Source organism: Flavipsychrobacter sp. (genome assembly GCA_041392855.1).
Lineage (GTDB): Bacteria > Bacteroidota > Bacteroidia > Chitinophagales > Chitinophagaceae > UBA5543.
This window is the reverse complement of record JAWKLD010000001.1, coordinates 2,842,202-2,957,544: the sequence shown is the minus strand read 5'-3', so window position 1 is coordinate 2,957,544 and position 115,343 is coordinate 2,842,202. Positions and strand designations below refer to the sequence as shown.

Genomic DNA, 115,343 nt, shown 5'->3' with positions numbered 1-115,343 from the left:
GTTGGCACCTCGGCAGAAACACCGCCTACCACATCAGGGAATGACAAGTATAATTTATACAGAACATCAAGATCGTTACGTCTTAGCGTTTTGTGTTTTTCCTCTTCAATTAATATCAACAGGTCGCCATTAGGTCCACCACGCTCACCCGCATTACCTGACCCACTCATGCTTAGTTGCATGCCATCGTGTACACCTGCAGGTATATCTATAGTAATGGTCTCTTCTCCATATACTCTACCATCACCTTTACAAGTACCACATTTAGCGGTTATTTGCGTACCCTGGCCATTACAGTTAGGGCATGTTGTTACCGTTTGCATTTGCCCAAGGAAGGTACTTTGCACCTTACGTACTTGCCCGGCACCATTACAAGTACTACAAGTTTGTATAGAGCTACTATCCTTAGCACCATTACCGCCACAAGTATTACATGGCAGGTACTTTTTTACTTTTATTTTCTTTGTGGCTCCGTTTAAGATGTCTGCATAAGTCATCTTCAACTTCACTCTCAGGTTAGCTCCGCGAGTTCCTTGTGCACGTCTTCCTCCACCATGGCCACCAAAACCTTGACCACCGCCAAAGCCTCCGCCACCAAACATATCTCCAAAAATATCTCCAAAGTTTTCGAAGATATCTTCCATGCGCATACCACCTTGACCACCACCAAAGCCTCCGCCTGCAGCACCACTCATACCCGCATGACCAAATTGGTCATAACGTGCTTTCTTTTGCGAATCACTTAAGACATCATAGGCTTCCGCAGCCTCTTTAAACTTTTCCTCGGCAGCTGCATCGCCCTCATTTCTATCAGGGTGATATTTCAATGCTATTTTACGGTAGGCCTTTTTGATCTCATCTGCACTAGCAGATCTAGACACACCCAATACCTCGTAATAATCTCTTTTTGACATAGTCTATTCTAAGCCCGATTAATGGGCAGTTTTATTATTTACCAACCACTACTTTCGCGTGCCTGATCAATTTATCATTTAGGTAATACCCTTGCTCAATTACATCTAGCACTTTGCCAGACAAATCTTCACTTGGAGCGGGTATTTCAGTTATTGCTTCATGGTAGTCTGCATCAAAGTCTTTATGCATAGCATCCATTTGCTTCAAGCCCTTGCTTTCCAGAGCAGATTGTAATTTATTCAATACCAATAAAACACCTTCTTTTATTACCGCAGCGTCATCGGTCTCTTCCATTTGCTTTCTCGCTCTTTCGCTATCATCCAGCACGTTCAACAATGGCATAATAGTCTCTCTACCTGCAACAGCAGCAAACTCTATACGCTCTTTCGAAGTACGCTTCTTGTAATTATCAAACTCTGCTACCAGTCTCAAGTATTTATCCTTCATTTCTCCCAACTCTTTTTGAGCTAAGCCCAACTCATCCAACTCTTCTTGTTCAGTACTATCTTCATTATTCACTTCATCAACATTTTCTTGTTGTGTAGCGTCATTGATGTTCTCTACAGTTTCATCACCAGCTAGCTGGTCTTTCTCAATAGTATTTTCACTCATTGTTACTCGTTATTTTCTTTATCTATTTTAAGGCACAAAAGTACCTTCAATTACTTTGCCACAATAGATTTTGGGACAAAATGTCTTATTTGGCTGATTTTTGATGCCAATATGAATTAAAATCTGTCTTATTTAATTATTTGATACTGTATTTCTGCTAGAATATGAGGTAATTGAACCGACACTGACAACCGTTAACGCACTGCTTCTTTAAGCTTCCAAAGTGCGGAATTGTTCTTTTTCAGTACTAAATAAAGCTGTTTGTCTCCCCCAAAATTTCGGAAAAACTGTTCTACGCCAGCATCCATACTCCCTTCAAAATCAAAGGTCTTATGTCCTAATGATATTGACTTTTTTATCGCTTGCCACAACAATGCTACCATAGCATTATTGTCTTTGATTGTTGGGTTCTTACTACCCATCAGATAATAAGATCTTTCTTCATCCCACACTTGCCATACAACAGCCTGTACATTTTCTCCCTTTCTTGCTACCCAAAGCGTAGCATTACCCTTTTCCTTACATAATGTAAAAACCTTTTTTAGCTGTTCCTTAGAGTAAGGTATCTGTACTTTTTTGCTGGATAGTGTTGTTTGCTGAAAATCAAATAATGTATCAATTTGTGTATGGTCTTCTTCGATTACTAAGGTCTTCTCGGCTTTCCTTACTTTACGACGGTGATCTTCATGAAGTCTTGCAAAGACTGCTTCTTCCCCCTCATCAAGTGGCATCAAATAAGTTTGCCTAACCACTATTTCAAAATCTTTACTATTAAATAACCCTGCCTGTTTCAGCTGTGGCTGCAATGATATATGCCAAACCTTTGCATCCGGTATTTGAGACAGCAGATCGGTTATTACTTCATACTCAAAACTATCTCTTTTCGTCGGCTTTAAGTCTGACGGATAAAATACTACAGGACCTATATAAGGCGTAAAAACAGGTGTGCGAATAATGCTCACACCCATTTTTTGCTCAGCTGGATATACCCACACCCCCGACACATTATCACCATTATAAGCAATGGCTACATCCCAGTCTACACATACCGCGTCCAGCCACCAATCGTTTAGAAATAGTGGCACACCCTTTAGCGTAGGCAGTAACTTCTTGTATTGCTCTTTTTTGGTCAATAGCTTATTTAAATTGTAATACCCTTGCAGGTTTTATACGGCGAATATACAACGATGGCAACCACATGAAAAGTATGCATAGGGCTAAAGTAGCTATATCTAACAATACTATCTGCCACCATACAATATGTACCGGTACCGTTTTCATAAAATATCCCGTCTCTGATAGTTTTAAGAATCCAGTTTGCTGCTGTATAAAACATAGCCCCAAACCAAGTATATTTCCACCAAGCACACCTAAAAATCCTATAATTGCAGCATGATACACAAACACTTTTCTTAGCATACTATTCTGCATACCTTGTGCCTTCAACACACCTATCATTTTTGTTTGCTCCACTATAAGTATCAGTAAGGCGGCTGCCAGATTTATTATTGCAACAATAGCCATAATAAGCAGCACCATTCCTGCGGTCATGTTCTGTATTCTTAGCCAGTCATATATACCTGCAAATATCTCCTTCATGGTATAGGTTGTTAACCTCGAAGTTTGCGGTATAAGATCATTAAATATCTTATTAGCGACCGTGTCAGCATCAGCCACATCTGTTAAGGAGAGTTGATAGCCATTGATCTCATCGGCTGACCATTTGTTAATTTTCTGTAGTAGGCGTATATCGCAGATACCATAATTGCGGTCGATATCTTCCAACCCTGTATGATACAAGCCGCATAGTTTCACCTTTCTTATTCTTGGAAAAGTAGAGCCTGGTTCTAAAAAATAAAGCAATACATCATCTCCTATACTTAGCTTTAGTCGGTTAGCAATATCATCTGACAACATGACCTGTTTGGCATAGCCCTCATCACTATAGTCGATCATATTACCCGTTAATTCCACACGCTCTGGGAAGGTATATGCGCTATCAAGTCCTTTCAGCTGCACACCTTCCATTAGCTCATTGGCATTAAGTATCACTGGTCTTATTACATAAGGTGCTACTGTTTTTACCTCTGGCAAAAGCTTAATAGCATCATGCAGGTCTTTATCTATTACAAAAGGTTCAGGTGCTACTATAGAAGAGTTATTACCCGAATACGGAGCTACTTGTACATGCCCCCAAAAACTAAATATCCGCCCGCGAATTTCTTGTTTAAAACCAATAACTACAGCCGTAGACACTACCATTGCCGCTACGCTAAGCGCAGTAGCTACTACAGCTAACCTAATGATAAAAGAAGAAAATCGCCCTTGCTGACGGGCCATATATCTTTTTGCTATGAAAAATGGTAGGTTCAAAAAAACGTCTATTAGCAACTCAAATATAGCCTATTAGCTCAAGGGCAGGAAATAGCCTATACATAAAAAAGTGCCATGATTAAGATATCATGACACTTGATAAAATAATAGGTTGATTTTTTACCAAATACGAACCGCTACATTACCTCCACCAGTAGGGAACCACTGCGTTTTCACCCCAGAACAGGTATTACACGATGTGTTCATTACCATACATGATGCATTGGCCAAGCCCGAGCATGGAATACCTACACCACATACATTTTGGTTGACACCACCGCTACAAGAAGGGAATGCAAAATTGTAAGGACCACAAGCATTCCATTCTTTAATAAATTGCCATTGCCAACCCACACCTGGTACTGTACCTGACCAAGTTGCGGTACCGAAGTTAAATGTTACGGATGCGCCTGGTGCTATGGCATAGTTAATTGTTGATGCCGAAGCACTACAAGTAGCATCTGTAGCAGCTAGATAATAATTTACAGTACAGTTCGATCCGTTAGATACTGTAATTGTTTGCGCTTTTAGCGCAAAGAAACATAGGCTTAGAACAGCCGTTAAGAACATTGTTTTCATGGTTCTTTATTTAAAAGGTGATAAAATGAATTGCTAAATTAACTATATATAAATATTTGTGCAATGGGTATTATCACCCAAAATTGATCTGCCAACTTTCTTGCTGAGGTTGCGTTATTGAATAACAAACACAAAAATGCCGAGAACTGATAGCTCTCGGCATTAGGTTCTATAACACTATATTGAAGCTGTTACCAGATCTTTACAGTTACATTACCGCCACCTGTTGGTATCCATTCTGTTTTAATACCTGTACACAGATTGCAAGAAGTATCTATTTTCATACAAGATGATGTTGGCAAGCCCGAACATGGAATACCTACGCCACATACATTGTAGTTAACTCCACCAGAGCAATTAGGGAAAAGAAAGCTATAAGTACCACAGCCATTCCACTCTTTAATAAACTGCCACTCCCAACCTGCACTAGGTGTAGGACCAGTCCAAGTAGCAGAGCTAAACGTATAGCTATTAGTTGCCCCTGGCAATATGCCATAGTTTATAGTTGAAGTAGAAGTAGTACAACCTGGCTTAGCAGCCGACAAATAATAATTGATCTTACAACCTGAATTGTTAATTACTGTAATTGTTTGCGCTTTCAGGGAAAAGAAACACAGGCTTAATAAAACCGTGAATAACATTGTTTTCATAACATGATGTTTTAAGGTGATAAAATAAAGTGCTAAGCTAGGCATATATGAATATTTCTACAATGGGTATTATCACCCAATTTTTTCATGCATAAAAAAGCCGGAAGCAAAAAGCTTCCGGCTGGTATATCTTAAACAAGTTAGTAAGGCTAGATAGACTTAGCTCCTTCTATCAATACACTTGCTTTATTATTCAATACTTCTACAAAACCACCAGTGATCTCATATAGCTCATTGGTATTCTTGTCCTTTAATACTTTCATTTTGCCACTACCCAAAGTAGCCACTATTGGTGCGTGGTTTTCCAGTATTTCGAAAGAACCTTCTATACCCGGCAATTGTACACCGTACACATCGCCACTATAGATCTTCTTTTCTGGTGTTAATATATCTAATTGCATCTGCTATTAGTTTTTAGCTTCTTCTAATAATTTCTTACCCTTAGCAATAGCCTCATCAATGTTACCAACAAGGTTGAACGCTGCTTCCGGATACTCATCAACCTCACCATCCATGATCATGTTGAAACCACGGATAGTTTCTTCGATCGGTACAAGTACACCCTGAAGACCAGTGAACTGCTCTGCTACGTGGAACGGTTGTGATAAGAAACGCTGAACACGACGTGCACGTGATACAACTAGTTTATCTTCTTCACTCAATTCATCCATACCAAGGATAGCAATGATATCTTGAAGCTCCTTATAACGTTGTAAGATCAACTTAACACGGTTTGCAGTGTTATAGTGTGCATCACCAACGATAGCAGGAGTAAGGATACGAGACGTAGAATCTAACGGGTCAACCGCAGGATAGATACCTAAATCGGCAATCTTACGACTCAATACTGTAGTAGCATCCAAGTGCGCAAACGTAGTTGCCGGAGCCGGATCCGTCAAGTCATCCGCAGGTACGTATACCGCCTGTACAGATGTAATTGAACCATTCTTAGTTGAAGTAATACGCTCTTGCATCAATCCCATCTCTGTAGCTAGTGTAGGTTGGTAACCCACCGCTGATGGCATACGACCTAGTAGTGCCGATACCTCAGAACCTGCTTGAGTGAAACGGAAGATGTTATCTACGAAGAATAGGATATCCTTTCCTTTACCAGAACCATCACCATCACGGAAATATTCTGCCATTGTCAAACCAGACAAAGCCACACGAGCACGTGCTCCAGGAGGCTCATTCATCTGACCGAATACGAATGTTGCTTTTGAATCTTTAAGCGCTTCTTGGTCAACAGCGTTCAAGTCCCATCCACCTTCTTCCATGCTCTCCTTAAACTTGTCACCATATTTCACGATACCTGCTTCGATCATCTCACGCATCAAGTCATTACCCTCACGTGTACGCTCTCCAACACCCGCAAATACAGAAAGACCGCTATACGCTTTCGCGATATTATTAATAAGCTCTTGAATCAATACTGTTTTACCAACACCAGCACCACCGAACAAACCGATCTTACCACCTTTTGCATATGGTTCAATAAGGTCAATTACTTTGATACCTGTGTATAGTATCTCTGATGCAGTACTTAAGTCTTCAAACTTTGGCGGCTTTGCGTGAATCGGACGACCGTTCTCCTTGCTAGGCTGAGGAAGACCATCAATTGCATCACCTGTAACGTTAAATAGACGACCATTGATCTGCTCACCTATCGGCATGGCTATCGCCTTACCTGTATCTGTTACTTCCATACCACGCATAAGACCTTCAGAGCTATCCATTGCTACGCAACGAACGCTATCCTCACCCAAGTGCTGCTGCACCTCAAGAACAAGCTTATCGCCGTTCTCACGAGTAAGTTCTAGTGCGTTATAAATTTCTGGTAATTTGTTATCTCCGCTGAAGTGGACATCCACTACCGGTCCGATTACTTGCTTTACTTTACCAACGTTTGGCATACTGTATATTTATAAAGAAATAAAATGCTTATAAACAATTAAAAACCAACGACTTAAAATCGTTTTGTTTAAAAATCAAATACTAATGTCTATTCAATTTTGCGCAAAGGTAAGGTTCATGCGGTAAAAAGTCAAAAAGAAGATAGTAGTATTTGGTAAATAAATTACTATTGAGTGATATTCACCATGTTAGCTACCTACTAAAAAGACACTACCTGCTACACTCACCTACTCTTTGCAGTAAAAAAGCCGGACGGATCCAGCTTTTTTACCTATATAATAGCATTTCTGCCTATAATATTCTTTGAAACTCAAATGAAGGCGACCCTTTGATACCTATATTATTGTAATAGTTCAAGAAATGCAGCTTCCAGTACTGACCATTCCTATTTTTAATAATATAGTTTTTAGACTGGTCAACGGTATAGCGCCCTTTATCTATATTATACGACTTCCAATCAAACCCTATAATATCTCTATTATTAACGTACTTAACCTTCGTTGCTAATGTCGCGTCTATATCATGAAATGCTATAGTACTATCCTTATATGCAGAGGTATTATATGGATTGATCATAGCCCCAGTTACTACATAAGGGAAATTACTTAGTTCAAAATAGATATGCTTATAACGTGTAAAAACTATATCCCAGGTCTTTTTAGGAGGCTCAGGATTTACGATACTTCCTCCTTCAGCTAGCGATAAGTAAGCATAATTGTAGTTATCATCTTTTGGCACAACTACCTTGGTTGAGATTTTGCTTCGCAAGTCGGCTACCAGCATTACATACTCTGTGCTGCTTACTGATATCAGCTGTATCTTCTTGAAAGTATCTTTATATATGCTTGGGCTGATCTTTATAATGTATACTTCATTTTTAGAGATGCCGTTTGCTTCTGCCCAGCCATCAAGGTAAGTAGAATCAGACAAGCCACTAGGAGAATCGTATCCCCAGTCTTCATCAATTATTTCAGGCGGGGTCATTACCTCTGTCAAATTGTATTTACCTGTTTTGTAAATACCCACATTGGCACCTCCGTTCATAAAAATATTTCTTTCATTGGCTCCTGTTTCAAAAGCCAACTCCCAACTATTGATCTTGCTGGTACGCACGATACTGCTCGTCTCAAAATCATAGAATATCTGATCCGCAAAATCTTCTCCCATTTCCACGCTAGCATAAATGGCATCACTTTGTGTAGGCAACTGGACAGGGGTTTCCTTCTGCTCACAGGATGTCATAAACATACCTATCATTATAGATAACAGGCCTAAAAGTCTATATATCTTCATTTCGGTACAAATATCTATCAGAAACTGTCATTGAATGTCAAAGTTTTGTCATTAAGAGCGCATATGTTAAAAAATTCCCGATAATATAACCATGTTTTTACTTACGGCTGATTTAATGCGAATATTATTTAGGTTTGCAGCATAAACTAAACGTACAAATGTTGAGAAACTATACTTTATTTTTTCTAACTATTACATTGTTCATTACTTCTTGTGGCAGCACACAAAATAAAATTGCCGTATCTGGCAAAATTGCCAATATGCCTGCACAAGCTATCTATTTCGAGCATCTTGAAATTCAAGGCTCCACTATCATCGACTCAACTACTTCAGACGCAGATGGCAGCTTTGTTTTGAAAGCAGACGCTTCTGAACCAGGTTTATACAGAGCTAGATTTTCTGAACAGGATAAATACATACTTCTTTCTCTAGACAAAGGCAAAGCTTCTATTAATGCTGACTGGCAAACATTAGAGAACTATACCATAGAAGGCTCGGAAGGTTCAAAGAGTTTAAGCATCTACCTCAAAACTATCAGAGAGTTTATACGAGATATCAGAACTATTGATATGATACTCAGCAAACCTGAAACGCAAACCAACGATAGCTTATTCGCACGGGCTTCTGCCGACCAACGAGATATGCAAATAAGCCTAACAAGATACGTAGAGCAGTATGTAGACACTACCAAGCACTTACCTAATGCTCTTTTTGCAGTTAATATGCTCAACCCGCAATCAGAAAAACCTTTTATAGATGCTTTCGTTAGTAGTATCAGCATGCGTTTTCCTGACAGTAAATTAGGTCAGGACTTTATTGAAAAATATAATGAACAAAACATGGCTGCACAGCAGCAGTCAAGCAATGACCCTATGTTACCTGTAGGTGTAGATGCTCCTGCTCTTGTACTACCTAACATTAACGGAAAGGAAGTAGCACTAAGTGATTATAAAGGCAAATATGTTTTAGTTGACTTTTGGGCTTCTTGGTGCGGCCCTTGCAGACAAGAGAACCCTAATGTCGTTGCAGCTTACAATAAGTTTAAAAACAAGAACTTTACCATACTTGGCGTATCTCTTGACAATAAAAAAGACAAATGGGAACAAGCCGTACAAAAAGATGGCTTAACATGGGAGCACGTTAGCGACTTAAAACGTTGGGAGTCTATTGTTGTTAGAGATTTTGGCATAGTAGCTATACCATTCAATGTACTGGTAGACCCTAACGGAGTCATAATTGCAAGAGACTTAAGAGGGCAAGCACTACATAATAAACTTGAAGAAGTACTTAACAAGTAGTTTTAGATAAATCACAACAATAAAAAAGCAAGTAGTTTCCTACTTGCTTTTTTTATGCATTGCTACTACATAGTACCAATGGACATGTCTTTCTTCTTCAACTTTACTTTATTTCTGTAATGAATATCAAAACCTATACTAAATAGCAGTAGCTGTATATCATAAGCAGCATATGGCGTTGTTACAACAAGAGGAGAAATAAAATTGGTATTAGCCTGCACATAATTCGGATTCATAAAATTTGTAGGGTAGTACTGCACTTTAAAGATAATACCCGGATCTACTGAAAAACCTGCAAATACATAAGGCATTACTTTAGCAGTCCTGTCGCTAAACCACTCATTGAACTTATCTTTATCATTTCTTTTTACAAACCCCTTCTCTCTATAGTTTATAGGGAAGTCTACTCCTCCTCCTACAATTACATAATTACGCTTTTTCAGATTCCCGATCTTTAAACCTAGCGGAAGCCCTACAGTATATACACGTCTTTTAATGGTGCTATCCTTAGCCGTATTGAATGGAATTGCCGTTCTGGAAGTCTTTTCTATAAACCCAATATTCTTTACACCTATACCTGTATACAAGCCTACTGAATTACTAACATCTACATGCATATTGAAACCCAAGTGAAAAAAGTATGTAAACCTTGGAGTACCAACTGCCGGATTGCCAAGGCTATTACTTTGTATCGCTGTAGAAATTATTGCACCATCAAAGTCGTTACCAAAATACACCTTCTTAGTTTTACCTATGTTGTGCGTATAGTATAGTTGACCACTATTATCCATTTGAGCTTCAGCACCAAAAGTTAATAGTAGGGACACAACTAATAGTATATAATTTGCATATAACTTCATTTCAAGCAGTTTTTACAAAGATACTAAGCTTGCACTGCAAATATTACAGTCATTTTTGCTTTGGCATAGCTATTGCCTACTATATTTATCATATTGTTAATGTAGAATAGAAGACTAATTGTCATAATGTCGGTAATGAAATCAATGATAGATAAATTGTTCAGCAACCCTGAACAGGAAATGGAATTTATGCCTATAGTGCCACTTGGCGAAGACGAAATGGATGATTTTGAGAAAGGGGACCTACCTAAAGAATTGCCTGTAATAGCCCTACGCAATACTGTATTATTCCCTAATGTAGTGCTACCTATTACTGTAGCAAGGGAAAAATCGGTAAAAGCGATAACTGATGCTCAAGGCAAAGGAAAGTGGATAGGTGTTGTAGCGCAGAAGGATAGCCTGAATGATGACCCTACAGCTGATGAGGTTTTCCATACAGGTACAATGGCTAAGATCGTAAAAGAAATAAAAATGCCTGATGGGAATACTACAATATTCATCATGGGGCGTCTACGTTTCGAGATCGAAAAATTCACACAAACGGATCCATTCTTTGCAGCGGATGTCAACTACTTGGATGATGAATTTCCGGAAGGAGATCCTGAATTTGATGCACTAATAGCCTCTTTAAAAGACCACTCGGAGCAGATAGCCAACAACTCTCCTAATATGCCCAACGAAACCAGCATTGTGCTGCGTAACGTAGAGCAAAAACCTTTTTTAGTTCACTTCATTGCTTCCAACCTCAACTCTGGGCTAATTGAAAAGCAAGAGCTACTAGAAGAGAACGATGTACGAACAAGAGCTGAAAAGCTATTGCATCTATTACAGTCGGAGTTGAACTTGTTAGAACTAAAGAATGAGATTACCAACAAGACCAGAGCTGATATAGATAAGCAACAAAGAGAATACTTCTTACAACAACAGCTAAAGTCTATTAAGGAAGAGCTTGGCGGCGAGCCAAACGACCGTGAGATAAAAGATCTACAAAAGAGAGCTGAGGGAGTACGATGGACTAAGGAAGCTCAAGACATGTTCAAAAAGAACATAGAAAAGCTGGAGCGTATGCACCCTAGCACGCCCGACTATTCAGTTATTTACAACCACCTCGACTTCATGCTCGACCTACCTTGGGATACTTATACCGAGGATAGTTACGACTTAAAAAAGGCTCAGAAAGTATTAGATGGCGACCATTATGGAATGGATAGGATAAAAGATCGTATCCTTGAATACTTGGCCGTTCTTAAACTAAAAGGAGATATGAAATCTCCTATCCTTTGTTTTGTAGGCCCTCCTGGTATAGGTAAAACATCTTTGGGCAAGAGCATCGGTAATGCTATTAATAGAAAATATGTGCGCTTAAGTCTTGGAGGCTTGCACGACGAAAGTGAACTGCGCGGACACCGTAAAACATATATAGGTGCAATGCCTGGCCGTATCATGCAGTCTATTAGAAAAACCAAGTCTTCTAACCCTGTTTTCATACTTGATGAGATAGACAAGGTAGGTAAAGATTTTAGAGGAGACCCGAGCTCAGCACTGCTAGAGATATTAGACCCTGAACAAAACAACTCTTTTTATGACAACTATTTAGAATTAGAGTACGACCTTTCTAAAGTATTGTTTATAGCTACAGCCAATAGTTTGGCAGACATACAACCTGCACTACGCGACAGATTAGAGATCATACACCTAACAGGTTACTCTCTTGAAGAAAAAATAGAAATAGGTAAACGACATCTGATACCTAAGCAAAAAGAAATGCATGGACTAAAAGGCTATAAGCTCAAGTTCAGTACAAAAGTATTAGGTCGAATCATTCAGGAGTATACACGGGAAAGTGGTGTGCGTGAATTGGATAGAACTATAGCCTCTATCATGCGTGCCATAGCTAAAAAAGTAGCTTTTGAAGAAGAAGTAGACAATGAGATCACCGAAGAATTAATAGTACAAGTATTAGGTAAGCCTAAATTCAATAACGACATCTATGTTAAGGGGCACCCCGCAGGCGTTGCGGTAGGCTTGGCCTGGACCTCTGTAGGTGGTGACATTCTATTTATAGAGACTTCTATTTCTAAAGGGAAGGGCAACCTAACTTTGACAGGCAACTTAGGAAACGTAATGAAAGAAAGTGCATCAACAGCGCTCTCTTACCTAAAAGCTCATGCTGATGATTACGGGATCGATCCTAAAATGTTCTCTGACTATAATATTCACATACACGTACCTGAGGGCGCTACACCTAAAGACGGGCCAAGTGCAGGTATCACTCTTTTAAGTGCATTGACCTCTGTTTTCACAGGCCGTAAGCTCCGCTCTTACTTAGCTATGACGGGAGAAATAACACTAAGAGGACAAGTATTACCTGTAGGAGGTATTAAAGAAAAAATACTAGCTGCAAAGCGTGCCGGTATCAAGGAGATCATTCTTTGCGAACAAAACCAAAAAGATGTAGAAGAGATCAATCAATCTTATATTAGGGGTGTCAAGTTCCACTATGTATCTGACATGAACGAAGTAATAGACTTAGCCTTAATGAAAAGATAAATATCACTTCTAAGCTCATATAAAATAAGCGGCGCTATTTGTGCCGCTTATTTTATATATTGCATATATATCATATAAACCCTTATAATACTTATGTTATGAAGTCAATGATCATTGTTCTACTTTCTTTAATATGGCTTCCTGCATTCGCTCAAGAAACCGAAGGTGGCAATACAATCACTACATTTTCTGGGGATGAGGTAACAATGAGTGTTGTATCTGCAAGAACTATCAATGTAAAAGGCAAAAAGCTAAATAAAATTGTTGATAAACCTCGCCCGCTATTACTTAATGGCAAGGATATCTACAATCACTTTTGGGAAGAAAATGAAGCGGTATACGAAACCGAAGCTCATAAAAAAAGCATGGAAGAACATACTAAGTACCAAATGATGATTGATGAACTTGCCAAGGATGAGAAACGAAATTTAAAAGAAGGAGAATATGCCCTACACCTTACCAATATGGTTGTCAATGAGCAAGGCTATATTGTATATTATGAGACAAAAGGCTTGGAGAGATATCACAAAAAATTAAGGGGTACAACTATCGCTGTAAACAACAAAGCGGCAGAAAATATTAATACTATTGTACAAAGTCAGGTACATAAAATGCGATTCACCACGTTTGTACTAGACAATACCCCACGTGCATATATTGGTAGCTTCACCTACTTTTTCATAGTTGGCGAATAAGTAGATACGACCGACTTATTACAAAAAATTGTTTTTTCAATCTTATAACGTATATTTACGTTATGAAACGTAATAAACAATTGAACTCTTTAACTAAGGCCGAAGATGAAGTGATGCAAATAATATGGCAAATAGAGCCATGCCTTGTCAGAGACATCATAAATCATCTTGGAGACCCCGATATTCCACACAGCACAATTTCATCGGTAGTGCGCATATTAGAAAAGAAAGGCTTTTTAGATCATAAAGCCTATGGCAAAACATACGAGTATTTTTCTGTCGTTTCAAAGGAGGAATATGCACAGTATGGTGTAAAAAGCTTGATGGAAAAATATTTTGGAGGCTCCCCCAAAAAGCTGGTTAGCTTCTTAGTAAAAAATGAGGACATGAACCTGAAAGAGTTAGACGACCTATTAAAATCCATTGATAAACCTAAAAAGAAATAGCCATGTTACAATACATCATCAACCTATCAGGCATATGGCTAGTAAGCTTAGTTATATTTGACCTCTTACTAAAACGGGAAACCTTCCATACCTATAACAGGCTTTTCCTAAATGCATCGGTTTCATTAGGCATTCTACTCCCGCTATGGCAGTTACAGCAAAGCTCTATCATATACGCTTCAGCTATAAGTAAAGATGTAACACAACAAGCGGCAGTGCTACGCGAGCAGGTAATAAATACTACATCTCCAGCATTAGTAAGTATAGAAACTTGGCTCTGGATCATTTATGTTATTGGAGCCTCTGTAATGACTATCGTTTTATTAAAAGAAGTCTACCTCATACTAAAGCTGCTACGGTCTGGTATAAAAACACAAATTGGCCAATGGAAAGTTGTTGAGATCAATAAAGAGACCGCTCCTTTTTCTGCCTTTGGTTATGTGTTCATTAGTAGCAAAGAAAATTATACTACAAATGAGCTAAACCTAATATTGATACATGAGCAACAGCACATCAACTCATGGCATATTATTGACCTACTATTCATCAACTTTCTAAAAATAGCATTTTGGTTCAACCCATTGATTTATCTATATGAAAAACGCCTACTCATGATACATGAATACCAAGCAGATAAAGCGGTAGATCATGATATCAAAAAGTACAGTCAATTTCTAGTAGAACAATCTATGCTACAGACAGCCCCTATACTCTCCCATTCATTTATTCGCTCACCTTTAAAATCCCGTATCAAAATGTTAACTAAACAGTCTAAGAGAATAGCGAATCTTAAACAATTAATAATTGCACCACTAGTACTTTTCACTTTGCTTTGTTTTACCCAAAACAATTTACTCTTTGCACAGGAGAAAAAAGTAGAGGGAAATAAGATATACTACAAAGGGAATACTATTGAGCTAACAGAAAAAATGCCTGATGACACAGTGTATGTTTCTGACCCTGTAACAGGAGAAATTCAAATGGTAATTACAAGCCTTACACCTTCTCCCGCTAAATTAAACGGAGTAGATCTATATAAAAAATATTATAGAAGCAGTAACCTGCCGCCACTGTTTGAAGAAACGACCGAGCATATAAAAACAGAAATAAAAAAGAATCTTAATGATGCCTTAAACACTATGGAAGAAGGTAGCTTCCGTTATGCCATCGAGAACCTTATCGTAGATCAAAAAGGCAAGATTATATACTATGAATTAGCTAAAACAGGAAGTGCATTTAGGCTTGCAAATGGAGGAGAGGATTACGACCTGACTGAAGATGCTAGAAAAAATATTGAACAGAAAATAGTCAACACGTTAGAGGATATCAAGCTTGATGTTTTCTTACAAGATGGCAAACCTGTACCTTATATCATATTTGTGGATGATTATTTCAACATCGTTAAATAATAAAAGGCACTGCTTTTGCAGTGCCTTTTATCTATACTGTTATTAGTGTTGTTTAGTTTTTAGTAGGCAAGTAGCTATAGTGCTTACCATACTCCATCATTTGCTCAAAGAAGCTTGCCGGATATTCTACCTTCACATCAATTACTTTATCACCTTCCATTACAGGCACCAACTTAGGTTGTATAAAACCACTATACGGTTTAGCATCCAAAGTTGCGTAGCGCTCTAATACCTCTTTATGCAACTCTTGATCTACTTTAACACCATAAGTTTCTACTAGGTTTTTACCAGCTTCAAAATCACCTTCTGATTTTATACGTTGTATCTCACGAAGTAGTTGACCGAATAACTCACGAAGTTTATCATAATCATTTACCTGCACGTATGTTTTGCCGTCTCTTTTTACAAATTCAACAACATTATCAGCTTTACCTTTTTCATAAACCCAATAAGCATTCAATGCACGGTTACGCATATGCGCTTCTTCAATGTTGTCACCCAATTTCAGACGAGTCAATTGTGTCATCAAGCCATTCATCATATAGCTATCGTACTCTGCCTTACCCGTTTCTTTAGTCTCCATTACACCTATCTCAATTAGCTTGTCATCCATTGCATAGTAAAGACCTACAAGGTCAGCACGTGCTTCCTCAAGTGTAGATGCATAAGTTTTCAATGTCTTATCAGTTGTTTCAACCCCAGGGTTTATTTGACCTGAAGCATGACCAATACACTCGTGCATGTCTGTGTGTAAGTCAGACGATAAGTTGCCGTGTTCTTTTATTCTAGCCTTCACCTCATCACTTACAGCAAACTCATCTAAGAAACCACCTTTTGATTTAGCTACATTGTAAGCATGTATAATATTGCTTAGCGATACTGATTTAGAACCATGATTTTTACGGATCCAATCAGCATTTGGAAGGTTGATACCAATTGGTGTAGTTGGAGCTGCGTCACCACTTTCTACAATTGCTGTAATAGCTTTTGCAGTGATACCCTTCACTTCTTTCTTCTTATGCTCATCCATTAATGGAGAGTTATCTTCAAACCACTGTGCTTGTTGTGCAATAGCATTGATACGCTTAGTAGCTTCTAGATCTTTAAGAGATACTACACTCTCAAAACTACCTTTCTTACCTATTGCGTCAAGATATACTTCGATAAATCCATTAACTACATCAATACGAGACTCAGTATCATTAGCCCAAGCAATGCTATAGTCATCAAATGTTTTCAAATCACCTGTTTTGTAGTACTCAACTAACAACTCTAGTGATTTCTTTTGTTGGTCGTTCTCCGCTACAGGAATTGCTTTCTCTAACCAGTAAACAATCTTCTCAATAGCAGGAGAATACATACCACCTACTTTCCATACTTTCTCTACTATCTTACCATCTTCTTTCATCAGCTTCGAGTTAAGCCCCCAAGATGGTGCTTCACCCTCTCCACTAAATTTAGAGTAGTATTCTTCTACTTCTTTTTGAGTAACCCCTTCGTAGAAGTTGTTAGAAGACATCACGACATTATCTACATCAGCACGAAGGTCAACAACCTTTGGCTCTATAGACATATCGTAAACCAATGGGGTAACACGAGCAACAAATGCATCAACCTCTTCACCTTCTTCTGTAGGCAACATAGAAGCATCACTATTCTTGATTACTTCCGCAAAAAAAGCCTCTGAACATTCAGGAGCAAACTTCTCATTACCATAGTGGTGGTGGTTACCATTGCTGAACCAAAAACGACCACAGTATTCTTCAAATTGCTTCCATTCATCTGTATTTTTATCACCACTATAAGTACTAAAAGCCGCCTCTAGCGTTTTACGAAGTAAAATACCGTTCTTGCTCTTTTGGTCATATATAATATCACGACCGCAAAGTGCTGCTTCATATAGATAGTATGCTAACTCTTTTTGTTGTGCACTCAATGTTTCCCATCCTGGTATCTGATAGCGCAATACTTTCAGGTCAGCAAATTGTTCTGCTTCTACTTTAAATTCTGATTTTGCCTCTTCATGAGGTTCACCTGTATTACATGCGGTGAACGACAATTGAGCACCTAATAATGCCATACAAGCTAAGGTCCACTTTTTCATATTATAAATAAGAATTGTTATTTGCTCGAAAGTAGGGCATTCTTAGCATTCATTAAAGACATTCTTAAAAAATCCCCTCTATTATTACCCTTAGGTATTACTTTTGCGCAAGTATGAGACACTATCTTCTTTTAGCACTAGCGTTTATAGCATTTTCAGCTTGTAATAACGAAGTAGCAACCACCCAAGACCTACCAATAAGAACACCTACAGTTGCCGATCAGCTAATTGCAGCAGATAGTATTCCCATATCTTTAATCAAAGATAACAAAGCCCAATATAGTATTGAGATCCTGACTACCACTAAAACTGACTCGGGAGAATATAAGTTGATCACTAAATATGGACATATAACCGACTCCATGACTACCAGACTCCCTTACTTAGAGCAAGAACTCAAAGTGGCTTTAAGGAGAGATGAAGATCAGCCATTCAACTACATAATTGGCTTCTATATGGAAGAAGATAGCTTCAAGATATTCCATGATTATATATCAGTCTCGGCATCACAAGCTGACATTTCTGACTTAGCTACTCAAACAGAACTAAAATTTAAATACCTGAAAGCTTATTACTTAAAATAAAAAAGCCCCTGTATAATATACAGAGGCTATAATTATAATAAGGAACTTCTTGAATTAGTTTTTAAACTGAGGTATCAAGTCGTTTGCCAGTTTAGTCATTTTATCCAAGCTTTCTTTCTCAAGCTTACCTTGTTTGAATTCATTTAGTATTTCAGGTAGCTTAGTTTCCATATCGTGCAAGAATGCTTCTTCGAATTCTTTCACTCTATTTACAGGAACCTGCTGGATCAAGTTGTTTGTACCTAAGTAGATGATAGCAACTTGCTTTTCTACTGAGAATGGAGTGTATTGAGCTTGCTTCAATATTTCCACGTTACGGCTACCTTTATCCAATACTACTTTAGTAGCAGCATCTAGGTCACCACCAAACTTAGAGAAAGCTTCCATCTCACGGTAAAGTGCTTGGTCTAGTTTTAATGTACCAGCAACTTTCTTCATTGATTTGATCTGCGCACTACCACCTACACGGCTTACAGAGATACCCACGTTAATTGCAGGACGGATACCAGAGTTAAATAGATCTGACTCAAGGAATATCTGACCGTCTGTAATCGAGATCACGTTAGTTGGGATATAAGCAGATACGTCACCCGCTTGAGTTTCGATGATTGGTAATGCTGTTAATGATCCACCACCTTTCACTTTATCTTTCAAGCTTTCAGGCAAGTCGTTCATGTTTTTAGCGATCTCATCATTGTTGATCACCTTAGCAGCACGCTCTAGTAAACGACTGTGTAGGTAGAATACGTCTCCAGGATAAGCCTCACGACCTGGCGGACGACGAAGTAGAAGAGATACCTCACGGTAAGCAACTGCTTGCTTAGAAAGGTCATCATAAACTACCAATGCCGGACGACCTGTATCACGGAAGAACTCACCAATAGCAGCACCCGCAAATGGAGCGTAGAACTGAAGTGGTGCAGGATCTGATGCAGAAGCTGATACGATAGTAGTATAAGCCATTGCGCCGTGCTCCTCAAGAGTCTTCATCACACCTGCAACAGTAGATGCTTTCTGACCGATAGCAACATATATACAATAAACAGGGTTACCTGCTTCGTAGAATTCTTTTTGGTTGATGATAGCATCGATACAGATAGCTGTTTTACCTGTTTGACGGTCACCGATAACCAACTCACGCTGACCACGACCAATTGGGATCATTGCGTCAATAGACTTGATACCAGTTTGTAGTGGCTCCTTTACAGGCTCACGATAGATAACACCCGGCGCCTTACGCTCAATTGGCATCTCATATAGTTCACCTTTTATAGGACCTTTACCATCGATAGGCTCACCAAGTGTGTTTACCACACGGCCAACCATACCTTCACCTACTTTGATAGATGCGATCTGACCAGTACGGCGCACTTGAGCACCTTCTTTGATTTCACCACTTTCACCCATCAATACCACACCCACGTTATCTTCCTCTAGGTTTAGTGCGATTGCTTTTACACCGTTTTCAAATTGAACTAGTTCACCTTGGCGAACACCATTCAAACCGTATACACGGGCAATACCATCACCCACCTGTAATACTGTACCTACTTCTTCAAGATCAGCAGATGCGTTAAAGTTGGTTAACTGTTGGCGTAGTATCGCCGAAATCTCATCCGGTTTTATATCAACCATTTTTTATGTATTTAAATAAATGTTTAAATATATTTTTATCAATCTGGGTTATCTCATTTCTGAGATATATAAGTTTTTAGAGAATTGATCTTTTACGTCGTTCAAATCTCTACGTATGCTGAAATCGAACATCTTATCATCCATTTGTATAATAAGACCACCGATAATATCTTCATTAACAGTTTCTTCAAGCTCAATAGTAGCATTAGGATGGCTAAGTGCCAACTTCTCACGTACTACAGCTCTTACAGCATCTGTTGCAGGCACTGCGGTTGTTAGTCTTACAGTTTTGATGTTTTTCATCTCTTTATATTGCTCGATGAAAGACGCTGCCATATCCAACAATGTAGCTTCTCTTCCTTTGTTTATCAAAAGCTTTACAAAAGCTTTTGCCAAATCATTTAGTTGAGCACCTACTACTGCATCTATAATGCTTTGCTTCTTGTCCGACTTAATGATCGGGCTTTGCAGCACGTTCACAAAGTCTCTACTTTGATTACCAACAGCAACCAGTAGTTGCACATCGTTCAAAGTAGTGTCCAAAGCATTTTGTTCAACCGCTAGGTCTAACAATGCTTTAGCATAACGTGAAGCGAGACGAGAATTTTGCATATTACTAATTCTATCTTTTACTAGTTCATTTTAATTTCCTCAGCCAACATCTTAGCATAAGCTTCTTGAGAATCTGCTGATGCTAATTGTTTGCGCAATACCTTCTCCGCAACTTCCAATGATAGCTTACCTACTTCGTTCTTCACCTCAGTAAGTGCTGCCATTTTCTGCTGCTGTATTTGTAGTTGCGCTTCTGCTATCATCTTATCAGCTATCACCTTAGTGTCTTCTTTAGCTTTAGAGATGATACGGTCTTGCTCTTCTTTAGCTTCTTTAAGCATTTGGCTTCTTTCCTCACGAGCTTTTACTAATAGTTGCTCATTTTCACCTTTAATAGCAGCCATCTCTTGCTTTACTTTTTCTGCACTGGCAATTGCATCAGCAATACCAGTTTCACGCTCGCTAAGAGAGTTTAGGATCGGCTTCCAAGCAAATTTGCGTAGAATGAATAAAACGACAAGGAATGCTAGTAGCGTCCAAAAGAATAAACCGAATTCCGGGGTTAACAACTCCATACTTTGTTATTTATATAACTATTATATTCTGTTTTCTTAAAAGTTAAAATAATCTGCACCTTAGGCCCTCTGCTTTAGGTGCAGATTAAATGGTTTGTTCTAAGACTATGCGAAGATAGCCAAGATACCTGCGATTACACCGAAAAGAGCAACACCCTCTACGAATGCAGCCGTTAGAATCATGTTCGAACGAATGTCACCTGCAGCTTCAGGTTGGCGAGCGATAGCTTCAACCGCACCTTTACCGATTTGACCGATACCAATACCAGCACCAACTGCTGCAATACCAGCACCAATAGCACCAAGACCTGCTGCTGTACCGTCTAACAAAATTGTGTTTAATAACGACATTTTATATGGATTTTTGATTAAAAAACTATGCTATTATTTCATTTTCAGACACATGGTAGTCTTGCTCCGTTCCATGGTCATGATCGTGATGTGGATCTTCAATAGCCTGACCTACGAATACCGCAGTAAGGTTGGTGAAGATAAACGCCTGTATAGCCGCTACCAACAACTCTAGCATGAACATGAATACAGAGAACGCAAGAGATACAACAGTAAATCCTGCACCCGCAGCCTGACTCATAGCTCCGAAAATGAATATCATTGAAATTACGCTCAATATCACAATGTGACCTGCCAACATGTTAGCAAACAAACGTATCATCAAAGCAACTGGCTTAATGAATAGTGATAAGAACTCTATTATTACTAATAATATTTTTACAAGGAATGGCACCCCTGGAGGATTGAATAAGTGACCCCAGAAGTGTTTGTTACCACTAAAGATGATAACTAAGAAAGCTACAAGTGCTAAACATGCAGTAACTGCAATGTTACCAGTAAAGTTAGCACCGCCTGGTAGCAATCCTAATAGGTTATTTATCCATATAAAGAAGAATACCGTAAGAAGTAATGGCATATAGCGCATATACTTATTACCTAGGTTAGGCTTAGCCACCTCATCTCTCATGAAGATGATAACTGGCTCTAATGCGTTTTGCATGCCACTTGGTGCTTTCATTACACCATTCTTCTTGTACTTCTTAGCTACGCTTAGCATTATCCATAGTAGTAGTACTACAGAGATAAGCATAGACAATACATTCTTTGTAATAGAGAAATCTAAAATTTTAGCACCATCAGCAGAAGTGATCACTTCTTTCATTCCAGTAAAGTGTATGCTGTAGCCATTGTGACTAGCGTGCCCGTGCTCAAACTTTGCAGAAGAGAACATTTCCAACCCTTTTTCAGGATGGTATATAATAACAGGTAACGGTAAGCTAATAGGGTGACCGCCAAAATCGAAGAAGTGCCAGCTGTGGGCATCTGATACGTGGCCAAATATTAACTCAGACATATTAATGCCTTCTTTTTCACCATGTTCGGCAGTAGCCTCATGATGCTCATTATCTTGATGAGCTGGCTCATGTTGCGCCATCGCCGGAGAGAACGCACCTAATAGTGCGAAAAGTAATACTACAAATGGAAAAAATCGCTTGAAACTCATTACTCTGTCTTGATATTATATCAATTCAAACTATAATATAGCAGCCACAGGAAGCACCCGCGTCCGCTAATTTTGCGCAAAGATACTCGTTTTTGTTTCATAAAAAAGTTAGTTCTTAATTTTATCTGCACAACCTTCATATATTTATATATTTTAATGCCTCTAAGAGGTTTTTTTGCTAGAAACCAGCCTTTATACCGCGCTCAGAGCTAGGTTGTTAACCATTTCTCATAAAAGATGAAATTTAATGCGCCCTAAAAGCATATAAATGCTATTTTTGCCGTTTAAAAATTATACCAAAAAGACTTTTATGCAGGAACATGGTAAAAAGAACCCATCGGCTAATTTGGCTAACGTGGGTCTTAATGTTGGCGTAGCAAACTGGAATCTTTCTCCGGAGGAATTGATAAACAAGACGATTGAGCTTGGTCAAGGTGAGTTGAACAGCACAGGAGCACTTAGTGTAAATACTGGCAAGTTCACAGGTCGTTCTCCTAAAGACAAATTTACCGTTAAGGATGCAATCACTGAAAACAGTGTAGATTGGGGTAATATCAATATCCCTATATCTCCTGAAGTGTTTGACAAACTTTACGACAAGGTTTGCGCTTACCTAAATGACAAGGAAGTATGGGTGCGTGATTCTTACGCTTGTGCTGATCCTAAGCACCGTTTGAACATTCGCGTTATTAACGAAGCTCCTTGGGCCAACTTATTCTGCTATGACCTTTTCCTTCGTCCTACAGAAGAAGAAATTCAAACTCAAGAGCCTGACTGGCATATACTACAGGTACCTAGCTTCCAAGCTGACCCTGAGGTAGATGGTACACGTCAAGCCAACTTTACTATAGTAAACTTCACACGTAAGATCATCTTAATTGGAGGTTCTGCTTATACAGGTGAAATGAAGAAAGGTATCTTCGGGGTACTTAACTTCATCCTTCCGCACGAGAAGAACATCTTAAGTATGCACTGCTCGGCTAACGAGGGTAAAGACGGTGATGTAGCTTTATTCTTTGGTTTGTCAGGTACTGGTAAAACTACCTTGAGTGCTGATGTTAACCGTTCTTTGATCGGTGATGATGAGCATGGATGGGCAGATGGTTCTGTGTTTAACTTCGAGGGTGGTTGCTATGCGAAAGTAATTGACCTTAGTGAAGAAAAAGAGCCACAAATATTCAAGGCAATTAAGCATGAGGCTTTACTAGAGAACATCGTTTTCAAAGAAGGCACTAAAGAAGTAGATTATACTGACGGTAGCATCACTGAAAATACTCGTGCTGCATACCCGATACATAATATACCAAACGTAAAACAACCATCTTATGGTGGAGATCCTAAAAACATCTTCTTCCTAACATGTGATGCATTTGGTATTCTACCTCCTATCAGTAAATTAAATACTGGTCAGGCTATGTACCACTTCATCAGTGGTTATACGGCTAAAGTAGCAGGTACTGAGGTTGGTATTACTGAACCTCAAACTACATTCTCTGCTTGTTTCGGTCGCGTATTCTTACCATTGCACCCTGCAAAATATGCGGAGTTGTTAGGTAAAAAGCTAGACGAGCATAAAGATGTGAACGTATGGCTGATCAACACAGGCTGGAGCGGTGGTGCTTACGGTACTGGTAGTCGTATGAGCTTGAAACATACTCGCTCTATGATCACAGCTGCTATGAACGGTGAGCTAGACAACGTTGAATACAAAGCACATAATGTGTTTGGTGTTAATATCCCTCAATCTTGCCCTAACGTTCCTGACGAGGTACTAAACCCTCGTGAGACTTGGGCAGACAAAGAAGCTTATGATAAGAAAGCTAACGAACTAGCTAAATTATTTATAGACAACTTTGAGCAATTTGCAGACCAAGCAAGTGAAGAGATACGTAATGCAGCACCTAAGGTAATGCAAGGTGCGTAATCCTCATTTCTTACTATATTAGTTAAACCCCGACAATATTGTCGGGGTTTATTATTTTCAGCTTATGAAGTACCTACTCTTCTTTCTGTTAAGCATCATCCCCATAGCTACCTCAGCTCAATTTCATAATGTAGCTACAAAGACCATTGAAAAGATAGTAGACAAGATCGATAGGGATGCTACTCTCAAACGCGTCAAAAAAACTATCGACGATACTACCCTCATCTATTTCAAGCAAGGGCAACAAATTCATAAAATAGCTGAAACCATAAAAAGGGACACTTCCTTTATTCATAGAGATTATTACTATAATGATGGGGCTTTAGTGTTCATTCTAGAATCGAAGAGACGAACTAAAAATGATGTACTTACACAAGTACTCTTTAGTAAAAGCTATTACACAAAAGGCAAACGTATTTATAACACTACTACAACACATAATAACAGCACCTCAAACGACCTTAAACCCACAGAAAGCCTATTACAACTCGCAACATATCTCTACACAAAAGCTACACACCAATAGGCTATTAACAAACTGCTACTGCCGATAGATAATCCTAATATAGGTTAGCCTGTTTCTACCTTACATTTGCCATGCAAAAAAAACGAAGCGTTAAAGATGAATGCAAGAATAGAAGCACTAAAAGAAAGTATAACACCACTTAGAAAACAACTTACCAACCACCCATTATACAGCGCTATAAAATCAGTAGAAGACCTAAATCTTTTTATGGAGCATCATGTATATGCCGTATGGGATTTTATGAGTCTTTTAAAAGCACTTCAGATACAACTCACTTCTGTATCATTGCCTTGGCTACCAGTTGGCCAACCCAAAACACGCTATTTGATAAACGAGATAGTAACAGGTGAAGAAAGCGATGTAGACGAGCAGGGTGTCAGAATGAGTCATTTTGAGCTATACCTAAAAGCCATGCAACAGGCAGGTTGCAACTTGCAGTCTATAGAAGATTTCATCAACATACTCTCCAAGGGTGGTACCGTAGACGATGCCCTCAAAAATGCCGCAGTACCGAACGCTGCAGTAACCTTCGTAAAAAGCACCTTTGAGACAATAGATACTCGAGCCCCACATATTATTGCCAGTGCCTTTACTTTTGGTAGAGAGGACCTTATACCAGACATGTTTGTAACAATGGTAAGGGAACTAAGTGAGAACAACCCTAATAAAATAGACATTTTAAAATACTATCTGGATCGCCATATAGAAGTAGATGGAGACCATCACGCTCATTTGGCTTACGATATGCTTTCAGAACTTTGTGGTGATGATGACAGCAAATGGCAAGCTGCAACCAATGAAGCTAAAAAAGCATTACAGAGCAGAATATATCTTTGGGATAATGTGCTTCAAACCATTAGCAATTCCATACCAGCATAAAGTTTAGCACACCTATTTGCTACTCTAGTATTTTATAGGCTGTGGTAGTATCTGCAAACTTAAAATACTGCTTGGGCAAGTCGTCATAGGTTACATGGTCCCATTTCGTCCTAAACATTCTTGTATCCCAATGTGAGGTCAAAAAGCTTTTGTAGTTCTCGTCGATTATGATTGATGCCGTCTTATCCCTTTCAGAAGTAGAGAGCAACCAAAACTCGTAGCTAGACCCCCATGTCATCAATAATGTCTGCATGGGCACCTTATCAGGGCTTACTAAAAGTTTTTCATTTTCATGCTTATCTATAAAGTCCCTTATCCATGCTATTCGTTGTGTATAAAAGCTGCGTTTACTATATATTCTTACCCCACCAACAACTATCATTAAAGCAAACATGGCTATAGTAACTTTCTTATTCAACTGAGGAATAACGATAAATATAAAAGGCAGACCAATTATTATTGCTATTGGCAAAAACAAATTCTCGATATAAAAAGGCTCTGTACTAGCAGTAGGATAAGAGGCACATATCAAAACAGTGTACCCCGCAAAAAAGGATAAGAACAAGACCAGATCGATCCATCTACGCTTAATAATAGCATAAATAATAATCAAGACAGATGTAATGGGGATCCAGATAAACTTGCCCATCCAATCTTTTATAAAGGTCTTGGTAGAATATAGATCCCAATAGTTAGGAAAAAACTTTTTGATGTTTTTACTCTGGTCGGTTGCCGTAGTATCATAAGGGTTACCAAACCATTTGGCTTTTACCAGCTCAGCAGCTATAAATACAATTGCTGCAAATAACAGTAAATACCTCTTCTTGCTATTCTTCCACTCCTCCCTATGATAAAGGAAAATATACAAACTAGGAATAAAGAGTAACGGATGAAAAAAGGAGACGGTCACCACCAAAAAAGCCGCAATTATATAAGTGACTACCAAATTCTTCAGAGCCAGCTCGCTATGCAAAAAAGCATACAGTACAAATAATGTAGCCACACCAAGCGGCAACTCGGCCTGCATCCAAAAAAAAGTATTGGTTACAAATAATATGTTGAACAATAATAGACCAATTGCAATATCATAGCGCTTTAGCACTCTACCACACAGTACATAGCAAACAAAATAGTAAAATGCCACTCCTGCCGAGTACAATATCATGATGTTATTGAGTGACATATTTAGCTTTCTGCCAATAAGCGGAAAAACCTGTGTAAAGGCAGCACCAAAACGATGTACTTGTATCGCCAGCTCACTGGTTTTCATGATGTTATATAGCAGAAACGATATATCAAGGAATACCGTTCGCTCTTTGTAGCATAATATAGCGAAGACAAAAAGCATAATATATGCTATGATTCCTAAACGATATAAAGGTTTATACATAGTACAGTTCTTAAACTTGCTAGCTATTCTGAAACAAAATACCGCAATTTTGCCATAAGGCAAGAATAATGATTTGGAATTTAAAATATTTAAAAAACAATAATTATACGTATTTTTGTATTTATATTAGGCTTTCTAAATAAGAACATTCAAAAACAGAGCAATAAGTATCTATTCTGTAACAAAACGTAACAATTTGAAACATTTTAGCAGATTCAATTATCTTTGCCCGCATTAATCTATTAATATGAAAAATACTCCATTTACCAATAAACACATCGAACTAGGCGCTAAAATGGCCGAGTTTGCAGGATATAATATGCCGATCTCTTATGCTGGCATCAAAGAGGAGCACGCTACTGTACGCAAAAATGCAGGTGTGTTTGATGTTAGCCATATGGGCGAGTTTATCCTTAAGGGAGAACATGCGCTTGATCTGATACAACGTGTAACAAGCAATGATGCCTCTAAACTTACAGATGGCAAAGCACAATACTCTTGCCTACCAAACGACAAGGGTGGTATTGTAGACGATCTATTAGTATACTGTATTGAGCAGAATAAAGTATATATGCTGGTTGTAAACGCATCTAATATCGACAAAGACTGGGAGTGGATAAGCAAGCACAATACTAATAATGTAGAGATGCACAACATATCTGACAAAACGGGATTATTGGCAGTACAAGGTCCAAAAGCTGTAGAATATATGCAGGAGCTTACAGATATGGATATTACCAACCTTAAATACTATACGTTCGTAAAAGGAAAGTTTGCTGGAGTAGACAATGTGCTTGTAAGTGCTACTGGCTATACAGGGTCAGGTGGAGTAGAAATATATTTTGAAGACGAGAATGGTGCAGGTGAAAAGATATGGAATGAAGTATTCCGTGTTGGTAGCCCTAAGGGTATGCAGCCAATAGGTCTGGGAGCCCGTGATACACTACGTTTAGAAAAAGGTTTCTGCCTATACGGCAATGATATAGATGACACAACCTCACCTTTAGAAGCAGGCCTTGGTTGGATCACTAAGCTGAAGAAAGAAAGCGACTTTACATCTAAGGAAACTTTTATAGCGCAAAAAGCTGAAGGCATCAAACGTAAGCTTGTTGGTATAGAAATGATTGACAAGGGTATTCCAAGACACGGTTATAAACTGAATAGTATAGAAGGAGAAGAGATCGGCTATATTACATCAGGCACTCAATCTCCTAGTCTAAATAAAGCAATAGGCATGGGTTATGTACGAAAAGACCTAGCCGAAGAAGGTACTGAAATAACTGTTATCATTAGAGATAAAGCTATTAAAGCCAAAGTTGCTAAAATACCTTTTGAATAATTTTATAAAGCCTCACAAAATGTGAGGCTTTATTCTTTTAATGAACCTTAATTTCTCTTTTATTTTCTAGTCAAAGAACGAAAGTTTTTCTTTCTTTGCATCCAGTATCAATCAGTTCCACATGCTTCCAAAATACAAACGCGTACTTCTAAAACTTTCTGGAGAATCTTTAATGGGCGAGCGCAACTACGGTATCGACTCCCATATGCTTGAGCAATATGCTAAAGACATTAAAGAAATAACCGACATAGGTGTAGAAGTAGCTGTAGTAATAGGTGGTGGTAATATCTACCGCGGAATGAATGAACAGGAAACAGGTATTGAACGTGCTCAAGGCGACTATATGGGCATGCTAGCCACTGTTATCAACGGTATGGCTTTGCAAGCATCTTTAGAAAAAGCAGGCGTTAAAACAAGACTACAAAGTGCCATAAAAATGGAACAAGTAGCAGAACCATATATACGCAGACGCGCAATGCGCCACTTGGAGAAAGGTCGTGTTGTTATATTTGGTGCAGGTACGGGTAATCCTTATTTTACTACAGATACAGCAGGTTCGCTAAGAGCGATAGAAATTAATGCTGATGTTATTTTAAAAGGCACTCGTGTAGATGGTATTTATACTGCTGACCCTGAAAAAGACCCTACAGCAAAAAAATTCAATACCGTGTCATTTGATGAAGTTATTAGTAAAGGGCTTAAAGTAATGGATATGACAGCCTTTACACTTTGTCAAGAAAACCAACTGCCAATCATTGTATTTGATATGAATAAAAGTGGCAACCTCCTAAACGTAGTAAGCGGTAAAAAAATAGGAACCCTTGTGCAGTAAATCACCTCAAGTGTTTACGTTTGTTACGTTCATAATCTTCAAACACAAAATCCCCTAGCCCGTCTAAAGAAGAGTAAAAGGCTTTGCCATTATTTACTTCTGTGAAATTGCGTACAAAAGATTGCAAATAAGGGTCTTGTGCTATCATGAAGGTAATTACAGGTATTTTTAGTTTCCTCAACTGACCTGCAAGGTTCAATGTGCGATTTAATATTTTACTATCTATACCAAAGCTGTTTTTATAATACTTCCCATTTACTTTTAAGCAAGTAGGTTTCCCATCTGTGATCATGAATATCTGCTTATTAGGATTTTTTCTACGCCTCAAGATATCCATAGCCAACTCTAAACCTGCAACAGTGTTAGTATGGTAAGGGCCAACTTGTAAATAAGGCAGATCTTTCATTTCTATTTGCCAAGCATCATTACCAAACACAATTATATCCAACGTATCCTTTGGGTATCTTGTCGAGATTAACTCACTAAGTGCCATGGCTACTTTTTTAGCGGGAGTAATTCTATCCTCACCATATAATATCATAGAGTGAGAAATATCTATCATTAATACCGTCGACGTCTGAGCCTTAAAGTCCGTTTCGTGGATCTCAAAATCATCCTGATGCATTTCTAATCTATCAATACCTCTATTGATCAATGCATTCTTCAAGCTGCTAGAATAATCAATGGCATCTAAGGCATCACCAAACTCAAAAGGTCTTGTTTCGGGATTTAACTCATCCCCCTTACCTGTTTTGAACGTATTGTGGTTGCCTTTTTTGGCTTTCTTTAGTTTGCCAAAAATTTCATCCAGAGATCTTTTGCGAATAGACTGTTCCGACTTGGCAGTTATCTCATAAGCGCCGTTACGTTCATTCTCTTTAAGAAAACCCTGTTCTTTTAATTCTTCAATAAAGTCACCTATACCGTAACTATCATCTGTAAGCCTGTGTTCTCTATCTAGTTGAGTAAGCCAATCTAAAGCCTCTGTAGCATCACCACTGGTATATTGCAGCAACTCCATAAATAAGTCTAGAAGTCGCTGAAATGGAGATTTATTACTTGTAGGAAGATATTTTGTGAACAGTAATCCTTTCATTGTATACTAAGTTACATTCTTTAGTATAGCAATGCTTATAGGTTTTATTGATTACTCTATGCTTAATACTTGCATTAAAACTCGTAACAACCTATATCGATTTGTACGTCTCTTGCCTTATCGTCCAGGTCTCTATTAATTACTACAGGCGCTGGCGGTGTTATTCCTGCATTAATAGCGGGAGAGCCTGATTTTAACCTAAAGTTCCAGTTTTTATGATCCGTAAAGTTAGGGTCTTGATTAAGGATATTATTGTTTGCCTTCACCTCAGCAGGCAGTGTTTCTTTTAGTCTGATCAAGCAATTATTCAGTGTAACATCATAAGTACCTGTCCCCTTAGACCTAGTAAAAAGCTCATTCTCTAAAGAGCCCCAAACAATACAGTTTGTCATACTAGCTCTTAAAGGCCCACTAACATAAGACACGTTATCAATATCTCTGTAGTTGAGTAATGCTACAGTTGGGTTATCTATATGGCTTATTTTATTGTCTCCATAGATGATAAAATCACAATTAAAGAAATCATACCCACCTCCTTCAAAAGCAGCAAATGCTTGTGCACCGCATGCATTGATCAAACAGTTTTCTGCATATACAGTACTGCTAAAGGCAAGCAAACCATAACCAATAGAATTTTCAATTATGGTATTATACATCCTTAGCTGATAGTTATTGTCATTTATGGTATCAATGTTTACTTGTATAGCTGCAGGTGTAAAGGTACCTTCTCCTAAGCTGGTTGAATTACCACAGTTCCTTAATATCGCATAACGCAATTCACTATTGCGGCTCTTTGAGGTAAAATAAAAACCGCCCCATTCTCCAGGATACCCCTCATTACCAAAATATTTCCTATCCAGTCTATCTCCTTGAAAAACTACACTATCCGTTTTTGTACCATTTACTCTTAGTGTCCCCTCTATGAAAAGCCTCGAATTAGCACTTACATATACTCTACACCCTGCCGGTATGGTTAACGTGTTCCCTTCTTCTACTAGTGCATTTCTAAAAATGACATAAGGCTTATCAGTCAACCATGTTTGCGTTTTTAAAACACTGTCAACTATATAATGCGCATTTTGCCCAAATGCTCGCAATGGCAGCTTGTACTCCCTACCATTTAGGTTGGCCACCAACTCGTCCGTTACTAAAAACGGCGTATTCTGATTGGTAGGGTCAATACTTACCGTAGCAAAAACATAAATACTATCCTTAGCTGCTATATCAACATCTGATACGGTATTTCCCGGTGTACCATTTACATTAATATCAAAATAAGAGCTTGCCCCTTTTAACAAGCCTACACTAGACAATTTTATTGCTTGGTTCTGTGGATTGTAGATTTTTATGCTTGCAGTTACATTCCCTCTGCTGGTAAAGACCGTATCGAAAGTCAGTGTATCTACCGAAAATGTAACCTGCCCTCCCGAAGTTAATAGCTGCTCTTTTTTGCAACTATACATCGACGTGCTGGCAAGCAAGAATAAGAGTATATATATGACAGGAGTACAACGCATGTTGAATAGTTATTGCAAGAGGTAAAGTTAAACAAGTATTAGTATAACGATTGATTTAATCAAATATTTCACATTATGCATTAACAAGTTACTTTTGTAATTGTATGAGTTGTATCACCTTACTCTCCGATCTTGGACTGCAGGATGCCTCTTTGGCTACTGCTAAGGGCATTTTGATGCAACACCTTCCGAATATCCCTATTATTGATATCTCCAATACTATAGAACCTTTCCATACTCAGCAAGCAGCTTATCTCTTAGTAGCGGCATATGGACATTTTAACCCCAATACGGTGCATATAGTCCTATTTGATGTATTTGCCAGCAAAACACCTCGTCTAGTACTTACTAAACATCAAGAGCAATACATATTAGCGCCCGATAATGGGATACTTCCTTTAGCCTTTGGTGAAAGTTTGGGTATTACTTGGGAATGCTATATCCGTCCCAAAAATGGAACACTTGCAGAGTGGGTAAAACAGGCAGCACAAGTAGCACAACAAATTTCTAATGGCACACCTATTGACCTACCCCCAACAGAATTATCTGTTGTACCCAATAACCTTAGACCAAAAGTAAGTGCTAATAGCATTGAAGGTCAAGTTATACATGTTGACCGATTTGAGAACGTAGTACTTAATATTAGAAAAAGTGAATTTGACGAGGTGAGCAATGGTAGAGGATTTAAAGTGCGGTTTATGAGAAATGAAGAAATAACCGAATTAAGTGACCACTATAGTAGTGTGCGTGAAGGAGAAAAGCTTTGCCGTTTTAATACTGCGGGCTACTTGGAGATCGCAATAAACAGGGGGAAAGCTGCCAGCCTGTTTGGGCTTAAGCTACAACGAGAACAGAAATTTTTATACAATACCATTAAGATAGATTTTGAATGATATTACGTATAGTACAAATGACCTTCAGGGCAGAGGAGATAGATAGTTTCTTAGCGCTTTTTGAAGAAAGAAAGGAAAAGATACGCTCTTTTGAAGGCTGTAACCACTTAGAGCTTTGGCAGGATGCCAAGCAAGATAATATATTCTTCACCTATAGCATTTGGGATAGTGAGGAGCATTTGGACCATTACCGATTCTCTGATTTTTTTAAAGATACTTGGTCTAAGACAAAAGCTTTATTTGATGCTAAACCTCAAGCTTGGAGTGTCAATAGAAAAGTAGAGGTGTCACCTAATAAATAGAGCCGCAATAAGCGGCTCTATTTATTATAAATGGTTTGTGATCTTTTCTTGTATCAACTTGAACTCCTCATCAGTAAGTTTCAGTTTATCTCTGCCAAAGTCCATATCGCCAACGCTATTTATCGGCATCAAGTGCATATGTGCATGCGGCACTTCCAACCCTACAACACTTATGCCACATCTGTTACAGTCAAAAACCTGCTCTATTGCCTTAGCTATCGGCTTTGCGAAAACCAGCCATTGTGATAAATAATCATCCGGCACGTCAAATATCTTATCTACCTCTACTTTAGGTATCACTAATACATGTCCTTCTACCAAAGGGAATACATCTAAGAATGCTAAAAAGTTATCATTCTCAGCAATTTTATACGATGGTATTTCGCCAGCTATTATTTTGGAGAATATTGACGACATGATCTATAAACTTATACTTTCGATCTTTAGCTGAAGAACACCACCAGGCGTTTCCACATTAGCAACTTCGCCAACAGATTTACCTAATATACCCTTCCCTATAGGTGAGGTCACCGAGATCTTTTTATTCTTTAGATCAGCCTCAGACTCTGAGACGATCTGATATTCCATAGTTTTTTTCGTCTTCATATTAGTAACTGTCACCTTACTAAGTATAGACACTTTGCTGCTATCAAGATCTTTAGCATCAATCACTCTTGCTGTAGCAATAGCAGTTTCTAGCACAGCTATTTTAGCTTCGTGATGGCCTTGAGCTTCTTTTGCAGCATCGTATTCTGCATTTTCTTTCAGGTCGCCTTTTTCTCTTGCTTCACCTATCTGTCTTGCGATTTCAGCACGACCAGTTGTTTTGAGCACATTGAGCTCTGCTCTCATGCGTTCAAGCGTTTCTTTTGTTACATAGTTAACGTCAGACATAGTTTCTACGTTTTTTGGTATAACTAGGAAAAAATGCAACGCTTCTGATTAACTCAGAAGCGTTGCAAATACAAAATTAGTAATTATATCTTATTGGCGCATAAAACGTAATGAAAATACGTGTACACCGTTATTTGGCTGGTAAGTAGGTCTGAAAGAATAATCAAGAGCCAATACTGGACCAGTTTCACTTATTTTCTTTTGTACAGTAGCACCTGCACTGAAACCAGTATAGAAAGTTGTGCTAGCATCATTATCAAAGATATCACTCTCATATCTAAATGCTCCACGAACCATGAACATTTCCTGGAAAGCATATTCTAAACCAATGCCTAAGTAGTCATTATTAAAAGAGTTAGATGTGAAGTTAGCCATAACAGTAGCTCTATGCTTAGGAACAAACTCTTTACTGCTTTGCTCATCCTCTGCTCTAACACCTTTATTTTCATCTAAGTAAAAGTCATAAGAAGCACCGAAGTTTAAATAGGTAGGCATTTCAAATTTCTCAGATGGGGTAAGTCTGTTTAAACTATAGCCATTACCACCAGGAGCTTCACTATTGATTGCAAAACCACTACCGCTATATTTCATATTAGTACCCATATTACGTAGTGTGATACCAAAATGGAAGTTATCTCTAGCACCAGTTACGTACTGTATACCTGCTTCAAAAGTAGCTCCACTAGCACGGATAGTAGATATTTGCTCAGAAATGAATGTTACCCCAACACCTGCACGGATACTGTTAGAGAACTCTTTAGCAAAACCTAACATCACATTGAAAAACTGTGGAGAGTAAGTACCAACCTTTCCTTCAGGGTTGTTATAGTCGGTAATCTCAATTTCGCCGAAACTCATTGTCATAATATTGGCGCCGATAACACCAAAATCACCTAATTTTTGAGCAAAGCCTAGATTATTTACCCCTACATTCGAGCCTCTTAAGTAGGCACTGTAAGAAATACCGATCTCTGTACTCTCAACAAATGCTAAACCAGCAATATTGGTCTTAAGCGCGTCGATACCCTTCACATGTGATGTATTCATTCCGAAAACACCTGTGCTTTTACCCCAAGGGTTTATAAGCAATTCTGTTGCACCAGCTTGACCACTACGGTCTTTATTACCAGCGAAAGAAGGTAAAGAAAAACCTAAAGCGCATATTGCAAGTACTGCCTTTATAGATATGTTTCTCATAATTATATAATAATAAACTTATAATAAGGAGTTGGCAGAAAGTACTGCCAACTCTGGCAATCAAAATTTAATTAAAAACTAGTGATGTCAATTGGACGCATAGCACCAAACCAACGAAGTACTGTTTCACCTATACCATCAGCATTAATATGTATTAAATACATACCACTAGCAATTGGCAATCCTTTAGAGTTACGTATATCCCAATCAACAAAGGAAACATTACCATTATCCTTTTGTAGTCTTCTTATCAAAGCACCATCTAAAGAGTATATGCTAATTGTAGCTTTCTTCGGTAGATTAATAATACGTACACGAGAATCTATTCTATTTTGCTCATAGTTGTTATAACCATAGTACGGGTTAGGAACAACATGAATTCTATCCAATAGTGTTTTTCTATCAGCATTAGCATTATCAGCTAATGGAACAGGAGCTAGATCTTTAGTAGAGAAGCTATATACCGGATAACCATTATTCTTCTGAGCAGTATCAATAGAATTAAAGTTGGTAGAGTATTTAGCATATGGACGTTCTACTCTAATACGGATTCTTGTTTCCGTAGGTATAAATCCATCTTGTAAAGATTTGAATGGAATTGCTAAATTCTGTAATGGTATACCTACATACATCATATGATTCTCGAACGATTGCTTCTGAGCCAATACACCTGGCTTATTATAGTCAGAAATAAATTTACGACAAGAGTCATAACGAGATTCAAGTACATATATATAATGCTTACCTCCATACACAGGTATAATACCTGATAGATCTGTAATTAGTGCATTACTAGAAGGGTTCCAAATCATGTCACCTCCACCCTCAGCTTTTAACCAAGAGTCTTCTGCAAATATGATATTTAAACGCTCACCCGTTTCTTGGTTGATTGCATAACCTGGGAACATAGACATACTAGAGTCTTTACCTACTGTAGAATAAACAGGACGACCATTTGCATCTAGATCACCATTCCAACCAGCATGTCTTCTGAATTCGAATTTAGCTGCTCCACCTTCTGCTAAAGCAGGGTCTTCTTGCATTTCTAAAACAAGGCTTCTTGTCCATTTACTCTTATCATCAGTAAATACAACATCAATACTTTGTAGTCTAGCTAAACCTACACTAGTATTAGGGAAAGCGACACCAATTCCACAACGTACATTTCCTGCTACTTGAGAATTCGCAAGTGCATAAGGAGCCCATGTACCTCTAGTTAATGTATTATTCGATAATAAACCTTCGTAGAATTGACCAACAGTATCAAAACGAGGACCATCATCGTAAACACATAATGTGTCATCATTTACTGTATTATTACCACTTCTGATCCAGTTACGAATATCTGTAGACTCACCATCTTGCACACCTAGCAACCATGGTTTACCAGGATCTGCAAATGTAATATCTGAAGTGATAAGACCGTTTCCGTTAACCTGATCATCTCCAGGAGTACCTACTTGACTTAAGTTGATTGATAAGCCATAGTTCTCAAGAATTTGCTCGTTTACAGAACCTAATCCGTTAGATTTTTCGCTATAAATAACCTCACCAGTAGTGATATTAACTAGCTTCCAACTAGACCTAAGTGAATCTAGTCCTCTTCTTGGGTTAATATTATCTGCACCTGAGATATATAACTCCCACTCATGTGGTTTAACCTTAAGCGGATCAATTACTTTCACATCTACAGGACCACTGTTTGGCTTGTATACCGGCTTGATAGATTGATATATTGTGCCAGTATTATTAACAGAGGCAACTCCCATTACAGCTTCTAGTTCCGAAGAGTCACTCATCTGCAATGCATTACCACCATTACCTCTACCTTCGATTCTCTTAATAATAACACCACTGCCATAGTCCGCATTCAATACAGTACCCATATCCCCATTAGCAGGGTTTGGCATTGCACTAACTACTTTTATCACAGAACCACCAGCACCTTTAGAGCTTTCTAAATAAGTAACATCTTGAGTAGAGTCTGCATGTTTTGCATCAAATGGTGCAAACTCATTATATGCATATGCTAATGCAACATAATAGTAGTTTCTATAGTTTACCAAACGCTTATCATCACCTGCTGCAAATTGGTCGATTGTTAGTTCAAAACTATGTCTGATACCACTGTCATTACCATTTACTTTAATTACAGGCACATATGTGCTATCACTTACTTCTGTGTTTTTATCATAATTGATAATTCTAGAAACTCCGTTTTGGATATCACATTGGAATACCTCAACTGCTACAGTTTGGTCTACGGTACCATCCTCTTTGAAGATTTGAGCAGGTTGAATTTCTGCAGTCTTCAATTGGAAAACACGGTAACCTTCAAATTTGTATAAAGAGTCAGGGTGTTTCACATACTGTGAAGCCTTAAGTGATGGAACACGGAACTTTTTAGCAGTATCACGTCCATATCTCTCTTGATAGTTATTACTAGCAGGGTCATTCACTAGATAGAAAACTAGTTTTCTATCCATCTCACGAGATACTAATCTTGGAGCTTCAGGACCTTCAATAGTTTCAAAATCGTTATCGAATAATGCCTGTGCTTGGTCATCAGCAATTCTAATCTTCCTAAATGAAGTATTAGGACAACCGCCAGCATCAGATACCCATACAGCACCAATAGTGATATCGTTTACAACACCTGGCTGTAATTTGAAAGGTCCGGCAGAGTGAACAAAACGGCGGTCACCTGCAGGGTTGTTACAAGTACACTCAGACCATTCGTCTTTCTTACCAGGGTCACCAAAGAATACATATTTTGTAATGTTACCGTCACCATAACCTCTAGATTGAGTATTAGGTCCTTTAAAGTCATTACTAAAACGCTGACCGTTTCTAATAGAACCAGTCATATAGTTATATATATGTGTACCCGTTTGAGGGTTACCAATTACTGTGAAGTCATTGTTATAGTAAGTAAATGCTTCCATTGAAAGCTCTTTACTAACAGTTAAACCTGCAGAATCATATGTTTTGATAGGCCCCTTGAAGAAGTCAACACCAACCATTGGTAAGTCTGTACCATAACTGTTCACCTGTCCTTGTCCATCCTGACTAGTACCATTATAAAGTATACCTAAACCTCTTGTAGTATCACAACCGATATAGTCATCTCTATAGTAACCAAGATCCGCATCCGTCCATGTTGCGATATAAGTACTATCTAGAGATAATCCACCTCTGTTAACCAATCTAAAGTTGTAGAAGGTAGCGTCATTTAAGAAGTCTTTGGTAGAATAGGCAAAAGCACTTGCTTGTACCTCTATACCAATACCTTCTGTATTAGATTGTTGCTTAACGTTTCCTTTATCATTGAATACCCACCAGATGAACTGATCACCGTTAATATCCGGATAGTCACCTTCTTCAGCATTATAATCACCACTATTATCAACATCGACAAATGGTGCGTAATCTAAATTACCATCTATATTCAATGGATTTTGGTTTCTACCAACTGCTTTCTTATTCCCTTTTGCCGGCCATTGTATGATAGCTTCAAATTGAGCATCATTTACAGCAGCACTTTTATCTTGTAATTCGCGGAAGGCGTTGATATCCTCTCTGTTTACTTTCCAAAAACGATCCCACTCAGAACAGTTTGCCGCAGTAATATCTGCAGTCTTTGGGTCAAGAGGACCAGGCCAGTAGTCATTACCATCCTGACGATAAGTTTGCGCAGCTACTTTCAATTGTCCCTCATCATCATATCCACCGATCCATACAGAACCTGCGAATAGTGAGTTCTTTCTAGAACCTTTTGGAACTTCATAACGCGCTGAAGCGGTACCGATATCCCACCACATATCACCACCTGTCATCAACTTAGCACGTACGTTATTGATATCTAGGTCAATAGACGATTCTGCTGGTTTACAATCAACAGTGGTTTTCAATTGCCCTCTCTTCAAACCGCTTACACCATTCTTTTCGTATGGGCGAGCAGATACTTGCGACACCATGCCAACTAAGACAAACAGTGACAAGAAAAGACCTACTTTATTATTGTTCTTACGCATCATAACTTATTTAAGAAAGTTATTATTCAAATTATATTAATTAAAACTAAAGTTAAGACCTATGTTAATACGTCTTGGTAAGTTAATCGCAAAAGGATTAATCTGATTAATTGTATACAAGTCAACGAATGACAATGGATCAATTTGGTTATTAGTTTGTTGGATACCAATAGGAGATGCTAAGTAACCGTTATCATCTGGTCTGTTAGTATAACCGTTAACACCAAATACGTCTCTTGTATTTAATAGGTTCTGTACAAGTACATATGCGTTCATATTTAGTACTCTTCTAGGACCTTTGCTATCATCCTTCTTCTTGAATAGAACTGACAAATTGAAATCTTTATCTGCTCTCAAGTCAAGCATATAGTGCCAAGGCAAACGAGAACCTTGAATAGAACCTGCAACAGTGTTCGATGCTGCCTCTATATATCTTGTATAAGGCTCACCACTTCTTGCTCTGAAGATCAAGTTAAGACCTGCATTTTGCAAGATATTTTGATTAGCTACAACTGGTCCTTTTCCTTTTGCAAATCTGTAATCAACAGTAGTTACGATCATATGACGTGAGTCAACACTAAGTGGCATTGTAAACCTTAAGTTAGGTTTAGATGCTGCGTTGAACTGTTGTAACAAACCATTAGAACTGATCGTACTTCCACTACCACCGTTGGCAGTTGCAGTTCCAGAACCTGTACCATCAGCAAATTGTAAAGTATAGGCAACATCCATACGTAGGTTACCTACACGACGTAGATCGTATCTTAAGGTTAAACCTTTTGTTGTAGAGAAGTCTCTATTACCATAAGTATAGTATGTTGTTGGCCATGCATACAAGTAAGGTCTTACTTGTATCATATCCTTACGCTCCTTATAGAAACCTGATAATGTGATCGCAGATTTCGGAGTAAGTTGTTGTGTAAAACCAACCTCATAGTCAAACATCTTTTGAGGCTTAAGGCCTGGATTGTTGATGATGTTTTGAGTATTTGTAGTTAAGTTGTAATAAGTGTTTGGCGTTTCAAAAACGTTTGATGGTCTTTGAACTAATACATCATAGTGAGCATAGAATAATGCCACATCTGATATAGGGAATTGGAATGCGATACGAGGCATCACATTAACTTGTGGTTTATAGTCAGTAAACGAGTTATTAGGATTGAAGTTACTATCCTGAATTCTAACTGATCTATCAACTAGATAAGGTTGAGGGTCACGACCACCACTAAATTCTTTTAATACCGCAGGGTCTTCTATGTAGTTACCATATGGATCATACCAATCATCTCCGTTTCTATAACCGATAATTGATGGACTAGAAGACTCGTTATTATTTACATAAACAACATAGTCACTACCAATATTACCAGGATCAGTACCACCGTTAAAGTTATTTTTAGCTATACGCTCACCAGTAGTAGGGTCAGTAATATTTCTAGCATCGCTAAGTGTATTTACTGCATATAGAGAATAAGGATCTTTCAACACTTTGGTGTTAGCGTCAAAACGTTCGATACGAACACCTAAGTTGAATCTGATATCCTTAAACTGGAATCTGTCAAGGATGTAACCAGCAATATAGTTTGGTCTGAAAGCACCTATATCACGTGTAAAGTTTCCGTTAGCATCTTTCTTTGTAAAGAAGTCATTAAAGTTCACTTGTCCTTTTTGCTTCTCACCGGTGTAAGTATAACCTTGATAACCTACATAAGCATTACCACTGTTTAATATCTCATCAGCAGAGAACATATCTATAGAGAACGTTGAAGGATCTAGTTCATCAACATCTACGTAATCTGTATTCTTTAAACCTAGTTTCTTTCTGATGTTTGTAGCAAATGTTGACTGTGTTTCTCCGTTAGCGATTCTATTATATAAGATAGTATCGAAAGGAGAAGGAGAAATACCTTGTGTCAACAGATCATTATAGCTGTAGTTCTGGCCATTCACTCTAAATATAGGATTAGATTGATCTAGGCTAATATGATTATTAGACAACTGACGCATGTACTGCCACAAGCTATTACCACTAGCAGACATACCTACAGAATAACCTCTTGAAGCACGTTGTTGGTAGTACATACCAAACTCGATAGAGTGTCTTGGCTTGTTAGGCAATTGTAGGTCAAACGATGCATCCACACTCACTGCAAATTGATCTAGCTCAGAGTATGAGTAACTACCTACTGATGCACCAACGTTAGTATTGATACCATAAGTTGATTGAGGAAGCTCACCATTTACAGGGATAGTAGCCAATCCACGTACACCTTGGATATTACCTGGTGATATACCACCAATAGAGTTAAAATATTGAGAAGTGTAGTTTGCTAAAACAGGATTCAATTCTGAACGCTCATATGTTGTAGCAGCTGCAAATCTGTCAACTAATAAAACTTGACCAGGGAGACCACTTACACTATCAACAGCTGTACCATATATCGGGAAGTATGTAGTATTAAATTTACCTACATAACCATACTTGAATATGTCACGACCATGGTCAGGGTGTTCACTACTTACGTAATCCTTTTGATAGTCAGCTTGTATTGTATAATAAGCGTTAGTGATAATTGGCGGTTTTATTGGGTTACCGTCTTCATCTTTTTTAGGCGCGCCATAGTTTTGCTTACCAAAACGTTGTGTCAAACGTAGATAACCTCTACCTGTGTAGCTATTAGTGATCGGGTTAGCCTCTGGAGCAAAAATTGCTGCACTTCTAATCCAACCTTTACTTCTTTCGTAGTTAAATGAACCACCAGCAGTTAAGTTCAAGTTTTCTGCTAACTGAAAGTCTAATTTCGCATTTATACGACCTTCAAGACGCTCCGCATTTGCTCTTTTCTTTTCTAATTGTAGATCTTCTTTACGTACAAACTCAGATGCATTTCTGAATACTGGGTTACCATTAGGGTTTGGCACCACCACTAATGGAGTTTGTTTCAGACCTTCTAAAACATCATCTTTTGCAACATAAGTACCTGTATATAAAGGACGATCATCTTCATCGTACCAGAAGTCACCACCAAGCAAGAAACCAACAACAGGTTTTTTAGTACCCATTGTGTCTACTTTTTTACTTACCAGCGGACCAGACAAGTTAAAGTTCACCAAGTTGTGACCATAACCATCTACTGAACGCTCTAGCAACACGCTTCCACGTGTTTTTCTAGAGATACCTCTTGTTGTAATGTTAATGATACCACCAAGGGCGTCACCATACTTTGCAGGAACACCAGATGTTAATACCTGTACTTGGTCAATAACACCTTGAGACATGTTGATACCACGACCACCTACAACCTGAACACCATCAACATAGTACAAAGTACCACTACCACGTGCACCACCGATACTCAAACCACCACCATCTGCAGCTTGGTAAACACCAGGAGCTGTAGACGCTACTGAAGTAGTATTACGTGTAGGCATCTTGTCTATTTCCTCACCAGTGATCACTTTTTTACCACCAGGCTGGTCTATATCTATTAGAGGCACTTTAAACGTAGTAACAACAACTTCCTCTAGCTTAGAAGAATTTGCTGCCAATTTCTTATTAAGTGTAGTTAATTTGTTAGAACTAACAATAACATTCTCAACAATTTCGGTCTTCATACCAATGTATGTTATCTTAATTTGATAACGACCCGGAGATAAAGGTTTGATTACATAGTTACCATCATAATCGGTAACTGTACCACCTTTTACAATACCTCCTTCTAGTGCTTGTACTGTCGCGCTTATTGCCGGCTCTCCTTTATCATCAACAATCTTACCACCTATCTCACCACTTTGCCCTTGTGCAAAAGCAGTTCCTGAAATAGCCGTAAAAAGCAACACGAGTAAATAACGTAGTGTACGTGCCATATTCTGCATTAATAAATTATTAACCAAATGAACGGTAAAGATAAAAACTTCTGTTAAAAGTACTACGCCAAGTAATAATTTTTGTCAGCCAACTGTTTGTTTTGTTTATATAGTTTTTTTTGGCCTGTATTTTACATACATATGGCAATTTTACTTAAGACAATTTTACTCATTTTATACAACGCTTCTACGCTGTAACCCGCTATGTGTGGGGTTATTATTACATTATACATTTTTGCCATTTCTTTTACACGCCTTAAGGTTTCTGCTCCCATCTTTTCTAAAGGCTCTTCCTCCAAAACGTCAATACACGCGCCACTTACCTTTTTACTCTGCAATCCTTGCCATAATGCGGCGGTATCTACCACTTCTCCACGTGATGTATTTAACAAAACGAATGGCTTTTCCATTTTTTCAATAAATGCCGCATTGAAATAGTGCTTTGTGTCATTATTAAGTGGCACATGGAAGCTCACCACATCTGCTTCCTTGTATATATCATCAATGTTGCTACAAGATATGGTATTACTCATTTTCAGGTCACCTACGTACTTGTCATATGTTAAAATTTTCACATCAAATCCGAGTAATTTTTTAGCAAATGCCTGCCCCGTATTACCAAAACCAATTATACCTATGGTTTTTCCGTCCAGCTCTACTCCCCTGTTCTCATCTCTTAACCATTGCCCCTCTTTTACCTCATTAAAAGACTTGTAGATCCTCTTATTTAAACTTAACAAAGACCCTAAAGCATGCTCTGCTACTGCGTTCCTATTACCTTCAGGACTACTAAAACAGGTCACCCCCTTTGCTTTGGCATATATTGTATCTATTATCTCCATACCTGAACCCATACGTCCCACCCATTTTAAGTTAGGTGCGGCATCTAGTAGCTCTTTATTTATTAATAGCCGTGTAGAAGTAACAATACCTGTGCAATCAGCTACGACCATCATAGCTTCTGCTTGGGTAATAGAGGTATTGGTAATGTATTCATACCCATTGGCGGTCAACCAATCTGTAAGAATACGGTGTACAGGTGCTGCTATTAGTACTTTTTTCATGAGAAATATGCTTTATACAAGCTCACAAAATCTTCTATAGATAATTGTTCTGCTCTTTTGGTCATAAACGGGTGTTCTTCTAAAACCTCTTTAGGCAAAATACCTGCTAATGCATTTCTTAGCATTTTTCGCCTTTGGTTAAATGCTGTCTTAACTAGCACTTTGAACTTACGTTTATCTATTATACCATGCGGATTATTTAGATTAGTTAACCTGATCACTCCACTTTTCACTTTTGGAGGTGGAGTAAATGCTTGCTCATCAACATCAAAAAGATAATCTACTTTAAAGAAAGCTCCGATCAATACACTTAGTATACCATATTGCTTACTACCTGAATCGGACGCCACCCTAAGTGCTACTTCTTTCTGAAACATACCTATTACTTCCTCTACATCCTCTTCCCAGTCTAGCACCTTAAAGAGTATAGGAGATGAAATATTATAGGGAAAATTGCCTATGATACTGAATTTACCCTCATATGGCGCATTGGCTTGTAGAATGTCCTGTTCAATGATCTTGCCCTCCAACGCCTTATAGGTCTTTTCCAAATACCTCACCTTTTCTTCATCTACCTCTATAGCTTTATAGTTGATATCCTCAATATTGATCAAGTATTTTGTAATGGCTCCTCCTCCTGGACCAATTTCTAAAAGGTTCATCTTGGGTTTTACAGTAAGTGACCCTACAATCCGTTCACATATCTGCTCATCGTGCAAAAAATGCTGACCTAAGCTTTTTTTGAGTGTGTATGGTTTTGCCAAATAATTTATTTTTTATTACGTTGAGTAATTGCAATGCGATACAAAGTTAGGTTTAAACTTGGCAACCTATTACCTTGCAATTAATTTTACCAGTATAATATAAAGATTTAATAAATGAACTTTAAGGTATTACAAAAAGCTCCTAAAAAGCACCATCTATATATTGTTGATAATGCTGATGCAGTATCGCAAGCTACAGAACTAAGCAAAGAAGAAATAGCACATTGCCAACAGTCTTTGAAAAACAATAGTAGCACTGTTGTCACTATCAATCAGCTCAACAAGTACATATTTGTATATCAAATAAATAGGGACAATGAGATAAAGGACAGGGAGACCTGTAGAAAAAAAGGCGCTGAGCTACAAACATATTTCAATGCACTTAAGCTTGACGATGTTGCTATTACTAATTTATCAGGTGCGGCACATGCGCCATATACGTTATCTGAAGGTATTGCCTTAGCCAACTACAATTTTTTAAAATATAAGAAAGACGCAGCTAAGCTTGCTAGTAGTCTTAAGAGCATATCTTTTACAAAAGGATCAGTAACACCTGCTGATGTTAAAGAACTATCGATCACTTGTGAGGCCATCTACCGCATGCGTGATTTGATCAACGAACCTTTAAGCTACCTAACTGCTCCGCAACTAGCCAAAGAAATTGCCAAACTAGGTAAGGAATCAGGCTTTAAAGTGACTACACTTAATAAAGCACAAATAGTAAAACTAAAAATGGGTGGACTACTAGCTGTAAATAGAGGTAGCCTTACCCCTCCTACATTTACTATTATGGAGCATAAGCCTAGAAAAGTAGTTAATAAACAACCAATAGTGTTGGTGGGTAAAGGCGTGGTTTATGACACTGGAGGCTTATCATTAAAACCTACTGCTGGCTCTATGGATAGAATGAAGAGCGACATGAGTGGTTCGGCACTTGTATCTGGAGCTATGTATGCTATTGCTAAAATGCAGTTACCAATACATGTTATTGCATTAGTGCCTGCTACCGACAACCGTCCTGGCCAAGACGCCTATGCTCCCGGTGATGTTATTACAATGCATAGCGGCTCTACTGTTGAGGTATTAAATACAGACGCAGAAGGTCGTATGTTACTAGCAGATGCACTACACTACGCTAAGAAATACAAACCAGAACTCGTATTCGACTTTGCTACACTTACCGGTGCAGCAGCAATAGCTGTAGGTCAGCATGGTATTGTATGTATGGGTACTGCCTCAGACGAAACCAAAGCTGCACTCAAAGAAAGTGGTAATAATGAATATGAACGTCTAGTAGAATACCCTCTTTGGGATGAGTATGGCGATCAGCTCCATTCAGAAATTGCTGACATGAAAAATATTGGTGGTAGAGAAGGTGGTGCTATCACTGCAGGGAAATTCTTAGAGCATTTTACAGATTACCCTTGGATGCATTTTGACATAGCAGGTGTATCCTTCAACCCTACTAAGAGTGGCTATAAAACAGCAGGAGGTAGCGGCATGGGGTTAAGAATGCTTCTTGACTTTTTAACGAACTATAGCAAAGGCTAATATTGCTAACCTAATCAATGTATAATACACTATGCATACCAATGCTCACAAACCAATAATTGGCATAACAACCGGAGACTTAAATGGTATAGGTCTTGAAATTATTATAAAAGTGTTTTCTGACAACAGAATGTTGGACTTATGCACACCGGTTATTTTTGCCTCAAACAAAGTGGTTAATTTTTACAGGAAACTAGTTTCAACGCACGACTTTTCTTTTACAAGCACAAAAGACCTAACAAAGCTCAACAAAAAGCAAGTCAACGTTTTTACTTGTTGGGATGAAGAAGTGCCGGTAACTCCGGGAGAGTTGAAAGATATCGCAGGCAAGTATGCCATACGCTCTTTAATGGTGGCCAGCCAGTGCTTGAAGGACGGAGAGATAGACGGTATTGTTACTGCTCCAATACATAAAAGCAATACACAAACTCCTGATTTTAACTATACAGGACATACTCCATTCTTCAAAGATAAATTTGACGCAAAGGAGGTATTAATGCTCTTGTATGATAAAACTATTAAAGTGGCGTTAGTTACCGAGCATATACCAATTGCAAAAGTAGCTTCTACCATTACCAAAGAGCTATTATCTACAAAGGTTAATTTACTTTCTGAAAGCCTGACGAGAGACTTTGGGATAGACACACCAAAAATTGCTGTCCTTGGTCTTAATCCGCATGCAGGCGATGAAGGAAAGATAGGAAATGAAGAACAAGAGACCATTATTCCTGTCATCGAATCATTTAAGCAGAATGGAAAGATGGTTTTCGGACCATTTAGTGCAGATGCTTTTTTTGCACACGGCAGCTATAAGTCTTTTGATGCTACCTTAGCCATGTATCACGACCAAGGTCTGGTAGCACTAAAAACAATAGCACACGAAGGTGGTGTTAACTATACTGCTGGCATGAGTGTTGTACGCACTTCTCCCGACCATGGTACAGCTTTTGATATTGCAGGTAAGAACATAGCCGATGAGTCATCTATGCGAGAAGCGGTTTTCCAATGTATAGACCTCATCAACCAACGAAACGAATATGACACCAATACTGCTGACCCTTTAAAAAGAGGCAGCTATAACAAAGATCGTCAAAACAGTAATCGATAATAAAAAAGCACACTATATGTGTGCTTTTTTATTATACGGAATAAGAACTACGAATCCGTTAACTTTGGCAGCCTAATAATAACTTAGGCCTAAGCGACAATATATGTTACAATACGAAAAGTTTACACTCGATAATGGGTTAAAGGTATTAGTACACCAAGACCAAACCACACCAATGGTGGCAATAAATGTACTATACGATGTAGGGGCCAGAGATGAAGACCCAAACAAGACCGGGTTTGCACACCTTTTTGAGCACCTTATGTTTGGTGGTTCTGAAAACATACCCGAATATGATGAGCCATTACAAATGGCGGGTGGAGAAAATAATGCTTACACTACTAATGACATCACCAACTACTACATACAACTTCCTTTACAAAATATAGAAACTGCATTCTGGCTGGAAAGTGACCGTATGAATGCATTGGACTTTAGCGAAAAGAGCTTGGACGTACAAAGAAAGGTGGTATGCGAAGAGTTTAAAGAGAATTATATCAATAAACCATATGGTGATGCTTGGGAACACCTACGTACCCTTTGCTATAAGAAACACCCTTACCAATGGATGACCATTGGTAAGGAACTAAAACATATTGAAGAGGCAACTCTTGAAGATGTAAAACATTTCTTTTACAAACACTATCGTCCACAAAACGCAGTACTATGCGTAGCCGGCAATGTGAGTGTAGCGCAGGTAAAAGAGTTAGCAGAAAAATGGTTTGGCAATATACCAACTGGTGAAGCTTATCACAGAGCTATTCCTCAAGAGCCTGCACAAACAGAAGCAAGACATAAAGAAGTTGAAGCTGACGTGCCTTTAGATGCGCTTTATAAAGCATGGCATATTGATGGCAGATTATCCGATAGTTATTATGCCAACGATTTGATCACAGAGATCATCGGCAATGGACTAGCCTCTCGTTTGCATCAAAAACTAGTAAAGGAGCAACAACTGTTTAGCAATATCAACTGCTACCATACAGGCAGTATTGACCCGGGGCTTTTAATCATCGAAGGCAAAATAGTTGAAGGTGAAACCTTGGAGGAAGCGAATAAAGCAGTCGATGACATTATAGAAGAACTGGTGACTAATGGAGTAACTGAAGAAGAACTAAGTAAAGCAAAAAACAAGATAGAAGCCATGATCACTTTCGAAGACCTGAGCTTACTATCTCGTGCTAATAACTTGGCATTTTATGAGCTACTTGGCGATGCTGCTATGATAAACGACGAATGGAATAAATACAACGCTGTGACTACCGAATTTTTATTAGCAACAGCCAAGCACACATTCAGAAAAGAAAACAGCAATACTCTATTCTACAGAAAGAAAAAACAAGAAGGATATGTTTCAAGGTACAATTAACGAAAACACTGCATTTGAAAACCGAATCACAAAACTCTTCGGTATCCAGTACCCGATAATTCAAGCTGGTATGATATGGGCATCGGGCTGGCGTTTGGCTAGTGCCGTGAGTAATGCAGGCGGACTGGGCATTATTGGTGCAGGCAGCATGTATCCAGAGGTACTGAAAGAACATATCCAAAAATGCAAGCAAGCTACAGACAAGCCTTTTGCTGTAAACCTACCTTTACTCTATCCAGATATTGACAAACATATCCAAACCATAATCGACGAAAAAGTACCTATAGTATTCACTTCAGCCGGCAATCCAAAAACATGGACTAGCAAACTGAAAGAACATGGAATAGTAGTTGTACATGTAGTATCGAGTGCCAAGTTTGCATTAAAAAGCGAAGCTGCTGGTGTAGATGCTGTTGTTGCCGAGGGCTTTGAAGCTGGTGGGCACAACGGCAGAGAAGAGACAACAACACTTTGCTTGATACCGCAAGTAAAAGACGCTATAACAATTCCACTTATTGCAGCAGGGGGCATAGCTACTGGCAAAAGCATGTTTGCAACTATGGCACTAGGTGCCGATGCGGTACAAATAGGCAGTCGTTTCGTATGCAGCCCCGAAGCCTCTAGCCACCAAGCATTCAAAGATGCTATTGTAGCTGCCAACGAAGGAGATACTATTCTTTCTCTTAAGCGCTTAACTCCAGTTCGTTTATTAAAAAATAAGTTCAGCGATCAAGTTCAGGAAGCGGAAAGTAATTGCGTAAGTGATGAAGCGCTAAAGGATCTTCTAGGTAGGGCACGTGCCAAGAAAGGCATGTTTGAAGGAGACATGGAAGATGGCGAACTTGAAATAGGACAGGTGAGCGGTTACATCAACGAGATAAAACCAGCTGCCGAAATTGTAGCAGAAATATGGAAAGAATTTTGCACTACAGCTAAGCAACCTTTTTAAGGCCGACCCGATCATATACCAAAAAAACTACCTATATTAGCAGTCCTAATATTTAACCCTTTTATGAAGTACATACCTATCCTATTACTCCTATTGTCGAGTCAGGCATTCGCACAAATACAAACCAACCCTACTGATACTACATGTATCAACACAGTTGTGAACATGAGTAATGGTACTACCGGAATCTCCCATACATGGGTGATGGATACAACAGATATTGCTCAGTACAACACTGCCGCTGCAACCGCATCCGGCACATTTGCTCCAGTTAACAATCCTGTTTACTCTAGCATGGATTATGATAATGGTAATTGGTATTCCTTCACTACCAACTATAACAATAGAGATATCATAAGGCTATCATATGGTGCCAACCCAAACTCAACACCAACTGCAACCAACCTTGGTAATTTTGGCTTCACAGGATTTTTATTGGAAGGGGTACAGATAATAAGAGATCCTGCAAATGGTAACTGGTATGGCTTCTTCGTGAATTTTAATAGACTAATGCGTCTGGATTTTGGCACATCGCTCGGCAATAACCCTACTGCTACTTTTTACAGCTTATCTCCAGACCTTGCTCATGCACACCAAATAGGTGTAGCCAAATACGGTACGCAATGGGTGGGTTTTGTAGCCAATAGAAATGGTGCTATTACAAGATTAGACTTCGGCACTTCTATTACAAATGCTCCAACAACTACTGTACTACCAAAAGTTGGCGGATACGACAACCCTTGCAACTTTGCTTTGCACCAGCAGAATGGCAACTGGTACATGCTTGTAACTAGCCTTACTACACCTAATATATCTAGGCTAGATTTTGGTACTAATATTCAAAACAATAGCCCTACCGGTACACTACTGGGGAATACAGGACTTCAGTTGCCAAGAACAGTAGCCATATTCTCTGACTGTAACCAGCTAATAGCTTATGTGGCTAATGAATCAGGCAACCTTATAAAACTAGATTTTCATAACAACATCACTTCTACTCCTACATTTAGCAATATGGGGGCACTTGGTGTTACTAATATCAACAGCTTTGTTCCTTTTATTTACAATGGAACACAATATCTACATATAACCTCCTATAGTAGCAAAGGATACCATAGAAAAACTCTTTTTACCTACCCTACTTTCAACAGCACTGTTTATTACAACCCTACACTCAACTACACCTTTACCACAGCTGGTGCTAAGAAAATTACACTATTGCAAAACATGGGTGGTTTTATGGGCATGCAAAGCCATTGTAGCGGCATTTTTATTGCCAGCGGAGCTTCCAATATTGACATAATCAAAGACACCACCATTTGCCAGAACGATACACTAACACTTGATGCAAGTAGCAGTGGTGGTACTACTTATATATGGAATACAGGTGCTACTACCAGCAGTATTAAAGTAACACAAGCTAATAAATATTGGGTTCAAGCATCAGGCGGCACCTTATGTGGTACAGCATCCGATACTGCCACGATCTCTAAAGCAGCACTTCCCACTGTAGATCTGGATAGCTTCATTAATAAATGTGCCGGCACACAAATTAAACTAGAGAATAAAAACACCAACCCTAGTGGCGCTACTTTCTTATGGAGTGATGCTACTACAGCAGCCACCAATGAATTTATCGGCAGCCCATCTAAATCTGGCACGTACTGGCTAGAAGTAAATAATAATGGTTGTATCGGAGCAGACACAGTTAAAATACAAATAGATCCAGTACCCGCTGTATACTTAGGTCCTGACACTACTATATGTAATAGCATTTCCTACACGCTTAATGCCGGACCTCAAGATTCTGGTACTATCTATCAATGGAATACCAATAGTGCTGATTCTGCTATTACACTTACCCAAAGTGGCACCTATGCGGTAACTGTTGTGAACAAGTTTGGGTGTACTGTTGCGGACACAGTAGTTTTCAATTCCGTAGAAGGACCTAAGCTAGATCTAGGTAATGATACGACCCTATGTTATGGTGAAGAGATAACACTCTATGCAGGAATAACTAAAGTACCTGTTACCTATGTTTGGTCTGACAGTAGCTTAAAAGACAGGCTTAAGGTAAAAACACCAGGTCAATATACCTTATATGCTTTCAGCAGTTGTGGTTTGGCAAGAGATGATATTTATATCGACTTTTACAACTGTGAGTTATGGTTCCCTAGCGCATTTACACCTAACAATGACGGAAGAAATGACGTAGCAAAAGTACTGGGTAATATTACCGAAGTGACCAACTTTGAGTTAGGTATTTTCAACAGATGGGGTAATCGTGTCTTTTATACTATAGACATTAACGAAGGTTGGGATGGCAGCTATAAAGGTAAAGCCTTAAGCATGGACGCTTTCTACTATTATATCAAATATAAATTCAGGGGCAGGGACGAAATTATGAAAGGTAGTGTTACTATATTAAGATAGTAGCACTACTCGATCAAGTCTGTATCGTTGCCATCAAGCAGTTTCATATCTATGCTTTCTGCACCGGCAATACCTTCTATAGAACCACTAACATGGTTAGCATTAAGCAGTATTTTTTCTATCTGCTTTTCTCTGGCTTTCCATATACGCTCCATTTGATCGCGCTCTTTTTGAATAAGGTCTTTCATGCTTCTAAAACCTTCACGCATGGCTTTCCATTGTTCGGAGAATTCCGCACCTGTAAGGTAGTTATAAAGCAAAGTCATTTTATCCCCTTTGTTCTCCTGACTTTTAGTAGCGTTATACACTCTAAGGATAGAGTCCCTTAAAACCGTAGTAACTGCTTTTACTTCATTAAAAGAACATATCCATACCCCATCTTTTTCGCCAAAGCTATCCATACCCTTGGGCATTGCTTGTGTCACAATTACAGCCAAGTCTGCACCTTGACTGCGCATATCTGCTTTTAGTTTTTCTATCCACTCGTTACTAAATTCCTTAGTACGCTTACTCTCATACATTATACTGCCACACTCATTACCTATACTATTGCGCACTGTTTGTATACAGTCGGCACCTCTTACGCCTTTACCCACCTCCGATATCACATCAAAAGGAAAGTTGTTTCTCAACAGTTCTTCTAGTGCCAATTCTTGCACCTCTCCTTGCAACTGCATAGATGCCTGCTCTGCTTTACGTACGGCTTCCTCAGCTATTTTTTTCTGATCTTCCAGCTGCTTTTCTAATTGCTTGAACTTTAAAAAGTTCTTTTCTTCTTCTTGTTTTCTAATACTACCCTCAAGTGCTAGCTTTTCCTCTTGCAGCATTTTTTGTAGTTGTATCTGTAGCTCTTCTTCCTTTTGTTTCAGTTCTTGCTTTTGCTTTAAAAACTCTAATTCTTTAACTCTAGCTTCCTTTAATTTTTCCTCATTTTGCTCATTAGCTTCTTTTAAAAATCTCATTTCTACTTCATAATCACCCGCCAACTTCTTACTGATCTGCTCTTCCAACTTTAGCTGTAGTTGCTCACGTTGTTCTTCTAGTCTTCTCTGTGCCTCTTTTTCTTTTTCGTCCAAGGCTTTTTGATGTTCTTCACTCTTTTCCTTTTGCCAGCTAACCATTTTGGCACGCAATTGCGCCTCTACTTCCGAGCGAATTGCTTCGTCAGGTTGAAACTCATTACCACATTTTGGACATTTTATTTGTGCACTCATATTAAAACTTCAAGAACAGTAAGTTACAAAGTTCCGATTTTATTGAAGGAAATCACATAGGTTATTATTTTTACAGCTACGATATGCGAAAAAGCACAATATATTTATTGCTAGCACTAGCCTTTATCATTTCGAAAAAGGTTACCGCTCAAGTGCCACAAAGCGCTCAAAGGCTTTATCATGAAGGGCTGTCTTATAATTTAAAGAAAAATAAAGCCGCTGCCTACAAAAGTGTTGCTGCAGCAATAGCTAGTTACCCCAGATATGTTGATGCTTATAGCACAATGGGAGAATGGTACTATATAGATAGAAATTTCCCAAAAGCGATAGAAACTTTTCTCGCTGCCTCTAGAAATTGTAAAGATGGCTACAATGCATTTGCCATGCCATTAGCAAAAGCATACCTAGCCAACTACCAACCTACTCAAGCATTACAACTTATTGTATCACGTAGTATTTCTGATAGCAAAAATGATACTTGGAAAAAATTACGTGCACAAGGTAGCTTCATGCAGCAAGCATTGAACAGAAAATGGACGGATACCGCTTTCAATCTGGGCATACGTATTAACACCCCATATCCTGAAATGTATCCTACTATATCGGCTGATACCCAAACATTACATTTCACCCGTAGTGTAAACAATACCGATGAGGACTTTTACCGTTCGACAGTAGATAGCTGTGGAGGGTGGTTTACGGGTAAAAACTTAGGCACCCCTACCAATACCCCCTTTCAGGAAGCGGCACAATTTATATCTGCTGATGAACATTATCTGTTCTTTATGCGTTGTGAAAACAGAAGCGAAAACGGCTGGGAAAGAGGAGGTTGTGACCTATTTATGGCTTATACCGAAGATAGCACATGGTCTACACCTCAAAGCTTTGGCGCTACCATAAATACTCCCGACTATGAGGGCATGCCATGCCTCTCTGCCGATAACAGAGAGCTTTACTTTGTAAGCAATAGAAATGGTGGCTATGGAGGGCTAGATATATGGGTATCTACTTTTGAAAATGGACTTTGGCAAGAGCCTAAAAACTTAGGGCCTGAAATTAATACTCCGGGTAACGAAACAGCCCCACACTTACATATAGATAACAATACACTTTATTTTGCCAGCGACGGGCTCACAGGGCTTGGCGGTATAGACCTGTTCATGACACGCAGAAGCAGGAATAACACTTGGGAAACACCAACTAACATGGGTATTCCTTTCAACTCTACAGCTGATGAAAACAGCATTTGTATCACAGTAGATGGTCAAAGAGCCTTCTTCTCCTCTGATAGAGATAGCAATACCGGGAATTTTGATATCTATGAGATGAAAGTACCCAAAGCACTGCAACCTATACCTGTAGTTAAAATAGAAGGCTTTGTATATGACTCCCTATCAAAAGATAGGCTGAATTACACCAGCATATATGTTAAAGATGCTGTTACCAAACAAGAGCTTTATCATTTCACCTCTAACAGGGGTGATGCCAGCTATATGATAACCTTGCCCAAAGGTAAAAAATACACTTACTATGCGGATAGAATAGGCTATTTGGCCAGCGAAGGAGATATAATATTTGCCGATGCAGATAGTATAGATGTGGATACCTTTAATATCGCATTATTACCTCAAGACTATGTTGCCCCTATTAACGACAGTGTATTGCTTGTATTAAACTTCCCTATCAATAGTAAAAGTCTGTCAGACTCTAATAAGGCAGAAATATATAGAGCTATGGATCCATGGTTGTTTGAAGAGCATAACTTTCAAATACTTATCAATAGCTATACAGATAATACAGGCACGCCTATCATAAATGAAGAATTATCCTATACCAGAGCACGCTTAGTAGCAGAGGAAATAGCAGGTTTGGGCATACTCGAAGATTATATTCGCTATGCAGGGTGGGGAGAAGCAGCTCCTGTAGCCTCAAATGACACTGAGGAGGGAAGGTTTGCCAATAGAAGAGTAGAGATCATTATCAGGAGATAATGACAAACCTTACTTTAAGTATAAAACCATGACAAAAGCTTAGCAGTTTTTTCTACTTTTACTTAAATAAAATCAGATTACATGTCTCACCAATTGTTAAAAGGAAAGAAAGGAATCATATTTGGAGCGCTAGACGAGCGTTCAATTGCATGGCAAACGGCACAAAAGGTAGTAGCTGAAGGTGGTGAAATAGTGCTTTCTAATGCGCCAATAGCATTAAGAATGGGTAAGATAAATGAGCTAGCTAAAGAGTGCAATGATGCACCCGTAATAGCTGCTGACGCTACCAAAACAGAAGATCTAGAACAACTGATACAACAAAGTATGGATCATTTTGGCGGTAAACTCGATTTTGTATTGCACTCAATCGGTATGTCTCCAAACGTTCGTAAAAATATAGAGTATACGAACACCAATTATGACAACTTTTTAAAGACATTAGATATATCTGCGTTATCGCTACACAAGGTGTTACAATCTTGTATGAAATTGGATGCACTAAACGAATGGGCATCTGTAGTAGCACTAACCTATATCGCAGCGCAACGTACTTTCCCTGGTTATAACGATATGGCTGAAGCGAAGGCATTAATGGAGGGTATAGCACGTAGCTTTGGTTACCACTATGGCTTTGCTAAAAAAGTAAGGGTAAACACCGTATCTCAATCTCCTACAGTTACCACTGCTGGCTCTGGGGTATCTGGTTTTGATGCTTTCTTTGAGTATGCTAACAAAATGTCTCCGTTAGGCAATGCTACTGCTGAAGAATGTGCTAGCTACTGTATTAGCCTATTCAGCGACTATACCAAGATGGTGACCATGCAAAACCTATTCCACGATGGCGGTTTCTCTAGCACTGGTGTGAGTACTCCTATCGTAGAAGAAATGATAAAAGCTGCTGAAAAGTAAAAATCAGCTAAATTACAGTAGCAATAATTTCATTTATGTTCCGTTCTAACCTTATGCAAATAAGAAAATACCTCCTTATTATCCTATGTGCTATTACTGGCAGTAGCTATGCGCAAGTAACGGGAGGGCAACGAACAATGGAGTTTTTGCGACTAGCAAATTCACCTCATATATCTGCACTTGGCGGTACTAATATTGCCAGTGCAGATGATGATATTGCTTTTGCATTGCAAAACCCAGCATTAATGCGCCCTGAGCTTCATAACAATTTAGGGCTTAACTATAATGCCTTCTACTCGGGTATCAGCATTGCCAATATGCAATACGGTTATCATGTGCCTAAAATAAATACTTCATTTGCATTAGGCATCCAATACCTTAACTACGGTAGTTTCACACAGACGGATAATATTGGCAACCAATATGGCACATTTAAGGCTAATGAATTTGCCATAACCTTGGCCGCATCAAGGCAATACAAAACTAAATGGCGCTATGGAGCTGCTTTAAAGTTTGCTAACTCTGCTCTTTACGACAAGAGATCTTCAGCACTATTAATGGACATTGGTGTTACGTATTATGATAGCAATGCGCTATGGATGGTTAGCGCAGTAGCACAAAACATGGGTGTTGTATTATCAAAATACAACCCTAATAATAGTTCAGAGCCTCTTCCTTTCGATTTACAGATAGGTATTTCTAAAAGATTAAAATATGTACCGCTAAGATTGATGGCAACTATACACCATCTATATGAGTGGGATATTCGTTATAATAACCCTGCTGACAATACCCAAAACAATCTATTTGGAGGACAAGATACTACTGCTACTCAGAAGTCTTACTTTGGAGATAAGCTGTTCAGGCATTTTGTATTTGGCGCAGAGATCATCATAGGTAAAAGACTGTTAGCTACAGTTGCATATAACCATCTTCGTAGAGGAGAACTAAGCATTGAAGACAAGCCAGGTCTTGCCGGTTTTTCTTTTGGACTTGGGGTCAATTTGAATAAATTTCAAATTCATTACGCACGCTCTTACTATCATATAGCAGGTGCTTACAACGAGTTTGGTATTAACATGTCACTCAATAAAATAATTGGAGCTGGCAAGCTTGGAGAAAAAATAAACTGGAGTGACACTTACCCTGGCTGGAAATATACCGCACCACCACGCACTAGTCCTACGAGTGCTTCTTCCGAGGGTTAAATATTACTGAAAACAATACCGGCACAAGAAATATACTTACACTTAAAATAGATGTAAGAATATCGCCCCATACCATTGGGTGCTCACCCATTGCCAAGGTTTGTCCATTAAGTTCCATACATGCTTGTGGCCCTTCTATAAATTTAGAAGCAGCCGAACAAGGATTAAAATGCGTGTATAGGGAAGAGGAAAGTTTTAGTCCTAATAAAGCGATCACAGCATAAGCACATATATCTAAAAAAGGGTATCGCTCCATGAGCCTTACAAAACCTTGTGCCACAAAACGCATGGCCAATATGCCTATAAAAACACCTACACAAATGAGGATAATATTATCCGTATAAGCATTTGCAGCAATCACATTATCTATAGAAAAAGCCAAGTCCATTATCTCTACCAATACTATTGTAGACCATAGCGGGCCTAATAATCCTAACGTCTTTCTATACAGCCAACTTTTATTTTTGTCCTGGACCTCTATACTTTCTGCTTCATCAGGTATTTTTTTAGCCCTAGCTATAAAATGCCTGACCGCTAATATCAATAGATAAATACCCCCTACTGGCTTGAACCACCATATCTGTATCAGATACGCTGCAAATACTAGACTTATCCCTCTAAACACATAAGCACCCAGTATACCATAACGTAAAGCTTTTACCCGCTGCTGCTTAGGCAGGTCTACTACCATGGTAGCCAAAACAGCTGCATTATCTACAGAAAGTATACTCTCTATAAGTATCAGGTTGAAGATAATTGTAGCAGAAGGGACAGGATTATCAATAATCTGCTGAAACAGTTCTTGAAAATGTGCCATTAATAATTGCAGCTAGTTTTTAAGCGTCATTAATACGGAGCAAAGGTATTACATATTTTCACCAACACATGAAATATGTTCTATTTCACGAGTTTAAAATATTGGCTACCCGTTTTTACATTTTCTATTTGCAACAAATAGTTTCCAGAAGGCATTTCTTTAGCAGGTATACTTTTAGCTCCTACGCCACTCCAAACTAGTTTACCGGTCACATCGTATAAATACATCCATGTGTCTGTTGCTACTCCTTCTATATGCCATACCTCTTTTGCAGGGTTAGGATATACTTTTATTCCATCTAAGTTGAGTGTAGCAATACTTAGTATTGTTTGATCTTTAGACACAAGACTGTTTCTATTAACTATATGTTCATTTGGATCAATAGATATACCTGTTACCGTCTTATCCCAAGTCACCGAGTAGTTTTGAGATAGTCCTGTATTCATCAACTTCACTGTTGTATCTCCATTAGTAGCATTCAGCTGCAGTTCGACAGGTAAATGAAATACAGCTACGCTATTAGGAAAGCTAGTAGACTGATTGATTTGTAGATGTACGGTATTACCTACCTGATAATATTTAATGCTGTAAATTGGGAAACCCTCACCATACACCCACTGCCTAAAGAATGTATCTAACTGTTGGTTATATACTTGTTCAAATACTTGCTTCAAGTCATCCGTTACTGCATTTTTATAGGCATACTGTTGTTGAAAGTTTCTTAACCCTTTAAAGAACAGGCTATCTTCAGGTGCTAAATATCTCAGCATATGGGCAACGGCTGCTCCTTTTGCATAAGTCAGCCTACCGCTAAATATTCTATTCACACTGGTCGTATCATCTACATATACACTTCCGAATGTTTGCGTCATTACTGTACCAAAAGCACTAGTCCTTTCTGTTTTAGCAGCTTGCACTCCCCAATATTTTTCGAAGAATAATTGTGCGGTATATGTTGCCAGCCCTTCGCTCAGCCATATATCCTTCCATGTACCATAGGTTACATTATTACCCCACCACTGATGCCCCATTTCATGAGCGATCAAGCCTGTATTTACAGGTCCTAATGTTGTCATAGTTTGGTGTTCCATTCCTCCTCCTAGCTCACCCACTACACAGTGCCCGTACTTCTCTTTATAAAAAGGGTATTTGCCATATAGTTCCGAAAAATGATCGATCAATATACCCGTTGTATCCAGTGCAGCCTTAATAGCAGGTGTCATAAATGTTGCTGAATCGTATAGGTAATTCTGTATCAACATAGAGTCATTACTACCATCGGTATAATGCATGTAATAGGAATAATCTCCATAAGGAGCTACTGCTAGAGTGATCAGATAATAATCTATAGGGTATTTTGTTTTCCATTCATAACGCAGTTTGTTTCCCGGCAAACTTGTAGTGTTCAACAATAGTCCATTACTACCTGCTTTTAAAGAATCTGCAGTTGTCACCCACATGTCTACCGAATCAATTTTGTCTTTAAGCGACTGCTTGCAAGGCCACCATTCATCCGTTCTATCAGGGTCGCTCAATGTGTAGAGGATATTTGTTCCAGATGGGCGTTGCACTTTATTTAGTCCTCCTGTAAAAAACTGTCCCGTACCAGACGTTGGCTGCCCATGATAAAAAACCTGCACTGTAAAGCTTGTATTATTAGATAGCGGAGTTGCTAAATTCACTTTCCTCACTGCTCCATTGGTTGTTACTGTTACTTTTTGCCCATTAAACTTTACAGAATCTATAGTTAACTGTGCATCTAGCTCAAAAGCATAAACATTAAAACCTGCAACTACGGTTGTAGCAGTGGTAGTTACATCTCCCTTTATGCTAGTAGAAGTGTTGCCTAACTCTAGCTTAAAAAAAAGATGTTTTATATCGTATTTATCCTCATCAAGGTCTGCTACAGTTGTTTTTTGTCCAGATCTTACCTCTTTGTATTTATGGGTGCACCCAAGATATGACTCTTGTGCATGCGTGCTTATTGCTATCATCATCAATAAAAAAGGAATAATAACTCTGTACATTGGTATTTAGTTTTGCTACGAATAAAAATAGCTATTATTTACCTATGGTGATAAAAGCCTAAATTGAGTAATTAAACTACACATAAAAGAATATCCCCCAAAAAGGGGGAATATATCAAAAGTTAAATATGGTATTTTTAAATATCACTTCACTATTAAAACAAATATGCAATGAGGGAAGCATATAGAAAAAAGCTAGTTTTTATTGGGAAGTCTCTTGTCTGGTCTGTATTCTTATATTTTAGCGCAATAGCTATACTCGACTGGAACTATAAAGAGACTGACGAACCTATAATAGTAGAAGTAAAGTATACTCCTTCAAATTCTATACGTGTAGATGCTAGTATTCAACAAGGGATAAAAGGCACTACTTATTCTCTATCAGCACTAACTCAAAAGCTGGGTAGTTTATTTGCCCGCCTGCTCAACTAAACAGCAATAGCGGTTGTAGCTTCACAACGCTCGATAAACTGTTTATGGTCATCTCCTACTATTTGTAGTGCCAAGTTTTTGATGGAAGGGAATAGCATTTCATAGACATTCTTTTTGCTTACAGGCACATCTGTGTCTTGCATTGCTAAAATATATACTACTGCTTCCGGTACTTCTAATACCTCGCACACTTTTTTAATGGTACGATTGCTAGGTCTTTTTATTTGATTTTCAATCTGTGACAGTGATGTTTGTGATATTCCACAACGCTCCGCCAACTCATATTGAGTAATTCCAACTTGCCTTCTCACAGACTTTATCGCTATTCCTAAATTCATTCTTAATAGTTTTTCTAGTTGATATAATAGGTAACGGAGTAATCCTTCTTTAACTTTAAGACATACTGTTATTATAAAATGGTTGGTGTTTTTAAAGATTATTTGCGCTCCAAATGGGTACAAACACCCAGCTTACCCCTTATTTTTCAATTATTTACAGGATTCTTTATATTAACTTTACTAAATGCGAAATAATTTTTCTGCACGTATTATTTACGATAAAAAGTCTTGGTTAGCGGTTATAATACAAGAGCATCGGAAAAATGGACTCTATTATGAGGTCAATATTTCTGGTTTTCCAAGATTTTATATGACATGGTCTTCTTCCGACAGATATGACGTAGTGGATAATAACTCTCTACCTTATGAATTAGTATTGGCAGTAAGTGATGCCATAGAAAACGAAATAGCTAAATAGTAGCTCAAAACACACATCCAATAAATGGCAAAAAAACATCAATTTGCTTTTATTAATCTTATTTAAGTTTTTTTGAGTGGTTTAGCTTGTACTTTCTTTTTGTCTTGATTGTCTTTCAAACTATAAAACGAAAGACTATGACAAAAATTAAACTATTCAAAACATTGCTAACTCTTGTGCTAATAAGCTGTTCTTTATTTGTACAAGGTCAGTGGAAGCAGAAAAATAATATATGGGGATTTTCACAAGGTATATGGGGTGGACAATCATTTGCTGTAGACGGCAAAATATATTTTGGGGGTGGCTATAGTGGCAATAATACCAACTATAATGACCTACAGGTTTATGATATCTCTACCGATACTTGGGCTGGGAAAAACAATATGCCCGGGGCAACTAATAGATCTGGGGCCGTTACTTTTGTAATTAACAATAAAGTATACCTTGGATTGGGTATACAAGATTTCAACAGCTTTAATATTCCTAATTGGACATTTCTTACAGATCTATGGGAGTACAATGCATCAGCAGATAGCTGGACACAAAAAGCATCAGCACCAGGTATTGGTAGAGGGTTCTCTGGAGTCTTTGTTATTAACAATAAGGCATATATAGTAGGTGGTACAACTACAAAACTTGGTGGCGGTACTGATGAAGTATTAGAATATGACCCTGCTACTGATACATGGACCACTAAAGCAAGTTTTCCAGAAGGTGAGATAAGGGATCAACCTTTTTCTTTCAGCATTGGAGATAAGGGCTATATAGCTGGAGGAAGAACACCATCTGGCAGAACTAATAAAACCTATGAATATAACCCAGCTACCAACACATGGACCGCTAAAAAGGAAATGCCTGTTGCTGAAATAGCAGGTGGAGTTTCTTTTGTAATAAATGGTAAAGGGTATTGTACTTGGGGTGGAATTGATAATGGCGCATTTAACAAATCTACTTTTGCCTACAGCCCTTCAGCAAACGATTGGGAATATGTTTCTGGGGGAGAATCGATAAGACCAGGAAGAATGTTTGGTAGAGCTGAAGTAGTAAACGGCATAGCTTACTTAGGAGCAGGATGGAGAATTGATGTTACAACTCAAACTTTTTATAGAGACTTTTTTGAGTTTAATACTCAAGGAGTCTTATCAGTAAACAGTATAAATAATAACGAGCAGGTTGTTGTATACCCCAACCCTGCTACGGACAAGGTATTTATAAAAAATGCTAAACAAGGCGGCAAATATGCTATATACAACATGTTTGGCCAACAAGTAGTAACAGGCATTCTTTCCAATTCCTTATCAATAAATACAAACTCACTTTCCGCAGGGCAATATATCATAAAATATACAGATAAGGCATCCGTAAAACAATATCAAGTTACTATTCAATAATACCTAACCCTAACTAAAACACTATAATATGAAACGATTTAATATCACGTTATTACTGGCTACAGTTGTAATGTTTCTAGTCAATACATGCTATGCACAAACTTGGAATAAGAAATCTGACTTCCTAGGTGGAGAAGTACATAGTGCATACAGTTTTGGACTCAATGGGAAAATATATGTAGGTGGTGGAGAATTAAGCAGTGGTAATCGTACCAGTAATTTTTATGAATATGACCCTGCCACAGACAAATGGACTCAAAAATCTTCACTACCAGGAGGCAGCATGGCTGAAGGCGTAGCATTTACTATAAATGGAAAAGGATATATTGGTTTGGGCAAGGCAGGAACCACCTACTCAAAAAGCTTATGGGAATATGATGCAACAAACGATACTTGGTCTCAAAAAGCTGATATGCCTTATTTCTCTGGCGTTTTTAGAAGTAGATCCTTTGTTGTTAACAGCAAGGCATACATACTAGTTGGTACTTCATCAAATTTTGTAGCACAAAATGACATGTATGAATACGACCCTGCAACAAATACTTGGACTCAAAAGGCAAACTACCCAGGAGACCTAAGGCCCGACTTACCTTTCACATTCGCAATAGGGAACAAGGGATATGTAGCCAGTGGAGAAGTAAATAAAGTAGGTGGTGGTGGTAGAGAAATGACTAAAAAAGTATACGAATACGACCCAACAACAGATAAATGGACACCAAAGGCAGATTTCTCAGGAGACCCAAGACATATGGGAGTAGCCTTTGTGTACAATGGCATGGCATATTGCGGACTTGGTACATATCGCGATGCAAGTTTCCAATCTGTATATCTGGACGACTTTCAGGTATACAACCCAACGACAGATTCATGGTCTTCAGCAGCAGCATACCCTGCTGGTAAATTGAGAAGGGCAACTGCTACAGTAGTTGGGAATAACGCCTATGTAGGCACAGGAGATGGACCAGGCACTTCAAAAAGTTGGTACGAATATGGTCTACCACTTAGCATTACTTCGCTCGGAACAAGCAATAACCTAGCAGTATATCCTAACCCGAGCAAAGGGCTTCTAACCCTTAATCAAAAGGGCATAGAACATCAAAAATATGATATCTATAATACTCAAGGGCAAATTGTAAAGTCAGGAAATATTCCTGCAAACAAAACTATAGATATAAAGTCTTTAGCAATTGGCACTTACATACTTCAAGTATCAACTAAAAAAGAACTACTAAAAGCGCAGATTATGATTAATGACTAGTAGTATTTCAGAGGGCAGTAAGTATAGAAGTCGTTCACAATCTTGTGGGCGGCTTTTTACTTATAATGCCATGATATTTTCATTTCACTATTTTCATCATCAATGGTGTGTAACATTAGTGCAGCATATACTTTGCGCTTATCATCAAAGTCACTAGCCTCTATATAAATAGCTCTTGTAGTGCTATCCTCCTTATCATACAACTTGAATTTAGCTATACTACTTTTGCTATCAATAGTATAGTAAGTAGCATCAGCAGTAGTACAGTCATATAAAGTATCTACTTGCTCTTCTATAGGGTTGCTGAAGTTTTGTTTCAGATCATTATATACTACAAACAATTCTCTATCACTACTAAAAGAATAGAAAGATGCATAATTGTTGACCTGCTCTACAAGAGGGTCACTAGTTCTAAAAATATTGATAGCCCTACTCCTATAAAATATAGTATTAGCAGAAAGGTAATTAGGTACCATTTGCTTTTTGGGCAGCATTACACCCCAAGATTCATTTCCATTACCCATAACCTTAGTAACACTAATATTACCTAGCATTGAAAATGACCTATTATCAATCTTTACCTGCTTTCTATCCGCATGTTCTTCAGATACAATTATAGTATTACCATAATTATCTGAAAAGAAATATTTAGCTGCCAATTCTGCTCTCACTCCTACTTCCGTTCTATATTTTGAATAGAACTTAGTCGCCTCAACATTCTCAATATATTTATGTGCTGATACAGACAGATCGGAAGCTGAATAAATACTCATAAGATTCGAGAAGTGAGTCACTGCAATATTACTTAGTCCATGCTTGTAGTAGCCTGCTAGCGAATTGACTAAAAAAACTTGATGGTAGTTATCAAATGAATTGTATGTGTACTGTGAATAGTATGGGCTTAGATCACTATTCATTTTTGCTTTAACAATCGTAATACTTGTATCATTTTTATTATTAAAACAGGTGGCTAGATATCTATTAAAAGTATTAGGGTACTCTACATATTTTATCAGTTTAAACGTCATATTAACCGAACCATTGCTAGCCATACTAGCTCCGGAAAAACCAATATCATCATAATCTTTATACCCTAGATCAGCTACCATTTCCCTTGTTTGGTTATGGTTTTTATCAAACCTATATAATACTACTTGTTCTTTAGTTTTTTCATCTATGAAATCTCTGAAATTTTTCATTGTTACTACGGCATAACCATCTGCTTTTTTATGATGTAACACATAAGACAATGCTTTCTTTTGAAAACTTTCTGATACTATTACTTTGTCTTCATGGAGTAATGCTCCTGTTTTACTGTCAAAATGTAACCTTACCAACGTCTCTTTATTATCCACATGTGCCGAAAGAAACAATATGGCTTCTCCATTCACTTCAAATAATCCGTCAAAGCTTCCTCTTTCAAAATCTCTTGGTCTCACCACTTTAGTGACATGCCTTCTGCTTGACACTTCCTTTCTACTACTATCAAATACTTTTACAACAATAGGAATTCTTGGCTCCATATGGAACAACAGGGTATTACCATTGCTCATTTGTAACAATTTATTCCAACCTACTGTTGGTATCTCTATTGGTGCACTAAGTTCATATTTCGAAAATTGCCCTTTACTAATTACTGGGCTAAGTACTACAAAAAACAAGAATACTAAATACTTCATTGGGGTTTGTTTGGATACTGCAATGATATAACATCATACAGTTTTATACTAATTAAGAATAAAAAAAAAGCCCCTCGAAAATGAGGAGCTTTTTATTTAACTACTTCTATATTATGCTTCTTCCATATAAGCCGAAACAGGCTCACATGTGCATATTAAGTTTCTATCACCGTGTGTATTATTAACACGACCAACAGTTGGCCAGAACTTATTGTTTTTCACCCACTCTAACGGGTAAACAGCTTCTTCTCTGCTGTAACTTCTGTTCCAATCGCTACTAATAGCAACAAACTGAGTATGTGGTGCATTCTTTAAAGGATTATCCTTTGCATCAGCTTTACCTTCTTCGATCGCTTGTATTTCTGCACGTATTTGCAACATCGCATCACAGAAACGATCTAGCTCTGCTTTATCCTCACTCTCTGTTGGCTCTATCATAATAGTACCAGGTACAGGGAAACTCATTGTTGGTGCATGAAAACCATAGTCCATCAAACGCTTTGCTACATCTTCTGCTTCCACTCCTGCAGTCTTTTTGAACGGGCGTAGGTCTACTATAAATTCGTGTGCACAAGTACCTCCACTTCCTGTATATAATATCTCATAGTTATCCTTCAAGCGGGCACGCATGTAGTTAGCATTTAAGATCGCATATTCAGTAGAAGCCTTCAACCCTCTAGTACCCAATAAGCGTATATAAGCATAAGAGATCAACAAAATACTTGCAGAGCCATAAGGTGCAGCTGAAACCGCTCTTCCTGCTTTTTCACCAGTCTCCATAACGTGAGAAGGCAAGAATGGTGCTAGGTGTGCTTTAACACCAATTGGTCCCATACCAGGACCGCCACCACCGTGCGGTATAGCGAAGGTCTTGTGTAAGTTCAAGTGACATACATCAGCACCGATCAAACCCGGAGCAGTCAAACCTACTTGAGCATTCATATTGGCGCCATCCATGTATACTTGTCCACCATGCTGATGTACTATGTCAGTTATCTCTTTTATGGTCTCTTCATACACACCATATGTAGATGGGTATGTAACCATAATACCTGCAAGGTTATCTGCATGCTCTGCAGCTTTTGCCTTAAGGTCAGCTACATCTATATAACCATTCTCTAATGCTTTTACTACAACAACCTTGTAGCCAGTCATTACCGCCGAAGCCGGGTTAGTGCCATGTGCTGATATAGGTATCAACATCACATCTCTATGCCCTTCACCTCTACTTTCGTGGTAGCCACGTATAGTCAACAAACCTGCATACTCTCCTTGTGCACCACTATTAGGTTGTAAGCTACATGCATCAAAAGCAGTAATCTCACACAAGTATTCGGCTAGTTCTTTTACTATTTGGTGATAACCACCTGCTTGATCAGAAGGAACAAATGGATGCATTTTACTCCAGTGAGGCCAGCTTAAAGGCATCATTTCTGTGGCAGCATTCAGCTTCATCGTACAAGAACCCAATGAGATCATGCTTGTATTCAAGCTTAGATCTTTGTTCTCCAAATACTTCATATAGCGCATCATTTGCGTTTCGCTATGGTGGCTATTAAATACCGGATGTGTTAAAAATTCTGAAGTACGAGTAACAGCTGTACCAATATTAGTTAATGGATGATCATGATCTATTGCAAAGCTAACAGCGTCATCACCACCAACGATTACATTAATTATATCGAACAGATCAGAAGTTGTTGTTGTCTCATCAAGAGAGATACCTACTAATGCGTTATCAGCAAAATATCTGAAATTGATCTGCGCATCTTCTGCCACTTTTCTTACAGCAGCAGCGTCCTTTACTTTCACAACTATAGTGTCAAAATAAGAAGAAGATACTAACTCAAAACCATGCTCTGTAAGCTGGTTCGCCAATGTTTGTGTTAGCAAGGTAACACGCTTAGCAATATTAGTTAATCCATCAGGACCATGATATACCGCATACATTGCAGCCATGTTAGCTAGTAATGCCTGCGCAGTACATATATTAGAAGTTGCTTTTTCGCGCTTAATGTGTTGCTCACGTGTTTGCAACGCCATTCTTAATGCCTTATTGCCATTAGCATCAATACTAACACCTATTATACGTCCTGGTATTTGACGTTTAAAATCTTCTGAACAAGAGAAGAATGCTGCGTGTGGACCACCAAAACCTAATGGAACTCCAAAACGCTGAGCAGACCCAAAAGCAACATCAGCACCTAGCTCGCCAGGAGGTGTTAATAAGGTTAGCGCCAACAGGTCAGTACCCATAGCCATATAAGCACCAGCATCGTGAACTTGCTTGATAAAATCACGGTAATTCTCAACAGATCCTTTATCATTAGGGTACTGCACAAGAGCACCAAAATAAGTTTCATCAATAGTAGCAGTTCTATAATCACCAAACACAACCTCTACGCCAATAGGTGTTGCACGTGTGATGACCACATCCTTTGTTTGTGGATATACATCGTTGTCTACAAAAAACTTAGGTCTTGTGATATTTACGCCTTTATTCAAACTACTAAAGAACATAGACATTGCCTCTGCTGCTGCAGTAGCCTCATCCAGTAAAGAAGCGTTTGCTAATGGCAAGCCTGTAAGATCACTTACCATAGTTTGGTAGTTTAGCAAACTTTCCAAACGGCCTTGAGATATCTCTGCCTGATAAGGAGTATACGATGTATACCAACCCGGATTCTCAAATATATTCCTCAAAATAGCACTAGGCGTGTGTGTATCAAAATACCCTTGCCCAATGTATGTTTTGTATAATTTATTCTTTTGTGATACTTCTTTCAGCATTTCAAGATAGCCTGCTTCACTTAGTGCAGTAGGCACATCTAAAGGTTTATCCATGCGTATCGCACTAGGCACCGTTCGTGCTATTAGCTCCTCCATATCGGAGATACCAATAGTGTTTAGCATTTGCTGGGTTTCGTTCTCGTCAGGACCAATATGGCGTGGCGTAAACTCTCTGTTTTGCTGAGAAAAAATGTTCATAAAATACCTTAGAAAATATTAAGAATATGCAAAGTTAGCTTGATACTAGTTAATTGCAAAACATCTAATTTTTTTATTCTATGTAGGTATTCCGGACAAAATCTTCACATATACGGAATAAGAGCTATATAATGATGCGATTTTCAATTAAAGAAAGTTCATTTATTCCATAACACCTTCTTTGATCTCGGCCCACAATGCTCTGTAGCATATAGCAGCATAGCTAGACGGGGCAAAGGTTTCAACAGGAGCATTGTGTACGCCCATGCGCTCTATATCAGACAAATTGGGTATATAGTGTTCAAAAAAGTGCTGATTTTTATACAGATCGTTCATTACATCCTTATGCATATTCTTTCGAATATCCACCATACTGAAGAAACACATCAATTTCTCCAAACCTACCTTCTTGTTCTCAAAATACTCACTTACTATCTCGTAAGTACGTAAGGATAGCGTTGTAGGTATTACGGGCATGAACACAGCATCGGACGCATGAAAAACATTATTAGCCAGTTCTGAGAAACTAGGAGGACAATCTATAAATACAAAGTCATAATCTTCCTCCACCTGTTTCAACAGTTTTTTCATTTGCTTTTTAGAACCACTGGCATCATTTAAAAGTATATCCAACTTGCGAGAAGACATGTCAGCAGGGATGATATCCAAACTGTGGTAATCGGTGGCTCTTATTGCTTCATCAATATCAATATCTCTATTGATGACTTTCTTTGAAGCATTCTTGGACTTTGGTTTAGAGCTAAAATAATAACTAGCAGCACCTTGCGGATCTAGATCCCATACCAGAACATTATAGCCGTCCTTTGCCGCCAAATAAGCCAGATTAACACAAGATGAGGTTTTACCTACTCCTCCTTTCAAATTATATAATGATGCTACAAACATAGATTGCTACTTATTTACATGGAGAGAAAGTAAAGCTAGCACATCACTAAGGTTTTAACAATCTTTCATTGTTAAGTTTCTACGTCTTCTTTCTTTGGAGTGTTCCCTATATCGAACAGCTTATAGGATAGCTCCAATGCACCTTCTTCTGGTTTTTGATAAGATATAGTATCCTCTTGTACCACAATGTTACCATCAGCACCTTTTGTGGTGTATATGACCTTGTATTTATCTTTTGTCTTTGAAAAGGATAAATATACCTGCGGTATGCCCTTTTCATTTTCTTTCCAGTCAATGTTACAATCTCTTAGGCGCTGAATCAGCTTTTCATCAACATCACCCGCGAGATGCAGATTCATACTCATCTTTAACCCTGAAGTAGGGATAAGCTCAGGATAGAATTGATACATTTTATCCATCCATAGTTGATAACGAGCAACATCTTCCTTTTCCTTAGCACAAGTAGCGGCTGCTTCAAACACTCTCGCTAAAAATAATTGCTCATACTCTTCATCTATATTACTGTCCTGCAATATCTCATCAAGAATAGTTTGGGCTTTGGTGTAGTTACCTTTCTCTATCTGTAGTTTAGCTACAAAAAGCTTAAAGTACTTTCTAATATAACGCCTATCATCACTTTGGGCTTCTTCATTAAATTTTTTCAGGAAAAAATCTGTGCTAAAATCCTTTATCAAGTACCAAACCTCATCCCAGCTTATAGTACTTTCTGTAGAAAAAAGTTTGTACACTACTCTATCACGCTCTGGATTTTTAGCAAATTGGTTAATGATCAAAAACTGTTGTGTATACAACTCAGCTTTCAAACCCGCCATAGTTAATAATACTGAAGGGTTATACCACCAATTACTATTCTCGAATTTTAGGCGTTCTATCTCCGCCTGTTTGTTCATCAACTTCAACATCTGCACGCTGAAGTCGTAATGCGACTGGCCTAATGTAGTACCTATATGCAGCTCTTTAAACTCTGCCGCTTTGTTGGTATATCTTTCTGCCTCTTTGTATTGACCATCATAATACATCAACCTGCCCAGAGCGATATTATACCAACCAAAACCAGGTGTAGAACCATTAGCTCGTATCATATCTTTTATCAGTTCTATACCACTATTCTGCTCCCCTTTATATATGCTCAATATAGAGCGGTAATAGGCCCATTCCTTTAGTCTTTTATCACCTGCGTCTTGCGCAACTGCTTTTTTATACTCCGACTCTGCTTCTCTAAAGTCTCCGCAAATAGTTCTAAAGGTTGCATAATTATTATGAGGGAAAATACCACTACCTTTCATCTTGTTATAGTAGTACGCTGCAGAATCTATATTTAACGCATAACTGTGCAGTATAGACTTGTAATGATATACCGACATCCTTTCCTGTTTCTCATAACCCGGTTGAAATATTTGACGATTAACCCATTTGTCTTTCTGTATCCTTCTTAAACCCGAATCCAAATACTTATTGGCTAAGGCTTCATTTGCATCTATTGAATTTTTAAGAAAGGGATATTTTTCATTCGTGTAGTATCTGTTCCTATGTACGATCCACCCCAAATAGTTGTAGGCATCCATGTAGTAATCTCTTTGGAATCGCCATTTCAACACCCTTCTTAGTAGCGCGTAGGTCTCTTTAGGCTGCTCCATATTCTCATAGCAGTTCTTTAAGTAGAGTGCTATCATGGTATAATCTAAATGGAAACGATAAACAGGATAATACGTCATTAGGTCTGACGTGCGAGTAGCCAACTCTTTTCTATAGTCTCGCTCCATAACGGCGAGTGCTCTTTCTAATGGAACGGATGCATTCTTATATCCTAAGTAATCTGCAGCATGGTTGTATTTATACACCCCTTCATACATCCAGCCAACATAGTAAGTACTATCTATTCTTTTAAACTCGCGGGAACGAGGCAATGCGTCTTCGCTATTGATATCAGAACCAATACGCTTGGCTTCTATCTCATATCGTTGCGCTGCTTTTCTTTGAGCAAGGGATTGTGCCAATAACCTATTGCTGCACATGACCAATACACATGCACAAAAGGCTATTGTCAACTTACTTGTTCTGAAAAAAAAACTCATTACTGAAACTACTGGTCGTACAATTTCAACTTCGCTAAACGCTCTCTTTCCTTATTGATTATACTCTTTAATGCGTTTTGCTTTCCTTCTTTATTACGGTACATCAACCTATGTTCTAAAACACGGTAAGCAATATCATTTACATCATCTTCTATAACAAATGTCCTACCCTTTACCAGTGCATATGCTTTCAAACATTTCAAGAAGGCTATACCACTACGTGTAGAGCAGCCAAGTGTAATATCTTCATGCGTACGTGTATTGCGTACAATGTTACTCACTGCCTTTACTATCTCTTCATGCACAAAAACATTTTCAGCCTCGGTACGCAGTGCCAAAATATCTTTCATGCTCAATACTTGTTCCAAAGAGGTTAGATTTTGAGCAATGTTCAAATAATCGTTATAAATGTCTATTTCCACATCTTCATCTACATAACCGAAATATATCTTCATATAAAAACGGTCGAGCTGTGCAGCTGGCAAAGGATAAGTTCCTTCCATCTCTACAGGGTTCTGTGTAGCAATGGTGAAGAACATATCTTCCAGTTTCAATGTAGTATCACCGGCAGTTATTTGATGTTCTGCCATAGCCTCTAATAAGGCACTTTGTACTTTGGGAGAGGCGCGGTTGATCTCATCCGCCAATAGCACATTACAGAAAAGTGGCCCCTTTTTAAATATGAACTCTTTACTATTATCATCAAAGATATAAGTACCTATCAAGTCCATCGGCAAGAGATCAGGAGTAAACTGAATACGCTTGAACGACACATGTTGTTCCTCCATACTACCGCTGATACATTGCGCTAATGTTTTAGCTAGTACCGTCTTACCAGTACCAGGGTTATCTTCCATAAGAATATGTCCTCCCGCAAGCAAACATGTAATAACACTCTCTACCTGATTGCGCTTACCCCTTATCACCTTTTCTATCTGCGCTATAAGACTTATTATTTGCCCAGACGCAGTAGCGGGAGTAGTTGGTTCTTGCAATGAATCTATTTCCGTTGGTTCCATAGTTACAACAGTACTTTTTACAAGTTTACTGATTTATAGTACTTAGATAATATTTGTTTACTATAATTTTTTGTGAAAACAGCTTAGCTCTTTTTACTCTCCAACCGTACCACAGGCACTATCATTTCCTCTAGCGATATACCTCCATGCTGAAAAGTATCCTTATAATAATTCACGTAATGATTATAATTATTAGGGTAGCAAAGGAACACATCCTCTTTTGCAAAAATGAACGAAGAGCTAATATTCGATTTAGGCAACCCAACTAGTTTAGGATCTCTAAATGCCAATACATCCTTCTTTTCAAACTGCAAGTTTTTACCCTGCTTGTAGCGAAGGTTGGTAGTCGTATGCCTATCGCCAACACACTTACTAGGGGTCTTAACCCTAACAGTACCGTGGTCTGTTGTCACCATTACCTGAATATCTTTATCCGCTATCTTTTTCAAGGCTCTGAATAATGGAGAGTGTTCAAACCAACTAACTGTAAGCGAACGATAAGATATCTCATCTCCCGCTAGTTCTTTAAGCACTTCCATTTCAGTACGCGCGTGAGACAGCATATCAACAAAGTTGTAAACCACAACTGTTAGATCATTATTAAGGTAGTTATGTATCTCGTCTTCCAGCTGTTTACCATTTTCGTTATTGGTTATCTTAACGTACTTCGATTTAAGTCCATCTAGCCCCAAAGACAACAACTGGTGTTTTAAGAATTCTTCTTCGTATAAATTCTTACCACCCTCATCATCATCATTCTTCCATTCATTTCTAAAGTTCTGCTCAATATCAACCGGCATCATACCTGCAAACAGGGCATTACGTGCATACTGTGTCGCAGTTGGCAGGATACTATAAAACAGATCTTCATCAATGATTTTATAGAACTCTGTCAATATCGACTCAAATGCTTTCCATTGGTCTAAGCGCAAATTGTCTATAACAATTAAAAATGTAGGTCTCCCTTCTTTTAAGTACGGTGCTACTTTTTTAGCAAAAAGTTGGTGCGACAATATTGGCCCTTCGCCATCTTTTATCCAGCCTTCATAGTTCTTAGAAATGAATTTAAAGAACTCTGTATTTGCTTCCGCCTTTTGGCTTTGCAGCACCTCCATCATTCCTCCGTCACTATCACTTTTGCTCATCTCCAGCTCCCAATACACTAGTTTTTTATACAACTCTTTCCATTCTTCATGGTCGGGATTGTTAGACAGCGCCATGAACAAATTCCGAAACTCTTGTTGATAAGCAGTAGTGGTTTTTTCAGACACCAATCTCTTAGAATCTATGATCTTTTTCAAAGCCAATAATACCTGATTAGGGTTCACCGGCTTGATTAAATAATCTGAAATTTGCCCGCCAATGGCCTCGTCCATTATATTCTCTGCCTCATTCTTAGTGATCATTACTACAGGCAATGAAGGTTTCACCTCTTTTATCTTAGCCAGCGTTTCCAAACCCGTAATACCCGGCATACTTTCATCCAACAATACTACATCTACAGTATTATCTTTTAAGTATTCGAGCGCATCATAACCATTGGTCAATGCTGTCACTTCATACCCTTTGTTTTTAAGAAAAAGGATCTGCGATTTTAGCGATTCAATTTCATCATCTACCCATAAAATATCTCCGTGTGTATCTGCCATATAGTGCTTGAGGTTGTGTTGTACTTAGTAATTCCTAATTACAACTAAAAATACACTTCTATATTGTTAAGCAGGTTGTTTTAACGCAAGTTTTACAACTATATTTATGGTCTATTATTATTTACTACTATGTCTGTACTAATAAGAGCTGCTGTAGAAGCAGACTGTCCCGAGATGATGACCCTCATAAAAGAATTAGCCTTATACGAAAAAGCACCTGATGAGGTCACTGTGAGCATGGAGCATTTTAAAGAAAGCGGTTTTGGGCCAAAACCTGTTTGGTGGGCACTTGTAGCCGAGGCAGACGGACGTATTGTTGGCTGCGCCATATACTATATCAGATACTCTACATGGAAAGGGCAGCGCCTTTATTTGGAAGACCTAATTGTAACAGAAGAGTGGCGGGGCAAGGGTATTGGCAAGAAGTTGCTGGACGAACTAATAGTGGTAGCCCAAAAGCAAAATTTCAATGGCATATTATGGCAAGTACTAGACTGGAATGAGCCTGCTATTAATTTCTACAAAAAATACAATGCAGATTTTGATGGAGAATGGATCAATGTATCCATCAATGTTTAGTACATGTAGTAATTCTCTTTGATATAAGAAGGGCACTTATATACTTTCAACTGAAAGGAAAGTGTTACCATAAAAGTCATATACTGATCTTTACTGGCACTATTCCCTCTTTGCTTACCTTGTCTGCCTAGTGGCACATTACTTACTTCCAAAGAGCGGTCTTGCAGTGCAAATGCAGGGCTTGGATAAGCAGGGTCGGATTCAAAATTTTGTGCTCCGGCATAAGTAGTGCTTACGTCATCCATGTAGTCTGTAAGTGTTAGCCTGTTAGCTATTTCAAAACCTAGATTTACACCTGGCTTTATCCAATATTTAATACCTGCTCCCACAGGAAAACACATACTGAGCTTATTGTACGTCTTACCTAAACCAACATTTTGACCTTCAGTACCTAGAGGACGTAAATATTGGCGTCTTCCTTGATAAATAGTGTATGGATTGTAGTAAAAGATACCTACACCTCCTGTCAAATATGGTGTAAACCTTCCTTTTTCATTACCAGTGAAAAATCTAAAGAAGTTAAACTCGGCTTGAACAGCAGCTTCAACTATATCGCTACGAAAATTAAGGTTCCTTGTCTTATTATAGATATTGCTGGAAAACTTATCATCATACCCCACCTTTGTATAGGCAGCTCCTAAACGAACTGCAATAAAAGGGTTCATATGAAAACGTGTGAACACGCCAAATGCGGGACGTACATATTTAAATCCATAATTCTCATTTAGATCACCAAAATACTGTGCACCACCTAGTGCTACACCATATTCTTCTCCACTGTAAAAGCTCTGTGCTTTTGTGTTGTAAGATAAATGTGTAATTAATAAGATCGCTATTGCTATGTATTTCCGCATTGTACTATTGAAGTAGTAATAACTATAAATATAAGATTATTATTGTCTGTTTACCTAGTATTAATTTCGTCTGTCGACCCCCCAGTATAGCTTCTGTCTTAATGTTTTTAAGAAATTATGCTCGTCTGGCCTCACCAAAGATATAGTAAAGGCTTCTTTTTTCACAGCCAGTTGAATATTGCTATCTATTGTCTCCATTCTTGAGTCGAGCGTGCAAAGAAACTGTTCTGCCCGTCCTTCTATCTCAAAAGAGATCACATTATCATCGGGTACAATTATAGGTCTGGTATTCAAATTATGTGGTGCAACGGGTGTGATCACAAAGCTAGATGCTTGAGGAAAGACAACAGGCCCGCCACAACTCAAAGAATAACCTGTAGAACCAGTTGGGGTAGATACGATAAGACCATCTGCCCAGTAGGTATTCAAGAATTCACCATTCAAATAGGTATGTATCTTGATCATTGAAGATGAGTCCTTTCTATGAAGTGTAAATTCATTAAGCGCAAAAGTATCACCATCAAATAGCGGCAAATTAGAATCCAGATGTAAAAGCGTTCTTTGCTCCAATGTATAAGAACCTCTTACCAATGATAAAATAGCTTGCTCTACCTCCTCTTCAGGTATTACTGCCAAGAAGCCCAACCGACCTAAATTGATACCAATAAGTGGTATGTTTGACGAGCCTACAAAACTGACCGTATCCAGCATTGTTCCATCACCCCCAAGACTGAAAAGCATATCTGTATTGGAGGGCAGGTCGTACTTACTGGTAAATAAGTTTAGTTTATCCTTAAGCTCTACATGAGCTTGTATACGTTCATAGAAATCCTTGTAGAAAACCATTTGTATACCATGCTCTTGCAACAAGGTGATGATATGCTGTATTCTATGTATGTCTTGCTCTTCGAATGTGCGATTGTATAATGCTACGAGCATAGTAGGATTGCTATTTAGAAGTTTAGAAAGTGATATTACTCACTACTCAGGTGCAAAAATAGTCCTTTTTCGCCCAAATGGTTAAATGTGTACTCTAACCTTAACTTGAAATCATATGCAGAAACCACATCCAGCCCAAAGCCTGCCGAATAAAGCATTTGGTTATTCAGGCTGCTATTTCCCGGAAACTTATTCCGTCCATAGCCTACATCGGTGAATATTTTGGGGTAAAGCCTTACAGGCAGTACTGAAATATAACGTATCGGTATTTTTCTGATGGCTGTATTTAATAGCTCATATTTGAAGTTGTTCCTTATTAGCCCATACTGCGACCCGTCAATAACATAATACTCATACCCTCTAACATACTCTTCGTCAATACCCATAGCACTCCTGTAGGTATAAGGCTGGTCTTCAGGAAAGGTTAAACGCCCACGCACTATACTCGAATAGAACCACTTTCTTCTTATCTTCTTAAAATAGCCTGCCTCTACAGCCAAGTATGCCTGAAAGGTCATACCTTCTATACCAATACGCACATCAGAGTTAACCACGGTTTTAAACCCTTCCAAAGGGTAATTCCAATTGTCCACCTTATTGAGGTCATATCTATAGCCAAGCTCTATCAATTTCAGCACCCTACTATTATTCTCATAGTATTCAGGATTTAATAAGAGGATAGTATCACCCACCCTATGGTTTCTATAACGTAGCTCAAAAAGGTGTCTTGATGCATATCTTGGCCGATATACATAATTACCCGCTACTTCAAACTCTTTGATCACGTATGTGCCCGGTGTTCTGGCAAATAACCATTTGTTACTATCTGTGGTATAATATTTTTCCTCATTCTGAGCTAGAAAAAAGGAAAAGCCAAAGCCATGTTTTTGCTGTTTATCTACATAAGGGCGGAAGTAGTCTATACCAAAACGCTGCGTATAACCTATTTGAGCTGTGATGCTAAGCTGTTCCAGATTACCTCTAAAGTTCCTATCCTTTAACGTTACACCTATATTCGCCCTTCTTATATCATGGTTCTGTTCCTCCCACCATACATTGAAGTTCCTGTCTGCTAACTTGAAGGTGAATTCAGGTATGATATACCATTGCTCCTTTACAATTATCGTCCAGTCTACAGTATAGGTGTCCACAGTATCTACTCTTATAACGGCTTCGGTAAAGAGAGATAGATTAAATACTCTTTTCCTGTTCAGTTCAGTTACTTCAGCCAGTTTATTATTAGCCACATAAGTATCCGGAGAAATGCTTAGTTCTCGATATATAATACTGGCTCTGGTCTTTCTATTCCCTTCTATATTGATAAACCTTACCAATATTTTCTCAGCACCGGAAGAGTCTCCGCTTCCCACCACAGCATCTATACCTCTTCCCTGACCGAAAGCAGCCAAGGGTAAGAGTAGTACTAGAAAGAGGAAATATTGACTTTTAATCATTTATATGCAGCTGCAAGATAATATGCTTTATCAAGTCGTAAAAAAAAGACTTACAACACAACCATTTAACATATCACCCTGTCTATTATTCAGATACGTCAGCACCACTCCTATTATTGTAAAAGGAGATAATAATGACGCTAATATGATTGACAGCATTTATATTAGAGCCTAAGCATGATGATGACCAAGACAATTTTATCCTTTATTACTGTATTAGGATCGTGCATTGCATTATCCGCCTGCAAACACGAGCTTCCTAAAATAGACGATACGCCTCAAAAGATAGCAGCAAGTGGCTACCCTGAAGAAATAGGCAAAATAATGATCACACGATGTGCTACAGCCGGATGCCACAACAAAACCAGCTATAAAGCTGCGGGAGGTTTGCGACTGGATGAATGGCAACATCTTTTTGATGGTGGCACAAATGGTGCTGTTGTTGTGCCATACAACACAGGCAATAGCTCTTTATTATTCTTTATCAACCCACATGATAGCTTAGGACTTAAAGTAGCCCCGCCGATGCCCTATAATGGCGAGCTACTCACCCGCGATGAATATTATACGTTTAAAAACTGGATAGCAAAAGGGGCGCCCAACAAAGACAATATTGTAGCCTTTAGCAGCAACCCCAACCAAAGACAAAAACTTTACCTTACACAACAAGGTTGTGACCTCATAGCAGTTATAGATGCTGAGAAGAGTGTGGTAATGCGCTACATTAATATTGGGCGTAGCCCCAATCCTGAAAATCCACATTATGTCAAGTTTGACAGTGATGGAATATATGCCTACGTATGCTATACCTCAGGGGAATACATACAAAAAATAGACACCCGCATAGACACTGTAGTGGCAGAAGCATACGTAGGGCCAGGCTCTTGGAATGTGCTTTACTTATCGCCTGACAATAAAACACTAGTAGTAAGTGATCTTACAGGAGGCAATGTAGTATTTGTAGATGCCGATGCAATGACCAAAGGAATAACCATACCCGGCTTTAAACAACCTCATGGCATTACTGCCAATAAAACTGCCGACACTTTTATTGTTACAGGACAGCAAGGCAACTTTGTTTACAAATTCAACAAGAGTGGCGTGAAGCAACAAATATCAATAGATGAAAATGTACCATCAGACCAATTCAGGAAAGACCCTCACGAGATCATGATGTCGCCAGACTTCTCTAAGTACTTCCTCACCTGCGAAAGAAGCAACGAGGTAAGGATAATGGATGCTTATGCGGACACACTGATCAAAATAATACCTGTTGGTGCTGTGCCAAAGGAAATGGCCATTAGTAAAAACAAGCCCTATCTCTTTGTTACTTGTATGGAAGACGTCTCTCAAACATCAGCACTTTTTAAAGGTTCTGTATATGTACTTAACTATAACACGCTGGAAGTCGTGCAGCGAATAGATGGTCCATTTTTCCAACCACATGGTATTGCGGTAAACGACCAAGATGGGACTTTTTATATTGCCAATACAAACACCAACCCCAATGGACCAGCGCCACACCACCCATCAGACTGTGGCAGCAGGAATGGTTACTATCAAGTTTATGACATCAACACATTAGCCCCTAAAATAAATTATAGGTTTGAAGTAGCGCCCGACCCTTACTCTATGGATGTGCGTTTTAAATAGCATGTATAAAAAGAAGTGGTTGTTTACTCGTAGCTTTCCTTATTTTTAGGCTATGCTTACCGTTTCATTGCACAACATAATAATAGAGTCGCCTAGAGGTTTATATAAAGAGGAGCATCAATTGCCTAATAAGTTTGAGATAGATGTAGACATTACTACACCTGTTACCGACCCCTCTACCATGCCTTTTATAGACTATACAGTTATCAGGACTACAGTAGCAGATGCATTTGAGAAACCGCATGACTTATTAGAGAATTTCATTCAAGAGATGCATACGCAACTTAAGAAGCGTTTCTCTATGGCTGAAAGTGTTAGTATATGTATTCGTAAACTAAACCCACCCATGCCGGGAGAAGTGGGCTATGCGCAAGTATGCTACGAAGGCTAATCTGATATTTGATTTGAAGAACTATTTATACATACTATTATCATTGCCGCTATTGCTTGCCAACTGCAAGCATGATGTACAGAACCCTAACCCACAACAAACTGTAGCACATAACTATCCTGAAAACATCAAAACAATTATTGTAGACAAGTGTGCAACTGCCGGCTGTCATAATGCAACGAGCTACAAAGCTGCCGGCAATCTACGACTGGATAGTTGGTCGTTTTTATTTGATGGTAGTAGCAATGGTGCAGTTGTTGTGCCTTACAATGCAGATAACAGCTCACTACTCTATTTCGTAAATACCGACGAAGCACTAGGCACGGTAGCTATTCCTACAATGCCTTATAATGCGCCACATCTTACGCGCGATGAATATTTTACACTAAGAGACTGGATAAATAATGGCGCCCCTGACGCTAACGGTGCCATAGCCTTTTCTACCAACCCCGATACTAGACAAAAGGTCTATACCGTACAACAAGGCTGCGACCTAGTAGCTGTAGCAGATGCTGAAAAAAATGTAGTGATGCGCTACATAACGGTAGGCCAATCTTTTGGCACAGAAAATCCCAACAACATAGTCATATCTGCTGATGGGAAATATGCTTATGTCAGTTTTTGGAATGCCCCATTGATACAAAAGATCGATACAGAAACCGATAGTGTAATAGCTGAATTAAATACCAGCAACTCATTTCAAAAGGCAATTCAAATAAGCAATGATGGTACACGATTAATTGCAAGCAATTGGTTTTCGCATGACTTGATATTGATAGATGCTACCACTATGCAAATCATAAAAAACTTGGGTACCAGCTTACGTTTTTTAGGAGGGTTTGCCGAAGACAGTAAAGGGAATTTTTATGCTACTTCCCAATTTGGCAACACCGTATACAAAATTGCACCTGACGGTAGCTACACTTCTATTAGTATAGACGGACTACCTACTACTACGAGTAGTACTACCACCACTCCCGACCCTATTAGCATCTTAATGAATGCAGATAAGAGTAAATACTTTGTAACCTGTACCAACACCAACGAAGTACGGGTATTAGACGCGGCTACAGACCAACTTATCAAAACGATATCAGTTGGTGGCAATCCACAGCAAATGGCATTAGCCCCGAACAGCAATAAACTTTTTGTCACTTGCATGAACGACACCTTAACTAAAATAGAAGTAGGCAGTCTGTATGTTATTGACGAGAACTCTTATGAGGTAGTAAAAAAGATCACGAACAAATTTTTTCAACCTTACGGTATAGCTGTTGACCAAAAAAATAACAAGCTCTTTATCTTCAACAGAAACGAAGACAAGAATGGCCCTCCACCACATCACCAATCTCCCTGCAACGGACGCAATGGCTTCTATCAGGTGTACGATCTTAACACTTTAACCCCTGCTACTAACAAAAGATTTGAGGTTACAGTAGACCCTTATGCATCTGCTATAAGATTTAAATAATCATCTAGTAGCTACTCCAAAAGGATATACTGCTACTTCCGATCTATTTATCTTAACAAGCTCTAGGGTGTTTAAGTCGATAAAGGTGACGTTACCATTTCTACCTTCACAATCGGAGGAGTGATGAGGCTCATCACCACCTGGTGCAAAGTTAGCATTAGCTATAGCTACTATACCGCGCTCGTCATCTACTGACAAACCATAAGGTTGATAACCACTATCCAATCGTTTGTATAATACATCATGTTCTGTATCTACGATAGCTATAGCACCTCTATTACCTGCAAAACTTTGTTCATCATCAGGACATGAGACAAACAGCTTTTTAGTTTTTGCCGAGTAGCTCATAAAAGCAGGATAAGTATCAAGAGCTATGGTTGATAGTATCGAATCTGTTTCCATATCTATCACCTTTATATCTTTAGACTGCTGGCAAGCAACATAACACTTATTGCTACTAGGAATTAACTCAAAGTCTGTAGGGTTAACAACTGGCTGGTTTTGTACAACACCAGACCCATCAATAGGTATCTCTTTTATTATAGGGCTCAAAGGATTCGTGATATCAATACTGTATATAAAGTTGCCAAAGCTAGTGCCTATATATAATTTGTTTCGTGCTTCATTAATAACTATTCCAGACATATAGCTAAACCTTCCTCCAAAATCGTAAGTAGCTAAAACCTTCATCGCAAACAGGTCTACATACACTACTTTCCCTTTCGATGTATTATCAACGAAGTAACCATACCTTGAGTCTTGTGTAATGGCAAAACTCGTCCATGAACCCAAACCAAGATGCAAGTCTCCTATCCATCTATCATCTACAGCGCTATACTTCTGCACCACTTCACTTTGTGCAAAGAAACTTACATACCAATATTGTTTATCAGGCGATACCTTTATCGTTACGGGAAACTCCTCCGCTGCAGAAATACCTACATCTACATACCTCATTTGCAACAACGACCTACTATCAAATACAGTAACAACATCGCACAACCTGTTAGTTACATACACCTTACTGCGCGTATGCTCGTCAGCATATTTTACCGCACCATTAATATTTGGAGCGCCCTCGTCCACCCAATGTTTTAGTGTTAAGTATTCTTCCTTTGTCAGTGGTGCTTGATTTACCGGCATGGTAGGTGTTAATGTTACACCTAATGAGGTATCGGTGTTAGTGTAGTAACACAGTGTACTAAATTTGGAACTATAGGGAATAACAGAAGTGCCAATACTTCCACCTTCAAAAAGTGTATACCAGCTGGTCAAATTCAACCCTCCTGCCCCCTTATGGCTAGTACTATTATGACAGCCTGTCGTTGCACATTTATCAAGTATTATTTTCCCTACAGCTTCTGGATAGGCACTACCCCTCCCATCGTAAGCAGGCTTGTGCTTGCATGATAACAACATAGCACAAGCAATAAGCACTATACCATATTTAGCTTTCAGGAGCACCATTGTCTAACCAGCATTTTATACTTTGTTTTTCTTCTTCGGTCAACTGTGTGGCACTTGCAGGTGGCATTATCTTCAGTTCAAAAACATGCGTTTGTATACGCCCCTCATCAGCTTTCTTTTTTATACCTGTATAGGTAGTAAAGTCTCCAGTAGTAGCACCTGCAACATGGCAACCACTAATAGCGCACTTTGTATCAACAATAGTTTTTATTGCACCATTGTATGTTTTTCTACACACGTCCGTAGTTTTTGTTTCTGTCTCTTTCTTGCTACATGCTATCAAAAGCAAACAACATAAAGAAACCAATATTGATCTTTTCATAGATAGAAGCATAAATAATAGCAAGGGTGCACTATAGAGCACACCCTTTTATGAAAACTAGAGATGAAGCTTTTTTAGTTAACCTTCACTACTTTGTTGTAAGTGTAGCTGCCCTCTGCTAACACTTTTACGTAGTATACGCCAGCAGCTTTTGTATAGTCGTTTAAGTCTATAGTATAGCTTGATGCTGACGACTGGTTACTAATAGTTGCTATCATTTTCCCCGTGACATCATATAGTTCAATAGTGCTGTTCCCTTTACTACCATTAAGCGCTATGGTTAACTGACCCGTAGTAGGATTAGGATATAGCGCTGTAGTAAATGACGTGTTCTGAATATGACTAATAGCTGTAGCAGGCGGATCTACAATTGTTACATCATAGTCTTCCATTTCTCCATGATAGTCTATCGGGTCTTTGGGTAGATCACAAGGAGTTGGAATTGTGTGGCCTGCATCAGAACTCATCTTAGCTGTAGCCCTTAGTCTTGTAGTACCCAATGGCGCTGTCATTGGCACAGTAAAAGTACCTGTAAACGTACCAGCAGTTTCAAAGTCCTTACTGATAATGGTTTCACCCATGTCTGAAAAGTCCTTATTACCATCATAGTCTAGCCACACACGTATATTGTTTCTAGCCGTTGGGAAGAACACAGGATCTTTACTATGTGTAATAGAAACAGTGTAGGTCTTTCCTCTTTCCAGTGTTGTAGACTCACCTGTTACAACTATAGACGGTTCTGACAACGTGGCTTTTTCCACATTGCTGGAGGTACGGTCTATGGAATTAAGTTTGAAATTGGTAATGCCGGGCTGGTTAGCACTATAAATAGTACGCCCCGGCAACAAACAGTACTGAGCCTCTACTGTAGTAGCTACAAAACATAAGGCTACCAACAATAATACTTGAGTAAACGTTTTCATCATTATAATTGTTTTTGTTTTTTAACGATGAATGAAAGTAGGAGGAAGAGTGTCAGAAACTTTATAACAAAAGCTAACAATACTTAACAAACCCTAAATGGCAATAAACACCATTAGTTTATTAACCAATGGCTATCAGTGAGTTGGAGAATACCATGACAGTTGTTTGACTGCAGAGTGACAAATAAAAATTGCTAAACAGCAACTACATTCAGCTATTTCTTATAGTCTTGAGGAGGAACAACAATCGACAACATATGCCTACCATTACTGTCTGCGTAATTGACCAAGAAGGTACACCCCAGTTCATTGTAGGCTTGCATTCTATCATTACCCTTTAGGTCAGAGATGATCTTTGGAGTCATTACAGACCTGATGTAAACAGTATCTGCATGTTGCACATTGGCTTTTATAATACAATAGTGATAAGCAAACACCAAACCATCTATACTGGTTACACTATCCAGCCTAGTCAGTTCATCGGTCATTCTGGGGCAGCCTCTATTTGCATCGCTAGCAGCTTTGTTGATTACCAGTTGGTTTTTATGGTTCAGCTTATTTTGAACAAAAGGCAGTTTTATACCTACATATATAATCAATAACACAGCCATCAATACTATAGCTACTATTCTGAATATTTTCCCTTTTGTCATTGCCATTTTACTATGCTTAATGCTTTAGCTCACAAATATAATGATGCAATTTTTCATTAAGAGCCGCACCAAAGTGCAGCTCTTTAATGGTATTTATATTCCTACAAGCGGGTATACTTTATCTTTTATGTAATCAGATATTACCCATTCCTTCAACGCTAATAATAATGACTTTCTGATTTTTAATTCTTCTACAACCCTATTAGCTAAATCAAGATCATTCACTTCATCAATAGAACCATCACTAGTAATATTATCATACACTATAACACACAAAGCTGACAACAAAATTTGCCTCTTACTTTCTAAACCAACTCTGTTATCTATTAAGTATAGTATTATATCTAAATACTTTTCATCAGCAATAATCAAATCCTCATCTTGATCTAAAAAAAATAAATCTTCGTCATTTGCCCATTCTAAAAATAGTTCCTTATCTAACTCACACATACTATACCCCCATGAGGAAAAAGATTTAGAACCACATACTGTACAAGGGATATTATCAAACTTACGCGGATCTACTAACATGAAAGCTGCTTCTTTTTTAGTAATCGCAAAGCAATCTGATTGATTACAGCTATCACAGTTATGTGATACATAAAACTCTGGAATATCATCTTTGATAGGCATGAATAAATATACTAACAAAAAAAGAGCCACACCAAAGTGCAGCTCTCTATTATTGTATTACGGTATCGGTTAACCGTTAACTAGTTTTTCAATTGCGGTATCGTAGGCATTTTTCCAATCAGCAATACCACCCCAATTGTCTCCACCTACAGTGATGTTTCCATCAGCTCTTACACTACCTATCTGTATATGAGGGAAACCTTCTACCATAGCTTCAAAGTCTTGCTTCATCTCATGGCTTACGGTTACTACCACTCTGCTCTGCGCCTCACCAAACAACCATGCATCTTTACGTACGTTAGGGTTGAAGATAACATCGAAGCCCATATTCTTTTGGAAGCTACTCTCCAACAAGTTTACGATCAAACCACCTTCTGAAATATCATGCGCACTGTGTACCATTTTCGTTCTCACCAACTTCAATACCAGTTGTTGCAAGTCATACTCTTCATCCATGTCAAATGCAGGAGCTGGACTATATTCTACATTGCAAAGTTTATGCAGATATTCAGAGCTATTGATGTCGTTTCTGTTATGCCCTAAAACGTAGATGATATCATCGTTGTTTTTGAAGTACATGGTCATCTTCTGATGCAGGTCATCCAGCACACCCACCATACCTATAGTAGGAGTAGGATATACAGGGCCATCATCGCTACTCTGGTTGTAGAAGCTCACGTTACCACCCGTAACAGGTGTGCCTAGCTTAGTACATGCTACACCCATACCGGCAATAGCTTCAGAGAATTGATAGTATACTTCAGGGTTGTAAGGGTTACCAAAGTTCAAGCAGTTGGTAATAGCCACAGGCTCACCACCACTACAAACGATGTTACGTGCTGCCTCGCTCACTGCCATCATTGCTCCCTTCTTAGGATCTGCGAATACATAACGGCTGTTACAATCTGTAGTTACCGCCAATGCTTTTTTGCTGCCATGTATACGTACTACAGGCGCACTGCTAGGCTCGTTAGTATGCGTATTACCTGTACCTACCATACTGTCGTATTGGTCGTACACCCAACGCTTAGAAGCTATGGTTGGTAAAGTAACCAATTGCATAGCCGTAGCCTTAAGGTCAGTAGGCTCTGCAATACTATCAGGGTTGAATGCTTTTATTTTTTCGAAGTACTTAGGTACTGCCGTGTCTCTGGTGTATACCGGAGCACCGCCACCTAACACTAGGCTCTCTGCCGGCACGTCAGCTACCAACTCGCCATTCATGTAGTACTTCAGATTAGTATCTTCCGTTACCTCACCTATTTGCTCGCAGTGGATGTCCCATTTTTGGAACACATCCAATACTTCTTGCTCACGTCCTTTCTTCACTACTATTAGCATACGCTCTTGGCTTTCGCTCAATAGCATCTCCCATGGTAGCATGTTCTCTTGGCGTGTAGGCACTTTATCCAAATGGATAACCATACCATGACCGCCCTTCTCACTCATTTCGCTACAAGAGCAAGTAATACCCGCAGCACCCATATCCTGCATACCTATCAATGCGCCAGTTGGTATCACCTCCAGGCAAGCTTCTAATAATTTCTTTTCCTCAAACGGGTCGCCCACCTGTACCGATGGTAGGTCGTTGGCACTATCTTCGGTAATATCTGCCGATGCGAAAGACGCACCACCAATACCATCTTTACCTGTAGCCGCACCTACTATGAATACACTATTGCCCGCACCGTGCGATGTAGCCGATACCATAAACTTAGGGTCTATCACCCCAACACTCATAGCGTTCACTAGTGGGTTGGTTTGGTAACAGCTCTCGAAGTAGATCTCTCCACCTACGGTAGGCACACCAAAACAGTTACCGTAATGACCAATACCTTTTACCACACCCTTCAATAACCATTTCGTCTTAGGATTGTCCAAACGACCGAAACGTAGAGAATTAAGTGCCGCTATAGGACGAGCACCCATGGTAAATATATCGCGGTGGATACCACCTACACCCGTAGCTGCCCCTTGGAAAGGTTCGATAGCCGATGGGTGGTTATGACTTTCTATCTTAAACACACAGCCCAGACCGTCGCCAATGTCTACCAAACCTGCATTTTCTTCACCTGCCTTCACGAGTAGTTTTTCACCATCACGCGGTAGTGTTTTTAGCAGGCTAATGGAGTTTTTGTAGCTACAGTGCTCGCTCCACATCACCGAGTACATAGCTGTCTCGTTGAAGTTGGGGGTACGCCCCAATATCTGCTTTATCAGTTCAAACTCTTCTTCTAAAAGCCCCAGTTGCTTGGCTTGTTCTAATGTTGCTTCCTGCATAGATGCAGCAATTTTTTATTTGAGGAATAAATTGAGTGGCAAAACTACGGCTTTTTTGGGTGGTATCATAGGTACAGATAAGGGATTTTGAACGAGTGACGGGCTTGTCCCCTTGTTCCAGTTATTGGGAGCTTCCCTCCTGTGGGACAGATACACAGCAGTGTCAAAAAAGAAGTATCTCCTTTTGCTGGCATAGATATTGTTATCACTACTACAAACTACACCATATGAAAATTCTACTAACACTATCACTCGTATTTCTATTACAAGGAGTTATGGCGCAGGAAGCCACATACAGCCTCAAACAAAACTACTGGGCTATAAAATGGCGAGCAACAGAGCTATTTCATTACGCCAGCCCCACATTGCAAATTGGTGTAGAAAAAAGAACAGGCAAAAATGCCTTTGAGCTACAGTTTGGCTACTCGTTAGGCAGTAATGCAGTATCTCCTCCAAATTCTATCAATACTGTAAGGGGAGATGATGGCTACTCAATACGTGCTGAAGCTAGGCGCTATGTTTATGCTGGTCGACAAGGCCGTGCTGTTATGAATCTATTTTTTGGACTACAAACTTTCTATACCCACTATTCTGTAGTTGAGAAAGAACCTTATTATCATACCTACTTCATATCTACTTTGGTAGAGGTAACCTCCATTGGTATATCACCCGTTGCGGGTTTACAAAACCGCGTGGGCGAGCACTTCGTCTACGAGATGTACATAGGCTTTGGGTACAAGAGAAAGTTTACTAATGGGTATGTTTCCGGCCCTGTACTAGGTATTGGCGACCCATTTTATAAAGACCAACCTAGCTATAGCAGCCTTGCAGTACCACTAAGTATTAGCATTGGTTATTATTTCTAGCTTGTCTGTCCACGCCGTCCACCCCTCTATTTGCTTGGACACTTGGACACCCGAATATTAAGCCTTATTAAATTCAACAACTCTTACAAATACCATAATTTAGTATTGATTATAAATAACAAACATTATATATACTACATTATTATGTCAAAATACCTTATCATATTCTTTGCAACACTATTAGTTTTCTCCTGTAGCAAACAGCAATCAATAACCCCACAAAAATCCACTGTTGACAAACTCGTGGGCACACACATCTTTGAAGGTTGGCACGTACGCACTTGGAATATACTCGATCAGAACGGGAACATTGAAACAAACATAGATAGTACTTGGTCAGATAGTCTTCAAATTACTATTGCAAAAGACACTGACACATCAATGAACGTAACGACCTATCCCAACACTCCCTACAACCTTTACAATTTGGGGAATCGCTGCTTAGGCAATCTTCATAATACTAGCGATTGGACACATTATTATTTTTTCACGTCGAAAGGAGGCTACATGCTGCACTACCATAATACAAATGAAACACTAGTATTTTCATATACGACTATTGGTGGTGGTAGCCCCAACGGTGATAAAGGAGAGGGTCTTTATTTTAAGAAATAAAATACCACTTAACATACAATTGCTATTCATTAGCTAATAATGAAATGTCTCCTACAAATTTCATCAATAGCATAAGAGGTGATGATGGCTTTGGGTACAAAAGAAAGTTTACGAATGTTTATGTTTCCTGACTTGTTCTAAGCATTGGCAACTCGTTTTATAAAAACTAGCCTAGCTATAGCAGCCTTGCTGTACCACTAAGATAAGCATTAGTTATTATTTCTAGCTTGTCTGTCCAAACTGTCCACGCCGTCCACCCCTCTATTTGCTTGGACACTTGGACACATGAATATTAAGCCTTATTTAATTCGAGGGCTCTTACAAATACCATAATTTAGTATTAACTATAAATAACCCACAATGAAAAAAAAATTCATCGCCCTATTAGCTATATGCCCATTAATAAGCTTTGCACAGGAAGAATCACAAAAGCAAATTGCACCACTTAGTAAATGGGAGGTTGGTTTTGCTCCCGGTATATCTATCCGCACCGATGGTGAGTTTTATTCTGAATTTTCAGGGTTATTCTGCACCAATACTACTTTATTGCGCAATGTAGGTAATGTACAATTGGGCATAGGTGTACCTTTTAATTTTCTTATTAATGATATATGGGAGGCATTACCTCAACTTATAGTCAATCGCACCTTCAACGCCAAGCATGTTTACTTTTATGTAGGTGGCGCAGCAGGCTATGCCAGCAGGCAGTATATACTTAGCGAGTATATGTTCACTTATGAAAACAGATCTAGCAGAGGGTATGTATTGGGATTACAGGGAGGTCTTGTACATAAATTGGGAAAGCACTTAGCATTAAACGCCGAAGTTGCTCTAAGAAGCACGCAGTATTGGAATAACAGAATAACTGTTGACATGGGCTTTGAAGGCCCTTTGAGAAGAACTGAAACACACCAATTCTTCGAGGCATCGGCTGTTGGTAGCTTTGGGTTGAGATATCGGTTCAACTAACATAAGCTGTCCAAACTGTCCACTCCATGGTAACCCTAGGACAATTTGGACACACGTGGACACTTACTTCAATTCCCCTTTCAGGAAACGAATAATATCTGGTACATGGTAAGTATCGCCTAGCACTTTGCCTTCTTTATTAAGCATTAGCACTACGGGTACTTGGTTCAGGAATTTCACATCGTCGTTGATACTCTTAATGACTTTATTCATTTTCAGCTTATCGCCCAGTGCATTGTCAAAAGTATAGTCGTTGACCACATAAGTAGTTTGGGTAATGCCCGCATCGCTTATTATCTGCTGTACCTGTTCAGGGTTCTTACTTAAGGCTACTACCAGTATCTGAAAGTTATCGTTCTGTGCTGTGTCCAGCATTTGTTTGATGCTCTTCTTTAGCGTTAACCGACAAGGCGTGCACCATGTAGCCCAAAAATACACTGCCGTATACTCTTTTTCTTTGGTCATAGGGGCTACGTCTTTGCCCTTTATCACTTTTACGGTGCTTAGGTTGTAGTTCTTATCATCATCACCTGCAGCTGCGCCACATGCCGAAAAAACAAAAGGAATAAGTAATAATAAAGCGAAGTATCTCATAACGATAGTAGTTTATGTAGTACAAAAAAGCTACCCCATAGAGTAGCTTGTACTTTTGTGTGTTTTTATAATATTATTAAACCAGTTCTTTGATGTCCTTGTTCACCATCTCGCGTACAGCCTCAGCTATGCCTTGTGCATCGTAGCCACATTCGCGGTGTAGCTCCGCAGGCTTACCATGCTCTACCAAGCGGTCAGGTATACCCAGCATCTTTATCTCCGGGCTATAATTATTAGCTGCCATAAACTCCAACACTGCACTACCAAAACCACCTACTACCGTTCCATCTTCTACTGTGATAATTTTATTATAACGTTGTGCCACCTCGTGTAGCATAGCTTCGTCTAGTGGCTTTACAAAACGCATATCGTAGTGTGCAGGGTTAAGCCCTTCAGTTACTAGCTCTTTACAAGCAGCAACGGCAAAATTACCAGGATGCCCTATAGTCAATATCGCTACTTCTTCTCCGTCTTTTATCTTACGTCCCGTACCTACTTTTATTTGTTTCATTGGGGTTCTCCATTCCGGCATCACACCTTGTCCGCGTGGGTAGCGTATCACAAACGGAGACTGATTGTCCTCGTGCTGTGCGGTGTACATTAGGTTACGTAGTTCCGCCTCATTCATCGGCGCACTTACCACTATGTTGGGTATGCATCGCATGAATGGTATATCGTAAGCACCATGGTGTGTTGGTCCATCATCACCTACCAATCCTGCTCTGTCTAGGCACATGATCACAGGTAGATTTTGTATGGCTACATCGTGCACCACCATATCATACCCACGCTGCATGAAGGAGCTGTATATATTACAGAACACACGCATGCCTTGTGTAGCCAATCCAGCACTTACCGTTACGGCATGTTGCTCAGCAATACCTACGTCTATAGCACGGTCTGGCATTTCAGCCATCATGTACTTTAGTGAGCAGCCCGATGGCATAGCAGGAGTGATACCCATGATCTTCTCATTCTCCTTAGCCAGTTCTATAATCGTATGCCCAAACACATCCTGATATTTAGGAGGTTGTGGTGCATCGTGTACTACTTTATTGATCTTACCTGTTACCTTATCGAACGTGCCAGGTGCATGCCAAAGTGTTTGGTCTTGCTCGGCCAGATTATAACCTTTCCCTTTCACGGTCTTAATATGCAACAGCTTAGGCCCAGGGATATCTTTCAGGTGCGATAGTGTTTCTACCAGCTTCAAGACATTGTGCCCATCTACCGGCCCAAAGTACCTTAAACCCAGCGCCTCAAACAAGTTGCTCGATTTAGACACCATGCCTTTCAGCCCAGCCTCTACCTTCGATGCAAGCCTTTGCTGTGCCTTACCTTTTGGCAGCTTGCCTAGTATATTCCATACCTCGTCACGTAGTTTGTTGTATGTATGTGAGGTGGTAATGTCTGTTAAGTATTCTTTTAAAGCACCCACATTCGGGTCTATCGACATGTTGTTGTCATTAAGGATGATCAACACATTACTATTGCTCACTCCTGCATGGTTAAGCGCCTCGAATGGCAAACCCGCAGTCATAGCACCATCGCCTATTACGGCTACATGTTGCTTTTCAGTTTCTCCCTTTAGCTTAGAAGCTATAGCCATGCCCAATGCTGCCGATATAGAAGTAGAGGAGTGCCCTACACCAAATGTATCATACTCACTCTCGCTACGCTTAGGGAAACCGCTAATGCCGCCATATTTTCTATTGGTATGAAAAACCTTTCTACGTCCTGTAAGAATTTTATGCCCATAGGCTTGGTGCCCTACGTCCCATACCAGCTGGTCGGTAGGCGTGTTGAGCACATAGTGTAGTGCTACGGTTAACTCTACCACACCCAGACTTGCCCCAAAGTGACCACCGTGCACACTCACACAGTCAATGATAAATTGACGTAGTTCATTACAAACTTCCTGTAGTTGTCCTTTGCTGAGTTTCTTTAAATCCGCTGGCGTATCTATACCACTTAGCAATGGTCCTGCTCCTATTTCTTCCATGTGCGTACTCAATGGGCTATTTTCAAATTCTGTCAAAAATAAATAAAGTATTACAAAACAGGGGTTATCTAACAATAAAAGCCCCTAAATGTGTACAATTTTAACGCCGAAGCTTGATATTTCATACCAAAAGTTAAAAAGCACGTGGTGTATAGAACAATAACCAAACCAATAATCCAGAAGCGATTACCTTTGCAAAGAATTTAACAGAACTTATGTTTAATAAACATTGGCGAGAATACCCATACATGTTACAGCTATTTCTGCTGCTAGCCATGATATTTACTTTAGTATCCTTGTCTTTTGTAATAGCTGCCACCTTCACCCCTATGATAACGGGAGTAGAGGCTACAGCAATAATAGGAATGACAGAAGATAGTAGTCGTGAGGTGGTCAATGCGGCTATGCTTTATCAGTTCATCTCCAGCATTATGGCTTTTGCAGGTACTGGCTTTTTATATGCCTTTGCCAGCCACCCCAAACCAATTACCTATCTAGGTTTAAAAAAAGGCATCAATGTAACACAACTCATACTCGCTTCTATAATTGCGATTGCGGCTATACCACTCATTTTACAAATTGGGGGGCTTATTCGCATCGTAGATCTAGGTAGCTATGCCAACTCTCTGCAAGAAGCTGCCGATAAAAGTGTGAAGGCTTTCACTAATATAGAGACCTATCCCCAACTATTATGGGGCTTGTTGGTCTTTGCCTTAACGCCTGCACTGGGAGAAGAGTTATTGTTCAGGGGTGTAGTATTACGTTTTATACACAAGCGTACGCAGAGCCCACACCATTCGGTAATACTTACCGCTTTGCTCTTTGCTTTTATCCATTTTCAGCCTTACAATTTGATACCTATTTTCATAATGGGTGTTCTGCTAGGATATTTATACTATTACACGGGCAGTCTTTGGATCAGCATTTTGGTACACTTTGTATATAATGGCAGCCAGATATATCTAAGCTACCTAGCAAGTACGGGCATGATACCTGAAGGCACTGCCGAAATGGAACACTTCCCTGCATATATAATACTTATAGCTGTAGTTGTTGCAGCAGGAGCATTCTTGCTGTTCAAGAAGAAAATTACCCCATTACAACCGGGGTGGAGTGATGATTTCACGCCACAGGAGCTGGAAGAGAGGGCTAATAAAAACAAACTGAATTAAATGGCATTACACTGGCCTACATTCTTTACCCGACTGGGTAGCGCTATAGTTTTTTCCATCATCATGATGGCAGGCTTGCTATGGAATGATTATGCGTTTCTTGGGTTGACACTACTTATAGAGGTGCTTTGCTTGAGGGATTATTTCAGACTGGTGAAAAAGATAACCCCTGATGTACATTGGCCAAGTTGGTTGCCATTGGTAATACAAATTGTGGGTGCCTTACTAGTGGCTTTATCTTTTGGAGCATTACACCACCCTTCCTACTTAACCTATGCTATCACAGTAGCAGTTGCTTTTCCTATTATCACTCTTTTGGGTGCTACACTATCTAAAAAAACGGGGTGGGAAGCCTCTGCACAAGCATTTGGAGGGATATTATATATCACTCTCCCTGCTATACTTTTTCTTTCCTTAAGAGATATCAGCATAATAATACCACTTGCCTTAGTACTCATGATATGGATGAATGATACTATGGCCTATCTGGTAGGCTCTTTCATTGGCAAAACACCATTCTCCAAAATATCTCCTAAAAAAACTTGGGAAGGCACAGCAGGCGGAGCCTTATTAACGATAGTAGGGGCGGGTATATGGGGCTATTATTCGCCCTATTACCATATGACAGACTGGATGGCATTAGCTGCTTGTGCAGCTGTAGCTGGTACTGCTGGTGATCTGCTAGAGTCTAAACTAAAACGGATGGCTGATGTAAAAGACTCTGGTACGATGATGCCTGGTCATGGTGGCGCTTTAGATAGGTTTGACTCTTTATTAGTCGCCATACCTTTTGCCTTTGCCTATGCTTTTCTATTCATGGAGCAGGTGATTCTGAAAATATTCTAGATGTCGAAGAATGTTAAAATTTAGGCGGAAGCTGCATTAGATGCGTTTCTAATAGAAAATAATCCTAAATTCGTTGTTCATATATTACTAAAACTAAATACAATCGGATATTATGAAAAAAATTACGCTACTACTAGGAATGTTAATGATTGCAGGCGCTTCATTTGCATGTGATGGTGATAAGAAATGTGATAAGAAAGCTTGCAAGCATAAGACAGAGTGCAAGAAAGGTGATAAAAAAGCTTGTTGCAAGAAAGGCGATTCAAAGAAAGCTTGTTGCAAGAAGGGTGCTAAGAAAGATGCATAATCTAACTTGACTATATTTTATACATAAGCGCTGCTTTTTAGTAGCGCTTATTTTATGCTTATTATTTTATTGACAATATCCTTATCATCAGCTCTTAGCCAAGTGATCTCAGGGTCTTTTTTAAACCAGGTCATCTGTCTTTTGGCATAGTTGCGAGAGTGTTGCTTTATCTTATCTATTGCTTCTTCCAGCGTACAGTTACCATCCATATGATCAAACAGTTCCTGATACCCTACTGTTTGTAAATTCTTTAAGGCCCTTTGGGGGTATAGCACTTTAGCTTCTTGCAACAGCCCCTCTTCCATCATTATGTCTACTCGCTTATTGATGCGTTCATATAACACTTCTCTTGGTAGCTCTAATCCTATTTTCACTATACGAAATGGTCGCTGCTTTCGATTACCGGTCTGGTAACTAATGATGCTCTCTCCTACTGTACGTATAAAGCTCAAGGCTCTTATCATCCTTACAGGGTTCTGTATCTCTCCTTGCTGATAAAATTCAGGGTCTTCTTCTTTTATAGCTTCCTGTAGGCCTTCTACTCCTTTTTGCTCATACAGCTCCGCCACTTCAGCTTTTATATGATCACTCACTTGCGGCATATCATCAATACCTTGGGTTAGTGCTTTTATATACAAACCTGTCCCTCCACATACTACAGCTGCATCAGACTTTTCAAATAGTTCTTCGAGATATTGTAGCCCCAGTTGCTCAAAGTCTGCGGTAGTAAGATGCTCCGTAATAGAATGACTATCAACAAAGTAGTGCGGCACTAATGCTCGCTCTTCTACAGTAGGCTTAGCTGTGCCAATGCTCATTTCTCTATAACATTGCCTGCTATCGGCCGATATGATGGAGGTGTGCAACTGCTGCGCCAGCGCGATAGCAATAGATGTTTTGCCTACAGCTGTAGGACCACAAATAACATATGCGGTATGTGAAACAGTTGTCAAAACAGGAGTAGATTAAGACTATTCGTCACCACCTTCACTACTAAACCCTTCTGAAAGTTGGGTTTCATCAAGATCGTATTTATCCTCTATCTCAGTTATTTTATCATTCTTCATACCCTTGATACCATATTGAGCAGGGGCAATACCCTCTTTTCTGAAGACATTAGGGTATGTTGCATTAGGATTGATCTCGTCCTTGATACCTATCAATACTATCTGGAAGGTCCAGGTTTTTTTAGCGCGGTATTCGTAAATAAACTTATGATCCGGCTTGGAAACAATAGCAGATACCGGTGTACGCATCATAGACAGCGCTTCTGCACCCTTTTTATTTACCAACACTTCTGAATCAAAGGCCAAGCCTCTATCCCATTTCTCATTACTCTCATAAAAAGTAGCGGGAAACTTACTATCAAACTCGAAAGCAACAGTGATTATCTTATGAAATTCTAAAAACGACTGACCCGTTTTCATCTCAATGTCTCTATATATTTGGTCATCGTCTTCCCAGTGAACTCTAAAACGAAGTAGTGGCATGATTAGTAGTAAGTTTCTTACTCGGTAAAAATAGTGATTATTTTATAGTGTAGCATTATATTACACATTACTGAAAAATAGCATTTATGTTATATATCTGATATGTACACCAGTTCTGACAAGCCGTGATAAATAATAATGTGAATTATTTTGTGAAAGTGTATTAAAGTGTTACCTTTGCCATCCCAAATTTGAGACCATGCCGAAGGTAAAGACTAATTCACGTGCTAAGAAAACTTTTAAAGTTACTGGTACAGGTAAGATACGCAGGTTCAAGGCAAACAAGAGCCACCTGTTAACTAAAAAGAGTAAAAAACGTAAGCGTCACTTACGTGGTTCAACTACTATCAACTCAACAAGTGAGAACTTGGTGAAACGTATGTTGTGCCTACGCTAATTATTATAATTTAATTACAAGAAATACTTAAGATATGCCACGTTCGGTAAATGCCGTTGCATCGCACGCAAGAAGAAAAAAGATACTAAAGCAAGCCAAAGGTTACTATGGCAAGCGTAAAAACGTATATACAGTAGCTAAGAACATCGTAGAGAAGGGTCTTACGTATAAGTATATCGGTCGTAAACTGAAGAAGCGTGACTACCGTGCTCTATGGATCGCACGTATTAATGCTGCAGTTCGTGAAGAGGGCATGAGCTACTCACAATTCATGGGTAAGCTAGGCGCTAAAGGTATCGAGCTTAACCGTAAGGTACTTGCTGATCTTGCTATGAACGAGCCTGCTAGCTTTAAGCAACTAGTTGCAGAAGTAAAGTAATTACGAAGCACAAAACATATTCAATAGCCGCTGTTTACACAACAGTGGCTATTTGTATTTTGCATAAAACCTGCTCAATGAAGTTTTTAGCACCCTTTTTCATACTCAGCTTTTTGCTCTACAGTTGCTCAACTACTGTAAAAAATGCTCCAAAGTTTCAGGAAGGAGATATACTTTTCCAAGACTTGGACTGTGGCGGACCCTGCAATGCTATAGAAGCCGTAACGGAAGGAGTAAATGGTTGGGATTTTTCTCATTGTGGTATTGTAGTAGAAAAAGAGGGACAGCTACAAGTAATAGAAGCATACGGAGCTGTACAGGCCGTACCTATAGATAGCTTTTTGCAACGATATGTAGACAGTGCAGGTAAGCCTAAAGTAGTTATCGGTAGACCGAAAGACCAAACCATTGCCACAAAAAGTGCCCAACTAGCATTCACCTATCTTGGCAAAGACTACGACCGTGTCTTTCAGCTAAACGATGATAAATACTATTGCTCAGAGTTAGTTTATGAATGTTTCAAAGCAGCTAATGATAACGAACCCTTCTTCCCGCTCAATGTTATGACCTTTAAAGCCCCTAATACGGACAGTATTATGAATGAATGGATGGAGTATTATGAGCCGTTAAACACAACGATACCAGAGGGAGAAATGGGTATTAATCCCGGAGCTATTTCAAGAAGCAATAAGTTAGAGATCATTTACCTGCACTAATTGGTATAATGCTCCTTAAAACTAAGTGCACTCTCTATTGTAGCCTTTTTCCCTTTCTCAAAAATACCATAGATAGTGCTTCCACTACCACTCATAGAAGCATAAATTGCCCCCTGTTCATACAGTTTTCGCTTTATCGTCGCCAGTTCAGGGTGTTGTGAAAATATGGCATCTTCAAAATCGTTTTGGATATGATCCTTCCATTTAGCCATAGGCAGGTAAGCCAATGTTCTTAAATCATATAAAGCGGCTCTTGGGGTTATCAGACTAAACGCCTGTCCTGTTGCAATATGTACTTCAGGGCATATAAGTTGGATACTGTAGCCCGACAGGTCTAGCAATGGCATTGGTTCTAAAAGCTCTCCTCTTCCTTTTGCATACTGTGGTGTATTGTATATAAAAAAGGGACAATCGCTTCCTAACTGTAAGGCAAACTCTGCCAGCAGGTCATCACTTAAACCTAATTTACAAAAGTCGTTAAGCAACTTTAAGGCAAATGCGCCATCAGCCGAGCCTCCACCCAGTCCAGCGCCCATAGGTAGGGCTTTTCTGAGGTAGATATCCAAACCCCTCACCTTAACAGGGAAACGCTCCTGAAGGAGCTGATAAGCCTTCCATACTAGATTATCTTCCTGCTCTCCTACAATATCAATACCGGTAACATGAAGTTGGGTATCGTAATCACTATTGACTACCTCTAAAGCATCATGATAACTTTTGATGGGATAAAAAACAGTTTCCAAGTCATGATAACCATCATTTCTCCTATTAGTGATGTATAAACCTATATTAATCTTACAATTTGGAAAGCAAAGCATAGTGCAATATAAATGAGCAAAACGGAAGCGTAAAATAATCCCTATTTTTGAGACCTCATTAGTATTATGAAAGAAATAATCAGCCTTAAGGATATTCGTAAAAGTTACTATCTGGGTAGACAAGAACTACCTGTACTTAAAGGTATCAACCTGAGTATAAAAGAAAACGAATATGTAGCACTTATGGGGCCGTCGGGTTCTGGCAAGTCTACACTAATGAATATTTTAGGTTGCTTAGACACAGCTACGGGCGGGCAATACATACTGAATGATAATGATGTAAGTAGAATGACTGACGACCAACTAGCTGATGTACGAAATGTAGAGATAGGCTTTGTCTTTCAACAATTCAACTTATTACCAAGACTAACCGCATGGGAAAACGTGGCACTTCCACTAATATATGCAAGAGTAGGCAAGCAGGAACGAGAGGAAAGAGCTAAAGCGATGCTGGAAAAAGTAGGGCTAGCTGACCGTGCAGGACATAAGCCCAATGAACTATCAGGTGGGCAGAGCCAACGTGTAGCCATAGCCAGAGCGCTGATCAACAACCCTTCTATAATACTAGCAGATGAGCCTACAGGAAATCTGGACTCTATAACCTCTGGTGAGATCATGGAGTTATTTAAAACCATACACGAGCAAGGCAATACTGTAATGCTTGTAACACACGAAGAAGACATTGCTGCACATACCAAACGTATCATACGTATAAAGGATGGCATCGTAGAGAAAGATGAACAAGTGGTACATACAATAAGCAACTAATAACAATGGCATTTAAGATATATACCAAAACAGGAGACAAAGGTAGCACCAGCCTTATAGGAGGCGTGCGCGTGCCTAAAAACCACATTAGAATTGAAGCCTACGGTACTGTAGACGAGCTAAACTCTTACGTAGGGATGGTAAGTGACGCAGCTAAAGATGCAACTATTAATGAATGGCTGCGAGAAATACAAGACCGCCTCTTTACTGTAGGCTCTGTATTGGCAACCAACCCCGACAAGGAGGTAAAAATGAAACTACCTGACGTACATACTGAAGACGTAACTTGGCTAGAAGGGCTTATTGACAAAATGAATGAAGAGCTACCAGAAATGCGTTCCTTCATCTTACCTGGCGGGCATATTGCCTCATCTACCTGTCATGTAGCTAGGTGCGTATGTCGTAGAGCTGAGCGTATATGTGTAGGCATGCAAGAAGTAGGAGAATTTATACCGGAACTTATTATTCAATATCTCAACCGTTTATCTGATTTCTTATTTGTATTAGCAAGATATATTGCTCACAACAACGGAGTAGCAGATGTACCTTGGAGAGCAAGAGTATAGTTTATGAATAAATATTGGTACTTATTATTTGCTGTTGTTTTAATGGCATCCTGCCAAGAAAGCAGCAATACCAAAAAGCTAAGCAAAGTAAAATGGCTGGTAGGAGATTGGCAAATGAAGATGGAAGAAGCCACCTTTTACGAATCTTGGCAAATAGCGGCCGACAATAGACTGGAAGGGAAAGGGCTATTGGTTAATATTAATGGAGATACACTATTTAACGAACAGTTAGCCATTGTCCTTAGAGACGATATACTCTATTACGAACCCATTGTAAGCAATCAAAACAATGGAGAACAAATAAGCTTCAAGGAAACCTTAATTCAGGATACTTTAATTCGTTTTGAGAATCCGCAACATGATTTCCCACAAGTTATTACTTACAGCCTTACCAAAGATCGTCAAATACATGCCTTTGTATCAGGCAAGCAAGAAGGGAAAGAGCACAGAAGTGACTTCTACTTTGAGCAAATAAAATAAGTTTTAATTCTTTTTTGCAGGCATAAACATCATTTCCAGCATTTTGTATAGCTCTGGATGGTGTGCTTTTAATTGAAAAGGACGTTCAAAAAAATACTCGGATACTACTGCGAAAAACTCTGCATTATTCGTAGCTGCATAAGGATTAATATCAGACCTACCCATCTTTATATTGTTTATTTCAGCTTGCATATACTGCATCCAAGGAATGACATATGGCTTCTCTAGTAAATATTGAGGTACGCCATCTGTTGCTCCATCAGCTTTATCAATTAAGTGTACAAACTCGTGTATAGCCGTATTATTGGCATCACGAGGCTCTGCAAAACCTGCTCTTAATGCTTTTTGAGACAGCAGCATTTGTCGCTGTAAAGAGCCACTGCCTACCATACCCAGCAAGTCTCTATAAGACCCATCAATATTAAAGTCTCCTTTGGTAAATGTATTTTCGAAGAGGAGCACTTCTGTAATATTATTGTACCGCCAATCAGGGAATGAGAAAATAGGAATTATAGCACTAGCACCAACCAATAATCTATCCAAATCGGTAACTCTTGTGTTACCTACACCGGTAATTACTGTTCTTGCCAAAAAGTCTTTAACTCTATTTCTAAATACTACTTGGTGCTTCTTATCTAGTAATCTGTAAAAAGACACCATATTCACAAGTAGCTCGTGCGCATTGCTAGGCAATTTATAGGCCTCTATTCTTTTCTTTTGCTTTCTGTTGCTAAGGTATATTGCTATTAGAATAATAGAAATAATACCTGCTAACACCAATAACCCCCACATTTGCTAAAGTTAGGACAAATAGACAATTTGCTTATTAACGAATCAATAACAAAAAAACCGTTAAAACACTATTAGTCATTACAATATAAATTTCTATGTTTACAATCCCCTTTTGAAACTAAAGAGCTAACACCTTAGCTATTATATATTATACGGACAACATATTTATCTTCAATAGATAGGCGGGCTCGAACCCGCACCTTTCATCATGGAAGCGGAAACGCATATAGGGATAAGCTTCCACATCATGCAAAAGACCTGCAATATTGCAGGTCTTCTTTTATTCTGTAGTAAAGTGATACTTACTTTTTCCTAAGCTTACCAATTATAAAGAGTAGCACAACTGATCCTAGTATAGCAATAGCCATACTCTTAATATTAAATCCGTCAACACCCCCAAAACCTAAGGTATTACCAATCCATCCACCTATCATTGCCCCTACTATACCTATTACAATGGTTATCACCCAACCTCCAGGATCTTTACCTGGGCTTATTGCTCTAGCTATTATACCAGCTATCAAACCAAATATTATCCATGCTATAAACCCCATAAATTAAATTATTGATTAATATAAATATAAGTATTTATCAATAAAAAAGCCTGTACTAAGTTAGTACAGGCTCCTATTATAAAATATAATTGTATTAATGTGCGTGTGCATGCTCATGGTCGTGATCATGTACGTGCTGCTGTTGTTGCTTCATAAACTCTTCTTCAGTAAGTTCTTCATCATTTACTTTGAACTTAGTGATCAATTCGTTGAAAAGTTTATCATAAAGCAAACGGCGGTAAGTTTCGTCCATCGTCTTTTCATCCTTAGTAGCCTTAGCCATATAATCGTCCAACCATGGAGTATCTTCTTCTGCAGCTTGCATTCCGAAGTAACCTAGTACTCTTGTTCTGATATCATCTTTCACTTCGTCTTCAGTCACGTTTATCTCTAGATCTTGTAACAGCTTATCTGAAATAAGGGTCCAACGTAGTTGATGATCGAACTTAGGGAATTCCAATTCTACTTCTTGTGCTGTTTTTGGTTTTTCACCACCTTCTCTCATCCAACGTTTCAAGAAGTCAACAGGCAAGTCCATTTCTGTTTTATGAACTAGTAATTCGTAGATATCGTTTTGTAACTGCTCATTGCTCATACGATCAAACTCCTTGCTTAATTCAGCACGAAGTGTGTTGCGGAAAGCAGTTTCATCAGCTATTTCAGAACTTGGGAATACTTTTTTGTACAACTCTTCACCCATCTCCATTGGTATCAACTGTGCCACTTTAGTAAGTGTCATCTTGTAATGATTATCTGCAGCAGCTTCGTCCAACTTCATCGAGTCTTTCAAGAATATTGGCAACTCCTCTTCAGTACATATCTCCTTTGGAGAGATGATGAACGTATCTTCAGGCTTTTTGCCCATGATCATATCCTGCAACTTTGCAGGTAACTTAGCCATTAGCTCAGTATCTTCTATTGCTTCTACACCTTCTACTAGATTACCTTCTGCATCACATTGCTCAAACTTGCTGTAGATGATGTTTTCTTTATCAAACACTTTTTCTTGAGGCTCCGATTGACCTAAACGACGTTGGATACGTACCAGTTCATCATCAAGCATTGTATCAGAAACAACAATTTTCTTACGAGTTAGCTTCTCCTTACCGTTGACAGCTTTAACATCAAACTCCGGCTTCAAACCTATTTCGAAAGAAAACTCAGTTTCGCTAGGGTTGTTCATATCCAACTGAAGTGGTGCAGCATCAGCCATAACCATCGGTTGAGCAAAAATGGCCAACTTCTCTTCTTGCATGTACTTTTCTATTTCAGTACCGGCAGCACGCATCACCTCTTCGTTAAATAAAGCAGGACCATACATTTTACGTACCATACCTGCAGGCACCATACCTTTTCTGAAACCAGGCATGTTTACACTCTTAGCATAATGCTTTAAAGACTTTTCAAAAGACGGCATGTAGTCCTCTTTCTCCAGCTTCACCACTACTTTATCATGTAGCAATCCAATGTTTTCTCTAGTTACCGTTGCCATAATTTATCAACAGATTTAATTTAAAAAAAGCCGATACAAGATCGGCTAATATAGTTATTTAACTGTGCGGGTGGAGGGACTCGAACCCCCAAGCTGTGAGGCACTAGATCCTAAGTCTAGCGTGTCTACCAATTTCACCACACCCGCAATAAGGACGGCAAAGGTAGGTAATTTTCTGAATTTGACAAGAGTTAAAAATATTTTTTTGCTTTTATACTACCCATGGTCTTTTGTCATGCGAATACCATATTTAGTCCCTCTATTATAGGCAGTAAAGAATTGTCATTATTTTCATGTTTGAAAACTAAATCCTTGCAAAATGATAAAAAGAGATACAAAAGCCAGCATACTAGTTGTAGAAGATGAGGAAAGCTTAAGAGAAGCCCTAAAGCTAAACCTTGAATTAGAAAACTATGAAGTAACCGTAGTGGATAATGGACCTGATGCGTTGAAAATGGTGAAAAATGAGTATTTCGATCTAATGATTTTAGATATCATGCTTCCAGACATGGATGGACTTACTGTTTGCGAAACTTTAAGAATGCAGCATAATGACGTACCTATCATGTTCCTTTCAGCAAGAAATACCGGTACTGATAAGGTAGAAGGCTTAAAAAAGGGTGGTGATGACTATATGACCAAACCTTTCAACCTTGAAGAGCTACTTCTAAGAACAGACCTGCTTATTAAAAAGAATCGTAAGATACAAGACCCGCATTCAGTATCTGATGTATATGAGTTTGGTAAGTGTAAAATCGACTTTGCTGCACATGAATGCGTAGATCTTAATGGGAACAAGCAAGAACTGAGCAAAAAAGAGGCTGCTTTACTCAAATTATTGGTAGAGCATGTAGGTGAAGTAGTAAGTAGAGAACATATATTACAGATAGTATGGGGCTATAACGTATACCCTACTACACGTACTATTGACAACTTTATACTCAATTTCAGAAAATACTTTGAAGAAGACAGCCGTAACCCTAAACACTTCCATTCGGTAAGGGGCATTGGATATAAGTTTACCGCATAGATTGTAGCTTTAAAACTTTTTAGTATTTTCATACCGAAATTTAACGTTTACAAATATCCACACATGCGTAAATATTTACTTGGGGCTGCAATGTTAATGGTTGTTGCAGTAGGTTGTAAGAAGGATAAAGGCCTTAAAAACGCTATAGTTATTGACTCTGGCGACATAGCTGTAGGTACTATACCCGGCAAGGATGGCTGCGGCTTCCTATTGCAACTGGAAGAAGACCCTAGTAAAAAATTACGCCCTACGAATATGCCGTCTAACTTCACGCACAATGGGTTGAAAGTGAAGATAAAGTACGACTCGAACGGTGAAGGTGAAATTTGTCAGATACAGGACAAATATGATTTCATTGAAATCATTCAACTAACTAAAATCGAACGTAATTTAGACTAGGTCTTTATTGCACTTCGTGAAAGCGAGTGTCCTTAATAAACTCTTCGTCGTCCAAAGTTTTCAAGAAAGCTAGTAGATCGCTGCGCTCCTGAGCCGTTAACTTTATACCATTTTGCAGAAGTGGGTCTAAGGATGGTGTGATATGTATTCCTGACTCATAATGATTCAATACAGCATCTAATGTAGCTAAACGCCCATCGTGCATATAAGGCTGGGAATAGCCCAAATTTCTTAATGAAGGTATCTTAAACTTGTACAGGTCTTCTACCTTCTGTGTTATTATTGCTCTACCACTATCCTCATTACTACCCGTACCTGATATTAAGCCATTATTCCTAAAAGAGAAGTCTGTAAACAATGGTTCTTTATGACAGCTGGCACAGTTTGCCTTGAACACATTATAACCATTTTGTTCTGCTCCTGTAAAGCTTACACCAGCTTCATTTCTCATTACTTTATCATACTTGGCTGTAGCCGATACCATCACTCCCATAAACTGAGCTATAGATTTAAATATCCTTTGAGAATTGATCAGATCAGTGCCCCAAGCGTCTTTAAACATTTTTCGATACTTACTATCCGCATTCAGCTTATCGATGATGTTTTGCAAGCTCTCATCCATCTCCACAGGGTTCTGTATAGGATTGATGGGTTGGCTTTCTATATGATTTACCCCGCCGTCCCAAAAGAAACTGGTACTCCAAGCTAAGTTGAATATTGTCGGTGAGTTTCTTTTACCTAGCAAGTCATCGATACCATGACTCAGATCGTGGTCTGCATGTGCATACGCAGCTCCTGACTGGTGGCAAGTGCCACAAGAAATCGTGTTATCTCTTGATAGGCGACCATCATAAAACAACTTACGGCCTAATTGAAAACGCTCTTGGGTAAGCGCATTATTCTCAAAATTGAAGAAGGGCTGCGGCCAGCCTTGTGGGATAACAAAGGTTACCGGCTCTTCTGTAGAAGTAGCTTTATTAAAATCAACATCTGGCTTACAAGCAGATAGCCCAGTTAGTATTAATAAAAAAACTATAATTCTCTTCATGTTGTAATCGATCTCGGTTAATACGATCCAATTTGTATATCAAGCAATAAGTCTATAAAATTACAGGAAAAAGGACATACTACCAGTCTAGATCCTTATCCTTAGATTGATCGTCTTGTTTATATTGTAGACGGCTTTTTGCCTTTTGAAGTTGACGGTTATATACCATTTCTGCAATTTCTTCTGTTGATATCATTCCTTTCATTGCATTATTTAACTTTTGCTCAGGTATATCCAACCGATACATCAATTGAAAAAAAGCTTCGGGGGTACGCTCTATGATATGCCCTATACGCATAGCCAGAAGTCCTATTATTTCTTCTTTGCTCACCTTATCGGCCAGGTCTATTTCCCAGTCTTGCTGTAATGCTTGGTTGATGTATTGTTGTTGCTCATCCATAAGGCAATAAAAAAGCCGTACAAATGCACGGCTTATCTTTTAGAATGTATTGATTGCTTTTAGCACAATGTTTTTCACCTCGTTTATTGGCACTCTTTCCTGTTCCATACTATCACGGTAGCGTATAGTTACCGTTTGATCCTCTATAGTTTGATGGTCTACCGTCACGCAGAATGGTGTACCTATGGCATCTTGTCTACGGTAACGTTTGCCTATCGCATCCTTCTGCTCATAGAAACAGTTGAAATGTGGGCGACATTCCGCCATTAACTCTTGTGCCAGCTCTGGCAAGCCATCTTTCTTTGTAAGTGGGAATACTGCCAACTTAACCGGCGCTAGATGTGGTGCAAAATGCAATACCACACGACTATCCTTCTTTTCCTCAGTGCTCAAGTCTTGCTCCTCATATACATCGCTTAATACCATTAGCACTGTACGATCCAAACCTATTGAGGTTTCTATAACATAAGGTACATAGTGCTTATTGATTTCTGTATCAAAATAAGTCAGTTTCTTCTTGCTATATTCCTGATGTTGGCTAAGATCAAAATCTGTACGGCTATGTACTCCTTCCACTTCTTTAAAACCCCATCCCGGGAAGTTGTATTCAATATCACAAGCCATATCAGCATAGTGCGCTAGTTTTATATGGTCGTGAAACTGATATTTCTCTTCAGCTATGCCTAGTGTTTTATGCCATTTTATACGTTCAGTTTTCCAGTAGTCATACCATTCTTTTTGTGTACCAGGCTGTACAAAAAACTGCATCTCCATCTGCTCAAACTCACGCATACGGAAAATAAAACCGCGTGCTACTATCTCGTTACGAAAAGCCTTTCCTATTTGTGCAATACCAAAAGGTATCTTCATCCTACCTGTCTTCTGTACGTTAAGGTAGTTAACAAATATACCTTGTGCTGTTTCAGGACGTAAATACACCATATCCGACTCCTCAGCTACCGAACCCATTTGTGTACCGAACATAAGGTTGAACTGACGAATGTCTGTCCAGTTGGCTGTACCACTCACCGCGCATTTTATCTTATGCTCTTCTATCATTTGCTTCAATCCCTGAAAGTCATCTGCCTCCAAAAGCTGCTCCATTTTTTGCACTAATGCTTTACCCTCTGCTTCATCCAATGTTTCTGCATAGCCTTCTATCAAATGATCAACACGATAACGCTTCTTGCTATCCTTGTTGTCTATCATAGGGTCGTTGAAGTTATCTAAGTGACCGCTTGCTTTCCACGTGGTTGGGTGCATAAATATAGCAGAGTCTATACCCACTATATTATCATGCATGCGCGTCATGCTATTCCACCAATAGTCTTTGATATTTCTCTTTAGCTCTGCACCATTCTGCCCATAATCATACACAGCCTGCAGGCCATCGTATATCTCACTAGATTGGAAAACAAAACCATATTCTTTACAATGTGCAATTATGTCTTGCAGCTTATTATCATTTGCCATAACGGTGGCAAAAATAGTGGTTTAGATGAATGCTACACAGAAAAACAGGAATTAAACCCACTCATTTGTCATTCTTTTCGTTGAAAGCATGGATAAGACACCAGAAATCACCCTTTCGTAGAACGAAAAAGGCATTTCGTAGGATGGCTGTTTTGCACCAGAATAAATCCATGTTACTTTATGATACTATAAACCCGACAACCTATAAACCCACACCTATCAACCCTAGAGCTGGAATCGTCCAGCCCCTATTAACCACAAAAAAGGCTCCATATATGGCGCCTTTTTTCTATTTTAAGAACATGAGATACTTATTCATACTGCTATTGCTAGTTTTATCGGCATGTGGGCAACACCAGCTGGAAGAACAAGCTATAGAAGAACTACTACACCAACAAGCGGCAGCATGGAATAGTGGAGACCTAGAGCAATATATGGAACTGGGCTATTGGCATAACGACAGCCTTGTTTTTATAGGCAGCCGCGGACCAACCTATGGTTTTGATGCCACACTGATCAACTACAAAAGATCTTATCCTACTAATGAAAAGATGGGGCAACTTCGTTTTAGCAATCTTAAATTCAAGCGACTGTCTTCTACTTACTATTTTGTAATAGGCAGTTGGGCACTTGCAAGAACTGATGGTGACCTGAATGGGCATTTCTCCTTACTCTTCAGAAAAATAAATGGCTCTTGGAAGATAGTAGCCGACCATAGCAGCTAAGAACTGTCATATTTGTTAAAATAAACATAACTAAACTGAACAGATGTATTATAACGTATATTTACGTTACACTAAACCTGTTTAAGATGAAAAAACTATTCTCCCTTTTCTTCACATTATCCTTCTTCCTTGCAATACACGCGCATGGGCAAGTAAGAAACATCAATTTAGAAGTTAAACTACTAACACCACAAAACAATGACATCCTCTACGTTACAAAACAATTTGACATTACTACCCAGATCAAAAACTTAGGCCCTGACACTATTACTACAAATGATACCGCAGCTTGGTATTTATCTTTCAACGGGGGGCAAATACAGTTTGGCAGCCCTCCAATGGATCATATAAACTACCCAACCCCAAACTTGCTACCTGGTGACTCTGCACAAGTAAGAATACAATTTACATTGAATCAAGGCTGGTCTACAGGAACATCTATAGTCTGCTCAAAAATGGAACTAAAAAATGCTACAGATAGCATTGTAGATAACGACACTACTAACAATACCAGTTGTGCCTCAACAGATGTTCGCGACCTATTATCGGTATCCAACCTGTCATCAACAATTAAGGATATATCTGTTTATCCTAACCCTGCAAGTGATGTCGTCAACTTTGACCTAATGCTCAGCAGTAAAACTGATGTATCTATCTGGATAACTGACATTACTGGGAAAGTGATCTTACATAGTCAACATAATGGACTAGCAGCCGGACAGCAAAAACTAAAGATATCCTTAGATGAATTGCCAACTGGCAATTATCTCTATAAGCTACAAACTAACAGTGGCATAAAGTATGGGAAGCTAGCAGTTGAGTAGAAAAACGATACTATAAAGGGGACATTAGTCCCCTTTATAGTACTATCCAATTGTGTGACTCACTATTTCATGTATCTTATTATCAAGCTGGTGGGCAGCCTCTTCTAGCATACGCAGTTTATCTTCATCGGCTTTATAGCCGTCTTCTTTAATAATATTGATGATACCCATAATAGACGTTAATGGTTGGCGTACTTCGTGCGACTGTACATGTGCTATTTTTTGGAATTTTGCATTCTTATCCTCTATTTCATCTATATGCTGCTGCAGTATTTTCTGACTAAGTTTAAGCTCCATGATATAAGTAGCTTGCCTAGCCAATACCTCTAGTGCCCTTTCTTGAAAATCATTCAATTCATTTGGCCTCACATCAAACAAACAAAGGTTACCCAACCTAATACTACCTTTTACTACAATTGGTGCCCCTGCATAAAAACGTACACTAGGCGGCTCATGCACTAAAGGATTATTATCAAACCTATTGTCTTTAGTTGCATCGTTTATAATTAACGTTCCTGTTTGGCTAATGGCGTATTGGCAAAAAGAGGTCTCTCTTGGCATAGCCTCAGGTAGTTCAAGACCACTCTTAGCTTTTACCCAATTGGCATCTTTATCTAAAAGCGTGATCAAAGCCACAGGAGTATTACCAATTTCTGAAGCTAGATCTACAATATTCTGAAACTCCTTAGTTTGGTCGAAATCAAGTTGTAAAAATCGATGAACCTCGTTTAATCTCTCTTGCTCTTGAGCGGCAGTAAGTGCTCCCATATACTATTATTTGGTGTAGTATTACAAAATACTACACGAGTAATACAAAACGCAAAGTTTTTTATCAACATCTATTAGCTTTGAAGCATGTTTGCTGGCTTTATAGACTACATACAACAACGTACAACTTTTACCCAAGAGGAATTAGATTATGTACAAAATCTATTGCCGTTAAAAACTTTTAAGCGGGGGGAATACCTTTTAAAAGAGGGTACAATTTCAGATGCTTTTTTCTTCAATGTTCAAGGATTTGTACGGCTGTTTTATAATGTAGAAGGTCAAGAGCATACTGCTTATTTCTACACCGAAGGAGACTTTGTGAGCGCTTATGAAAGTTATGTTCGTCAAACACCTACTACTTTAAACTTTCAGGCTATAGAAGACACTACTGTAGTGGTGATAAGTAGAACTAATGCCAACCTGCTGCTGCAACAATCGCCAAAATTTACTATGCTAGCCATAGCAGCTATGGAAGAAGAGATGATCGCCAATCAAAACATTATTGCTTCCTTACTTACCAGATCGCCCGAAGAGCGTTACAAAAAGCTACTTAGCGATCATCAAGATTATTTTCAACGCATACCACAACATTACATAGCTTCCTTTATTGGAGTACAGCCAGAGTCGTTAAGTAGAATAAAGAAAAGATATTCAGAAGGTCAAAAATCATAACCCAAGTCAATGGAAGGAGGTACGGTTAGAAATAATTTTGTGTCAAAATTTATCTAATGAAACATACGTATCTCTTATTGGCTATGCTTGGTTTTATAGCCCCCAATATTTTAGTAACAATGGTATCTGTAGAAACAGGGAATATACTCTTATGGCTACACCCTATGGAAACCATCAGTAATATGTTTGCCAATAAAATAGCCAGTGCTTTTGTCATAGACCTCTTATTTGTGGTAATAGTGTTTATGCTTTGGAGTTTTCAAGAGGCTAGGAAATACAAGATCAAGAACATCGGCTTTATTTGGCTGCTTGCATTCTTATTTGGCTTGGCAGGCACACTACCTCTATTCCTATACCTAAAAGAAAAAAAAGTGCAGAATTAGTTGATAGCTTTCAGGCAACTTGATGTAAATGTTTTTAGACTAGTACTATCAAGCAATTGATTACTTTCTAGTTAATATTTTTTGGCATATGTTTTGTGCCTATTCAAAATCACAGAACACCTCATCTATGAAATATTATCTCTATCTAGTTACCATTATTGTTATTTCTATAACAAACTACTCCTGTAACGATATTTGTACCAAACGTGTGGACTGTCATGCTTTCGATGGCACACTTCTTTATAGCTGGTTCCCCTACAATGAAAAAGATAAAACCTTTTACTTCTCTGATGGTAATGATACAGATACCCTGATTATAGATGAGATCGATAACTCTACTGCCTACAAGCTAGAGTACAACTCAAGATATGGAGAAGAAAAACATTGTGATATCAAAGGCAACATAAAATCCTTAGCTGCTCCAAAATTTAATGGCGGCATACCTCTTGACATCACACATTACGAAAGTGATGTAGACCTAATGGGGTTTGAATATCTCGAAATATCATTCAAAAAATCTAGATTCTATTTATGGCCCGAAGACGGAGGATTCAAAAAAGCAGCCACTACAAGTGGGTTTAGCAAAGAGCATAGCTTAACCTCTTTTGATGTTATCAACCTAAACAACAAAACCTATAACAATGTTATTCTTGTTACCTTAGTACAAGGAAGCACTACTACATACAACATAGATAAAGTGTATATAGCTAAAGGGCAAGGCGTCATCGGCTATCGTACCTATCCAGACCAAAAAGAATACTGGCTACAATAAACCAACACTAGTGATAAACCGCACCAGAGTTATAGCCACTACATTGCTCTTGTTAGCAGCTTGTACCCCATGTACTAAAAAGGTAGACTGCCCGGCCTATAGTGGTCACTTTCTATACGCATGGTTTCCTTATTGGGAGGAGGGCACTAGTAGATATTTCAACAGCACTACTGGCACTGATACTTTGACAATAGATGATGTAGTAGAAAGCACACCCTACCAGTATAACGAGGGCACTGTAAAAGGCTGGGGTGGCGATGGAGAGTTTACCTGTGATGCATATGGTATCATCCAGTCGAGAGAAAATGCACAACACCCTCAATGGCTTAACCTACGGATAACACACCATGCTAGTTTTCAGAAATGGCAAAAACAACCCCAACTAGAAATAAACCTAAACGACTACAACGTAGTACTAACACTAGACAACGACCAACCAACGGGCATACTAAATGATAGTATGAACCTATACAAACTTCAATATACTACTAGCACAATAGACATCAACGGCAAGAGTTATACAGAAGCTATAGTACTCACTACAGAAAATAAAGAAACTGCTTTACAAGAAAAGATAGACAAACTGTATATTGCTAAGGAACATGGGCTAATAGGCTACCGCACCTACCCCGACCATAAAGAATACTGGCTACAATAAAACAACAACATTGGACTACCCGTATAGCATACACATAGCTGGTCAAAACATTTTGCTACATGGCATCTTTGAGTTTCTTGGGGTGTTCATTGCCTTTCGTTACTACTTATACCTCAGCCGCAGAAAAGATGATGGTATCAACCGTACTAACCGTATATGGATTATCATAGCTGCTACATTTGGGGCAGTATTGGGTGCACGCGTAGTGGGTAGCCTTGAGCTGGTTTACGAGTTGCGCATCACTGCCAACAAGCTGGCGTACTTCTGGGGGAATAAAACCATACTCGGTGGACTGCTTGGTGGTATGCTTGCGGTAGAGGGTATGAAAAAACTGATAGGAGAAAAGCACAGCAGTGGCGACCTCATCACTTTCCCGCTGATACTGGGTATGATAATAGGACGTATAGGCTGCTATAGTGCAGGCATGTTTGAAGAGACCTATGGCATACCCACCACACTACCTTGGGGTATGAACTTGGGAGACGGACTTGCACGTCATCCTGTAACATTATATGAGATAGCATTTCTCATAAGCATGTGGGTGCTCCTCGTACAGTTTGAGAAAAGATACGTACTCACAGAAGGTAGTCGTTTCAAAATATTCCTGATGGCATATTGCCTATTCCGTTTCTTATTAGATTTTATAAAACCCGGATGGCGTTATGCATTTGGGTTGGGTACGATACAGATTGCTGCTTTAACAGGACTTTTGTATTACATCCGCTATATTGTAAAACCATCATTACTCATCAGTCACAAACGATAACACTATGCCCGTAAGAAAGTATACCTACTATGATTATACCATCAGCCTATGCCCTACTTGTTTGAAAAGAATAGAGGCAAAAATTGTATTTGAAGAGGGCAAGGTATACATGCTGAAGACCTGTGCAGACCACGGCTTTCATAAAGTACTTATAGCTACCGATGTAGAGTATTACAAGAGCATTCGCAACTACAACAAACCATCGGAGACACCACTAAAGTTTAGCAATAAAGTACACTACGGCTGCCCGTACGATTGTGGCTTGTGTACCGACCACGAACAACATAGTTGCCTCACGTTGATAGAAGTGACCGACCGTTGCAACCTTGCTTGCCCTACCTGCTATGCTATGTCATCGCCACACTATGGTAGGCACAGAACATTAGAGGAGATAGAAAAAATGCTAGACATCATAGTAGAGAGTGAAGGCGAGCCTGACGTAGTACAGATAAGTGGTGGAGAACCTACGATACATCCACAATTCTTTGAGATACTAGACATCGCCAAGAAGAAACCCATAAAGCACCTGATGGTAAATACTAACGGTGTACGCATAGCAAACGACCCAGGCTTCGCTGAGAAGCTGGCTACTTATATGCCCGATTTCGAGCTGTACCTACAGTGGGACTCCTTTCGACCAGAAGTATTGGAGACATTAAGAGGAAAAGACCTGACTGATGTGCGCTACAAAGCGATAGAAAAACTGAACGAACTGAACCTATCTACTACCCTTGTGATGACTTTACAAAAAGGGCTGAATGATGATGAGATAGGTAAGAGTATAGAGTATGCTTTGCAACAGCGTTGTGTACGTGGTGTAACCTTCCAACCCGTGCAGATAGCAGGACGTTTTGAGCATGATCCCGAAAAGAATAGACTAACCCTTACGGATGTACGCGAGGGGATATTGAACCAAACAGACATCTTCAAACCAAACGATATACTACCCGTGCCCTGCAACCCCGATGCACTGGCTATGGGTTATGCACTGAAACTGAATGGACAGGTGTTTCCGCTAACCAGATATGTAGACCCCGATATGCTGCTAGATAGCTCTAAGAACACCATAGTATACGAGCAGGATGATAAACTACACGAGCAGATATTCAAAGTATTCAGCACGGCGGTATCTGTAGATGCAGTGACGGAGGATAT

Annotated in this window: 107 protein-coding genes and 1 tRNA gene (2 of these 108 running past the window's edge); 50 read left to right on the top strand and 58 right to left on the bottom strand. The window is 38.9% G+C overall.

The genetic code is table 11. The features are described 5' to 3' along the window. From dnaJ to R2800_13555, 9 genes are all read right to left on the bottom strand, one after another. Positions 1-914 carry the 5' portion of a molecular chaperone DnaJ gene (dnaJ, locus tag R2800_13595; protein ID MEZ5018087.1) on the bottom strand. The gene continues 286 nt to the left of window position 1, outside the view, so 914 of the gene's 1,200 nt are visible here — the first part of the coding sequence; its start codon is at positions 912-914; its stop codon lies off the left edge, out of view. A gap of 34 nt (positions 915-948) precedes the next feature. Further along, the gene (locus R2800_13590; protein ID MEZ5018086.1) at positions 949-1,527 is read right to left on the bottom strand and encodes a nucleotide exchange factor GrpE; all 579 of its coding nucleotides are present in this window, start codon (positions 1,525-1,527) and stop codon (positions 949-951) included. 194 nt (positions 1,528-1,721) lie between these two features. Then, positions 1,722-2,660, bottom strand: coding sequence for a GNAT family N-acetyltransferase (locus R2800_13585; protein ID MEZ5018085.1), 939 nt, complete (start codon positions 2,658-2,660; stop codon positions 1,722-1,724). 4 nt (positions 2,661-2,664) lie between these two features. Continuing rightward, entirely contained in the window at positions 2,665-3,867 is a 1,203-nt protein-coding gene (locus R2800_13580) for an FtsX-like permease family protein (protein MEZ5018084.1), read from the bottom strand. Between the two features lie 153 nt (positions 3,868-4,020). Then, positions 4,021-4,479 (bottom strand): hypothetical protein, encoded by a 459-nt coding sequence (locus R2800_13575; GenBank protein MEZ5018083.1) that lies wholly within the window; start codon positions 4,477-4,479, stop codon positions 4,021-4,023. A 191-nt stretch (positions 4,480-4,670) separates the two neighbouring features. Next, positions 4,671-5,129 carry a hypothetical protein gene (locus R2800_13570; GenBank protein MEZ5018082.1) on the bottom strand — a complete coding sequence of 153 codons (459 nt, stop codon included), beginning with the start codon at positions 5,127-5,129 and terminating at the stop codon, positions 4,671-4,673. Positions 5,130-5,278: 149 nt separating this feature from the next. Beyond that, positions 5,279-5,530 (bottom strand): ATP synthase F1 subunit epsilon, encoded by a 252-nt coding sequence (gene atpC, locus R2800_13565; GenBank protein MEZ5018081.1) that lies wholly within the window; start codon positions 5,528-5,530, stop codon positions 5,279-5,281. A 6-nt stretch (positions 5,531-5,536) separates the two neighbouring features. Further along, a complete protein-coding gene (atpD, locus tag R2800_13560) occupies positions 5,537-7,042 on the bottom strand; it encodes a F0F1 ATP synthase subunit beta (protein ID MEZ5018080.1) in 1,506 nt (501 codons plus the stop codon). Between the two features lie 292 nt (positions 7,043-7,334). Beyond that, positions 7,335-8,336: an HmuY family protein gene (locus R2800_13555; protein MEZ5018079.1), complete on the bottom strand. Its 1,002-nt coding sequence runs from the start codon at positions 8,334-8,336 to the stop codon at positions 7,335-7,337. 158 nt (positions 8,337-8,494) lie between these two features. Between R2800_13555 and R2800_13550 the strand changes: the two genes are divergently transcribed. Next, positions 8,495-9,634, top strand: a complete 1,140-nt coding sequence (locus tag R2800_13550) for a TlpA disulfide reductase family protein (GenBank protein MEZ5018078.1) — start codon at positions 8,495-8,497, stop codon at positions 9,632-9,634. Between the two features lie 65 nt (positions 9,635-9,699). Here R2800_13550 and R2800_13545 read toward each other — a convergent pair whose 3' ends face one another. Next, the gene (locus tag R2800_13545) at positions 9,700-10,494 is read right to left on the bottom strand and encodes a hypothetical protein (GenBank protein ID MEZ5018077.1); all 795 of its coding nucleotides are present in this window, start codon (positions 10,492-10,494) and stop codon (positions 9,700-9,702) included. A 135-nt stretch (positions 10,495-10,629) separates the two neighbouring features. Here R2800_13545 and lon point away from each other — a divergent pair, with 135 nt between their 5' ends. From lon to R2800_13525, 4 genes are all read left to right on the top strand, one after another. Then, positions 10,630-13,044, top strand: a complete 2,415-nt coding sequence (gene lon / locus R2800_13540; protein ID MEZ5018076.1) for an endopeptidase La — start codon at positions 10,630-10,632, stop codon at positions 13,042-13,044. 98 nt (positions 13,045-13,142) lie between these two features. Beyond that, positions 13,143-13,739, top strand: a complete 597-nt coding sequence (locus tag R2800_13535) for a hypothetical protein (protein MEZ5018075.1) — start codon at positions 13,143-13,145, stop codon at positions 13,737-13,739. Between the two features lie 62 nt (positions 13,740-13,801). Then, the gene (locus tag R2800_13530; GenBank protein MEZ5018074.1) at positions 13,802-14,185 is read left to right on the top strand and encodes a BlaI/MecI/CopY family transcriptional regulator; all 384 of its coding nucleotides are present in this window, start codon (positions 13,802-13,804) and stop codon (positions 14,183-14,185) included. A 2-nt stretch (positions 14,186-14,187) separates the two neighbouring features. Continuing rightward, positions 14,188-15,594: a M56 family metallopeptidase gene (locus R2800_13525; GenBank protein MEZ5018073.1), complete on the top strand. Its 1,407-nt coding sequence runs from the start codon at positions 14,188-14,190 to the stop codon at positions 15,592-15,594. 52 nt (positions 15,595-15,646) lie between these two features. Here the strand turns inward: R2800_13525 and R2800_13520 are convergent, their stop codons facing one another. After that, on the bottom strand, positions 15,647-17,698 hold the full coding sequence (locus tag R2800_13520) for a hypothetical protein (GenBank protein ID MEZ5018072.1): 2,052 nt from the start codon (positions 17,696-17,698) through the stop codon (positions 15,647-15,649). A 113-nt stretch (positions 17,699-17,811) separates the two neighbouring features. On the opposite strand from R2800_13520, the gene R2800_13515 reads away from it, so the two are divergent. After that, on the top strand, positions 17,812-18,282 hold the full coding sequence (locus tag R2800_13515) for a hypothetical protein (GenBank protein MEZ5018071.1): 471 nt from the start codon (positions 17,812-17,814) through the stop codon (positions 18,280-18,282). 54 nt (positions 18,283-18,336) lie between these two features. On the opposite strand, the gene atpA is transcribed toward R2800_13515, so the two are convergent. The 5 genes from atpA to atpB all read right to left on the bottom strand — a co-directional run bounded on the left by atpA (position 18,337) and on the right by atpB (position 22,560). Next, positions 18,337-19,917 carry a F0F1 ATP synthase subunit alpha gene (gene atpA / locus R2800_13510; protein ID MEZ5018070.1) on the bottom strand — a complete coding sequence of 527 codons (1,581 nt, stop codon included), beginning with the start codon at positions 19,915-19,917 and terminating at the stop codon, positions 18,337-18,339. A 48-nt stretch (positions 19,918-19,965) separates the two neighbouring features. Next, a complete protein-coding gene (gene atpH, locus R2800_13505; GenBank protein ID MEZ5018069.1) occupies positions 19,966-20,529 on the bottom strand; it encodes an ATP synthase F1 subunit delta in 564 nt (187 codons plus the stop codon). Between the two features lie 20 nt (positions 20,530-20,549). Next, entirely contained in the window at positions 20,550-21,044 is a 495-nt protein-coding gene (gene atpF, locus R2800_13500) for a F0F1 ATP synthase subunit B (protein MEZ5018068.1), read from the bottom strand. A gap of 105 nt (positions 21,045-21,149) precedes the next feature. After that, positions 21,150-21,395 (bottom strand): ATP synthase F0 subunit C, encoded by a 246-nt coding sequence (gene atpE, locus R2800_13495; protein MEZ5018067.1) that lies wholly within the window; start codon positions 21,393-21,395, stop codon positions 21,150-21,152. A 25-nt stretch (positions 21,396-21,420) separates the two neighbouring features. After that, the gene (gene atpB / locus R2800_13490) at positions 21,421-22,560 is read right to left on the bottom strand and encodes a F0F1 ATP synthase subunit A (protein ID MEZ5018066.1); all 1,140 of its coding nucleotides are present in this window, start codon (positions 22,558-22,560) and stop codon (positions 21,421-21,423) included. Between the two features lie 310 nt (positions 22,561-22,870). Between atpB and pckA the strand changes: the two genes are divergently transcribed. The 3 genes from pckA (at position 22,871) to R2800_13475 (ending at position 25,889) form a co-directional block, all read left to right on the top strand. Then, on the top strand, positions 22,871-24,484 hold the full coding sequence (gene pckA / locus R2800_13485) for a phosphoenolpyruvate carboxykinase (ATP) (GenBank protein MEZ5018065.1): 1,614 nt from the start codon (positions 22,871-22,873) through the stop codon (positions 24,482-24,484). A 64-nt stretch (positions 24,485-24,548) separates the two neighbouring features. Continuing rightward, the gene (locus R2800_13480) at positions 24,549-25,010 is read left to right on the top strand and encodes a hypothetical protein (GenBank protein ID MEZ5018064.1); all 462 of its coding nucleotides are present in this window, start codon (positions 24,549-24,551) and stop codon (positions 25,008-25,010) included. A gap of 96 nt (positions 25,011-25,106) precedes the next feature. Next, positions 25,107-25,889: a DUF3050 domain-containing protein gene (locus R2800_13475; GenBank protein ID MEZ5018063.1), complete on the top strand. Its 783-nt coding sequence runs from the start codon at positions 25,107-25,109 to the stop codon at positions 25,887-25,889. Between the two features lie 19 nt (positions 25,890-25,908). Here R2800_13475 and R2800_13470 read toward each other — a convergent pair whose 3' ends face one another. After that, positions 25,909-27,159 (bottom strand): hypothetical protein, encoded by a 1,251-nt coding sequence (locus R2800_13470; protein ID MEZ5018062.1) that lies wholly within the window; start codon positions 27,157-27,159, stop codon positions 25,909-25,911. A 367-nt stretch (positions 27,160-27,526) separates the two neighbouring features. Here R2800_13470 and gcvT point away from each other — a divergent pair, with 367 nt between their 5' ends. After that, positions 27,527-28,618, top strand: coding sequence for a glycine cleavage system aminomethyltransferase GcvT (gcvT, locus tag R2800_13465; GenBank protein MEZ5018061.1), 1,092 nt, complete (start codon positions 27,527-27,529; stop codon positions 28,616-28,618). Between the two features lie 121 nt (positions 28,619-28,739). Next, complete coding sequence (gene pyrH / locus R2800_13460; GenBank protein ID MEZ5018060.1) at positions 28,740-29,450, top strand: UMP kinase; 711 nt, start codon at positions 28,740-28,742, stop codon at positions 29,448-29,450. 1 nt (position 29,451) lies between these two features. Here the strand turns inward: pyrH and R2800_13455 are convergent, their stop codons facing one another. Continuing rightward, positions 29,452-30,546: a VWA domain-containing protein gene (locus tag R2800_13455; GenBank protein MEZ5018059.1), complete on the bottom strand. Its 1,095-nt coding sequence runs from the start codon at positions 30,544-30,546 to the stop codon at positions 29,452-29,454. A gap of 74 nt (positions 30,547-30,620) precedes the next feature. Continuing rightward, complete coding sequence (locus R2800_13450; protein MEZ5018058.1) at positions 30,621-32,063, bottom strand: choice-of-anchor Q domain-containing protein; 1,443 nt, start codon at positions 32,061-32,063, stop codon at positions 30,621-30,623. A gap of 104 nt (positions 32,064-32,167) precedes the next feature. On the opposite strand from R2800_13450, the gene R2800_13445 reads away from it, so the two are divergent. Then, complete coding sequence (locus R2800_13445; GenBank protein ID MEZ5018057.1) at positions 32,168-32,956, top strand: SAM-dependent chlorinase/fluorinase; 789 nt, start codon at positions 32,168-32,170, stop codon at positions 32,954-32,956. Further along, positions 32,953-33,258, top strand: coding sequence for an antibiotic biosynthesis monooxygenase family protein (locus R2800_13440; protein MEZ5018056.1), 306 nt, complete (start codon positions 32,953-32,955; stop codon positions 33,256-33,258). Before R2800_13445 ends, R2800_13440 begins: the two co-directional genes overlap by 4 nt. A gap of 24 nt (positions 33,259-33,282) precedes the next feature. Here R2800_13440 and R2800_13435 read toward each other — a convergent pair whose 3' ends face one another. The 7 genes from R2800_13435 to rsmA all read right to left on the bottom strand — a co-directional run bounded on the left by R2800_13435 (position 33,283) and on the right by rsmA (position 45,078). Beyond that, entirely contained in the window at positions 33,283-33,675 is a 393-nt protein-coding gene (locus R2800_13435; GenBank protein ID MEZ5018055.1) for an HIT family protein, read from the bottom strand. 3 nt (positions 33,676-33,678) lie between these two features. Beyond that, on the bottom strand, positions 33,679-34,152 hold the full coding sequence (gene greA / locus R2800_13430) for a transcription elongation factor GreA (GenBank protein ID MEZ5018054.1): 474 nt from the start codon (positions 34,150-34,152) through the stop codon (positions 33,679-33,681). Positions 34,153-34,242: 90 nt separating this feature from the next. Then, complete coding sequence (locus R2800_13425) at positions 34,243-35,349, bottom strand: PorV/PorQ family protein (protein ID MEZ5018053.1); 1,107 nt, start codon at positions 35,347-35,349, stop codon at positions 34,243-34,245. Positions 35,350-35,420: 71 nt separating this feature from the next. After that, positions 35,421-39,386 carry a T9SS type A sorting domain-containing protein gene (locus R2800_13420; protein ID MEZ5018052.1) on the bottom strand — a complete coding sequence of 1,322 codons (3,966 nt, stop codon included), beginning with the start codon at positions 39,384-39,386 and terminating at the stop codon, positions 35,421-35,423. 33 nt (positions 39,387-39,419) lie between these two features. Then, complete coding sequence (locus tag R2800_13415) at positions 39,420-43,250, bottom strand: carboxypeptidase-like regulatory domain-containing protein (protein MEZ5018051.1); 3,831 nt, start codon at positions 43,248-43,250, stop codon at positions 39,420-39,422. Positions 43,251-43,381: 131 nt separating this feature from the next. Beyond that, complete coding sequence (locus R2800_13410; protein MEZ5018050.1) at positions 43,382-44,314, bottom strand: NAD(P)-dependent oxidoreductase; 933 nt, start codon at positions 44,312-44,314, stop codon at positions 43,382-43,384. Further along, entirely contained in the window at positions 44,311-45,078 is a 768-nt protein-coding gene (rsmA, locus tag R2800_13405; GenBank protein MEZ5018049.1) for a 16S rRNA (adenine(1518)-N(6)/adenine(1519)-N(6))-dimethyltransferase RsmA, read from the bottom strand. Before rsmA ends, R2800_13410 begins: the two co-directional genes overlap by 4 nt. Before the next feature lie 114 nt (positions 45,079-45,192). Here rsmA and R2800_13400 point away from each other — a divergent pair, with 114 nt between their 5' ends. The 5 genes from R2800_13400 (at position 45,193) to R2800_13380 (ending at position 52,488) form a co-directional block, all read left to right on the top strand. After that, positions 45,193-46,629, top strand: a complete 1,437-nt coding sequence (locus tag R2800_13400) for a leucyl aminopeptidase family protein (GenBank protein MEZ5018048.1) — start codon at positions 45,193-45,195, stop codon at positions 46,627-46,629. A 31-nt stretch (positions 46,630-46,660) separates the two neighbouring features. Further along, positions 46,661-47,737, top strand: a complete 1,077-nt coding sequence (gene pdxA, locus R2800_13395; GenBank protein MEZ5018047.1) for a 4-hydroxythreonine-4-phosphate dehydrogenase PdxA — start codon at positions 46,661-46,663, stop codon at positions 47,735-47,737. Between the two features lie 103 nt (positions 47,738-47,840). Next, entirely contained in the window at positions 47,841-49,106 is a 1,266-nt protein-coding gene (locus tag R2800_13390; protein ID MEZ5018046.1) for a pitrilysin family protein, read from the top strand. Then, entirely contained in the window at positions 49,087-50,055 is a 969-nt protein-coding gene (locus R2800_13385) for a nitronate monooxygenase (protein ID MEZ5018045.1), read from the top strand. The genes R2800_13390 and R2800_13385 overlap by 20 nt, the downstream gene beginning before the upstream one ends. Before the next feature lie 63 nt (positions 50,056-50,118). Next, positions 50,119-52,488, top strand: coding sequence for a gliding motility-associated C-terminal domain-containing protein (locus R2800_13380; GenBank protein MEZ5018044.1), 2,370 nt, complete (start codon positions 50,119-50,121; stop codon positions 52,486-52,488). Between the two features lie 5 nt (positions 52,489-52,493). Here R2800_13380 and R2800_13375 read toward each other — a convergent pair whose 3' ends face one another. Next, the gene (locus tag R2800_13375; GenBank protein ID MEZ5018043.1) at positions 52,494-53,702 is read right to left on the bottom strand and encodes a DUF2130 domain-containing protein; all 1,209 of its coding nucleotides are present in this window, start codon (positions 53,700-53,702) and stop codon (positions 52,494-52,496) included. Positions 53,703-53,785: 83 nt separating this feature from the next. On the opposite strand from R2800_13375, the gene R2800_13370 reads away from it, so the two are divergent. The 3 genes from R2800_13370 (at position 53,786) to porQ (ending at position 57,810) form a co-directional block, all read left to right on the top strand. Further along, a complete protein-coding gene (locus R2800_13370; GenBank protein ID MEZ5018042.1) occupies positions 53,786-55,693 on the top strand; it encodes an OmpA family protein in 1,908 nt (635 codons plus the stop codon). A gap of 81 nt (positions 55,694-55,774) precedes the next feature. Then, the gene (locus R2800_13365; GenBank protein ID MEZ5018041.1) at positions 55,775-56,602 is read left to right on the top strand and encodes an SDR family oxidoreductase; all 828 of its coding nucleotides are present in this window, start codon (positions 55,775-55,777) and stop codon (positions 56,600-56,602) included. Between the two features lie 35 nt (positions 56,603-56,637). Next, on the top strand, positions 56,638-57,810 hold the full coding sequence (gene porQ, locus R2800_13360; GenBank protein MEZ5018040.1) for a type IX secretion system protein PorQ: 1,173 nt from the start codon (positions 56,638-56,640) through the stop codon (positions 57,808-57,810). Here the strand turns inward: porQ and R2800_13355 are convergent. Both R2800_13355 and R2800_13350 read right to left on the bottom strand, forming a co-directional pair. Further along, positions 57,785-58,627, bottom strand: a complete 843-nt coding sequence (locus R2800_13355) for a DUF475 domain-containing protein (protein ID MEZ5018039.1) — start codon at positions 58,625-58,627, stop codon at positions 57,785-57,787. The two genes, porQ and R2800_13355, sit on opposite strands and share 26 nt — an antisense overlap. Before the next feature lie 80 nt (positions 58,628-58,707). Next, positions 58,708-60,654: a M1 family aminopeptidase gene (locus R2800_13350; protein MEZ5018038.1), complete on the bottom strand. Its 1,947-nt coding sequence runs from the start codon at positions 60,652-60,654 to the stop codon at positions 58,708-58,710. A 171-nt stretch (positions 60,655-60,825) separates the two neighbouring features. On the opposite strand from R2800_13350, the gene R2800_13345 reads away from it, so the two are divergent. Beyond that, complete coding sequence (locus R2800_13345) at positions 60,826-61,086, top strand: hypothetical protein (GenBank protein ID MEZ5018037.1); 261 nt, start codon at positions 60,826-60,828, stop codon at positions 61,084-61,086. Here R2800_13345 and R2800_13340 read toward each other — a convergent pair. Continuing rightward, positions 61,083-61,424, bottom strand: coding sequence for a helix-turn-helix transcriptional regulator (locus tag R2800_13340; GenBank protein MEZ5018036.1), 342 nt, complete (start codon positions 61,422-61,424; stop codon positions 61,083-61,085). The two genes, R2800_13345 and R2800_13340, sit on opposite strands and share 4 nt — an antisense overlap. Before the next feature lie 555 nt (positions 61,425-61,979). On the opposite strand from R2800_13340, the gene R2800_13335 reads away from it, so the two are divergent. Both R2800_13335 and R2800_13330 read left to right on the top strand, forming a co-directional pair. Continuing rightward, positions 61,980-63,233, top strand: a complete 1,254-nt coding sequence (locus R2800_13335) for a kelch repeat-containing protein (protein ID MEZ5018035.1) — start codon at positions 61,980-61,982, stop codon at positions 63,231-63,233. Between the two features lie 28 nt (positions 63,234-63,261). Then, entirely contained in the window at positions 63,262-64,491 is a 1,230-nt protein-coding gene (locus R2800_13330; protein MEZ5018034.1) for a kelch repeat-containing protein, read from the top strand. 56 nt (positions 64,492-64,547) lie between these two features. Here the strand turns inward: R2800_13330 and R2800_13325 are convergent, their stop codons facing one another. The 6 genes from R2800_13325 to R2800_13300 form a co-directional block, all read right to left on the bottom strand. Further along, positions 64,548-66,170, bottom strand: a complete 1,623-nt coding sequence (locus tag R2800_13325) for a hypothetical protein (protein MEZ5018033.1) — start codon at positions 66,168-66,170, stop codon at positions 64,548-64,550. A 111-nt stretch (positions 66,171-66,281) separates the two neighbouring features. Next, entirely contained in the window at positions 66,282-69,158 is a 2,877-nt protein-coding gene (gene gcvP, locus R2800_13320) for an aminomethyl-transferring glycine dehydrogenase (GenBank protein ID MEZ5018032.1), read from the bottom strand. Positions 69,159-69,320: 162 nt separating this feature from the next. After that, positions 69,321-70,064 carry a ParA family protein gene (locus tag R2800_13315; GenBank protein ID MEZ5018031.1) on the bottom strand — a complete coding sequence of 248 codons (744 nt, stop codon included), beginning with the start codon at positions 70,062-70,064 and terminating at the stop codon, positions 69,321-69,323. A 71-nt stretch (positions 70,065-70,135) separates the two neighbouring features. Then, positions 70,136-72,160 (bottom strand): hypothetical protein, encoded by a 2,025-nt coding sequence (locus R2800_13310; GenBank protein ID MEZ5018030.1) that lies wholly within the window; start codon positions 72,158-72,160, stop codon positions 70,136-70,138. Between the two features lie 8 nt (positions 72,161-72,168). Next, positions 72,169-73,179: a MoxR family ATPase gene (locus R2800_13305; GenBank protein MEZ5018029.1), complete on the bottom strand. Its 1,011-nt coding sequence runs from the start codon at positions 73,177-73,179 to the stop codon at positions 72,169-72,171. An 83-nt stretch (positions 73,180-73,262) separates the two neighbouring features. Next, on the bottom strand, positions 73,263-74,828 hold the full coding sequence (locus R2800_13300) for a PglZ domain-containing protein (protein MEZ5018028.1): 1,566 nt from the start codon (positions 74,826-74,828) through the stop codon (positions 73,263-73,265). A gap of 129 nt (positions 74,829-74,957) precedes the next feature. Here R2800_13300 and R2800_13295 point away from each other — a divergent pair, with 129 nt between their 5' ends. Then, positions 74,958-75,407, top strand: coding sequence for a GNAT family N-acetyltransferase (locus tag R2800_13295; protein ID MEZ5018027.1), 450 nt, complete (start codon positions 74,958-74,960; stop codon positions 75,405-75,407). Here R2800_13295 and R2800_13290 read toward each other — a convergent pair. The 3 genes from R2800_13290 to R2800_13280 are packed head-to-tail and all read right to left on the bottom strand — an operon-like array spanning position 75,404 to position 78,654. Next, entirely contained in the window at positions 75,404-76,261 is an 858-nt protein-coding gene (locus tag R2800_13290) for a DUF6089 family protein (protein MEZ5018026.1), read from the bottom strand. The genes R2800_13295 and R2800_13290 overlap by 4 nt on opposite strands. A 60-nt stretch (positions 76,262-76,321) precedes the next feature. After that, positions 76,322-77,200, bottom strand: coding sequence for an NAD kinase (locus tag R2800_13285; GenBank protein ID MEZ5018025.1), 879 nt, complete (start codon positions 77,198-77,200; stop codon positions 76,322-76,324). A 35-nt stretch (positions 77,201-77,235) separates the two neighbouring features. Next, entirely contained in the window at positions 77,236-78,654 is a 1,419-nt protein-coding gene (locus R2800_13280; GenBank protein ID MEZ5018024.1) for a hypothetical protein, read from the bottom strand. A gap of 177 nt (positions 78,655-78,831) precedes the next feature. Between R2800_13280 and R2800_13275 the strand changes: the two genes are divergently transcribed. From R2800_13275 to R2800_13265, 3 genes are read left to right on the top strand one after another with little or no spacing between them, the layout of a single operon-like run. Further along, complete coding sequence (locus R2800_13275; GenBank protein MEZ5018023.1) at positions 78,832-80,307, top strand: hypothetical protein; 1,476 nt, start codon at positions 78,832-78,834, stop codon at positions 80,305-80,307. A 52-nt stretch (positions 80,308-80,359) separates the two neighbouring features. Then, positions 80,360-80,698: a dihydroneopterin aldolase gene (locus tag R2800_13270; protein ID MEZ5018022.1), complete on the top strand. Its 339-nt coding sequence runs from the start codon at positions 80,360-80,362 to the stop codon at positions 80,696-80,698. Continuing rightward, positions 80,673-82,169 carry a c-type cytochrome domain-containing protein gene (locus R2800_13265; protein ID MEZ5018021.1) on the top strand — a complete coding sequence of 499 codons (1,497 nt, stop codon included), beginning with the start codon at positions 80,673-80,675 and terminating at the stop codon, positions 82,167-82,169. Before R2800_13270 ends, R2800_13265 begins: the two co-directional genes overlap by 26 nt. Here R2800_13265 and R2800_13260 read toward each other — a convergent pair whose 3' ends face one another. The 6 genes from R2800_13260 to purL form a co-directional block, all read right to left on the bottom strand. After that, the gene (locus R2800_13260) at positions 82,170-83,636 is read right to left on the bottom strand and encodes a hypothetical protein (GenBank protein MEZ5018020.1); all 1,467 of its coding nucleotides are present in this window, start codon (positions 83,634-83,636) and stop codon (positions 82,170-82,172) included. Continuing rightward, on the bottom strand, positions 83,617-83,958 hold the full coding sequence (locus tag R2800_13255; GenBank protein MEZ5018019.1) for a hypothetical protein: 342 nt from the start codon (positions 83,956-83,958) through the stop codon (positions 83,617-83,619). The genes R2800_13260 and R2800_13255 overlap by 20 nt, the downstream gene beginning before the upstream one ends. A 74-nt stretch (positions 83,959-84,032) precedes the next feature. Further along, a complete protein-coding gene (locus R2800_13250; protein MEZ5018018.1) occupies positions 84,033-84,884 on the bottom strand; it encodes a T9SS type A sorting domain-containing protein in 852 nt (283 codons plus the stop codon). 212 nt (positions 84,885-85,096) lie between these two features. Continuing rightward, positions 85,097-85,540, bottom strand: a complete 444-nt coding sequence (locus tag R2800_13245) for a hypothetical protein (protein MEZ5018017.1) — start codon at positions 85,538-85,540, stop codon at positions 85,097-85,099. Positions 85,541-85,627: 87 nt separating this feature from the next. Next, a complete protein-coding gene (locus R2800_13240; protein ID MEZ5018016.1) occupies positions 85,628-86,167 on the bottom strand; it encodes a hypothetical protein in 540 nt (179 codons plus the stop codon). Positions 86,168-86,236: 69 nt separating this feature from the next. After that, positions 86,237-88,447, bottom strand: coding sequence for a phosphoribosylformylglycinamidine synthase subunit PurL (purL, locus tag R2800_13235; protein MEZ5018015.1), 2,211 nt, complete (start codon positions 88,445-88,447; stop codon positions 86,237-86,239). Positions 88,448-88,674: 227 nt separating this feature from the next. Between purL and R2800_13230 the strand changes: the two genes are divergently transcribed. The 3 genes from R2800_13230 to R2800_13220 all read left to right on the top strand — a co-directional run bounded on the left by R2800_13230 (position 88,675) and on the right by R2800_13220 (position 90,897). Beyond that, the gene (locus R2800_13230; protein MEZ5018014.1) at positions 88,675-89,313 is read left to right on the top strand and encodes a hypothetical protein; all 639 of its coding nucleotides are present in this window, start codon (positions 88,675-88,677) and stop codon (positions 89,311-89,313) included. A 144-nt stretch (positions 89,314-89,457) separates the two neighbouring features. After that, positions 89,458-89,928, top strand: a complete 471-nt coding sequence (locus tag R2800_13225) for a hypothetical protein (GenBank protein ID MEZ5018013.1) — start codon at positions 89,458-89,460, stop codon at positions 89,926-89,928. Between the two features lie 360 nt (positions 89,929-90,288). After that, complete coding sequence (locus R2800_13220) at positions 90,289-90,897, top strand: hypothetical protein (GenBank protein MEZ5018012.1); 609 nt, start codon at positions 90,289-90,291, stop codon at positions 90,895-90,897. Positions 90,898-90,960: 63 nt separating this feature from the next. On the opposite strand, the gene R2800_13215 is transcribed toward R2800_13220, so the two are convergent. Next, positions 90,961-91,491: a thioredoxin-like domain-containing protein gene (locus tag R2800_13215; protein MEZ5018011.1), complete on the bottom strand. Its 531-nt coding sequence runs from the start codon at positions 91,489-91,491 to the stop codon at positions 90,961-90,963. A 76-nt stretch (positions 91,492-91,567) separates the two neighbouring features. Next, entirely contained in the window at positions 91,568-93,529 is a 1,962-nt protein-coding gene (gene dxs, locus R2800_13210; GenBank protein MEZ5018010.1) for a 1-deoxy-D-xylulose-5-phosphate synthase, read from the bottom strand. A 212-nt stretch (positions 93,530-93,741) separates the two neighbouring features. On the opposite strand from dxs, the gene R2800_13205 reads away from it, so the two are divergent. The 3 genes from R2800_13205 to R2800_13195 all read left to right on the top strand — a co-directional run bounded on the left by R2800_13205 (position 93,742) and on the right by R2800_13195 (position 95,818). Continuing rightward, positions 93,742-94,665 carry a CPBP family intramembrane glutamic endopeptidase gene (locus R2800_13205; protein MEZ5018009.1) on the top strand — a complete coding sequence of 308 codons (924 nt, stop codon included), beginning with the start codon at positions 93,742-93,744 and terminating at the stop codon, positions 94,663-94,665. Continuing rightward, positions 94,666-95,511: a phosphatidate cytidylyltransferase gene (locus tag R2800_13200; GenBank protein ID MEZ5018008.1), complete on the top strand. Its 846-nt coding sequence runs from the start codon at positions 94,666-94,668 to the stop codon at positions 95,509-95,511. Between the two features lie 112 nt (positions 95,512-95,623). Beyond that, positions 95,624-95,818, top strand: a complete 195-nt coding sequence (locus R2800_13195; GenBank protein ID MEZ5018007.1) for a hypothetical protein — start codon at positions 95,624-95,626, stop codon at positions 95,816-95,818. Between the two features lie 47 nt (positions 95,819-95,865). Here R2800_13195 and miaA read toward each other — a convergent pair whose 3' ends face one another. Both miaA and R2800_13185 read right to left on the bottom strand, forming a co-directional pair. Next, complete coding sequence (gene miaA, locus R2800_13190; GenBank protein ID MEZ5018006.1) at positions 95,866-96,771, bottom strand: tRNA (adenosine(37)-N6)-dimethylallyltransferase MiaA; 906 nt, start codon at positions 96,769-96,771, stop codon at positions 95,866-95,868. Between the two features lie 18 nt (positions 96,772-96,789). Further along, a complete protein-coding gene (locus R2800_13185) occupies positions 96,790-97,308 on the bottom strand; it encodes a hypothetical protein (protein MEZ5018005.1) in 519 nt (172 codons plus the stop codon). Between the two features lie 199 nt (positions 97,309-97,507). Here R2800_13185 and rpmI point away from each other — a divergent pair, with 199 nt between their 5' ends. The 3 genes from rpmI (at position 97,508) to R2800_13170 (ending at position 98,800) form a co-directional block, all read left to right on the top strand. Then, a complete protein-coding gene (gene rpmI, locus R2800_13180) occupies positions 97,508-97,705 on the top strand; it encodes a 50S ribosomal protein L35 (GenBank protein ID MEZ5018004.1) in 198 nt (65 codons plus the stop codon). A gap of 34 nt (positions 97,706-97,739) precedes the next feature. Continuing rightward, entirely contained in the window at positions 97,740-98,084 is a 345-nt protein-coding gene (rplT, locus tag R2800_13175; GenBank protein ID MEZ5018003.1) for a 50S ribosomal protein L20, read from the top strand. A 77-nt stretch (positions 98,085-98,161) separates the two neighbouring features. Next, the gene (locus tag R2800_13170; GenBank protein ID MEZ5018002.1) at positions 98,162-98,800 is read left to right on the top strand and encodes a YiiX/YebB-like N1pC/P60 family cysteine hydrolase; all 639 of its coding nucleotides are present in this window, start codon (positions 98,162-98,164) and stop codon (positions 98,798-98,800) included. Here R2800_13170 and ispE read toward each other — a convergent pair. Further along, positions 98,797-99,618 (bottom strand): 4-(cytidine 5'-diphospho)-2-C-methyl-D-erythritol kinase, encoded by an 822-nt coding sequence (gene ispE, locus R2800_13165; GenBank protein MEZ5018001.1) that lies wholly within the window; start codon positions 99,616-99,618, stop codon positions 98,797-98,799. The two genes, R2800_13170 and ispE, sit on opposite strands and share 4 nt — an antisense overlap. 66 nt (positions 99,619-99,684) lie before the next feature. Here ispE and R2800_13160 point away from each other — a divergent pair, with 66 nt between their 5' ends. Genes R2800_13160 through R2800_13150 form a run of 3 tightly spaced genes read left to right on the top strand, consistent with a single transcriptional unit; the run spans position 99,685 to position 101,432 of the window. After that, positions 99,685-100,386, top strand: coding sequence for an ABC transporter ATP-binding protein (locus R2800_13160; protein ID MEZ5018000.1), 702 nt, complete (start codon positions 99,685-99,687; stop codon positions 100,384-100,386). Positions 100,387-100,391: 5 nt separating this feature from the next. Beyond that, positions 100,392-100,952: a cob(I)yrinic acid a,c-diamide adenosyltransferase gene (locus R2800_13155; protein ID MEZ5017999.1), complete on the top strand. Its 561-nt coding sequence runs from the start codon at positions 100,392-100,394 to the stop codon at positions 100,950-100,952. Between the two features lie 3 nt (positions 100,953-100,955). Continuing rightward, a complete protein-coding gene (locus R2800_13150; GenBank protein ID MEZ5017998.1) occupies positions 100,956-101,432 on the top strand; it encodes a DUF6265 family protein in 477 nt (158 codons plus the stop codon). Positions 101,433-101,435: 3 nt separating this feature from the next. On the opposite strand, the gene R2800_13145 is transcribed toward R2800_13150, so the two are convergent. The 4 genes from R2800_13145 to R2800_13130 form a co-directional block, all read right to left on the bottom strand. Then, on the bottom strand, positions 101,436-102,224 hold the full coding sequence (locus tag R2800_13145) for a zinc-dependent peptidase (GenBank protein ID MEZ5017997.1): 789 nt from the start codon (positions 102,222-102,224) through the stop codon (positions 101,436-101,438). A 302-nt stretch (positions 102,225-102,526) separates the two neighbouring features. Continuing rightward, on the bottom strand, positions 102,527-102,778 hold the full coding sequence (locus R2800_13140) for a GlsB/YeaQ/YmgE family stress response membrane protein (protein MEZ5017996.1): 252 nt from the start codon (positions 102,776-102,778) through the stop codon (positions 102,527-102,529). Between the two features lie 94 nt (positions 102,779-102,872). Continuing rightward, on the bottom strand, positions 102,873-104,270 hold the full coding sequence (locus tag R2800_13135) for a trigger factor (GenBank protein MEZ5017995.1): 1,398 nt from the start codon (positions 104,268-104,270) through the stop codon (positions 102,873-102,875). A gap of 65 nt (positions 104,271-104,335) precedes the next feature. Beyond that, a tRNA-Leu gene (locus R2800_13130) sits at positions 104,336-104,417 on the bottom strand. A 172-nt stretch (positions 104,418-104,589) separates the two neighbouring features. Between R2800_13130 and R2800_13125 the strand changes: the two genes are divergently transcribed. Beyond that, complete coding sequence (locus tag R2800_13125; protein MEZ5017994.1) at positions 104,590-105,300, top strand: response regulator transcription factor; 711 nt, start codon at positions 104,590-104,592, stop codon at positions 105,298-105,300. A 63-nt stretch (positions 105,301-105,363) separates the two neighbouring features. Beyond that, entirely contained in the window at positions 105,364-105,699 is a 336-nt protein-coding gene (locus R2800_13120) for a hypothetical protein (protein MEZ5017993.1), read from the top strand. A 4-nt stretch (positions 105,700-105,703) separates the two neighbouring features. Here R2800_13120 and R2800_13115 read toward each other — a convergent pair whose 3' ends face one another. The 3 genes from R2800_13115 to R2800_13105 form a co-directional block, all read right to left on the bottom strand. Continuing rightward, the gene (locus tag R2800_13115; protein ID MEZ5017992.1) at positions 105,704-106,747 is read right to left on the bottom strand and encodes a cytochrome c peroxidase; all 1,044 of its coding nucleotides are present in this window, start codon (positions 106,745-106,747) and stop codon (positions 105,704-105,706) included. Between the two features lie 79 nt (positions 106,748-106,826). Continuing rightward, positions 106,827-107,147, bottom strand: a complete 321-nt coding sequence (locus R2800_13110; protein ID MEZ5017991.1) for a hypothetical protein — start codon at positions 107,145-107,147, stop codon at positions 106,827-106,829. A 39-nt stretch (positions 107,148-107,186) separates the two neighbouring features. Beyond that, positions 107,187-108,620 carry a glycine--tRNA ligase gene (locus R2800_13105; GenBank protein MEZ5017990.1) on the bottom strand — a complete coding sequence of 478 codons (1,434 nt, stop codon included), beginning with the start codon at positions 108,618-108,620 and terminating at the stop codon, positions 107,187-107,189. A gap of 302 nt (positions 108,621-108,922) precedes the next feature. Between R2800_13105 and R2800_13100 the strand changes: the two genes are divergently transcribed. Both R2800_13100 and R2800_13095 read left to right on the top strand, forming a co-directional pair. Further along, complete coding sequence (locus tag R2800_13100) at positions 108,923-109,345, top strand: nuclear transport factor 2 family protein (protein MEZ5017989.1); 423 nt, start codon at positions 108,923-108,925, stop codon at positions 109,343-109,345. 86 nt (positions 109,346-109,431) lie between these two features. After that, complete coding sequence (locus tag R2800_13095; protein ID MEZ5017988.1) at positions 109,432-110,169, top strand: T9SS type A sorting domain-containing protein; 738 nt, start codon at positions 109,432-109,434, stop codon at positions 110,167-110,169. A gap of 42 nt (positions 110,170-110,211) precedes the next feature. Here R2800_13095 and R2800_13090 read toward each other — a convergent pair whose 3' ends face one another. Beyond that, positions 110,212-110,937, bottom strand: coding sequence for a GAF domain-containing protein (locus R2800_13090; GenBank protein MEZ5017987.1), 726 nt, complete (start codon positions 110,935-110,937; stop codon positions 110,212-110,214). An 87-nt stretch (positions 110,938-111,024) separates the two neighbouring features. Between R2800_13090 and R2800_13085 the strand changes: the two genes are divergently transcribed. The 6 genes from R2800_13085 to R2800_13060 form a co-directional block, all read left to right on the top strand. Then, positions 111,025-111,609, top strand: coding sequence for a Crp/Fnr family transcriptional regulator (locus tag R2800_13085; GenBank protein MEZ5017986.1), 585 nt, complete (start codon positions 111,025-111,027; stop codon positions 111,607-111,609). Between the two features lie 56 nt (positions 111,610-111,665). Further along, complete coding sequence (locus R2800_13080) at positions 111,666-111,992, top strand: DUF2834 domain-containing protein (protein ID MEZ5017985.1); 327 nt, start codon at positions 111,666-111,668, stop codon at positions 111,990-111,992. Between the two features lie 127 nt (positions 111,993-112,119). After that, the gene (locus tag R2800_13075) at positions 112,120-112,764 is read left to right on the top strand and encodes a hypothetical protein (GenBank protein ID MEZ5017984.1); all 645 of its coding nucleotides are present in this window, start codon (positions 112,120-112,122) and stop codon (positions 112,762-112,764) included. Between the two features lie 10 nt (positions 112,765-112,774). Next, positions 112,775-113,422 carry a hypothetical protein gene (locus R2800_13070; protein MEZ5017983.1) on the top strand — a complete coding sequence of 216 codons (648 nt, stop codon included), beginning with the start codon at positions 112,775-112,777 and terminating at the stop codon, positions 113,420-113,422. Between the two features lie 10 nt (positions 113,423-113,432). Further along, the gene (locus tag R2800_13065; GenBank protein MEZ5017982.1) at positions 113,433-114,188 is read left to right on the top strand and encodes a prolipoprotein diacylglyceryl transferase; all 756 of its coding nucleotides are present in this window, start codon (positions 113,433-113,435) and stop codon (positions 114,186-114,188) included. Between the two features lie 4 nt (positions 114,189-114,192). Next, on the top strand, positions 114,193-115,343 hold the 5' portion of the coding sequence (locus tag R2800_13060) for a radical SAM protein (protein MEZ5017981.1). The gene runs 253 nt beyond the window's last position; only the first 1,151 of its 1,404 coding nucleotides appear in the window; its start codon is at positions 114,193-114,195; its stop codon lies off the right edge, out of view.

Bases quoted from the DNA above. Each gene is read 5' to 3' on its own strand.
- R2800_13160 (MEZ5018000.1), top strand. From the start codon at position 99,685: ATGAAAGAAATAATCAGCCTTAAGGATATTCGTAAAAGTTACTATCTG.
- R2800_13440 (MEZ5018056.1), top strand. From the start codon at position 32,953: ATGATATTACGTATAGTACAAATGACCTTCAGGGCAGAGGAGATAGAT.
- R2800_13270 (MEZ5018022.1), top strand. From the start codon at position 80,360: ATGCTTACCGTTTCATTGCACAACATAATAATAGAGTCGCCTAGAGGT.
- ispE (MEZ5018001.1), bottom strand. From the start codon at position 99,618: ATGCTTTGCTTTCCAAATTGTAAGATTAATATAGGTTTATACATCACT.
- R2800_13335 (MEZ5018035.1), top strand. From the start codon at position 61,980: ATGACAAAAATTAAACTATTCAAAACATTGCTAACTCTTGTGCTAATA.
- R2800_13255 (MEZ5018019.1), bottom strand. From the start codon at position 83,958: ATGAAAAGATCAATATTGGTTTCTTTATGTTGTTTGCTTTTGATAGCA.
- R2800_13480 (MEZ5018064.1), top strand. From the start codon at position 24,549: ATGAAGTACCTACTCTTCTTTCTGTTAAGCATCATCCCCATAGCTACC.
- R2800_13125 (MEZ5017994.1), top strand. From the start codon at position 104,590: ATGATAAAAAGAGATACAAAAGCCAGCATACTAGTTGTAGAAGATGAG.
- R2800_13080 (MEZ5017985.1), top strand. From the start codon at position 111,666: ATGAAACATACGTATCTCTTATTGGCTATGCTTGGTTTTATAGCCCCC.
- R2800_13445 (MEZ5018057.1), top strand. From the start codon at position 32,168: ATGAGTTGTATCACCTTACTCTCCGATCTTGGACTGCAGGATGCCTCT.
- R2800_13265 (MEZ5018021.1), top strand. From the start codon at position 80,673: ATGCGCAAGTATGCTACGAAGGCTAATCTGATATTTGATTTGAAGAAC.
- R2800_13555 (MEZ5018079.1), bottom strand. From the start codon at position 8,336: ATGAAGATATATAGACTTTTAGGCCTGTTATCTATAATGATAGGTATG.
- R2800_13105 (MEZ5017990.1), bottom strand. From the start codon at position 108,620: ATGGCAAATGATAATAAGCTGCAAGACATAATTGCACATTGTAAAGAA.
- R2800_13410 (MEZ5018050.1), bottom strand. From the start codon at position 44,314: ATGAAAAAAGTACTAATAGCAGCACCTGTACACCGTATTCTTACAGAT.
- R2800_13185 (MEZ5018005.1), bottom strand. From the start codon at position 97,308: ATGCCACTACTTCGTTTTAGAGTTCACTGGGAAGACGATGACCAAATA.
- atpD (MEZ5018080.1), bottom strand. From the start codon at position 7,042: ATGCCAAACGTTGGTAAAGTAAAGCAAGTAATCGGACCGGTAGTGGAT.
- R2800_13525 (MEZ5018073.1), top strand. From the start codon at position 14,188: ATGTTACAATACATCATCAACCTATCAGGCATATGGCTAGTAAGCTTA.
- R2800_13095 (MEZ5017988.1), top strand. From the start codon at position 109,432: ATGAAAAAACTATTCTCCCTTTTCTTCACATTATCCTTCTTCCTTGCA.
- R2800_13135 (MEZ5017995.1), bottom strand. From the start codon at position 104,270: ATGGCAACGGTAACTAGAGAAAACATTGGATTGCTACATGATAAAGTA.
- R2800_13275 (MEZ5018023.1), top strand. From the start codon at position 78,832: ATGATGATGACCAAGACAATTTTATCCTTTATTACTGTATTAGGATCG.
- R2800_13155 (MEZ5017999.1), top strand. From the start codon at position 100,392: ATGGCATTTAAGATATATACCAAAACAGGAGACAAAGGTAGCACCAGC.
- atpA (MEZ5018070.1), bottom strand. From the start codon at position 19,917: ATGGTTGATATAAAACCGGATGAGATTTCGGCGATACTACGCCAACAG.
- atpF (MEZ5018068.1), bottom strand. From the start codon at position 21,044: ATGGAGTTGTTAACCCCGGAATTCGGTTTATTCTTTTGGACGCTACTA.
- R2800_13285 (MEZ5018025.1), bottom strand. From the start codon at position 77,200: ATGCTCGTAGCATTATACAATCGCACATTCGAAGAGCAAGACATACAT.
- R2800_13385 (MEZ5018045.1), top strand. From the start codon at position 49,087: ATGTTTCAAGGTACAATTAACGAAAACACTGCATTTGAAAACCGAATC.
- R2800_13535 (MEZ5018075.1), top strand. From the start codon at position 13,143: ATGAAGTCAATGATCATTGTTCTACTTTCTTTAATATGGCTTCCTGCA.
- R2800_13425 (MEZ5018053.1), bottom strand. From the start codon at position 35,349: ATGAGAAACATATCTATAAAGGCAGTACTTGCAATATGCGCTTTAGGT.
- R2800_13350 (MEZ5018038.1), bottom strand. From the start codon at position 60,654: ATGTACAGAGTTATTATTCCTTTTTTATTGATGATGATAGCAATAAGC.
- R2800_13375 (MEZ5018043.1), bottom strand. From the start codon at position 53,702: ATGAGTGCACAAATAAAATGTCCAAAATGTGGTAATGAGTTTCAACCT.
- R2800_13550 (MEZ5018078.1), top strand. From the start codon at position 8,495: ATGTTGAGAAACTATACTTTATTTTTTCTAACTATTACATTGTTCATT.
- R2800_13100 (MEZ5017989.1), top strand. From the start codon at position 108,923: ATGAGATACTTATTCATACTGCTATTGCTAGTTTTATCGGCATGTGGG.
- R2800_13575 (MEZ5018083.1), bottom strand. From the start codon at position 4,479: ATGAAAACAATGTTCTTAACGGCTGTTCTAAGCCTATGTTTCTTTGCG.
- R2800_13075 (MEZ5017984.1), top strand. From the start codon at position 112,120: ATGAAATATTATCTCTATCTAGTTACCATTATTGTTATTTCTATAACA.
- R2800_13140 (MEZ5017996.1), bottom strand. From the start codon at position 102,778: ATGGGGTTTATAGCATGGATAATATTTGGTTTGATAGCTGGTATAATA.
- R2800_13580 (MEZ5018084.1), bottom strand. From the start codon at position 3,867: ATGGCCCGTCAGCAAGGGCGATTTTCTTCTTTTATCATTAGGTTAGCT.
- gcvP (MEZ5018032.1), bottom strand. From the start codon at position 69,158: ATGAACATTTTTTCTCAGCAAAACAGAGAGTTTACGCCACGCCATATT.
- R2800_13455 (MEZ5018059.1), bottom strand. From the start codon at position 30,546: ATGAAAGGATTACTGTTCACAAAATATCTTCCTACAAGTAATAAATCT.
- R2800_13415 (MEZ5018051.1), bottom strand. From the start codon at position 43,250: ATGGCACGTACACTACGTTATTTACTCGTGTTGCTTTTTACGGCTATT.
- R2800_13340 (MEZ5018036.1), bottom strand. From the start codon at position 61,424: ATGAATTTAGGAATAGCGATAAAGTCTGTGAGAAGGCAAGTTGGAATT.
- gcvT (MEZ5018061.1), top strand. From the start codon at position 27,527: ATGAAAAATACTCCATTTACCAATAAACACATCGAACTAGGCGCTAAA.
- R2800_13260 (MEZ5018020.1), bottom strand. From the start codon at position 83,636: ATGGTGCTCCTGAAAGCTAAATATGGTATAGTGCTTATTGCTTGTGCT.
- R2800_13345 (MEZ5018037.1), top strand. From the start codon at position 60,826: ATGAGGGAAGCATATAGAAAAAAGCTAGTTTTTATTGGGAAGTCTCTT.
- R2800_13085 (MEZ5017986.1), top strand. From the start codon at position 111,025: ATGTTTGCTGGCTTTATAGACTACATACAACAACGTACAACTTTTACC.
- R2800_13300 (MEZ5018028.1), bottom strand. From the start codon at position 74,828: ATGGCAGATACACACGGAGATATTTTATGGGTAGATGATGAAATTGAA.
- R2800_13330 (MEZ5018034.1), top strand. From the start codon at position 63,262: ATGAAACGATTTAATATCACGTTATTACTGGCTACAGTTGTAATGTTT.
- atpH (MEZ5018069.1), bottom strand. From the start codon at position 20,529: ATGCAAAATTCTCGTCTCGCTTCACGTTATGCTAAAGCATTGTTAGAC.
- rplT (MEZ5018003.1), top strand. From the start codon at position 97,740: ATGCCACGTTCGGTAAATGCCGTTGCATCGCACGCAAGAAGAAAAAAG.
- R2800_13230 (MEZ5018014.1), top strand. From the start codon at position 88,675: ATGAAAATTCTACTAACACTATCACTCGTATTTCTATTACAAGGAGTT.
- R2800_13310 (MEZ5018030.1), bottom strand. From the start codon at position 72,160: ATGAGTTTTTTTTTCAGAACAAGTAAGTTGACAATAGCCTTTTGTGCA.
- R2800_13530 (MEZ5018074.1), top strand. From the start codon at position 13,802: ATGAAACGTAATAAACAATTGAACTCTTTAACTAAGGCCGAAGATGAA.
- R2800_13475 (MEZ5018063.1), top strand. From the start codon at position 25,107: ATGAATGCAAGAATAGAAGCACTAAAAGAAAGTATAACACCACTTAGA.
- R2800_13470 (MEZ5018062.1), bottom strand. From the start codon at position 27,159: ATGAAAACCAGTGAGCTGGCGATACAAGTACATCGTTTTGGTGCTGCC.
- R2800_13355 (MEZ5018039.1), bottom strand. From the start codon at position 58,627: ATGGCACATTTTCAAGAACTGTTTCAGCAGATTATTGATAATCCTGTC.
- atpB (MEZ5018066.1), bottom strand. From the start codon at position 22,560: ATGAGTTTCAAGCGATTTTTTCCATTTGTAGTATTACTTTTCGCACTA.
- R2800_13200 (MEZ5018008.1), top strand. From the start codon at position 94,666: ATGGCATTACACTGGCCTACATTCTTTACCCGACTGGGTAGCGCTATA.
- R2800_13520 (MEZ5018072.1), bottom strand. From the start codon at position 17,698: ATGAAAAAGTGGACCTTAGCTTGTATGGCATTATTAGGTGCTCAATTG.
- R2800_13110 (MEZ5017991.1), bottom strand. From the start codon at position 107,147: ATGGATGAGCAACAACAATACATCAACCAAGCATTACAGCAAGACTGG.
- R2800_13380 (MEZ5018044.1), top strand. From the start codon at position 50,119: ATGAAGTACATACCTATCCTATTACTCCTATTGTCGAGTCAGGCATTC.
- R2800_13090 (MEZ5017987.1), bottom strand. From the start codon at position 110,937: ATGGGAGCACTTACTGCCGCTCAAGAGCAAGAGAGATTAAACGAGGTT.
- R2800_13240 (MEZ5018016.1), bottom strand. From the start codon at position 86,167: ATGCCTATCAAAGATGATATTCCAGAGTTTTATGTATCACATAACTGT.
- R2800_13420 (MEZ5018052.1), bottom strand. From the start codon at position 39,386: ATGATGCGTAAGAACAATAATAAAGTAGGTCTTTTCTTGTCACTGTTT.
- R2800_13590 (MEZ5018086.1), bottom strand. From the start codon at position 1,527: ATGAGTGAAAATACTATTGAGAAAGACCAGCTAGCTGGTGATGAAACT.
- R2800_13250 (MEZ5018018.1), bottom strand. From the start codon at position 84,884: ATGATGAAAACGTTTACTCAAGTATTATTGTTGGTAGCCTTATGTTTT.
- R2800_13305 (MEZ5018029.1), bottom strand. From the start codon at position 73,179: ATGGAACCAACGGAAATAGATTCATTGCAAGAACCAACTACTCCCGCT.
- R2800_13435 (MEZ5018055.1), bottom strand. From the start codon at position 33,675: ATGTCGTCAATATTCTCCAAAATAATAGCTGGCGAAATACCATCGTAT.
- R2800_13120 (MEZ5017993.1), top strand. From the start codon at position 105,364: ATGCGTAAATATTTACTTGGGGCTGCAATGTTAATGGTTGTTGCAGTA.
- R2800_13290 (MEZ5018026.1), bottom strand. From the start codon at position 76,261: ATGCGGAAATACATAGCAATAGCGATCTTATTAATTACACATTTATCT.
- pdxA (MEZ5018047.1), top strand. From the start codon at position 46,661: ATGCATACCAATGCTCACAAACCAATAATTGGCATAACAACCGGAGAC.
- rpmI (MEZ5018004.1), top strand. From the start codon at position 97,508: ATGCCGAAGGTAAAGACTAATTCACGTGCTAAGAAAACTTTTAAAGTT.
- porQ (MEZ5018040.1), top strand. From the start codon at position 56,638: ATGTTCCGTTCTAACCTTATGCAAATAAGAAAATACCTCCTTATTATC.
- R2800_13225 (MEZ5018013.1), top strand. From the start codon at position 89,458: ATGTCAAAATACCTTATCATATTCTTTGCAACACTATTAGTTTTCTCC.
- R2800_13145 (MEZ5017997.1), bottom strand. From the start codon at position 102,224: ATGTGGGGGTTATTGGTGTTAGCAGGTATTATTTCTATTATTCTAATA.
- atpC (MEZ5018081.1), bottom strand. From the start codon at position 5,530: ATGCAATTAGATATATTAACACCAGAAAAGAAGATCTATAGTGGCGAT.
- R2800_13400 (MEZ5018048.1), top strand. From the start codon at position 45,193: ATGAACTTTAAGGTATTACAAAAAGCTCCTAAAAAGCACCATCTATAT.
- R2800_13295 (MEZ5018027.1), top strand. From the start codon at position 74,958: ATGTCTGTACTAATAAGAGCTGCTGTAGAAGCAGACTGTCCCGAGATG.
- R2800_13370 (MEZ5018042.1), top strand. From the start codon at position 53,786: ATGCGAAAAAGCACAATATATTTATTGCTAGCACTAGCCTTTATCATT.
- R2800_13245 (MEZ5018017.1), bottom strand. From the start codon at position 85,540: ATGGCAATGACAAAAGGGAAAATATTCAGAATAGTAGCTATAGTATTG.
- R2800_13220 (MEZ5018012.1), top strand. From the start codon at position 90,289: ATGAAAAAAAAATTCATCGCCCTATTAGCTATATGCCCATTAATAAGC.
- R2800_13170 (MEZ5018002.1), top strand. From the start codon at position 98,162: ATGAAGTTTTTAGCACCCTTTTTCATACTCAGCTTTTTGCTCTACAGT.
- R2800_13205 (MEZ5018009.1), top strand. From the start codon at position 93,742: ATGTTACAGCTATTTCTGCTGCTAGCCATGATATTTACTTTAGTATCC.
- R2800_13570 (MEZ5018082.1), bottom strand. From the start codon at position 5,129: ATGAAAACAATGTTATTCACGGTTTTATTAAGCCTGTGTTTCTTTTCC.
- R2800_13215 (MEZ5018011.1), bottom strand. From the start codon at position 91,491: ATGAGATACTTCGCTTTATTATTACTTATTCCTTTTGTTTTTTCGGCA.
- R2800_13150 (MEZ5017998.1), top strand. From the start codon at position 100,956: ATGAATAAATATTGGTACTTATTATTTGCTGTTGTTTTAATGGCATCC.
- R2800_13450 (MEZ5018058.1), bottom strand. From the start codon at position 32,063: ATGCGTTGTACTCCTGTCATATATATACTCTTATTCTTGCTTGCCAGC.
- atpE (MEZ5018067.1), bottom strand. From the start codon at position 21,395: ATGTCGTTATTAAACACAATTTTGTTAGACGGTACAGCAGCAGGTCTT.
- R2800_13365 (MEZ5018041.1), top strand. From the start codon at position 55,775: ATGTCTCACCAATTGTTAAAAGGAAAGAAAGGAATCATATTTGGAGCG.
- R2800_13280 (MEZ5018024.1), bottom strand. From the start codon at position 78,654: ATGATTAAAAGTCAATATTTCCTCTTTCTAGTACTACTCTTACCCTTG.
- lon (MEZ5018076.1), top strand. From the start codon at position 10,630: ATGAAATCAATGATAGATAAATTGTTCAGCAACCCTGAACAGGAAATG.
- R2800_13515 (MEZ5018071.1), top strand. From the start codon at position 17,812: ATGAGACACTATCTTCTTTTAGCACTAGCGTTTATAGCATTTTCAGCT.
- R2800_13115 (MEZ5017992.1), bottom strand. From the start codon at position 106,747: ATGAAGAGAATTATAGTTTTTTTATTAATACTAACTGGGCTATCTGCT.
- R2800_13325 (MEZ5018033.1), bottom strand. From the start codon at position 66,170: ATGAAGTATTTAGTATTCTTGTTTTTTGTAGTACTTAGCCCAGTAATT.
- pckA (MEZ5018065.1), top strand. From the start codon at position 22,871: ATGCAGGAACATGGTAAAAAGAACCCATCGGCTAATTTGGCTAACGTG.
- purL (MEZ5018015.1), bottom strand. From the start codon at position 88,447: ATGCAGGAAGCAACATTAGAACAAGCCAAGCAACTGGGGCTTTTAGAA.
- R2800_13315 (MEZ5018031.1), bottom strand. From the start codon at position 70,064: ATGTTTGTAGCATCATTATATAATTTGAAAGGAGGAGTAGGTAAAACC.
- R2800_13195 (MEZ5018007.1), top strand. From the start codon at position 95,624: ATGAAAAAAATTACGCTACTACTAGGAATGTTAATGATTGCAGGCGCT.
- greA (MEZ5018054.1), bottom strand. From the start codon at position 34,152: ATGTCTGACGTTAACTATGTAACAAAAGAAACGCTTGAACGCATGAGA.
- R2800_13545 (MEZ5018077.1), bottom strand. From the start codon at position 10,494: ATGAAGTTATATGCAAATTATATACTATTAGTTGTGTCCCTACTATTA.
- pyrH (MEZ5018060.1), top strand. From the start codon at position 28,740: ATGCTTCCAAAATACAAACGCGTACTTCTAAAACTTTCTGGAGAATCT.
- R2800_13390 (MEZ5018046.1), top strand. From the start codon at position 47,841: ATGTTACAATACGAAAAGTTTACACTCGATAATGGGTTAAAGGTATTA.